At 61.4% G+C, this 115343-nt stretch carries 92 protein-coding genes, 5 tRNA genes, 2 pseudogenes and 1 riboswitch (1 of these 100 running past the window's edge); of the genes and pseudogenes, 29 read left to right on the top strand and 70 right to left on the bottom strand.

The genetic code is table 11. The features are described 5' to 3' along the window. Together pncB and nadE are read left to right on the top strand one after the other, a co-directional pair. Nucleotides 1–477, top strand: partial view of a nicotinate phosphoribosyltransferase gene (gene pncB, locus ACLD1Y_RS15650; RefSeq protein ID WP_429478779.1) — the 3' portion only. The gene continues 738 nt to the left of window position 1, outside the view; 477 of the gene's 1215 nt are visible here — the last part of the coding sequence; the start codon falls outside the window, past its left edge; its stop codon occupies nt 475–477. Nucleotides 478–480: 3 nt separating this feature from the next. After that, nucleotides 481–1308 carry an ammonia-dependent NAD(+) synthetase gene (nadE, locus tag ACLD1Y_RS15645; protein ID WP_159960021.1) on the top strand — a complete coding sequence of 276 codons (828 nt, stop codon included), beginning with the start codon at nt 481–483 and terminating at the stop codon, nt 1306–1308. Between the two features lie 136 nt (nt 1309–1444). On the opposite strand, the gene azu is transcribed toward nadE, so the two are convergent. Next, the gene (gene azu / locus ACLD1Y_RS15640) at nt 1445–1891 is read right to left on the bottom strand and encodes an azurin (protein ID WP_429478778.1); all 447 of its coding nucleotides are present in this window, start codon (nt 1889–1891) and stop codon (nt 1445–1447) included. A gap of 332 nt (nt 1892–2223) precedes the next feature. Here azu and ACLD1Y_RS15635 point away from each other — a divergent pair, with 332 nt between their 5' ends. Beyond that, entirely contained in the window at nt 2224–2406 is a 183-nt protein-coding gene (locus ACLD1Y_RS15635) for a hypothetical protein (protein WP_033897398.1), read from the top strand. A 46-nt stretch (nt 2407–2452) separates the two neighbouring features. On the opposite strand, the gene ACLD1Y_RS15630 is transcribed toward ACLD1Y_RS15635, so the two are convergent. From ACLD1Y_RS15630 to rnr, 13 genes are all read right to left on the bottom strand, one after another. Beyond that, entirely contained in the window at nt 2453–3343 is an 891-nt protein-coding gene (locus tag ACLD1Y_RS15630) for a transglutaminase family protein (RefSeq protein ID WP_429478777.1), read from the bottom strand. Continuing rightward, nucleotides 3343–5829, bottom strand: a complete 2487-nt coding sequence (locus tag ACLD1Y_RS15625; protein ID WP_429478775.1) for a circularly permuted type 2 ATP-grasp protein — start codon at nt 5827–5829, stop codon at nt 3343–3345. Before ACLD1Y_RS15625 ends, ACLD1Y_RS15630 begins: the two co-directional genes overlap by 1 nt. A gap of 186 nt (nt 5830–6015) precedes the next feature. Next, on the bottom strand, nt 6016–9306 hold the full coding sequence (locus ACLD1Y_RS15620) for a DUF2126 domain-containing protein (protein ID WP_429478774.1): 3291 nt from the start codon (nt 9304–9306) through the stop codon (nt 6016–6018). A gap of 176 nt (nt 9307–9482) precedes the next feature. Beyond that, nucleotides 9483–9920 carry a hypothetical protein gene (locus tag ACLD1Y_RS15615; RefSeq protein WP_429478773.1) on the bottom strand — a complete coding sequence of 146 codons (438 nt, stop codon included), beginning with the start codon at nt 9918–9920 and terminating at the stop codon, nt 9483–9485. After that, complete coding sequence (locus ACLD1Y_RS15610; RefSeq protein ID WP_429478772.1) at nt 9920–10846, bottom strand: NAD synthetase; 927 nt, start codon at nt 10844–10846, stop codon at nt 9920–9922. The genes ACLD1Y_RS15615 and ACLD1Y_RS15610 overlap by 1 nt, the downstream gene beginning before the upstream one ends. A gap of 223 nt (nt 10847–11069) precedes the next feature. Continuing rightward, on the bottom strand, nt 11070–13373 hold the full coding sequence (locus tag ACLD1Y_RS15605) for a YgiQ family radical SAM protein (RefSeq protein WP_429478771.1): 2304 nt from the start codon (nt 13371–13373) through the stop codon (nt 11070–11072). Between the two features lie 96 nt (nt 13374–13469). Next, nucleotides 13470–14867, bottom strand: a complete 1398-nt coding sequence (dnaB, locus tag ACLD1Y_RS15600) for a replicative DNA helicase (RefSeq protein WP_429478770.1) — start codon at nt 14865–14867, stop codon at nt 13470–13472. A gap of 111 nt (nt 14868–14978) precedes the next feature. Beyond that, entirely contained in the window at nt 14979–15425 is a 447-nt protein-coding gene (rplI, locus tag ACLD1Y_RS15595; RefSeq protein WP_003171376.1) for a 50S ribosomal protein L9, read from the bottom strand. Nucleotides 15426–15443: 18 nt separating this feature from the next. Continuing rightward, a complete protein-coding gene (locus ACLD1Y_RS15590) occupies nt 15444–16337 on the bottom strand; it encodes a hypothetical protein (protein WP_429478769.1) in 894 nt (297 codons plus the stop codon). A 36-nt stretch (nt 16338–16373) separates the two neighbouring features. After that, nucleotides 16374–16604 (bottom strand): 30S ribosomal protein S18, encoded by a 231-nt coding sequence (gene rpsR / locus ACLD1Y_RS15585; RefSeq protein ID WP_002551829.1) that lies wholly within the window; start codon nt 16602–16604, stop codon nt 16374–16376. A gap of 28 nt (nt 16605–16632) precedes the next feature. Beyond that, nucleotides 16633–17055 (bottom strand): 30S ribosomal protein S6, encoded by a 423-nt coding sequence (rpsF, locus tag ACLD1Y_RS15580; RefSeq protein ID WP_008035342.1) that lies wholly within the window; start codon nt 17053–17055, stop codon nt 16633–16635. 301 nt (nt 17056–17356) lie between these two features. Next, a complete protein-coding gene (gene rlmB / locus ACLD1Y_RS15575; RefSeq protein ID WP_320748674.1) occupies nt 17357–18118 on the bottom strand; it encodes a 23S rRNA (guanosine(2251)-2'-O)-methyltransferase RlmB in 762 nt (253 codons plus the stop codon). Then, nucleotides 18115–20751 carry a ribonuclease R gene (gene rnr, locus ACLD1Y_RS15570; protein WP_429478768.1) on the bottom strand — a complete coding sequence of 879 codons (2637 nt, stop codon included), beginning with the start codon at nt 20749–20751 and terminating at the stop codon, nt 18115–18117. Before rnr ends, rlmB begins: the two co-directional genes overlap by 4 nt. Nucleotides 20752–20975: 224 nt before the next feature. Here rnr and ACLD1Y_RS15565 point away from each other — a divergent pair. The 7 genes from ACLD1Y_RS15565 to ACLD1Y_RS15535 all read left to right on the top strand — a co-directional run bounded on the left by ACLD1Y_RS15565 (nt 20976) and on the right by ACLD1Y_RS15535 (nt 24757). After that, nucleotides 20976–21062 (top strand) — tRNA-Leu (locus tag ACLD1Y_RS15565). Nucleotides 21063–21215: 153 nt separating this feature from the next. Then, nucleotides 21216–21302, top strand: a tRNA-Leu gene (locus ACLD1Y_RS15560). 153 nt (nt 21303–21455) lie between these two features. Beyond that, nucleotides 21456–21542: transfer RNA gene (locus ACLD1Y_RS15555), tRNA-Leu, on the top strand. Between the two features lie 153 nt (nt 21543–21695). Continuing rightward, nucleotides 21696–21782: transfer RNA gene (locus tag ACLD1Y_RS15550), tRNA-Leu, on the top strand. A gap of 153 nt (nt 21783–21935) precedes the next feature. Next, nucleotides 21936–22022 (top strand) — tRNA-Leu (locus ACLD1Y_RS15545). Nucleotides 22023–22166: 144 nt separating this feature from the next. After that, entirely contained in the window at nt 22167–23192 is a 1026-nt protein-coding gene (locus ACLD1Y_RS15540; protein WP_429478767.1) for an extracellular solute-binding protein, read from the top strand. Then, a complete protein-coding gene (locus ACLD1Y_RS15535) occupies nt 23192–24757 on the top strand; it encodes an ABC transporter permease (RefSeq protein WP_429478766.1) in 1566 nt (521 codons plus the stop codon). The genes ACLD1Y_RS15540 and ACLD1Y_RS15535 overlap by 1 nt, the downstream gene beginning before the upstream one ends. Nucleotides 24758–24855: 98 nt before the next feature. Here the strand turns inward: ACLD1Y_RS15535 and ACLD1Y_RS15530 are convergent. The 13 genes and pseudogenes from ACLD1Y_RS15530 to ACLD1Y_RS15470 form a co-directional block, all read right to left on the bottom strand. Then, nucleotides 24856–25371 (bottom strand): annotated as a pseudogene (locus ACLD1Y_RS15530) (methyl-accepting chemotaxis protein); the annotation flags it as partial. Between the two features lie 390 nt (nt 25372–25761). Further along, nucleotides 25762–25815, bottom strand: a pseudogene (locus ACLD1Y_RS15525) (hypothetical protein); the annotation flags it as partial. Nucleotides 25816–26929: 1114 nt separating this feature from the next. Next, nucleotides 26930–28219, bottom strand: a complete 1290-nt coding sequence (locus ACLD1Y_RS15520; protein WP_159959989.1) for an adenylosuccinate synthase — start codon at nt 28217–28219, stop codon at nt 26930–26932. A 54-nt stretch (nt 28220–28273) separates the two neighbouring features. Continuing rightward, on the bottom strand, nt 28274–29461 hold the full coding sequence (locus ACLD1Y_RS15515) for an ATP phosphoribosyltransferase regulatory subunit (RefSeq protein WP_135292071.1): 1188 nt from the start codon (nt 29459–29461) through the stop codon (nt 28274–28276). Nucleotides 29462–29754: 293 nt separating this feature from the next. Beyond that, the gene (gene hflC / locus ACLD1Y_RS15510) at nt 29755–30621 is read right to left on the bottom strand and encodes a protease modulator HflC (RefSeq protein WP_429478765.1); all 867 of its coding nucleotides are present in this window, start codon (nt 30619–30621) and stop codon (nt 29755–29757) included. Next, complete coding sequence (gene hflK, locus ACLD1Y_RS15505; RefSeq protein WP_429478764.1) at nt 30621–31796, bottom strand: FtsH protease activity modulator HflK; 1176 nt, start codon at nt 31794–31796, stop codon at nt 30621–30623. Before hflK ends, hflC begins: the two co-directional genes overlap by 1 nt. A 96-nt stretch (nt 31797–31892) precedes the next feature. Continuing rightward, a complete protein-coding gene (hflX, locus tag ACLD1Y_RS15500) occupies nt 31893–33194 on the bottom strand; it encodes a ribosome rescue GTPase HflX (RefSeq protein ID WP_429478763.1) in 1302 nt (433 codons plus the stop codon). A gap of 12 nt (nt 33195–33206) precedes the next feature. Continuing rightward, a complete protein-coding gene (hfq, locus tag ACLD1Y_RS15495) occupies nt 33207–33467 on the bottom strand; it encodes an RNA chaperone Hfq (RefSeq protein WP_071482778.1) in 261 nt (86 codons plus the stop codon). 94 nt (nt 33468–33561) lie between these two features. Further along, entirely contained in the window at nt 33562–34533 is a 972-nt protein-coding gene (gene miaA / locus ACLD1Y_RS15490; RefSeq protein WP_429478762.1) for a tRNA (adenosine(37)-N6)-dimethylallyltransferase MiaA, read from the bottom strand. Continuing rightward, entirely contained in the window at nt 34533–36452 is a 1920-nt protein-coding gene (gene mutL, locus ACLD1Y_RS15485) for a DNA mismatch repair endonuclease MutL (RefSeq protein WP_429478761.1), read from the bottom strand. The genes miaA and mutL overlap by 1 nt, the downstream gene beginning before the upstream one ends. Beyond that, nucleotides 36452–37873, bottom strand: coding sequence for an N-acetylmuramoyl-L-alanine amidase (locus ACLD1Y_RS15480; protein ID WP_185705087.1), 1422 nt, complete (start codon nt 37871–37873; stop codon nt 36452–36454). Before ACLD1Y_RS15480 ends, mutL begins: the two co-directional genes overlap by 1 nt. A 15-nt stretch (nt 37874–37888) precedes the next feature. Next, nucleotides 37889–38359 carry a tRNA (adenosine(37)-N6)-threonylcarbamoyltransferase complex ATPase subunit type 1 TsaE gene (tsaE, locus tag ACLD1Y_RS15475; RefSeq protein ID WP_429478760.1) on the bottom strand — a complete coding sequence of 157 codons (471 nt, stop codon included), beginning with the start codon at nt 38357–38359 and terminating at the stop codon, nt 37889–37891. Next, the gene (locus ACLD1Y_RS15470; RefSeq protein WP_429478759.1) at nt 38347–39207 is read right to left on the bottom strand and encodes an NAD(P)H-hydrate dehydratase; all 861 of its coding nucleotides are present in this window, start codon (nt 39205–39207) and stop codon (nt 38347–38349) included. Before ACLD1Y_RS15470 ends, tsaE begins: the two co-directional genes overlap by 13 nt. Before the next feature lie 63 nt (nt 39208–39270). Here ACLD1Y_RS15470 and queG point away from each other — a divergent pair, with 63 nt between their 5' ends. Beyond that, nucleotides 39271–40335, top strand: coding sequence for a tRNA epoxyqueuosine(34) reductase QueG (gene queG, locus ACLD1Y_RS15465; protein WP_429478758.1), 1065 nt, complete (start codon nt 39271–39273; stop codon nt 40333–40335). Here the strand turns inward: queG and ACLD1Y_RS15460 are convergent. Both ACLD1Y_RS15460 and orn read right to left on the bottom strand, forming a co-directional pair. Then, entirely contained in the window at nt 40332–40949 is a 618-nt protein-coding gene (locus ACLD1Y_RS15460) for a trimeric intracellular cation channel family protein (protein ID WP_194937573.1), read from the bottom strand. The genes queG and ACLD1Y_RS15460 overlap by 4 nt on opposite strands. A gap of 146 nt (nt 40950–41095) precedes the next feature. Beyond that, a complete protein-coding gene (gene orn, locus ACLD1Y_RS15455) occupies nt 41096–41638 on the bottom strand; it encodes an oligoribonuclease (RefSeq protein WP_003171343.1) in 543 nt (180 codons plus the stop codon). 109 nt (nt 41639–41747) lie between these two features. Here orn and rsgA point away from each other — a divergent pair, with 109 nt between their 5' ends. Next, nucleotides 41748–42779: a small ribosomal subunit biogenesis GTPase RsgA gene (gene rsgA, locus ACLD1Y_RS15450; protein ID WP_048727582.1), complete on the top strand. Its 1032-nt coding sequence runs from the start codon at nt 41748–41750 to the stop codon at nt 42777–42779. A gap of 201 nt (nt 42780–42980) precedes the next feature. Here the strand turns inward: rsgA and motB are convergent, their stop codons facing one another. Both motB and motA read right to left on the bottom strand, forming a co-directional pair. Next, nucleotides 42981–43997 (bottom strand): flagellar motor protein MotB, encoded by a 1017-nt coding sequence (gene motB / locus ACLD1Y_RS15445; RefSeq protein ID WP_429478757.1) that lies wholly within the window; start codon nt 43995–43997, stop codon nt 42981–42983. A 3-nt stretch (nt 43998–44000) separates the two neighbouring features. Beyond that, nucleotides 44001–44852, bottom strand: coding sequence for a flagellar motor stator protein MotA (gene motA / locus ACLD1Y_RS15440; RefSeq protein WP_010213623.1), 852 nt, complete (start codon nt 44850–44852; stop codon nt 44001–44003). A gap of 167 nt (nt 44853–45019) precedes the next feature. Here motA and ACLD1Y_RS15435 point away from each other — a divergent pair, with 167 nt between their 5' ends. The 3 genes from ACLD1Y_RS15435 to asd are packed head-to-tail and all read left to right on the top strand — an operon-like array spanning nt 45020 to nt 48306. After that, a complete protein-coding gene (locus ACLD1Y_RS15435) occupies nt 45020–46555 on the top strand; it encodes an HDOD domain-containing protein (RefSeq protein ID WP_429478756.1) in 1536 nt (511 codons plus the stop codon). A 57-nt stretch (nt 46556–46612) separates the two neighbouring features. Then, nucleotides 46613–47428 (top strand): thiosulfate sulfurtransferase, encoded by an 816-nt coding sequence (gene rhdA, locus ACLD1Y_RS15430; protein WP_429478755.1) that lies wholly within the window; start codon nt 46613–46615, stop codon nt 47426–47428. Between the two features lie 17 nt (nt 47429–47445). Then, the gene (gene asd / locus ACLD1Y_RS15425) at nt 47446–48306 is read left to right on the top strand and encodes an archaetidylserine decarboxylase (RefSeq protein ID WP_429478754.1); all 861 of its coding nucleotides are present in this window, start codon (nt 47446–47448) and stop codon (nt 48304–48306) included. A gap of 126 nt (nt 48307–48432) precedes the next feature. Here asd and serB read toward each other — a convergent pair whose 3' ends face one another. Next, nucleotides 48433–49647 carry a phosphoserine phosphatase SerB gene (gene serB, locus ACLD1Y_RS15420; protein WP_028615502.1) on the bottom strand — a complete coding sequence of 405 codons (1215 nt, stop codon included), beginning with the start codon at nt 49645–49647 and terminating at the stop codon, nt 48433–48435. 133 nt (nt 49648–49780) lie between these two features. Between serB and ACLD1Y_RS15415 the strand changes: the two genes are divergently transcribed. After that, nucleotides 49781–51289 carry an AhpA/YtjB family protein gene (locus ACLD1Y_RS15415; protein ID WP_429478753.1) on the top strand — a complete coding sequence of 503 codons (1509 nt, stop codon included), beginning with the start codon at nt 49781–49783 and terminating at the stop codon, nt 51287–51289. A 204-nt stretch (nt 51290–51493) separates the two neighbouring features. Here the strand turns inward: ACLD1Y_RS15415 and ACLD1Y_RS15410 are convergent, their stop codons facing one another. The 8 genes from ACLD1Y_RS15410 to ACLD1Y_RS15375 form a co-directional block, all read right to left on the bottom strand. Then, nucleotides 51494–52204, bottom strand: a complete 711-nt coding sequence (locus ACLD1Y_RS15410; RefSeq protein ID WP_429478752.1) for a PqiC family protein — start codon at nt 52202–52204, stop codon at nt 51494–51496. A gap of 176 nt (nt 52205–52380) precedes the next feature. Continuing rightward, nucleotides 52381–54645, bottom strand: a complete 2265-nt coding sequence (gene parC / locus ACLD1Y_RS15405) for a DNA topoisomerase IV subunit A (protein WP_429478751.1) — start codon at nt 54643–54645, stop codon at nt 52381–52383. A gap of 70 nt (nt 54646–54715) precedes the next feature. Next, nucleotides 54716–55711: an esterase-like activity of phytase family protein gene (locus tag ACLD1Y_RS15400; protein WP_429478750.1), complete on the bottom strand. Its 996-nt coding sequence runs from the start codon at nt 55709–55711 to the stop codon at nt 54716–54718. Continuing rightward, entirely contained in the window at nt 55711–57615 is a 1905-nt protein-coding gene (gene parE, locus ACLD1Y_RS15395; protein WP_429478749.1) for a DNA topoisomerase IV subunit B, read from the bottom strand. Before parE ends, ACLD1Y_RS15400 begins: the two co-directional genes overlap by 1 nt. Before the next feature lie 45 nt (nt 57616–57660). After that, nucleotides 57661–58269 carry a YqiA/YcfP family alpha/beta fold hydrolase gene (locus ACLD1Y_RS15390; protein WP_429478748.1) on the bottom strand — a complete coding sequence of 203 codons (609 nt, stop codon included), beginning with the start codon at nt 58267–58269 and terminating at the stop codon, nt 57661–57663. 117 nt (nt 58270–58386) lie between these two features. Then, nucleotides 58387–59202: a 3',5'-cyclic-AMP phosphodiesterase gene (gene cpdA, locus ACLD1Y_RS15385; RefSeq protein WP_429478747.1), complete on the bottom strand. Its 816-nt coding sequence runs from the start codon at nt 59200–59202 to the stop codon at nt 58387–58389. A 97-nt stretch (nt 59203–59299) separates the two neighbouring features. After that, the gene (locus ACLD1Y_RS15380) at nt 59300–59749 is read right to left on the bottom strand and encodes a DUF1249 domain-containing protein (protein ID WP_017734937.1); all 450 of its coding nucleotides are present in this window, start codon (nt 59747–59749) and stop codon (nt 59300–59302) included. Then, on the bottom strand, nt 59740–60357 hold the full coding sequence (locus tag ACLD1Y_RS15375) for an NUDIX domain-containing protein (RefSeq protein ID WP_122485475.1): 618 nt from the start codon (nt 60355–60357) through the stop codon (nt 59740–59742). The genes ACLD1Y_RS15380 and ACLD1Y_RS15375 overlap by 10 nt, the downstream gene beginning before the upstream one ends. Nucleotides 60358–60549: 192 nt before the next feature. On the opposite strand from ACLD1Y_RS15375, the gene ACLD1Y_RS15370 reads away from it, so the two are divergent. Beyond that, the gene (locus ACLD1Y_RS15370; RefSeq protein WP_429478746.1) at nt 60550–61287 is read left to right on the top strand and encodes an RsiV family protein; all 738 of its coding nucleotides are present in this window, start codon (nt 60550–60552) and stop codon (nt 61285–61287) included. Here ACLD1Y_RS15370 and cytX read toward each other — a convergent pair. Beyond that, the gene (gene cytX / locus ACLD1Y_RS15365; protein ID WP_429478745.1) at nt 61256–62545 is read right to left on the bottom strand and encodes a putative hydroxymethylpyrimidine transporter CytX; all 1290 of its coding nucleotides are present in this window, start codon (nt 62543–62545) and stop codon (nt 61256–61258) included. The two genes, ACLD1Y_RS15370 and cytX, sit on opposite strands and share 32 nt — an antisense overlap. A 145-nt stretch (nt 62546–62690) precedes the next feature. Beyond that, on the bottom strand, nt 62691–64595 hold the full coding sequence (gene thiC, locus ACLD1Y_RS15360) for a phosphomethylpyrimidine synthase ThiC (RefSeq protein WP_429478744.1): 1905 nt from the start codon (nt 64593–64595) through the stop codon (nt 62691–62693). Between the two features lie 149 nt (nt 64596–64744). Then, nucleotides 64745–64850: riboswitch (TPP riboswitch) on the bottom strand. Nucleotides 64851–65044: 194 nt separating this feature from the next. Between thiC and ACLD1Y_RS15355 the strand changes: the two genes are divergently transcribed. Further along, complete coding sequence (locus tag ACLD1Y_RS15355) at nt 65045–66484, top strand: TolC family outer membrane protein (RefSeq protein WP_429478743.1); 1440 nt, start codon at nt 65045–65047, stop codon at nt 66482–66484. 74 nt (nt 66485–66558) lie between these two features. Here the strand turns inward: ACLD1Y_RS15355 and waaA are convergent, their stop codons facing one another. Together waaA and ACLD1Y_RS15345 are read right to left on the bottom strand one after the other, a co-directional pair. Continuing rightward, nucleotides 66559–67836: a lipid IV(A) 3-deoxy-D-manno-octulosonic acid transferase gene (waaA, locus tag ACLD1Y_RS15350; protein ID WP_429478742.1), complete on the bottom strand. Its 1278-nt coding sequence runs from the start codon at nt 67834–67836 to the stop codon at nt 66559–66561. A 23-nt stretch (nt 67837–67859) separates the two neighbouring features. Further along, nucleotides 67860–68750 (bottom strand): LysR family transcriptional regulator, encoded by an 891-nt coding sequence (locus ACLD1Y_RS15345; protein ID WP_429478741.1) that lies wholly within the window; start codon nt 68748–68750, stop codon nt 67860–67862. 103 nt (nt 68751–68853) lie between these two features. On the opposite strand from ACLD1Y_RS15345, the gene ACLD1Y_RS15340 reads away from it, so the two are divergent. From ACLD1Y_RS15340 to ACLD1Y_RS15325, 4 genes are read left to right on the top strand one after another with little or no spacing between them, the layout of a single operon-like run. Next, the gene (locus tag ACLD1Y_RS15340) at nt 68854–69189 is read left to right on the top strand and encodes a DMT family transporter (protein WP_192298271.1); all 336 of its coding nucleotides are present in this window, start codon (nt 68854–68856) and stop codon (nt 69187–69189) included. A gap of 55 nt (nt 69190–69244) precedes the next feature. After that, complete coding sequence (locus ACLD1Y_RS15335) at nt 69245–70420, top strand: NAD(P)/FAD-dependent oxidoreductase (protein WP_429478740.1); 1176 nt, start codon at nt 69245–69247, stop codon at nt 70418–70420. Further along, nucleotides 70417–71229, top strand: coding sequence for an aldo/keto reductase (locus tag ACLD1Y_RS15330; RefSeq protein ID WP_429478739.1), 813 nt, complete (start codon nt 70417–70419; stop codon nt 71227–71229). The genes ACLD1Y_RS15335 and ACLD1Y_RS15330 overlap by 4 nt, the downstream gene beginning before the upstream one ends. A gap of 41 nt (nt 71230–71270) precedes the next feature. Further along, nucleotides 71271–72230: a metal ABC transporter ATPase gene (locus ACLD1Y_RS15325; RefSeq protein ID WP_429478738.1), complete on the top strand. Its 960-nt coding sequence runs from the start codon at nt 71271–71273 to the stop codon at nt 72228–72230. Nucleotides 72231–72338: 108 nt separating this feature from the next. Here ACLD1Y_RS15325 and ACLD1Y_RS15320 read toward each other — a convergent pair whose 3' ends face one another. From ACLD1Y_RS15320 to ACLD1Y_RS15295, 6 genes are all read right to left on the bottom strand, one after another. Then, the gene (locus ACLD1Y_RS15320; RefSeq protein WP_429478737.1) at nt 72339–73265 is read right to left on the bottom strand and encodes an NAD-dependent epimerase/dehydratase family protein; all 927 of its coding nucleotides are present in this window, start codon (nt 73263–73265) and stop codon (nt 72339–72341) included. Beyond that, a complete protein-coding gene (hldE, locus tag ACLD1Y_RS15315) occupies nt 73258–74682 on the bottom strand; it encodes a bifunctional D-glycero-beta-D-manno-heptose-7-phosphate kinase/D-glycero-beta-D-manno-heptose 1-phosphate adenylyltransferase HldE (protein WP_429478736.1) in 1425 nt (474 codons plus the stop codon). The genes ACLD1Y_RS15320 and hldE overlap by 8 nt, the downstream gene beginning before the upstream one ends. Nucleotides 74683–74785: 103 nt before the next feature. Then, nucleotides 74786–75394 (bottom strand): adenylyl-sulfate kinase, encoded by a 609-nt coding sequence (gene cysC / locus ACLD1Y_RS15310; protein WP_429478735.1) that lies wholly within the window; start codon nt 75392–75394, stop codon nt 74786–74788. Further along, the gene (locus tag ACLD1Y_RS15305) at nt 75387–76091 is read right to left on the bottom strand and encodes a sulfotransferase family 2 domain-containing protein (protein WP_429478734.1); all 705 of its coding nucleotides are present in this window, start codon (nt 76089–76091) and stop codon (nt 75387–75389) included. Before ACLD1Y_RS15305 ends, cysC begins: the two co-directional genes overlap by 8 nt. Nucleotides 76092–76242: 151 nt before the next feature. After that, on the bottom strand, nt 76243–78051 hold the full coding sequence (gene msbA, locus ACLD1Y_RS15300) for a lipid A export permease/ATP-binding protein MsbA (protein ID WP_429478733.1): 1809 nt from the start codon (nt 78049–78051) through the stop codon (nt 76243–76245). Between the two features lie 8 nt (nt 78052–78059). Further along, nucleotides 78060–79238, bottom strand: a complete 1179-nt coding sequence (locus ACLD1Y_RS15295; protein ID WP_429478732.1) for an O-antigen ligase family protein — start codon at nt 79236–79238, stop codon at nt 78060–78062. 148 nt (nt 79239–79386) lie between these two features. Between ACLD1Y_RS15295 and ACLD1Y_RS15290 the strand changes: the two genes are divergently transcribed. Then, the gene (locus tag ACLD1Y_RS15290) at nt 79387–79953 is read left to right on the top strand and encodes a toluene tolerance protein (protein WP_429478731.1); all 567 of its coding nucleotides are present in this window, start codon (nt 79387–79389) and stop codon (nt 79951–79953) included. Here the strand turns inward: ACLD1Y_RS15290 and ACLD1Y_RS15285 are convergent. From ACLD1Y_RS15285 to ACLD1Y_RS15250, 8 genes are all read right to left on the bottom strand, one after another. Continuing rightward, complete coding sequence (locus ACLD1Y_RS15285) at nt 79942–81027, bottom strand: glycosyltransferase (protein WP_429478730.1); 1086 nt, start codon at nt 81025–81027, stop codon at nt 79942–79944. The genes ACLD1Y_RS15290 and ACLD1Y_RS15285 overlap by 12 nt on opposite strands. A 48-nt stretch (nt 81028–81075) precedes the next feature. Next, nucleotides 81076–81837 (bottom strand): glycosyltransferase family 2 protein, encoded by a 762-nt coding sequence (locus tag ACLD1Y_RS15280; protein ID WP_429478729.1) that lies wholly within the window; start codon nt 81835–81837, stop codon nt 81076–81078. A 48-nt stretch (nt 81838–81885) separates the two neighbouring features. Next, nucleotides 81886–82842: a glycosyltransferase family protein gene (locus ACLD1Y_RS15275; protein WP_429478728.1), complete on the bottom strand. Its 957-nt coding sequence runs from the start codon at nt 82840–82842 to the stop codon at nt 81886–81888. Nucleotides 82843–82859: 17 nt separating this feature from the next. Then, the gene (locus ACLD1Y_RS15270) at nt 82860–84233 is read right to left on the bottom strand and encodes a PIG-L deacetylase family protein (protein WP_429478727.1); all 1374 of its coding nucleotides are present in this window, start codon (nt 84231–84233) and stop codon (nt 82860–82862) included. Next, nucleotides 84230–85126 carry a GNAT family N-acetyltransferase gene (locus tag ACLD1Y_RS15265; RefSeq protein ID WP_429478726.1) on the bottom strand — a complete coding sequence of 299 codons (897 nt, stop codon included), beginning with the start codon at nt 85124–85126 and terminating at the stop codon, nt 84230–84232. The genes ACLD1Y_RS15270 and ACLD1Y_RS15265 overlap by 4 nt, the downstream gene beginning before the upstream one ends. Further along, nucleotides 85126–86256 carry a glycosyltransferase gene (locus tag ACLD1Y_RS15260; RefSeq protein ID WP_429478725.1) on the bottom strand — a complete coding sequence of 377 codons (1131 nt, stop codon included), beginning with the start codon at nt 86254–86256 and terminating at the stop codon, nt 85126–85128. The genes ACLD1Y_RS15265 and ACLD1Y_RS15260 overlap by 1 nt, the downstream gene beginning before the upstream one ends. Beyond that, nucleotides 86240–87997 carry a carbamoyltransferase family protein gene (locus ACLD1Y_RS15255; RefSeq protein WP_429478724.1) on the bottom strand — a complete coding sequence of 586 codons (1758 nt, stop codon included), beginning with the start codon at nt 87995–87997 and terminating at the stop codon, nt 86240–86242. Before ACLD1Y_RS15255 ends, ACLD1Y_RS15260 begins: the two co-directional genes overlap by 17 nt. A 142-nt stretch (nt 87998–88139) precedes the next feature. Next, nucleotides 88140–88487: a YceK/YidQ family lipoprotein gene (locus tag ACLD1Y_RS15250; protein ID WP_429478882.1), complete on the bottom strand. Its 348-nt coding sequence runs from the start codon at nt 88485–88487 to the stop codon at nt 88140–88142. Nucleotides 88488–88687: 200 nt separating this feature from the next. Here ACLD1Y_RS15250 and ACLD1Y_RS15245 point away from each other — a divergent pair, with 200 nt between their 5' ends. Both ACLD1Y_RS15245 and ACLD1Y_RS15240 read left to right on the top strand, forming a co-directional pair. Next, nucleotides 88688–90772, top strand: a complete 2085-nt coding sequence (locus ACLD1Y_RS15245; RefSeq protein WP_429478723.1) for a TonB-dependent receptor family protein — start codon at nt 88688–88690, stop codon at nt 90770–90772. 64 nt (nt 90773–90836) lie between these two features. Continuing rightward, nucleotides 90837–92210 (top strand): hypothetical protein, encoded by a 1374-nt coding sequence (locus ACLD1Y_RS15240; protein WP_429478722.1) that lies wholly within the window; start codon nt 90837–90839, stop codon nt 92208–92210. A 6-nt stretch (nt 92211–92216) separates the two neighbouring features. Here the strand turns inward: ACLD1Y_RS15240 and ACLD1Y_RS15235 are convergent, their stop codons facing one another. The 12 genes from ACLD1Y_RS15235 to glnE form a co-directional block, all read right to left on the bottom strand. Further along, nucleotides 92217–93143, bottom strand: a complete 927-nt coding sequence (locus ACLD1Y_RS15235) for an ABC transporter permease (RefSeq protein WP_429478721.1) — start codon at nt 93141–93143, stop codon at nt 92217–92219. Next, the gene (locus ACLD1Y_RS15230) at nt 93143–94090 is read right to left on the bottom strand and encodes an ABC transporter permease (RefSeq protein WP_429478720.1); all 948 of its coding nucleotides are present in this window, start codon (nt 94088–94090) and stop codon (nt 93143–93145) included. The genes ACLD1Y_RS15235 and ACLD1Y_RS15230 overlap by 1 nt, the downstream gene beginning before the upstream one ends. Then, entirely contained in the window at nt 94083–95606 is a 1524-nt protein-coding gene (locus ACLD1Y_RS15225) for a sugar ABC transporter ATP-binding protein (RefSeq protein ID WP_429478719.1), read from the bottom strand. The genes ACLD1Y_RS15230 and ACLD1Y_RS15225 overlap by 8 nt, the downstream gene beginning before the upstream one ends. Further along, a complete protein-coding gene (locus tag ACLD1Y_RS15220) occupies nt 95606–96532 on the bottom strand; it encodes a sugar ABC transporter substrate-binding protein (protein ID WP_429478881.1) in 927 nt (308 codons plus the stop codon). Before ACLD1Y_RS15220 ends, ACLD1Y_RS15225 begins: the two co-directional genes overlap by 1 nt. A 353-nt stretch (nt 96533–96885) precedes the next feature. Further along, nucleotides 96886–98328 (bottom strand): lipopolysaccharide kinase InaA family protein, encoded by a 1443-nt coding sequence (locus tag ACLD1Y_RS15215; RefSeq protein ID WP_429478718.1) that lies wholly within the window; start codon nt 98326–98328, stop codon nt 96886–96888. Continuing rightward, entirely contained in the window at nt 98328–99080 is a 753-nt protein-coding gene (locus ACLD1Y_RS15210; RefSeq protein WP_429478717.1) for a lipopolysaccharide kinase InaA family protein, read from the bottom strand. The genes ACLD1Y_RS15215 and ACLD1Y_RS15210 overlap by 1 nt, the downstream gene beginning before the upstream one ends. Further along, nucleotides 99077–99811, bottom strand: a complete 735-nt coding sequence (locus tag ACLD1Y_RS15205; RefSeq protein ID WP_429478716.1) for a lipopolysaccharide kinase InaA family protein — start codon at nt 99809–99811, stop codon at nt 99077–99079. The genes ACLD1Y_RS15210 and ACLD1Y_RS15205 overlap by 4 nt, the downstream gene beginning before the upstream one ends. Then, complete coding sequence (gene rfaP / locus ACLD1Y_RS15200) at nt 99811–100617, bottom strand: lipopolysaccharide core heptose(I) kinase RfaP (RefSeq protein WP_429478715.1); 807 nt, start codon at nt 100615–100617, stop codon at nt 99811–99813. Before rfaP ends, ACLD1Y_RS15205 begins: the two co-directional genes overlap by 1 nt. Next, a complete protein-coding gene (locus ACLD1Y_RS15195) occupies nt 100614–101738 on the bottom strand; it encodes a glycosyltransferase family 4 protein (protein WP_429478714.1) in 1125 nt (374 codons plus the stop codon). The genes rfaP and ACLD1Y_RS15195 overlap by 4 nt, the downstream gene beginning before the upstream one ends. Continuing rightward, complete coding sequence (waaC, locus tag ACLD1Y_RS15190) at nt 101738–102799, bottom strand: lipopolysaccharide heptosyltransferase I (protein WP_429478713.1); 1062 nt, start codon at nt 102797–102799, stop codon at nt 101738–101740. The genes ACLD1Y_RS15195 and waaC overlap by 1 nt, the downstream gene beginning before the upstream one ends. Before the next feature lies 1 nt (nt 102800). Further along, nucleotides 102801–103835 (bottom strand): lipopolysaccharide heptosyltransferase II, encoded by a 1035-nt coding sequence (gene waaF, locus ACLD1Y_RS15185; protein ID WP_429478712.1) that lies wholly within the window; start codon nt 103833–103835, stop codon nt 102801–102803. 54 nt (nt 103836–103889) lie between these two features. After that, nucleotides 103890–106829 (bottom strand): bifunctional [glutamate--ammonia ligase]-adenylyl-L-tyrosine phosphorylase/[glutamate--ammonia-ligase] adenylyltransferase, encoded by a 2940-nt coding sequence (glnE, locus tag ACLD1Y_RS15180; protein ID WP_429478711.1) that lies wholly within the window; start codon nt 106827–106829, stop codon nt 103890–103892. 383 nt (nt 106830–107212) lie between these two features. Between glnE and aceE the strand changes: the two genes are divergently transcribed. The 4 genes from aceE (at nt 107213) to msrA (ending at nt 115234) form a co-directional block, all read left to right on the top strand. Beyond that, entirely contained in the window at nt 107213–109858 is a 2646-nt protein-coding gene (gene aceE / locus ACLD1Y_RS15175; protein WP_135291945.1) for a pyruvate dehydrogenase (acetyl-transferring), homodimeric type, read from the top strand. A gap of 11 nt (nt 109859–109869) precedes the next feature. Beyond that, nucleotides 109870–111516, top strand: coding sequence for a dihydrolipoyllysine-residue acetyltransferase (gene aceF, locus ACLD1Y_RS15170; protein ID WP_429478710.1), 1647 nt, complete (start codon nt 109870–109872; stop codon nt 111514–111516). A gap of 304 nt (nt 111517–111820) precedes the next feature. After that, the gene (locus tag ACLD1Y_RS15165; protein ID WP_429478709.1) at nt 111821–114514 is read left to right on the top strand and encodes a putative bifunctional diguanylate cyclase/phosphodiesterase; all 2694 of its coding nucleotides are present in this window, start codon (nt 111821–111823) and stop codon (nt 114512–114514) included. A 72-nt stretch (nt 114515–114586) separates the two neighbouring features. Next, a complete protein-coding gene (gene msrA / locus ACLD1Y_RS15160) occupies nt 114587–115234 on the top strand; it encodes a peptide-methionine (S)-S-oxide reductase MsrA (RefSeq protein WP_429478708.1) in 648 nt (215 codons plus the stop codon). Nucleotides 115235–115343 lie beyond the last annotated feature (109 nt).

Raw genomic sequence — 115343 nt, 5'->3', positions numbered from 1 at the left:
TGCTGGGTGCGTGAATACCGTGGCCTGCTGGGCATCGCCCTGACCGACTGCATCACCACCGATGCCTTCCTCGGCGACTTCGACCTGTACTTCGCCAAGCTGTTCGACGGCCTGCGTCACGACTCCGGTGACCCGGTGCAGTGGGCCGAAAAAGCCATCGCCCATTACCACCATCTGGGCATCGAGCCGATGAGCAAGACCCTGGTGTTCTCCGACAGCCTGTCGCTGCCCAAGGCCCTGGAAATCTTCCGGGCGCTGCGTGGGCGCATCAATGTGAGCTTCGGCATCGGCACCAACCTGACCTGCGACATTCCTGGTGTGGAACCGATGAGCATCGTGCTTAAAATGACCGCCTGCAATGGCCAGCCCGTCGCCAAGATCTCCGATGAAGCGGGCAAGACCCACTGCACCGACCCGAATTTTGTCGCCTATTTGCGACACGTTTTCAAAGTACCTGCCCTTTCCAGCAAGGAGTGAATCATGCAAGCCGTACAGCGTGAGATAGCGCAGCAGCTCAAGGTTCAAGCACCGTTCCAGGACCAGGCCGCCCTCGAAGCCGAGGTCGCCCGGCGTATCACCTTCATCCAGGATTGCCTGCGCAATTCCGGGCTCAAGACCCTGGTGCTGGGCATCAGTGGCGGCGTCGACTCCCTCACCGCCGGCCTCTTGGCCCAGCGCGCCATGCAGGAACTACGCGCCAGCACCGGTGACGAGGCCTACCGTTTTATCGCGGTACGCCTGCCGTACGAAACCCAGTTCGATGAAATCGATGCCACGGCCTCCGTGGATTTTATCGAGCCAGACGAGCGCCACACCGTGAACATCGGCCCAGCGGTGAAAGCCCTGGCGGGTGAAGTGGCGGCGTTTGAAGGCAAAGCCGCGGTGTCCCGCGACTTCGTACTGGGCAACACCAAGGCGCGGATGCGCATGGTGGCGCAGTACACCATCGCCGGCGCGGCGGGCGGTTTGGTGATTGGTACTGACCATGCGGCGGAAGCGGTGATGGGTTTTTTCACCAAGTTCGGTGATGGCGCGTGCGACTTGGCACCGCTGAGCGGGCTGGTGAAGAACCAGGTGCGCTCGATTGCGCGGCACTTTGGTGCGCCGGAATCGTTGGTGGAGAAGGTGCCGACGGCGGATTTGGAAGATTTGTCGCCGGGCAAGCCGGACGAGGCGTCACATGGCGTGACCTATGCGGAGATCGATGCGTTTTTGCATGGGGAGCCGGTGCGGGAGGAAGCGTTCCGGATTATCTGTGAGACCTACCGCAAGACGGAGCATAAGCGGGTGATGCCGTTTGCGCCGTGAGGTAGCCAGTTAGTTTTGTAGTGACTGTCAGGCCGTCTTCGCGAGCAAGCCCGCTCCCACATTTTGACCGCATTCTCATGTTGGAACTGGGTCGAATGTGGGAGCGGGCTTGCTCGCGAAGAACGATACCGCGGTCTTACTTCAGAACCACCGCGCCTTTCATCATCGAGTTATGACCAGGGAACGAGCAGAAGAACTCGTATTCAGTCCCGGCAGCCAGCTTGGACACATCAAACGTCACCGAGTCTTTCTCGCCAGCACCAATGATCTTGGTGTGGGCGATGATGCGGGTGTCGCCTTCTTTCAGGTAGTTCTTGTCGATGCCTGCGGCCATGCCGTCGGTGGCGACGCCTTGCATGTCAGCCTTGGTGGTCAGTACCCAGTTGTGGCCCATGACGTTTTTCGGCAGGTTACCCGAGTGTTCCAGGTTCACGGTAAACGTCTTGCAGCTCTTGTCGATGGTGATTTCCTTGGTGTTGAAGGACATCTGGTCGGTGGAGTCAACGGTGACCGCGCACTCTGCGGCGAGCAACTGGCCGCTCGCCAGTGTCAGCAGGGAAACAGCAACGATTTTTGCAAACATGTGAATCTCCAAGGCAGGGTTTAGAAAACGCGTATTGCGACAAGGGTGCCTGATTCAGGCACAAATTCTTATGATCTGAGTCAACGGATTGTATACAACTTTAGGCTATCAGACTTATCAACACAATCTAACAGCCAAAGTAGTACGACCTTCCTATGATCGGCCCAGTACCTACTGGAGTCCGAGCCATGCACTTAAACCAACTGTTCAACGGCCTTTTGGCCGCGTACGCCTGCGGTAAGTGAAGGCCAAGCGCGCTGCTAAGCTGCTACCATGGCAGCCCAAGGCAGCTGCGCGCCGCCAACCTCACCTTCGACCCTAGAGGATCGCCCATGGCCAAACCTAATTACTCCTTCGCCAAACGTCAGAGAGACCTGGCCAAGGAGCAGAAGAAAGAGGAAAAACTGCAACGCAAGAAAGCCGCTGCAGACGAAGAAGCCAATGGGCTGAACGCAGACGTCGATGGTGAAGAAACGAGCGACGAGACCGAAACACCAAAAGATCCGGCTGAATAATTTCCTTTGTGGTGAACCGGTGCGCCCGGTTCACCACAATCTGCCGCTATTGCAGCGGCATCACCGTCACCCGCACTTCCGGGTCATGGCTCCCTCCCCCCAGAATCACCCCCCGCAACGGCGACACATCGGAGAAATCCCGGCCCCAGGCCAGGGTGATGTGCTCCAGTGCCGGCTGCACATTGTTGGTCGGATCAAAATCTACCCAACCCGATACAGGGCAATACACCGACACCCACGCATGGGACGCGTCGGCGCCGATCAGCCGTGGCTGGCCGGGCGGTGGCTGGGTGAGCAGGTAGCCGCTGATGTAGCGCGCCGCCAGGCCCCGCGAGCGCAGGCAGGCGAGCATCAGGTGGGCAAAGTCCTGGCACACGCCGCGACGGCGCTCCAGCACCTCCACCAGTGGCGTGGCGACTTGCGTGGCTTCGGCATCAAAGGTGAATTCGGCGAAGATCTTTTGCATCAATGCCTGCACGCCCAGCAACAACGGGCGAGACGGCGGGAAGCAACTCTCGGAGAACTCGACGAAGGTTTTCTTCAAATGCACATAGGGCGATTCAAAGCGATAGCGGATGGCCTCGATCCGCTCATCGGACAGCGGCTGGCTGCCATACGTCAGGCTGTCACGGGTTTTATCCCACGCGGGTGATTGCTGAAAATCCAACGCCGGCCGCGCCAGCACTTCCACGGTCAGCCCGGCATTCACCAGCAGCTCATCATGGGGACGTTCGAACGCCAATCGCGTGATGGGGTTGCCGAACACATCCAGCTCATCGCGCCGCGACGACGGCTGTGGGCTGATATCCAGTTGCTGCGCCGTGCACCGCTGCCAGGCGCACGGCCGTGGCCACAGGTGCGCCAACTGCTGGGCCAGGGACACCGGGCTGTCGTAGTGGTAATGGGTATCGTGGAAAATCTGGTAGCGCGCACTCATCACAGCGACACCGTTTGCTGGCTGACATCATCCACATGGGCAAAGTGGCGCAACGCCAAGCGGTCCGACACTTGCCCACTCTCATCGGCCACTGCTTGCAGCAGGTCGGCCAGGCCGTCCAGCGCGGCACGCACGCTGGGCTCGCCAAACAACGGGTTCTCCAGGCAACCCAGGTCGAAGCGCGCCAGGCGCTCCACCAATGGGCCGAGGCCAGTTTCCCGAGGCACACCAAAATCATCGTTCAGACGGCGCAAGGTGCGGCTTACCAGTTTCAACTGGAACAACACCGCATGGGGGTTTTGCTCGTCCAGCAGCAACAGGTCGAGCACCGGGATCAACTGCGGCACCGCCAGGTAGCGCGAGCGATAGGTGATGCTGCTGTTGCCCAGTTCCAGCAACCACTCCAGCCCCGCCTGATCAAATACCGCCACGCCGCGCAGGAACGCGGCCAGGCTGCTGCTCAAGAATTGCAGGCGCTCGATGCGCCGGCCCATCATCAAAAAGCGCCAGCCTTCGTCGCGGGTCATGTCGTCCAGGGCAAAGCCGGACAATGCCGCCAGGGACATCACCAGGCGGTTGAGGAAGTCCAGTAACTCGCCAAAATCCGGAGTCTCGCTTTCCAGCTCCATGGCTTCGCGTTGCAGCTCCACCAGGGCCTGCCAGTTCTCCCGGGACAACTTGCCGCGCACCTGGGACGCCGCCCACTGCAAGCGCTGCAAGTTGGCCCGCAGGCTCGACGGCCAGTCATCGCCCAGCAGCGCTGCCAGCAGGCGCTCGGGCAACTCGCCCTCCTCCGGCAGCAGGCGCAGGGTTTCCCCCAGTTCGACGGCGGCCTGCAAGGCTTGTGGGTCATCGCCATCGACATAGCGGGCTAACACGATACGCAGCCAGCGCGCGCTGTCGTCGCAACGCTCGCAGTAACGGCCAAACCAGAACAGGTTTTCCACCACGCGGGACGGCAGATACGGGTCGCGGCGCACCAGATCATGCACACCAATCGTACGTTGCGCACGCCACTGCTCATTGCCCGGCGCGCCTTCACCCAGCACCCAGGTGTCTTTGCTGGCGCCGCCGCGCTGCATCGACACCACTTCAGCATCGGCTTCGGCGGCCACGCGGGTCAGGCCACCGGGCAGCACGCGATAGCCGTCCTCACTGGCCACGGCGTATACCCGCATGCCGATAGCACGGTGTTGCAGATGATCTTCCACGGTGTGCCACACCGGCGCCTGGGACAGTTGCGCCAGCTCTTGGGCGACGTAGGCGTAAGGCCGCGCACGCATGCGCTCGGCCAGGGCCTGGCGCTGCTTTGCGTCCAGGTCGCGGCCGAATACCGGGGTGAAGCTCTGGGACGGAAACGCGGGCTTGATCAGCAACTCCGGGAGTTTTTCCAGCGCTTCGGCCAGCACCGGCGCTTCACCGCACCACCAGGTGGCGATAGACGGCAGGATCAGTGCTTCGCCGAACAGGAATTCGTTGATCTTCGGCAGAAAGCCCAGCAGGCCAGGGGATTCCAGCACACCGCTGCCCAAGGCATTGGCCACCAGCACGTTGCCTTGGCGCACGGCATCCAGCAGGCCCGGCACGCCGAGGGCTGAGTCGGTGCGCAGCTCCAAGGGGTCGCAGAAGTCGTCGTCGAGGCGGCGCATGATCGCGTGCACCCGCCGCAGGCCGCTGAGGGTCTTGAGGAACACGCAGCTGTCGCGCACCGTGAGGTCGCCGCCTTCCACCAGCGGGTAGCCGAGCTGACGGGCGAGGTAGAGGTGTTCGAAGTAGCTCTCGTTGAAACGCCCTGGCGTAAGCAGCACGATCAGCGGCGGCTGTTCGGCGCTGGGCGCCTGGCGGGCCAGGGTTTCCTGCAAGGTGCGGAAGAAACCGGTGAGGTGTTGCACCTGCAAGTCGCGGTACAGGTCCGGGAAGGCACGGGACACGATGGTGCGGTTTTCCAACGCGTAACCGGCGCCCGACGGGGCCTGGGTGCGGTCGGCGGTGACCCACCAACGGCCATCCGGCGTGCGCGCCAGGTCGACGGCGTACAGGTGCAGGAAGGCACCGTCCGGCGGCTGGATGCCTTGGCACGGCCACAGGAAATTGTTGTGCCCAAACACCAGCTCGGCCGGCAGCAGGCCTTCCTTGATCAGCCGTTGCGGGCCGTACAGGTCGGCCAGCACCGCATTGAGCAGGCGCGCGCGCTGAGCGATTCCGGCGGACAGGTGCTGCCACTCTTCGGCCGCCAGCACATGGGGCAACAGGTCCAGTTCCCAGGGGCGGTCGGCGCCCTTGGGGTCGGCGTAGACGTTGTAGGTCACGCCGTTTTCCTGGATCTGCCGGGTCAACAGCGCCTGACGCTGGGCCAGTTGCGCCGGGGTGCTGCGTTGCAGGTGGTCGAGCAGGCGCTGCCAATGGGCGCGCACGGCGCCGCTGTGGTCCAGCAGTTCATGGTAAGTGCCCGGGGTCAGCGGGTAACGGTCGAGCAAGTCGGACATGGAACGCTCGGCAGAGGCAAAGGGGGTATCAAAGTCACTACAGTCTAATGTGGGCAGGGTTTCTGTGGCGAGGGAGCTTGCTCCCGCTGGGCTGCGTAGCGGCCCCAAAGATCTTGGGAGCGCTTCGCACTCCAGCGGGAGCAAGCTCCCTCGCCACAAAAGCCTCCTCCCACATTTAAACCGCGTTTAGTCATTTTTATGCGGGAAACGCCGCAGATCCAAGGTCATCGGCAGTTCGTCATTAACAACCACCGTTGGCACTGGAATCTTGCCAGGCGTATGCCCCAACCGGAAAAACCGCGCCATCCGCCGACTTTCCGCCTCATTGGCATTCACCGGCAAGCTGTCGTAATTACGCCCGCCCGGGTGCGCAACATGGTACTGGCAGCCGCCCAGCGAACGCTGCATCCAGGTATCGAGCAGGTCAAACACCAACGGCGCATGCACCGGGATGGTCGGTTGCAGGCAGTTGGCCGGTTGCCAGGCGCGATAACGCACACCGGCGACAAATTCGCCCACGCGGCCGGTGGCTTGCAGCGGCACCGGGACGCCGTTGCAGGTCAGCAGGTAGCGCTGCGGCGGCAACCCGGTCAACTTGACTTGCAGGCGCTCCAGGGACGAATCCACATAACGCACCGTGCCGCCTACCGCGCCCTCCTCGCCCAGTACATGCCAAGGCTCCAGGGCCTGGCGCAGTTCCAGTTCGATGCCGCTGACGGCGTAGTCGCCGACCTTGGGGAAACGGAACTCCAAGTGCGCGGCAAACCATTCGGCGCGCAGCGGGTAGCCGGCGGCGTTGAGTTCGACGATCACATCGGCAAAATCCTGCTCGATAAAGTGCGGCAACAGGAAGCGGTCATGCAGCTCAGTACCCCAGCGCGCCAGTTTCGGCGGTGCGTAGGGTTCGCGCCAGAATCGGGCGACCAGGGCACGCAGCAACAACTGTTGGGTAAGGCTCATGCGCGCGTGGGGCGGCATCTCGAAGGCGCGCAGTTCCAGCAGGCCCAGACGGCCCGTGGCGCCGTCCGGCGAGTAGAGTTTGTCGATGCAGAATTCGGCGCGATGGGTGTTGCCCGTCACGTCGATCAGCAGGTTGCGCAGCAGGCGGTCCACCAACCAGGGCGGGCATTCCTCGCCGGGCTCGGGCATTTGGGCGAAGGCGATTTCCAGTTCGTACAGCGCATCGTTGCGCGCTTCGTCCACCCGCGGTGCCTGGGAAGTCGGGCCGATAAACAGGCCGGAAAACAGGTAGGACAAGGACGGGTGGTTGTGCCAGTAGCTGATCAAACTGCGCAGCAGATCGGGACGACGCAGGAACGGTGAATCCTTGGGCGTGGCGCCACCGAGCACAAAATGGTTACCGCCGCCGGTACCGGTGTGGCGCCCGTCGATCATGAATTTTTCGGTGGTGAGACGGGTTTGCCGGGCCTCTTCGTAGAGGAATTCGGTGCGCTCCACCAGTTCATCCCAAGTGGCGGACGGTTGCACGTTCACCTCAATCACGCCTGGGTCTGGCGTGACGCGGAAGTTGCAGAGGCGTGTGTCCGCAGGCGGCTCGTAGCCTTCCAGCAATACCGGGCAGTGCAGCTCTTCGGCAGTGGCTTCGATGGCGGCCACCAACTCCAGGTAGTCCTCGACACGCTCCAGCGGCGGCATGAACAGGTACAGCCGCCCTTCGCGGGCTTCGGCGCACAGGGCGGTGCGGGTGAGCCAGTCGGCGGACTGATCCACCTCTGGCACACGCTCATCGGTCGGCGCGGCTTCATCGTGGTTGTTCAGTTGCGCAGTGCTTGGCAGTCCCGGCTGATCTTGGTTGGGGTCGGTGGGGTGCACAAACGGATACTCCGCCGCCGTCACCCACGGCTGCGACGCCAGCGGCAGGCGATAGCCCAGAGGCGAGTCGCCCGGCACCAGGCGGCAGTGATTGCCACGCAGGTACCAGCGCCCGCTCTGCCAGAGGTCATTGGCGGCGGTGCGCGCCAGCGGCAGCACTTGGCCGATGACTTTATCCAGGCCCTGGCTGAATACTTTGCGCAGGCGCTCGCGCTCCAGGTCATCGCTCAGGCGCGGGTCCTGGGCGGTGACGTTTTGTGGCAGCGCACCTTCGCGCCACAGGTAGTAGAAGTTGTCTTCAAAGGCCGGGAACACAAAGCGCGCTGGCAATTTGAGGCGCTCGGCGACACTGGCCAGGAAGCGCCCGGCCATGGCGCCGTCGGCGCCGTAATCTTCCTGCTCATCAGCGATCAGCGCGCTGTTGTGCCAGATCGGCACGCCATCGCGGCGCCAGTAGCAGTTGAGCGACCAACGCGGCAATTGCTCGCCGGGGTACCACTTGCCCTGGCCGAAGTGCACCAGGCCCTTGGGCGCGTAGTGCTTGCGCATGCGCTGGAACAGCTCGGCAGACAGTCGGCGCTTGTCCGGGCCGAGGGCGGCGGTGTTCCATTCGGCGCCATCGGGGTCGTCGATGGAGACGAAGGTGGGCTCGCCACCCATGGTCAGCCGCACATCATCTTTAAGCAGGTCGCTGTCGATCTGCCGCCCCAGGGCCTGGATCGCCAGCCATTGGTCTTCGGTGTAGGGCTTGGTGACGCGTGGCGCCTCCCAAATCCGCTCGACCGACATTTCGTGGGTAAATTCGCACTCGCAAGGCTCCACCAGCCCACTGATCGGCGCGGCAGACGAGGGATCCGGGCTACAGGCCAACGGGATATGGCCTTCACCGGCGAACAGACCGGACGTGGCGTCCAGGCCAATCCAACCGGCACCGGGTAGATACACTTCACACCAGGCGTGCAGGTCGGTGAAATCCACTTCGGTGCCGGACGGGCCGTCGAGGGCTTTGACGTCCGCCGTGAGTTGGATCAAGTAACCGGACACAAACCGCGCCGCCAAGCCCAGGTTGCGCAGCAATTGCACCAGCAGCCAGGCCGAATCGCGGCACGAGCCGGAGGCGTTTTCCAGGGTGAATTCCGGAGTCTGCACGCCCGGTTCCATACGGATCAGGTAGCCGATATCGGCGGCCAGGCGCTGGTTGAGGCCCACCAGAAAGTCCACCGCCGGCAAGGGCGTACGGTCGATACCGGCCAGGTACGCGGCGAATTTGGGCGTGAGCGGCAAGGTTTCCAGGTACGGCGCCAGCTCTCGCTGCTCATCGGCGGCGTAGTTGAAGGGGATTTTTTCGGCGTAGGGTTCGAGGAAAAAGTCGAACGGATTGAACACCGCCATCTCGGCGACCAGGTCGACTTCGATGCGCAGCTCATCGGTCTTTTCCGGGAACACCAACCGCGCCAGGTAGTTGCCCTGAGGGTCTTGCTGCCAATTGATGAAATGCTGCTCAGGCAGCACTTTGAGCGAGTAGGACAGAATCCGCGTACGGCTATGGGCCGCCGGGCGCAACCGCACGATCTGTGGGCCGAGTTCAACAGCGCGGTCGTAGCGGTAATGCGTAACGTGGTGCAACGCGACATGAATCGACACGGCGGCCTCCTGCGAGCCAGGGCATGGGCTTGACGTGCGCAAGACTTATGCCACAGCGGCAGTCATTGCGCTTTCTCGTAAGACCCGGTGCAGTACAGCACCAAAACGGCGCCAACGGTGGTGTCATGGTGCAGACGCCGCACATATTTATGGCAGGCGGTAGTGAATCTACCCACTCAACCCGCCCTGGCGGCCTCACGCAACCGGCGCACGTCCACCAGTTTGCGCACCATTGAGCGGTAGCCCTTGCTGTTGATCAGCAGCAAACCCAGCAATGGCCAGAACAGGCATTCACTGTAGACAAACCAGTGCGGCTCGTATGCCAGGGTCGGCAGAGCCACCAGCAGGCACACCGCAAAAAAACCGACCATGCCCCACACCGCCCAGGCGTGCCCGCGTACCACCAGGAAGTTGCTGTTTGCCACGAACAGCCCAGCGAACACCACCACGAACCAGGACACGGTGGCATTGGTGCCCACGGGCACATCGGCGAAATAGGTGCTGGCCGCCAGGGAGATGGCGCCGGAGCCACCCAGGCAACCGGCGAGGATCACGCCGATGAACGCAGGAAAATGCGCCAGCAAGAAGGGTTTCAGGGACGGCACGCCACTCATTACTCCCCCTCCTCGTACAGCCCAATGGCAAAGGTCTTGGCCTGCTTGTAGTTGTCCGAGCGCTTGAGCCCCCACACGCTCAGGCCAGCACCGATCGCATCGCCCAATTGCACGTAGGTGGCATGCTTGAGTTGGGTCGGGGTAAAACGCTTAGGCAACTCGCCGCTCATTTGCAGGAGTTTGCGCATCTTGGTCGACATTTGCGGGTCGGCGACTTTGAGCAGTTCTTTGGTGAGTTTTTCGCGCTCGTGGCCGTTCAGGCCCTTGAGCACTTGGCGCATGCTTTTGCCGGTGGCAGCGCGGGTGATATTGACCAGCTTGACGGTGGTCAGAGCAGACGCACCAACGCCCACCAATGCTGCGCCATCGAGGACTTTGGTCGCGGCCTGGTACCACTCTTCGTTATCCAGGTAGTCGTTCATCGCCGGGTTGCTGATTTCGTTGCGTGTGCGAAAGCCACCCACCAGGCAGGACACGGTGCTGGCCGAAGCGGCGGTGTAGCCGATGGCCGTTGCCACGGTGCTGGCGCCCGCGGTGAAGGGGATGGCGATGGTGCCGCTCAGCACCACCAGCCAGCCGATTACGGCGCCCGTACAGGACAGAGTGGTATTGAACGCTTCAGTCATCAGCCGCGATTCGCGCGGGTTGTTCAGCACCTGGTCGGCGAACTGGGCCGGGGCGATGTATTTCTGCGCCTCGCGCACGATGATGCGCTTGGGCAGGATGCTGCAAATCGGCTTGAATTCGCGCAGGGTGACGATGTTGAAGTCGGCGTCAATGTAGACCACGCCAGCGCCGACGATGGCGGGGTCGGCGTCGATGGCGGCGAACAGGCGCGGTACGTTGATCTCGCTTTCGATGCGCTGGCGCGCCATGAACTGGGAGCGGTTGGAGTCCATGCCGATGTTGGCCAGGGGGTTGCCCATGGGGGTGTTCTTCCTTGAAGGGGGTGGTGACTGAGCTGACGTCTTCGCGAGCAAGCCCGCTCCCACATTTGACCGCGTTTATCCTGTAGGAATGCAGTCGAATGTGGGAGCGGGCTTGCTCGCGAAGGCGGCCTAATGGGCGCCACCTTAACAAACAGACTACCCACCGCCTAGAAAGCAAAACGCCAGCACGAGGCTGGCGTTTTGCATATTCAGGCGTTGATCAACGCGGCACCACCGGCTTGCGCGCAGGCTTGCCGCCCTTGCCCTTGGCCGCATCGCTGCGTTCCTTGGCCGCCTGCTTGTTGCGCGCCTGGGCCGCGGCCTTGGCTTGCTCGCGCTTGTCCCACGGGTTGCTGCCGTCGCTGCCACGGGGTGGCAGGCCGGTGTGCTGGGTGAGGATCTTGGTGGTGGTTTCCTTGGCGACCTTGTGGCTACCCGCTGGCGTCGAGTTCTTGCGACGGGCGCTCTGGTAGCTGTCGGTGCTCGGCTGGTGCAACGGGATCAGTTGGTCCTTGCCCGAGCCGATCAGGTCGGCACGGCCCATGCGGGTCAGCGCTTCGCGCAGGATCGGCCAGCCTTTCGGGTCGTGGTAGCGCAGGAACGCCTTGTGCAGACGGCGCTGATCTTCGCTTTTGACGATGGTCACCGCGTCACTCTTGTAGGTGACCTTGCGCAGCGGGTTCTTGCCCGAGTGGTACATCGCGGTGGCGGTGGCCATTGGCGACGGATAGAACGCCTGCACCTGGTCGGCGCGGAAGCCGTTGCCCTTGAGCCACAGGGCCAGGTTCATCATGTCTTCATCGGTGGTGCCCGGGTGGGCGGCGATGAAGTAAGGAATCAGGTACTGCTCCTTGCCCGCTTCCTTGGTGTACTTCTCGAACATGCGCTTGAACTTGTCATAGCTGCCAATGCCCGGCTTCATCATCTGGTTGAGCGGACCTTCCTCGGTGTGTTCCGGGGCGATCTTGAGGTAGCCACCGACGTGGTGGGTGACCAGCTCTTTGACGTACTCCGGCGACTCGACCGCGAGGTCGTAGCGCAGGCCGGAAGCGATCAGGATCTTCTTCACACCCGGCAACGCACGGGCGCTGCGGTACAGCTGGATCAACGAAGAGTGGTCGGTGTTCAGGTTCGGGCAGATGCCTGGGAACACGCACGATGGCTTGCGGCACGCAGATTCGATCTCCGGGCTCTTGCAGGCAATGCGGTACATATTCGCGGTCGGGCCGCCGAGGTCGGAGATCACGCCGGTAAAACCTGGCACCTTGTCGCGGATCTCTTCGATTTCGCGAATGATCGACTCTTCGGAACGGTTCTGGATGATGCGGCCTTCGTGCTCGGTGATGGAGCAGAAGGTGCAGCCGCCAAAGCAGCCACGCATGATGTTCACCGAGAAACGGATCATGTCGTAGGCCGGGATCTTTTCCTTGCCGTACGCCGGGTGCGGGACACGTGCGTACGGCATGCCGAACACGTAGTCCATTTCTTCGGTGGTCATGGGGATGGGCGGCGGGTTGAACCACACGTCCACCTCACCGTGCTTTTGCACCAGGGCGCGGGCGTTGCCTGGGTTGGTTTCCAGGTGCAACACGCGGTTGGCGTGGGCGTAGAGCACGGCGTCGCCGCGGACTTTCTCTACCGAAGGCAGGCGGATCACGGTCTTGTCGCGGGTCATGCGCGGGCTGGCCAAGATCTGCACGACTTTGGCTTCTTCCGGATCATCCACCGGGCCCTTTTCCTGCTCGATGGCGCAGGCCTGGGTGTCCTGGGTGTTGACGTACGGGTTGATGATCTTGTCGATCTTGCCCGGACGGTCGATACGCGTGGAGTCCACTTCGTACCAGCCCGCCGGCGTGTCCCGGCGAATGAACGCGGTGCCGCGCACGTCGGTGATGTCTTCGATCTTGTGGCCCCACGACAGGCGCTGGGCAACCTCGACGATGGCCCGCTCGGCGTTGCCGTACAGCAGGATATCGGCGGTGGCGTCGATCAGGATCGAGTTGCGCACGCGGTCCTGCCAGTAGTCGTAGTGAGCGATGCGGCGCAGGGAGGCTTCGATACCGCCGAGTACGATCGGCACGTTCTTGTAGGCTTCCTTGCACCGCTGGCTGTACACCAGGCTGGCGCGGTCCGGGCGTTTGCCGGCCATGCCGCCGGGGGTATAGGCGTCGTCGGAGCGGATTTTCTTGTCGGCGGTGTAGCGGTTGATCATCGAGTCCATGTTGCCGGCCGCGACGCCGAAGAACAGGTTCGGCTCGCCAAGCTTCATGAAATCGTCTTTGGACTGCCAGTTCGGCTGGGCAATGATCCCGACGCGAAAGCCCTGAGACTCCAGCAGCCGGCCGATGATCGCCATGCCGAACGACGGATGGTCAACGTAGGCATCACCGGTGACGATGATGATGTCGCAGGAATCCCAGCCAAGCTGATCCATCTCCTCCCTGCTCATGGGCAGGAATGGCGCTGGACCGAAACATTCGGCCCAGTACTTGGGATAGTCAAATAACGGCTTGGCTGTTTGCATGACGGTGACCGGTGTTGAGATGGAAAATCGCGGGCGCGGAATATAGCACAAATTTTGACCAATTCCGACGGTAATGGTCGGAATTGAGCAGAAGGGCTACTCGTCGTCGTCGAAGTTGTAGCTACCCGGCGCCAGGTTCTCGAAGCGCGTGTACTTACCGATGAACGCCAGGCGGATAAAGCCGATCGGCCCGTTCCGCTGCTTGCCGATGATGATCTCGGCAATGCCTTTGTGTTCGGTCTCGGGGTGGTACACCTCGTCGCGGTACACAAACATGATCACGTCGGCGTCCTGCTCGATCGCACCCGATTCGCGCAAGTCGGAGTTCACCGGGCGCTTGTTGGGACGTTGTTCCAGGGAACGGTTGAGCTGGGACAGCGCCACCACCGGGCAGTTGAATTCCTTGGCCAGGGCCTTGAGGGACCGGGAAATCTCGGAAATCTCGTTGGTCCGGTTGTCACCGCTGGAGCCTGGGATCTGCATCAACTGCAAGTAGTCGATCATGATCAGCGCGATGTCGCCGTGCTCACGCACCAGGCGGCGGGTACGCGCACGCATCTCCGACGGGCTGATGCCGGCGGTGTCATCGATGAACAGCTTGCGGTCGTTGAGCAGGTTGACCGCCGAGGTCAGGCGCGGCCAATCGTCATCTTCCAGGCGACCGGCACGCACCTTGGTCTGGTCGATACGGCCCAGGGACGAGAGCATCCGCATGATCAGCGATTCACCTGGCATCTCCAGGGAGTACACCAAGACGGTCTTGTCGCTGCGCAACACGGCGTTTTCCACCAGGTTCATCGCAAAGGTGGTTTTACCCATGGATGGACGGCCGGCGACGATGATCAAGTCGGACGGCTGCAGGCCGCTGGTCTTCTCGTCGAGGTCGGTGTAGCCGGTGGAAATACCGGTGATGGCGTTGTCGGTGTTGAACAGGGTGTCGATACGGTCGATGGCCTTGGTCAACAGCTCGTTGACGCCCACCGGGCCGCCGGTTTTCGGCCGCGCTTCGGCGATCTGGAAGATCTGGCGCTCGGCTTCGTCAAGGATCTCGGCGGCGGTGCGGCCTTCGGGGTTGAAGGCGCTGTCGGCGATCTCGGTGCTGATGCCGATCAACTGGCGCAGGGTGGCGCGCTCGCGGACGATCTGCGCATAGGCCTTGATGTTGGCGACGGACGGTGTGTTTTTTGCCAGTTCACCCAGGTAGCCCAGGCCGCCGACTTGGGAGGTCTGGCCTTCCTTGTCGAGCTGTTCGGCCAGGGTCACCACGTCGATCGGTGAGTTCTGGTCGGCCAGCTTGGCAATGGCGCGGAAGATCAGGCGGTGGTCATGGCGATAGAAATCACCGTCCGAGACTTGATCCAGCACGCGTTCCCAGGCGTTGTTGTCCAGCATCAAGCCACCGAGCACGGCCTGTTCGGCCTCGATGGAGTGCGGCGGCACCTTCAGGGCAGCGGTTTGCAGATCGTATTGCTCAGGAGCTGAAATATCGTTCATGGCCACTTGGAATTTGGGGGTGTGTAAAAAAACAAAAGGCACGACCTGTAAACAGGATCGTGCCCGATGTTAACCGCCTGGCACGCGAGGTGCCAGCCAGTTAGGTGCGACTTAAGCTGCTACCACGACAACGCGTACGGTGGCTTCAACTTCAGCGTGCAGGTGCACGGCTACGTCGAATTCGCCTACGTTGCGGATGGTGCCGTTCGGCAGACGAACTTCGCTCTTCTGCACTTCAACGCCGGAGGCGGTCAGTGCATCAGCGATGTCGTGGGTGCCGATCGAACCGAACAGCTTGCCTTCGTCACCGGCGGTGGCAGTGATAGTCACTTCCAGCTCAGCCAGTTGGGCAGCGCGAGTTTCGGCCGAAGCTTTTTTGTCTGCTGCTGCTTTTTCCAGCTCAGCACGACGCTCTTCAAACGCAGCCAGGTTGGCAGCGGTTGCAGCGGTGGCTTTGCCGTATGGCAGCAGGTAGTTACGACCGTAACCGGCCTTAACGTTCACTTTGTCGCCCAGGTTGCCCAGGTTGGCGACTTTTTCCAGAAGGATCAGTTGCATGTGAAAATCCTCTAACTTTTAACCTTCACCGTTCGCGTTATCGGCGTCTTTCGGCGCCAGACGACCGCGAAAATCAATCAGGCCGTCGACAATGGCCAGAACCACGAGTAACGGATAGATCAGCTGCGTGAACACCAACAATGTGATGTACATCCCCACCAGCCAGAATGCGGCCAGGCGCTTCTGCGCGACCAACCCATGAATCAGGGCCAGTCCGGCAAACACCAGCGGTACGCTGCCAAACAGCACCATGAAGGTCATCAGCGAACCGAAGTTCGGCCCAATCACCATCAGTGCCAGCAGCAACATCGCCGGGCCCACGGGGATTCTGATACGGCGAAACTCGCGACCAAAACCACCCGGGTTGTACAACAACGCTTGCCAATAGCGCCCTATAACCAGGCACAACACACTGGCAATTTGCATCGTTACCGCTATCAGGCCGACCAGAGAAGGTGCTATCAGTGCCTCAAGACGCGCTCGCTCATCTACCTCCAACCGCTGGTAGAGTTCCCCGAGGACCTGCGGCAAGACCTTGACGATCTCTTGCGCAAACGCCTCGATTTGCGGGCGGAAAGCCGCGTCAATCAACACCGAAAACACCAACCCCAATGCCACGCTGGCAAGCAGCGTACGGGCCCAGGACTCACTTGCGCGTAAAACCAACGCAAGGCTCAACGCCCCCAACAGCAACATAAGTTGCGCGGGGTCGCCCAGTTGCAGCCACCAGATCAAGGCGACCAGCAATCCCAGGGACAAGACGCCAAAGGCGCCCTGTAAACCACGCCGCAGAAGCACCAGGCATCCCGCGGCAGCACTCAACCAACCCAGTAACGGCAATGCCGCACAGCCGGCCACTACAAGAGTGGCCTGCACACGACCGCGCATGATGAACTCAGCTAAGGCGCGCATGCATTCAATCCCTTACTACTTGTCGACTGCCCGGTCTCAGCGGCCGTGGCTGTCGGTGTAGGCCAGCAGGGCCAGGAAGCGGGCGCGCTTGATAGCGGTGGCCAGCTGACGCTGATAACGTGCTTTGGTACCGGTGATACGGCTTGGAACGATTTTGCCGGTCTCGGATACGTAGGCTTTCAGAGTGTTGAGATCTTTGTAATCGATCTCTTTCACGTCTTCAGCGGTGAAGCGGCAGAATTTACGACGACGGAAGAAACGTGCCATTTGATAGGCTCCTTAAAAGGTCCGTGGATTACTCGTCAGCGTTATCGCTGTTGTCGCTGTCATCACCATCAACGCCTTCGGCGTCGGAGTGCTCAGGACGGTCGCGACGCTCACGGCGCTCACTGCGGTTTTCTTCAGCCTTGAGCATCTCGGATTGGCCGGTAACGGCTTCTTCGCGACGGATGACCAGGTTACGGATCACTGCATCGTTGTAGCGGAAGTTGTCTTCCAGCTCGGCCAGGGCCTTGCCAGTGCACTCAACGTTCAGCATCACGTAGTGAGCCTTGTGAACATTGTTGATTGCGTAGGCCAGTTGACGACGGCCCCAATCTTCCAGACGGTGGATTTTGCCGCCGTCTTCTTCGATCAGCTTGGTGTAACGCTCAACCATGCCGCCGACTTGCTCGCTTTGATCCGGGTGGACCAAAAAGATGATTTCGTAATGACGCATGAATGCTCCTTACGGGTTGTAGCCTGCCGCTCAAAAACGGTCAGACAAGGAGTGAATGACACTTATGGATCTTGCCGAAGGGAGGCACATCGGTGCCCGCCAGGAAGGCAAGGGGCGCAATTGTAGAGAAGGGGGAGGATGCGTGCAAGGTGATTGGTGATTATTTGAACAATCACGATCTCAGGCTAAATACAAAACCAATGTGGGAGCGGGCTTGCTCGCGAAAGCGGTGTATCAGCCTCAACTGCAGTGACTGACATACCGTATTCGCGAGCAAGCCCGCTCCCACATTTAGACCTTATTACTTCTTCGGCTTGGTCTTGGCCTTCGCACCGCGCTGACGCTGGGCTTCGAACAGGCACACGCCGGTGGCAACCGACACGTTCAAGCTGCTGACGCTACCGGCCATCGGCAAGTGCACCAGGTAATCGCAATGCTCACGGGTCAGGCGACGCATGCCCTTGCCTTCGGCGCCCATGATCAGGATGGTCGGGCCGGTGAGGTCCTGGTCATAAATGCTGACCTCCGCCTCCCCCGCCGTGCCCACGACCCACAAGCCGCGCTGCTGGAGTTTCTCCAGGGTGCGTGCCAGGTTGGTCACGGCCACCAACGGAATCACTTCCGCCGCGCCGCAGGCCACCTTGCGCACAACCGGCGTCAGCGTAGCCGACTTGTCTTTAGGCACGATCACCGCCAGTGCACCAGCCGCATCCGCCGAACGCAGGCAGGCGCCGAGGTTGTGCGGGTCGGTCACGCCGTCCAGCACCAGCAGCAGTGGCGCGCCTTCGGTGCGATCGAGCAACTCGTCGAGCATTGCTTCGCCCCAGACCTGGCTCGGGCTTACGTCCGCGACCACGCCTTGGTGAACGCCTTCAACCCACACGTCCATTTCGCGACGCTCGGCCTGGCCGATGGCAACCTTGTTTTGAGTCGCCAGCTCAACCAGCGCTTGTACGCGCGGCTCGCTGCGACCTTCTGCCAACCACACTTGCTTGACGCGCTTTGGGTGGTGACGCAGCAGTGCTTCTACGGCGTGCACGCCGTAGATTTTTTCCAGACTCATGACTTGGCCTTAGGTTTGCGCGACCCGCTGCTTTTGGCAGGGGCCGAACCCGCTTTTGGCGGGCCTTTACGGTGTTTACTGGGCTTGCTCGACGGTTTTTCCGCCCCTTGGGACTTTCCCCCAGACGCCGCTTTACCACCGCTTTTGGCTTCGTTGAGCAACTGCTGCTTCAACTCACGGCTCTTGCGCAGCTCGGCGTTTTTCGCCGCAGCATCGCTTGGGCGGTAGGCCTCGGGAGCCTTTTCCTTGGCAGACGAACGGCGGCCTGCCTTGGCTGGCGCAGGCTCGGCGGCCGCCGCTTTCGCGGGAGCACCCTTGCCTTTGCTGGCTGGCGCGGTCGGTTCGCTGCCACGTTTCTTACGGCTGCCCGGCGCTTCTGCCGGTTTATCTGGCATGCCGAAGTCGATCTTGCGCTCGTCGAGATCGACGCGCATGACCTGCACTTCCACAGTGTCGCCCAAACGGAAGCTGCGACCGGTGCGCTCGCCCGCCAGGCGGTGATGCACAGGATCGAAGTGATAGTAATCACCCGGCAAAGCGGTGACGTGCACCAGGCCCTCGACATAGATGTCGGTCAGCTCGACAAACAAACCAAAGCCGGTCACGGCCGTGATCACGCCTGGGAACGACTCGCCCACGCGATCCTTCATGAACTCGCACTTGAGCCAGTTCACTACGTCGCGAGTGGCTTCGTCGGCACGGCGCTCACTCATGGAGCACTGTTCGCCCAGCTGTTCCAAGGCCGCTTCGTCGTACGGATAGATCCGCGCCTTCGGAATGGTCATGGCACCGGCACGCTTGACGTGCGGGGTGTTCATCTTGGAGTGGATCACGCTGCGGATTGCGCGGTGCGTGAGCAGGTCCGGGTAACGACGGATCGGCGAAGTGAAGTGGGTGTACGCCTCGTAATTCAGGCCGAAGTGGCCCTGGTTATCAGCGCTGTACACCGCCTGGCTCAGGGAGCGCAGCATAACGGTCTGGATCACGTGGTAATCCGGACGGTCCTTGATGCTGGCCAACAGTGCCTGGTAGTCCTTCGGCGTCGGACCGTCCTTGCCTTTGTGCAGGGACAGGCCGAGCTCACCAAGGAACGCGCGCAACTTCTCCAGACGCTCCGGCGGCGGGCCATCGTGCACCCGGTACAGCGCAGGAATCTCGTGCTTTTTCAGGAATTCAGCAGTGGCCACGTTGGCCGCCAGCATGCATTCCTCGATCAGCTTGTGAGCATCATTACGCGTGGTCGGGGTGATTGCGGCGATTTTGCGCTCGGAGCCGAAGACAATCCGGGTTTCCTGGGTTTCAAAATCGATCGCGCCACGGGTGTGACGGGCGCCCAGCAGCACCTTGTACAGCGAATAAAGCTGCTTGAGGTGCGGCACCACGCCAGCGTATTCGGTACGCAGGGCCTTGGCTTCGCTGGTCTTCGGCGTTTCCAGGATGGTGCTGACCTTGTTGTAGGTCAGGCGCGCCTGGGAGTGGATCACCGCCTCGTAGAACTGGTAGTCGGTCATTTCGCCGGTTTTCGAGATGGTCATCTCGCACACCATGGCCAAACGATCGACTTTCGGGTTCAGGGAGCACAAACCGTTGGACAGCTGCTCAGGCAGCATCGGGATCACGCGCTCAGGGAAGTACACCGAGTTGCCGCGCACCTGGGCTTCGTTATCCAGGGCCGAACCGATTTTCACGTAGCTGGACACGTCGGCAATCGCGACGAACAACTTCCAGCCGCCGGAGAACAGGCGCAGCTTGCCGGGCTTGGCTTCGCAGTAGACCGCATCGTCGAAGTCGCGGGCGTCTTCGCCGTCGATAGTGACGAACGGCAGATGGCGCAGGTCGATGCGTTTTTCTTTGTCTTTCTCTTCTACTTCGGGCTTGAGCTTGCCGGCTTCTTTGAGCACAGCCTCAGGCCAAACGTGAGGAATATCGTAGGTGCGCAGCGCAACGTCGATTTCCATGCCCGGCGCCATGTAGTTGCCGACCACTTCGACGATATCGCCCTGTGGCTGGAACCGTGCGGTTGGCCAGTGGGTGATTTTCACCTCGACGAACTGACCGACCTTGGCGGCACCATTGCGGCCCGGGGTGATCAGCACTTCCTGCTGGACCTTCGGGTTATCCGGCACTACAAAGCCGATGCCGCCTTCTTCGAAGTACCGGCCGACGATGGACTCGTGGGCACGGGACACCACTTCGACGATCACGCCTTCACGGCGACCACGCCGGTCGAGGCCGGAAACGCGCGCCAGGGCACGGTCGCCATCGAACACCAGGCGCATTTGCGCCGGGCTCATGAACAGGTCGTCGCTGCCGTCGTCCGGAATCAGGAAGCCGAAGCCGTCACGGTGGCCGGCGATGCGGCCCAGGATCAGGTCGAGCTTGTCCACAGGCGCGTAGGTGCCGCGGCGGGTGTAGATCAGTTGTGCGTCGCGCTCCATGGCACGCAGGCGGCGGCGCAGGGCTTCGAGCTGGTCTTCGGTGGTCAGACCGAATTCTTCAACCAACTGCTCGCGGCTAGCAGGCGAACCCCGATCGGCGAGATGCGCCAGGATCAGTTCGCGGCTAGGAATAGGGTTTTCATATTTTTCCGCTTCACGAGCGGCCTCGGGATCGAGGGACTGCCAATCGGCCATTAGAGAGTTTTCACCTTGTCTATATGCGGGTTAGTTTGGCATACGCGTATTGAAACGGGAAATTTCAGACGTCAACAAGCCTTTAAAAGCGCTTTGTAGCCCTCGGCGAGCACCTTGCACGACCATTGGCGAAATTTTCCAGGTTTTTTTCATGCCGGGGGTTTACAGCCAAATAGGCCCTCCGTATAGTGCGCGCCATCGACGACGACAACGTTGTTGATGTTGCCCAGGTGGTGAAATTGGTAGACACGCCAGCTTCAGGTGCTGGTGATCGCAAGGTCGTGGAAGTTCGAGTCTTCTCCTGGGCACCAAATTCAGATCAAACCCGCGAAAGCGGGTTTTTTCGTTTCAGGTCTTTGATTTTTAACGTAAATCTCGATTTATTTTTTTGAATCAGGGGTTTACAGATCAAAAAGCCCTCCGTATAGTTCGCTCCATCAACAGCGGCAACGTTGCTTGATAATGCCCAGGTGGTGAAATTGGTAGACACGCCAGCTTCAGGTGCTGGTGATCGCAAGGTCGTGGAAGTTCGAGTCTTCTCCTGGGCACCAAATTCAGATCAAACCCGCGAAAGCGGGTTTTTTCGTTTCAGGTCTTTGATTTTTAACGTAAATCTCGATTTATTTTTTTGAATCAGGGGTTTACAGATCAAAAAGCCCTCCGTATAGTTCGCTCCATCAACAGCGGCAACGTTGCTTGATAATGCCCAGGTGGTGAAATTGGTAGACACGCCAGCTTCAGGTGCTGGTGATCGCAAGGTCGTGGAAGTTCGAGTCTTCTCCTGGGCACCAAATTCAGATCAAACCCGCGAAAGCGGGTTTTTTCGTTTCAGGTCTTTGATTTTTAACGTAAATCTCGATTTATTTTTTTGAATCAGGGGTTTACAGATCAAAAAGCCCTCCGTATAGTTCGCTCCATCAACAGCGGCAACGTTGCTTGATAATGCCCAGGTGGTGAAATTGGTAGACACGCCAGCTTCAGGTGCTGGTGATCGCAAGGTCGTGGAAGTTCGAGTCTTCTCCTGGGCACCAAATTCAGATCAAACCCGCGAAAGCGGGTTTTTTCGTTTCAGGTCTTTGATTTTTAACGTAAATCTCGATTTATTTTTTTGAATCAGGGGTTTACAGATCAAAAAGCCCTCCGTATAGTTCGCTCCATCAACAGCGGCAACGTTGCTTGATAATGCCCAGGTGGTGAAATTGGTAGACACGCCAGCTTCAGGTGCTGGTGATCGCAAGGTCGTGGAAGTTCGAGTCTTCTCCTGGGCACCAAATTCAGATCAAACCCGCGAAAGCGGGTTTTTTCGTTTCCGGGGTTTGAAAACTCCACACGCAATTCGCCCCTTCGCCGCACTTGAGAAGTTTTATCGTTTATCCTTGCAATGATTTGTTGCATACAAGCGAGGAACACTTCGGATGATGATCCGCGATACCCGTCTCAAGACATCCCTTCTGCGTGGCCTGACCCTCACTCTGCTCAGCCTGACCCTGCTCTCGCCGGCCGCCTACTCTGCCGATAAGGTGTCCCTGACCCTGTACAACGGCCAGCACAAAGAAGTCGGCGATGAACTCGCCAAAGCTTTCGAAGCCAAGACCGGCATCCACGTCAACGTGCGCAAAGGCAGCAGCAACCAACTCGCCAGCCAGGTCGTGGAAGAAGGCAACCGCTCACCCGCCGACGTGATCTACACCGAAGAGTCGCCACCGCTGAACAAACTCGGCGAGCAAGGCATGCTGGCCAAGATCGACGCCAGCACCCTCGACGTACTGCCCAAGGATTACGTTGGTGCCAACGGCGACTGGATGGGCGTGACCGCCCGCACCCGTGTCGTGGCCTTCAACCCAAAACTGATCGCCGAAAAAGACCTGCCAAAATCGGTACTGGATTTCGCCGACCCCGAGTGGCAAGGCAAGGTCGGTTTCGTACCCACCAGCGGCGCGTTCCAGGAACAGGCCGTGGCGATCATCAAGCTGCACGGTCGTGAAGCCGCCGAAGAATGGCTGACCGGCCTGCGCGCATTCGGCAAGGTGTACAGCAACAACATGGTTGCCCTCAAAGCCGTCGAGAATGGCGAAGTGGCCACCGTTCTGGTGAACAACTACTACTGGTTCGCCCTGAAGAAAGAAAAGACCAACCTGGACTCCCAACTGCATTACTTCACCGACGGTGATGTTGGCGGCCTGATCACTGTGTCCTCTGCTGCCGCGCTCAAATCCAGCAAGCACCCCAAGGAAGCCCAGCAACTGCTGGCGTTCATGGCCAGCGAAGAAGGCCAGCGTGTGATCACCAACACCTCGGCGGAATACCCGCTGCGCAAAGGCATGGAGTCCAACCGTGGCCTTAAGCCGTTCAGCGAGCTGCAGCCGCCGAAAGTCACTCCAGCCGACCTTGGCAACGCCGAAGAAGCCCTGGACCTGGAACGTGACGTTGGCTTGAACTGATGAACCCATCGCTACCCGCCCCCGCCCTGCGCGGGGGCTTTATCCCCCGACGTAAACGTCCGTCGATCTGGCTGTTGCTGCCCGTGCTGTTGCTGGTCGGCCTGAGCCTGTTGCCGCTGGTGTATGTCGGGACCAAAGCCTGGCAGGCGGGCTGGCATGAAGCGGTGCACCTGTTGTGGCGGCCGTATGTATTCGGCTTGCTGCGCAACACTCTGGCGCTGATGGTCAGCGTGACCGTAGCGTGCGGCGTGGTCGGCCTCTCGCTCGCCTGGCTGCTGGAGCGCAGCAATCTGCCGGGGCGACGCATATGGGGCGTGATCCTGTGCCTGCCGTTTGCGGTGCCGGCGTTTGTCAGCAGTTTTACCTGGGTTTCGCTGAGCGCCAATTTCGAAGGACTGGGCGGCGCAATCCTGGTGATGAGCCTATCGAAATACCCGCTGGTGTTTCTGCCGGTAGCGGCGACGTTGCGCAATCTTGACCCGTCCCTTGAAGAGTCTGCCCGCACACTGGGGCTGAACCGCTGGGGCGTGTTTTTCCGTGTCACCCTGCCGCTGCTCTGGCCGTCGCTGCTGGCCGGCGCACTGCTGATCGCGCTGCATATGCTGGTGGAGTTCGGCGCGCTGTCGATCATCGGCCTGCAGACTTTTACCACTGCGATCTACCAACAATTCGAACTCGAATTCAGCAACGCCAACGCGGCGATGCTCTCGGCGGTATTGCTGGTGATGTGCCTGACCCTGCTGTGGCTGGAGCTGCGGGTGCGCGGCAAAGGCCGGCACGTACGCATCGGCCAGGGTGCGGCGCGGCATGCCGAGCAAGTTCGATTGGGTAAATGGGCGCCGCTGGGCCAGGTGTATTGCCTGGCGCTGGCGATCATCGGCAGCGGCATTCCACTGGGGATGCTTGGCTACTGGCTGGCGGTGGGTTCGTCGGCAGCCTTCCCGGTGGCCGAGATCAGCGAGGCGTTACTGTCTTCGCTGGCGCTGTCCTTGGGCGGTGCTGCCTTCTGCCTGGTACTGGCAGTGCCCGTGGGGCTGCTGGTGGTGCGCTACAAGGGCCAACTGGCGATCTGGGCCGAGCGCCTGCCGTACCTGCTGCACGCCCTGCCCGGCCTGGTGATTGCGTTGACCCTGGTGTATTTCGCCCTGCATTACGTGCCGGCGCTGTATCAGACATCCGCACTCTTGCTGATCGCCTATGCACTGCTGTTTTTACCGCTGGCCCAGGCGCCGATCCGCACCGCGCTGAACAAGGCTGCACCTCAGTTGGAAGAGGCGGCGCGCACCTTGGGCGCCTCCTCGTTCAGCGCGTTTTGCCGGGTGACCTTGCCGATTATCTTCCCGGCATTGGGGGCGGCGTTTGCGCTGGTGTTTTTGGATGCGATGAAGGAGCTGACGGCGACGTTACTGCTTAGCCCCACGGGGCTGAATACGCTGGCAACGGCGGTGTGGGCGCATACCTCGAATGTGGAGTTTGCGGCGGCGGCGCCCTATGCGGCGTTGTTGATTTTGGTGTCGGGATTGCCGGTGTACCTACTTACGACTCGGATGTATCTGAGTCGCTGAGACCGCTTTCGCGAGCAAGCCCGCTCCCACATTTTGATTTGTGAACACAGTCAAATGTGGGAGCGGGCTTGCTCGCGAAGGGGCCAGCACAAACGACGCTAAGCCCTGAACTGTCCCAGGCTGGCCTTCAACTGCGCCGCCAACCCATCCAGCACCTTGCCACTGGCCGTCGTCTCCACCACCGCCTGCGCTGCACGCTCGGCCTGGGCATGGATCACCTCGACCCGCCCGCGCACCGCATGCGCGCCCTGGGCTTGGTGCTCCGCCGCACGCGTGGCCAAGCCAATTGCCGCATGCACCTGCTCTACCGAAGTCTGTACCGTCTGCTGCAAGCGCACGCTGTCGCGCAGCACCAGCAAACCTTCGTTAGCCTGGCGCCCGGCCTTACCAATGGTTTCCACGGCCTCACGCGCGCCCTGCTGCAACGCGACGATATGCGCCTGGATATCACCGGTGGAGCTCTGGGTCTTGCTGGCCAAGGCACGCACTTCGTCAGCCACCACCGCAAAACCGCGCCCGGTCTCGCCTGCGCGTGCCGCCTCGATAGCGGCGTTGAGGGCGAGCAAGTTGGTTTGCTCGGCGATGCCGTGAATCACCGTCAGCACCACTTCAATCTGCTCGCTTTGCTGGGCCAGACGCTCGATGACCTTGGAACCGGCCTGCACCTGTCCTGCCAACGCTTCGATCAAGCCACCGACTTGCGCCGAGGTGCGCGAGTTTTCATCCGTGGCCTGGCGAATATCCACCACCTGCTGCAACGCCGCCTGCATGGCATGGCTTTCGGCCTGAGCCTCATCAGCCATTTGCGACAGTGCGCGCAAGCTCTCAGCCACCTCATCACGCTGCAAGCCGGCCGCCGTATCGGCACCCGCATTGCGCAGGGTCATCGCACCTATTTCCACGCCGGTGCGCTGGGCCACATCGCCCGCCTCACGCACGATGGGCTGCAACTTATCCACAAAGCGGTTAACGGCCGAGGCCATGTCGCCGATTTCGTCCTTGCTGCTGATTTGCACGCGCTTGGTGAGGTCGCCCTCGCCCGCAGCCAGATCATCCATGGCAGCAATTAGCATTTTCAGGCGATTGACCACACGACGCCCCAACACGATGGCGATCAGCAGCAACACGCCGAACCCCACAATGGCGAGCCCCATACCGATGCGCCAGCGCAGTGTGCCAGCGGCTTCCTGCACGGCGCTGGTGGCATTGGCGGTCATTTGGGTCGCAGTGGCTTGCGCCGATTGCAGGCGCGCGCCCATGGCGGTTGCGCTGTCTGCTGCGGCGCCCTTGAGGCTGTCGCCGACCAGTTGATCGCCACTGGCGATCAGGGCAGCAAAGCGTTTATCCAGGGCTTGCAGGTCGGCTTCCACTGAAGCGGTCGAGACGCCCATCAGGACTTTGCCGATTTCCACGCCATTGGGGCTGATTGAAGCCTCGACGTAGTAGACCGACGGGTCGTTCTTGGCTGCGTTCAAGACTTTGTCCAACGCCCGCTCGCCCTGGCCTTTTTCCAACAGCGCCTTGTTGATCGGGTTTTCCCGGTTCAGATAGCGGGTTAGGTGCTCACCCGCCGCATCGTCATAGACCACGAACAACACATTGGGATTGCGCTGGGCGCGACGGGCAAACTCCGAGAGTGTCGGCACATCGCTGTCCCACATGGCACGGGGCGCCACCGAGGCCAGCAGCTGGGCCATGTCATTGGCAGAGTCTTTCAAGTCTTTTTCCAGGGTCGCACGCAGTTGCTTCTGCTCTTCCTGCAGACGGGTCGAAAGCCCGGCGGTCAAACGCTGACGGGTACTCGTCGACAAGCTATCCAGACTGGACGTGACTTCCTTGCCAGCTTGCGCCAGCTCGCCTGACAGTTTCTGGCTGTCGATACCCAGGCGATTACCCAAATCAGCTTCCAGCGCACCGACGGTGCTCCGCGTCAGGGCAACCGCCACCAGCACTTGCACCAAAAGAGCGATACCTAGGGTAACGAACACAGGCCGCAACAAACGGCTTTGTAACAATGAGAGAACGGCAGACATCGGGAATCCCTCCACCACGGGTGCCATTAATTTGATAGCACCGCGAAAGAGAGAACCGAAGCAAGGGTCGTGCCGCTGGGCAGACAGAAACGACAAAGGGCTCCCGAAGGAGCCCTTTGCTTTTTACATCAACAGCTTATTACGCGAACGGGTGACGCAGAACGATGGTCTCGTTGCGGTCAGGGCCCGTCGAAATAATGTCGATTGGCGCGCCGATCAGTGCTTCTACACGCTTGATGTACGCACGAGCGTTAGCTGGCAGCTCTTCCAGGGTCTTGGCACCCACGGTCGATTCGGTCCAGCCCGGCACTTCTTCGTACACAGGCTGCAGGCCTACGTAGCTGTCAGCGTCGGTCGGGGCAACATCATTACCGTTGGCGTCTTTGTAGCCGACGCAGATATTGATGGTTTCCAGACCGTCGAGTACGTCCAGCTTGGTCAGGCAGATGCCCGAGATGCTGTTCACATCGATAGCGCGACGCAGGATAACGGCGTCGAACCAGCCGCAACGACGGGCACGGCCAGTGGTAGCGCCGAACTCGTGGCCTTGCTTGGCCAAGTGAGCGCCGACTTCGTCGAACAGCTCAGTCGGGAATGGGCCCGAACCTACGCGCGTGGTGTAGGCCTTGGTGATACCCAGGATGTAGTCCAGGAACATCGGGCCAACGCCGGAACCGGTCGCAACGCCACCAGCTGTGGTGTTGGAGCTGGTCACGTACGGGTAGGTACCGTGGTCGATGTCCAGCAGGGAGCCTTGGGCGCCTTCGAACATGATGTCTTTGCCAGCGCGACGCAGGTCGTGCAGCTCAGCGGTCACGTCGAGCATCAGCGGCTTGAGCAGCTCAGCGTATTCCTTGCACTCGGCCAGGGTCTTTTCGAACTCAATGGCCGGCTCTTTGTAGTAACCCACCAGCATGAAGTTGTGGTAATCCACCAGTTCACGCAGCTTGTCTTCAAAGCGCGGCATGTTGAGCAGGTCGCCCACACGCAGGCCACGGCGTGCAACCTTGTCTTCGTAGGCCGGGCCGATGCCGCGACCGGTGGTGCCGATCTTCAGCTCGCCACGGGCCTTTTCACGGGCTTGGTCCAGCGCGACGTGGAAGGACAGGATCAGCGGGCAGGACGGGCTGATACGCAGGCGCTCACGCACCGGTACGCCTTTCTCTTCCAGCTTGATGATCTCGCGCAGCAGGGCGTCAGGTGCAACGACTACGCCGTTGCCGATCAGGCACTGCACGCCTTCGCGCAGCACGCCCGATGGGATCAGGTGCAAGACGGTTTTTTCGCCATCGATCACCAGGGTGTGGCCAGCGTTGTGGCCACCTTGGTAGCGCACTACGGCAGCGGCATGTTCGGTCAGCAGATCAACGATCTTGCCTTTGCCCTCATCACCCCATTGGGTGCCCAGGACTACGACATTCTTACCCATAACACTTGTCCTCATTCGCGCAAACTTGGTGCCGGCGATGGCCGGCAGGAAAACTCAAGAAGCCAGTGGCGATACTTGCCAAAGCCCGTTCTGCAGAATCAATTGCTGGTCGCAGTCCGCTTCACGGGCGGCGGCCAATGGCTGCCCAGGCAAGGCCTGGACGACACGCTGACCCTCACTGCGCAACTGGCAAACCTGCTGCCAGAGTGCTGCGTCCGTACTGTCGGGCATCCAAATGCCACCAGACGGTAGCTCGACCTCAGCACGCCCCAGGGTCACCAGGGTTTTCAAATCGGTGGAAAAGCCGGTGGCCGGACGCGCACGACCGAAGTCGGCGCCGATATCGTCATAACGACCGCCTTGGGCGATGGCTTGGCCAACACCCGGTACAAACACCGCGAACACCACACCGGTGTGGTAGTGGTAACCGCGCAACTCACCCAGGTCGAAATACAGCGGCAACTCTGGGAACCGCGCCGACAACTGCTCGGCAATCGCCAGTACGTCGTCCAGTGCAGCCAATACCGGGGCCGGCGCATTGGCCAGGCGCTCACGCGCCGCCGCCAGCACTTCACGGCCGCCGCACAGGTTCACCAGCGCACGCAGCATGCCGGCCAGGTCGGCAGGCACACCTTCGGTCAGGGCGATGACTTCATCGATAGCCTTGCGCTGCAGGGCATCGAACAACTGTTGTTCTACTTCACCGGACAAACCGGCCGCACGGGCCAGGCCACGGTAAATACCGACGTGGCCCAGGTCCATGTGGACATCCGGCACGTCAGCCAGTTGCAGCATGGCCAGCATCAAGCTGATCACTTCAACGTCGCTGCTCGGGCTGGCATCACCGTACAACTCGGCACCCAACTGGATCGGGCTGCGCGAAGACGACAACGCACGCGGCTGTGCATGCAGCACGCTGCCGGCATAGCACAGGCGGCTCGGGCCTTCGCGGCGCAGGGTGTGCGCATCAATGCGCGCCACTTGCGGCGTGATGTCGGCACGGAAACCCATTTGCCGGCCCGATTGCGGGTCGATGACCTTGAAGGTGCGCAGATCCAGGTCCTGGCCCGCGCCGGTCAGCAGGGATTCCAGGTACTCGATATGGGGGGTCACGACAAACTCGTAACCCCAGCTCTGGAACAGATCCAACACCTGGCGACGCGCTACTTCAATGCGCGCAGCTTCTGGTGGCAGTACTTCTTCGATGCCATCTGGCAGCAGCCAGCGGTCTACCGTTGCCATTACGCCATTCCCCTTTGATCCGGGCGGCCAGCCCTCGGCCGAGCCTTGAGTGAAGCAGAAAACACCCGCCCCTTGCATAAACCACGCGCAAGAGCGACGTGACGAACGACCTGAAAACGGCCTCGTCGGGCACTTTCCTCGAAAAACCTGTCACGCCTGCCGAATCAAACATGCAGACGCAAAAAAGCCGGGAATTTCCCGGCTGCCGCATCATACACCCGTTTTCTGAAAGGATCACCCCGCCAGGCGTTTTAGCCGCCCGACGGAGTGCGTCCTATACAGTGACGAGCTGATTACTTGGCTTTTTCCAGGTAGCGGAAGAAATCGCTACTTGGGTCAAGCACCATGACGTCGGTTTTGTTCGCAAAGCTTTCACGGTAAGCACGCAGGCTACGGTAGAACGCGTAGAACTCTTGGTCCTGGCCGTAAGCCTTGGCGTAGATCGCCGCAGCTTGGGCATCACCATCACCGCGGGCCTCTTCAGACTCACGATAAGCTTCTGCCAACAGTACACGGCGCTGACGGTCGGCATCCGCACGGATACCTTCAGCCAACTCGTTACCCTTGGCGCGGTGCTCACGGGCTTCACGCTCACGCTCGGTGCTCATACGTTCGAACACGCTGCGGTTCACTTCTTTTGGCAGGTCGATAGCCTTGACCCGAACATCGATCACCTCGATGCCCAGCTCTTTTTCCGCCATGGTGTTCAACGAACGCGTGATGTCAGCCATCAATGCGTCACGCTCACCGGATACCACCTCGTGCAGGGTGCGCTTACCAAACTGGTCACGCAGGCCCGATTCCAGACGGCGCGACAAACGCTCGTCGGCAATCTGCTTGAGGCCGGAAGTCGCGGTGTAAAAGCGCTCGGCATCCTTGACGCGCCACTTGGCGTAGGCGTCAACCATCACGGCTTTCTTTTCCAGGGTCAGGAAACGTTGCGTCGGTGCATCCAGGGTCATCAGGCGTGCGTCGAACTTGCGCACCTGGTTAACGTAGGGGACCTTCACATGCAGGCCGGGCTGGACGTCTGCCTGGACCACGCGACCGAATTGCAGCAGCACCGCACGCTCGGTCTGAGCCACGATGTAGAAGCAGTTCCAGGCAGCGATGACCACGACGACACCCACAATCAGGGCTGTCAGCGATTTATTGCTCATCAACGACTCTCCCTGGTACGTGTTTGCTGTTGCAGCAAGTCAGCGGCCGCGCGGGCGCTCGCTTCGTTGGCAGCGGCATTCGAACTGGTGGACGGCGCACTGTTACCGCTACGGCCACCCTCGATCATCTTGTCCAGCGGCAGGTAAAGCAGGTTGTTCTGCCCACCTTTGTTGCCGGTCACGAGCACCTTGCTGGTGTTACTGAAGACTTCCTGCATGGTGTCCAGGTACAGACGCTCACGAGTCACTTCAGGGGCCTTGCGGTACTCGGCGACCAATTTGGTAAAGCGATCCGCCTCACCCTTGGCACGGGAGACCACTTCGTCACGGTAACCGTTGGCATCTTCGATGATGCGCTGGGCCTGACCACGGGCTTCCGGCACGACGCCGTTGGCGTAGGTCTCGGCCTGGTTGCGCGAACGCTGCTCGTCTTCACGGGCGCGGATCACGTCATCGAAGGCTTCCTGTACTTCGCGCGGTGCGGCTGCGCTCTGTACGTTTACCTGGGTCACAGTGATACCGGTGCGATAGGTGTCGAGGAACCGTTGCAGGCGCTCCTTGATTTCGCTGGCCATCAGTTCACGACCTTCAGTCAGCACCTGGTCCATGGCGGTGGAGCCCACCACGTGGCGCAGGGCGCTTTCGGTTGCGTGTTGCAGGCTGATTTCCGGCTGATCAACGTTCAGCACGAAGTCCTGCAGGTTGCTGATCTTGTACTGCACGGTCAGCGGCACTTCGACGATGTTCTCGTCTTCGGTCAGCATCTGGCCCTGCTTGGTGTAGGCACGCTCACGCGTGACGTTCTCCATGTACTTCTTGTCGATCGGCGGGAAGTAGATGTTCAGGCCCGGGCCGACAGTCTCGTAGTACTTGCCGAAGCGCAGCACCACGGCTTGCTCCTGCTCGTCCACCACGTAGACGGCGCTGTACAGCCAAACGGCCGCCAGCACGACAAGACCCAGGCCCAGCAGGCCATAGCCGCCGCCCTTGCTTGTGCGACCGCTGTCGTCACCACCACGTTTTTTTCCACCACCGAACAACCCATTCAGGCTTTCCTGCAGCTTTCGGAAGGCCTCGTCGAGATCTGGTGGCCCCTTGCGGTCGCCATTATTGCGGCGTTTACCACCCCAAGGATCCTGATTATTCGAGTTGCCACCCGGCTCATTCCAAGCCATAGCGCTCTCCATCTGATAAAGCAAAGACGCACCCACGGCGCGCCGACCAATGCTACAGAATGCCTGCTACGGCGGCACAACCGCTTTCGGAGGCTTTTATTGCAAAGTGTGTTGTTCGATGAACTCTGTCGGTACAACGCCTTCACGGCTGACCAGCCGATTAAGCTCCGAGCGCGGCAATCGAACGGCCAGCAAGCTGACACCTTCTTCGTCGTGTTCTTCTTTCTGTACCGCGCCCAACTGGAAAAACTGTGCACGCAGTCGAGCAAAACGCTGGGGCAAGCGCAAGGTGCCAACAAACAAATCGCTGCCGAGCAACTCGGCAATGGCTTGTTCAAGCAACTCCAAACCACTGCCATCACGCGCTGACAGCCATACCCGCTGGGGCTTGCCGTTCTCGTCGCGCTGGATTTGTGGCTCAACGCCTTCAAGCAAATCGAGTTTGTTATAGACCTCGAGGATCGGCAAGTCCTGGGCACCAATCTCGCCCAGCACCAGCATCACCTGTTCAATCTGCAACATGCGATCCGGTTCCGCCGCATCGATCACGTGCAACAGCAGGTCGGAATTGCTCGACTCTTCGAGCGTAGACCGAAATGCCTCGACCAGCTTGTGGGGCAGGTGACGAATAAAACCCACGGTATCGGCCAGTACGATCGGCCCCAGGTCAGCCAGGTCCAGGCGGCGCAGGGTCGGGTCGAGGGTGGCGAACAGTTGGTCGGCCGCGTACACGTCGGATTTGGTCACGTTGTTGAACAGCGTGGACTTGCCGGCGTTGGTATAGCCCACCAGGGACACGGTAGGGATATCCGCGCGGGAACGGCCACGGCGCGATTGCTCGCGTTGGCTGCGGACTTTTTCGAGGCGGCCCTTGATCTGGCGCAGGCGAACCCGCAGCAGGCGCCGATCGGTCTCCAGCTGGGTTTCACCCGGGCCGCGCATACCGATACCGCCACCTTGACGTTCAAGGTGAGTCCAGCCGCGAACCAGCCGGGTGCTCATGTGGTCAAGCTGGGCCAGTTCAACCTGGAGCTTGCCTTCATGGGTACGGGCGCGCTGGGCGAAAATATCGAGGATCAGGCCTGTACGGTCGATCACGCGACACTCGAAGACACGTTCGAGGTTGCGCTCCTGACTGGGCGTAAGGACGTGATTGAAGATCACCAGATCGGCTTCTTCGGCGTGGACCAGGTCGCGAAGTTCCTCGACCTTGCCGCTGCCGATCAGGAATTTGGCGGTTGGCCGATGACGCGGTACGTTAAAAAACGCAACGGTCTCGGCGCCGGCCGAATTCGCCAACTCCTGAAACTCCTGCGGATCTTCGCGCGCCTCAGGGTCCTGTCCATCCAAGTGAACGAGGATTACCCGCTCACCACCACCGTGGCGCTCAAAGAACAAAGGAGACTCCTATCAGGCGTTACCTGGCTCAGCGTCACCCACTTCGTCGCCAGCTGCGCTAGGCAGACGGATTGGACGAACTGGAACCACTGTCGAGATAGCGTGCTTGTAAACCATCTGGCTGACGGTGTTTTTCAGCAGGATCACGAACTGGTCGAACGACTCGATCGTGCCTTGCAGCTTGATCCCGTTGACCAGATAGATGGAAACCCCCACTTTCTCTTTACGTAAAGTATTCAAGTAAGGGTCTTGTAGCGAATGCCCTTTTGACATGTGCCGCACTCCTTTAAGGATCAATAATAAAAAATCGGAAAATAGATAGCGTATGGCCGTCACACCCCCAAGGATAGACGGCAATTGCAAGGACTCAGCTCAATATGGAGACCGATCCCAAGTATTTCAAGGCGCGTGACAGATTGTCGCTGTCCAGGCTGTCCAGCCAGTGCAAATCGCTCCAGCTGCGCAACCAGGTGAACTGGCGCTTCGCCAATTGGCGCGTGGCGATGATGCCGCGCTCCTGCATTTCGGCTGACGTCAGCTTGCCATCCAGGTGATCCCAGACTTGGCGATAGCCTACAGCACGTATCGAAGGCAACCCTGAATGCAGGTCACCTCTGGAACGCAGTGCTACGACCTCGTCCACGAACCCCTGTTCCAACATAATTGTGAATCTTTGTGCAATTCGTTCATGCAGCACCTGGCGATTTGCCGGGGCAATGGCCAGATTCGCCACAGTATAGGGCAATTGTGACTGGCCCGATGCGCCTGCGTCGGCACTTTGCGCAGTTTGTTTGCGCCGATGCTCGGTCATGGTCTGGCCACTAACACGCCAGACTTCCAAGGCGCGGGTGAGGCGCTGGGGGTCATTGGGGTGAATGCGTACGGCGGACACCGGGTCCACGGCGGCCAGTTGATCGTGCAGGGCTTGCCAGCCAAGGCGTGCAGCCTCTTCTTCCAACTCGGCGCGCACTTGGGCGTCTGCCGGCGGCATATCCGCCAAGCCTTCCTGCAAAGCCTTGTAATAGAGCATCGTACCGCCCACCAGCAGTGGAATATTTCCGCGTGCTGTGATCTCGGCCATGGCGGCAAGGGCATCGGTACGGAAATCGGCCGCCGAATAACTCTCAGAGGGGTCGATGATATCGATCAGCTTGTGCGGGTATTCGGCCAACAGCGCTTTGGAAGGCTTGGCCGTGCCGATGTCCATGTCCCGGTAAACCAGGGCAGAGTCGACACTGATCAACTCGCACGGCAGCACTTTGGTCAGCTCGATGGCCAGGTCGGTCTTGCCGGCGGCCGTCGGGCCCATCAGGAAGATCGCGGGGGGCAAGGCACTCATCAGCGGCCGCGCAAGAACAGTTTGTCCAGATCGTCCAGGCCCATCTGGGTCCAGGTCGGTCGGCCATGGTTGCATTGCCCGCTGCGCTCGGTGTTTTCCATGTCCCGCAGCAGGCCGTTCATTTCTGGCAGGGCCAGGCGGCGGTTGGCGCGGATGGCGCCGTGGCAGGCCATGGTCCCGAGCAGTTCGTTGATATGGGCTTGGACACGATCACTGGTGCCGTATTCCATCAGGTCCGCCAATACATCGGCTACCAGCCGGTTGGCCTCGGCCTGCTTGAGCAGCGCGGGAATCTGGCGGATGGCCAGGGTTTCCGGGCCCAGGCGCTGCAATTCAAAGCCCAGGCTCTGGAACACGCCGGCGTGTTCTTCGGCGCAATCGGCTTCGCGCTGGCTCACTGCCAGGGATTCCGGCACCAGTAACGGCTGACCGCTGAGGCCTTCGCTGGCCATGGCGATCTTGAGGCGCTCGTACATGATCCGTTCGTGGGCGGCGTGCATGTCCACCAGTACCAAGCCGTGGGCGTTCTCCGCAAGAATGTAGATACCCTTGAGCTGCGCCAGCGCATAACCCAGCGGCGGAATATCACCCCCACCCTCCGGCAAAGCAACGGCACCAGCACCGGGCTCGGCACCCGGCAGCGGTGCGAAAAACTCGCGATACGCCGCCTGGGCTTCGGCTACCGGCACTGCCGATTGCGGGCGCGGGGTGTATTGGTATTGATAGCCCGCCCCGGCACCCGAACCCGGCGCAGCAAAAGAGGGCTGCGGCGGCGTCGATTGCAGCAAGTTGCCCGCCAGGCTCATTTCGCCCTGGGGGCCGAACTCACCGGCCTCTGGCCCGCTTGGACGCACCATTGCCGTGACGATCGGCGCAGACAGCTGATCATCCGGGCGCACATCGCCCAAGGCGCGGTGCAAGGTGCCATAGAGGAAGTCATGCACCATGCGCCCATCACGGAAGCGCACTTCGTGCTTGGTCGGGTGCACGTTGACGTCGACCACCGACGGGTCGACCTCGAAAAACAGCACAAACGTTGGGTGGCGACCGTTGAACAGCACGTCGCGATACGCCTGGCGCACCGCGTGGGCCACCAGTTTGTCGCGCACCGCACGGCCATTCACGAAGAAGTATTGCAAGTCCGCCTGGCTGCGGGAGAAGGTCGGCAGCCCCACCCAACCCCAGAGGCGCAGGCCATTGCGCTCGATCTCGATCGGCAACGCCTGCTCCAGGAATCCGCCGCCACAAATCGCCGACACCCGCCGCGCGCGCGCTGCGTCATCATGGGCTTCATGCAGGCTGAGGATGGTCTTGCCGTTGTGGCGCAGGTGGAATGCCACGTCGAAGCGCGCCAAAGCCAGGCGTTTGATGACTTCTTGCAGGTGATCGAATTCGGTTTTTTCGGCCTTGAGGAATTTACGCCGCGCCGGGGTATTGAAGAACAGGTCGCGCACTTCCACCGACGTGCCCACCGGATGGGCCGCCGGCTGCACACGAGGCGCCATGTCCCGGCCTTCGGTTTCCACCTGCCAGGCCTGTTCGGCGCTGCGGGTGCGGGAAGTCAGGGTCAGGCGCGCCACGGAGCTGATGGAGGCCAGGGCCTCACCGCGAAAGCCCAGGCTCATCACCCGCTCCAGGTCTTCCAGGTCGCGAATCTTACTGGTGGCGTGACGGGCCAGAGCCAGCGGCAGGTCATCGGAGGAGATGCCGCTGCCGTCGTCACGTACCCGCAGCAGCTTGACGCCACCCTGTTCCACATCCACGTCGATGCGCTTGGCGCCAGAGTCAATGCTGTTCTCCAGCAGTTCCTTGATCACCGACGCAGGGCGCTCAACAACCTCGCCCGCCGCAATCTGGTTGGCAAGGCGCGGGCTGAGCAGCTCGATACGCGAGCCGTTGTTCAATACGGATTCACTCATTACTGCGCCGCCAATTCTGTGCCAGGAATGGTCAATACCTGGCCGACTTTCAACTCATCGGTTTTCAGGTTATTGGCGCTGCGCAAGGTCGCGGCCGAGACCTGGAAACGCACCGCCAGCATGGCCAGGGTGTCGCCGGGCTGCACGCGATGGTCACGCGGACCCTGGGCAATCTTGCCCGAGTCGCGCAGCCAGGCGATATACGTACCCGGCGGCGGGTTCTGCTGGAAGAACTGGCGCACACCGGCGCTGATGGAGCGCGCCAGCGCTTGCTGGTGGCTGGCACTGGCCAGCTTGGAGGCTTCGTTGGCGTTGGAGATAAACCCGGTTTCCACCAAAATCGACGGGATATCCGGCGACTTCAACACCATGAACCCAGCCTGTTCCACGCGCTGTTTGTGCAGCGAGGTCACGCGGCCGATATTGCTCAACACCTTTTGGCCAACGTTCAGGCTGGAAGTCAGCGAAGCGGTCATCGACAGGTCGAGCAATACACCCGCAAGCATCTTGTCCTTGTCGTCGAGGGACACGTTGCCGGCCCCGCCGATCAAGTCGGAACGGTTTTCGCTGTCGGCCAGCCAACGGGCGGTCTCGGACGTGGCACCGCGATCCGACAAGGCAAACACCGAGGCGCCAAAGGCTGCGGTGGACGGAGCGGCGTCGGCGTGAATCGAGACGAACAGGTCCGCGCCCTTCTTACGGGCGATTTCGGTACGTCCGCGCAACGGGATGAAGTAGTCGCCGGTTCGCGTCAGCTCGGCGCGGTAGCCTTTCATGGCGTTGACCTGGCGCTGCAGTTCACGGGCAATCGCCAGTACCACGTCTTTTTCATGCTGGCCGCGCGAGCCGGAGGCGCCCGGGTCTTCGCCGCCGTGGCCGGCGTCGATCACCACAATAATGTCGCGTTTGCCCGCCGGGGCCGGTGGCGGTGGCGGCAACTTGACCTGAGGTTGCGACGGGTTGACCGGCACCGCAGGCACCGTCGCGACACTCGGCGGTGGTGCAGGTGGCGGGTTGGCATCAGCGGCGTTGTCGAACAGGTCGACCACCAGCCGGTTGCCGTATTGGGCGTTCGGCGCCAGCACGAAGCTTTTCGGCGTCACGGTTTTTTTCAGGTCGATGACCACGCGCAGATCGGTCGGCGTACGCTGGGCCGAACGCATGGCAGTAATCGGGGTGTTGGCGGTGGACACCTTGAGCGGCGCGGCCAGGGTCGCACCATTGATGTCGATCACCAGGCGATCAGGCGCCGTCAGGGTAAAGACGCTGTGCTGGACCGGGCCAGACAGGTCGAACACCAGTCGCGTGTTATCCGGCGCTCGCCACAGGCGCACACTCTTCACCTGTGAAGCAGCCAGAGCATTGACAGTCATTGCCGCAAGCAACACCCCTACGACAGCAACCAACGCGCGAAAGCGCATACCTAACCCCACCAATTATTTGAATTCCAATGCCAAAGCGGCGCACCACGACTGGCCGCGCGCGCTTTGGGGCAACAACTTCAGCTGACGTCCCGTTTCATGCGGCGTAATGGTAATGGTCAGGTCCGGCTTTGGCAAAAAGCCTGTGCCTTTATCTGGCCACTCGATCAGACACAACGCATCTTCATCGAAGTAATCCCGGATGCCCAAGTACTCCAGCTCTTCGGGGTCCACCAGGCGATAGAGGTCGAAATGAAAGGCGCGCAGGTCGCCGATCTCATAGGGCTCTACCAGGGTGAACGTCGGGCTTTTTACCGCGCCGGTATGGCCCAAGCCGCGAATAATCCCCCGAGACAGCGTCGTTTTGCCCGCCCCCAGGTCGCCCTCAAGAAAGATCAGCCCTACCCCGGCCGTGGCCTGGGCGATGCGGTGACCGAACGCAACCATGGCCTCTTCATCGGCCAAAAACAGGATTACTTCAGGCACGGCGACTGCTCCTCCAACAATTGACGAATGGCCGGTATCAGGTCGCTGGCAGCCAACCCGCGCCCAAAGGTGCCTTGGCGATCCCCTGCCGTGGCGTGCAACCAAACGGCCAGGCAGCCTGCCTCATAGGCGGGCATGCCTTGGGCCAGCAATGCGCCCACCAATCCAGCCAGTACATCCCCCAGCCCTGCCGTTGCCATCGCCGGGTGGCCTTGGTCGCATCGCGAAACACGCCCATCCGGGCTGGCGATCAAACTGCCAGCACCCTTGAGGATAGTCACTGCATTGAATTTCTGGCTCAACGCGCGCGCCACCTTAAGGCGGTCAGCCTGAACCTCGGCTGTCGAGAGGCCCATCAAGCGTGCAGCTTCGCCAGGATGCGGGGTGATCACCGAATTGGCCGGCAGGCTCACGCCGCCTTTGGATAGCTGATTAAGCGCGTCGGCGTCCCATACTTGCGGCTGCCGGGCATTGGCGGCAACCGACAGCAGGCTTTTGCCCCACGCGGCCTCACCCAGGCCCGGACCAATGACGATCACCGAGATGTTTTCCAGCAGCCCCATCAACTGGTTGGCCGAACTCACGCCCACGGTCATGACTTCCGGCAAGCGGGCCAGCGCGGCGGGCACGTGTTCCAGGCGGGTCGCCAGGGAGACCAAACCGGCGCCACTGCGCAAGGCACTCTCGGCGCTGAGCAGCGCGGCGCCGCCAAAGCCTCGGTCACCACCGATGACCAGCAGCTGGCCGAACTGGCCTTTATGGGCGTCCGGGGAACGTGCAGCCAGTTGCGGCAAATCGCCGTGCAACAGTGGCTGAACGTCGGATATTGGGTGTTTTGTCTGCGGCATGCGTCTTCAAGCTCCGATGTCTGGCAGAATTATACGCATCTAACCTGTGGTTTCCCGTGTCTCATGCCTGCTATTACCTCCGATCTGCCCGCCCTCGCCCAATCGATCAAAGACTGGGGCCGAGAATTGGGCTTTCAACAAGTCGGCATCAGCGGCCTGAACCTGGCTGAGCATGAACAACACCTGCAACGCTGGCTCGACGCGGGCTACCACGGCGAGATGGAGTACATGGGCGCCCACGGCAGCAAACGCTCGCACCCAGACGAACTGGTTCCGGGCACCTTGCGCGTGGTCTCGTTGCGCATGGACTACCTGCCCGGCGACACGCAAATGGCCCAATTGCTGGCCAAGCCGGAAAAAGCCTATATCTCGCGCTACGCCTTGGGCCGCGATTACCACAAGCTGATCCGCAAGCGCGTGCAGCAACTGGCAGACCGTATCCAGGCGCAGATCGGCCCGTTCGGCTTTCGGGCGTTTGTCGACAGCGCACCGGTGCTGGAAAAAGCCATCGCCGAACAAGCTGGCCTGGGCTGGATCGGCAAAAACACCCTGGTACTCAATCGCAAGGCCGGTAGCTATTTTTTCCTGAGCGAGCTGTTTGTCGACCTGCCCTTGCCGGTGGACGAACCCCACAGCACCGAACACTGCGGTCGCTGCACCGCGTGCCTGGACATCTGCCCCACCAATGCCTTCGTCGGCCCCTATGTGCTGGATGCGCGGCGCTGTATTTCCTACCTGACCATTGAGCTCAAAAGCGCGATTCCCGAAGACCTGCGCCCGTTGATCGGTAACCGGGTGTTTGGCTGCGATGACTGTCAGATCGTATGCCCGTGGAATCGTTTCGCCCGTGCTACCGGCGAAAGCGATTTTAAGCCGCGCCACAACCTGGATAACGCCGAACTGGCCGAGCTGTTTATGTGGGACGAAGACAAATTCCTCAGCAGCACCGAAGGCTCGCCCCTGCGCCGTGCCGGTTATGAGCGCTGGTTGCGCAACCTGGCGGTGGGCCTGGGCAATGCGCCATCAAGCATCCCGGTGCTGGAAGCCTTGAAAGCACGCAGGGATTACCCCTCGGAGCTGGTACGCGAACATGTCGAGTGGGCGCTGAACCAGCACGCTACGCGTTAGTGCACGTCGTCGTTGTAGACGAACTTGGGCATTTCCCAGTGAAAACGGATCGCCAGCAGGCGCAGTAGAAAGCCGCTGAACAGCGTCAGCAAAATCGCTTGCTCGCTGGGCAGTTCCAGATAGAGGCAGAGCAAGTAGAACCAAGCGGCGAGGAACGACACGCTGGCGTACAACTCACGGCGAAAGATCAGCGGGATGTCGTTGCAGAAGATATCCCGCAGAATGCCGCCGAAAACGCCGGTGATCACGCCGCTGACTGAGGCCACCAGCATGCCGTGGCCCATCTCCAGCGCGGTCATGCAGCCGATCAGGGTGAAGGCCACCAAGCCCACCGCGTCCAGCGCCAAAAACAGCGAGCGCAGGCGGCGCATCAGCGGCGCGATGAAGATCGTCAACAGCGCCGCGACCGAGGTCAGCACCAGGTATTCCGGGTGTTTGACCCAGGTCAGCGGGTAATGCCCCAGCAGCACATCGCGCACCGAACCGCCGCCCAAGGCTGTCACGCAGGCGATCAGCACTACGCCAAACCAGTCCATACCGCGCCGGCCGGCCGACAACGCGCCGGTCATGGCTTCGGCGGTAATGGCGATGAGGTAGAGCATCAGCAGCATGATGGCGGTCCTTGCATTGTGGCGAGGGAGCTTGCTCCCGCTGGGCTGCGCAGCAGCCCCATGTTTCAAAAAATGTAGTGTGACAGGCAGCGACTGAGAGTGCTGTGCACTCTAGCGGGAGCAAGCTCCCTCGCCACAAAGTGCCAGCATCAAGCCTTGATGAAATGCTTACGGTAATGCTGCAACTCGGCAATAGACTCGCGAATATCATCCAGCGCCAAATGCGTGCTGCCTTTATGGAAGCTGTCTTTGACTTCCGGCGCCCAGCGCGCAGCAAGCTCTTTGAGGGTAGAAACATCCAGGTTGCGGTAATGGAAGTAGCTTTCCAGCCCCTTCATGTGGGTATAAAGGAAGCGACGATCCTGGCAAATGCTGTTGCCGCAGATCGGCGACTTGCCCTTCGGCACCCATTTTTCCAAAAAGGCGATGGTTTCGGCCTCAGCTTCAGCCATGCTGATACGGCTGTCGCGCACGCGCTGGGTCAGGCCGGAGTTGCCGTGGGTGCGGGTATTCCACTCATCCATGGTGGCGAGTACGGCGTCGCTGTGATGGATGGCGATCACCGGCCCTTCGGCCAAGGTGTTGAGGTTGCTGTCGGTGACAATGGTGGCCATCTCGATGATGACGTCGGTGTCAGGGTTCAGACCGGTCATTTCCAGATCGATCCAAATCAGGTTCTGTGGGTTTTGCATGGCTTGATTCTCTTGGCACCTGGGCGTAGCCGCGCAGTTTAGCAGGCAGCGGCATGCTAGACTCGCGACCGTTTTACCTATTCCTTTGCATTATCGACACGGAACACCAATGGCCAAACGCCAGCTCAATCGTCGCCAAAACTGGCGCATCGAAAAGATTCAAGGTGAACGCGCCGCGCGCGCCGCCAAACGTGAATCCTCCGCCGTGGAAGCGCTTGAGGGCGGCGACCTGGGCCCCGAGCAAACGGGCCTGGTGATCGCGCACTTTGGTGTGCAGGTCGAAGTCGAGGCGCTGGAAGGCGAACTGGCAGGCCAAGTGTTCCGTTGCCACCTACGCGCCAACCTGCCGGCGCTGGTGACCGGCGATAAAGTGGTGTGGCGTGCCGGCAACCAGGGCATCGGCGTGATCGTCGCCCAACTGCCCCGCACCACCGAACTGCGTCGCCCGGACAGCCGTGGCCAGCTCAAGCCGGTGGCGGCCAACGTCGACATGATCGTGATCGTATTCGCGCCGCTGCCCGAGCCCCATGCCAATCTGATCGACCGCTACCTGGTAGCGGCCGAGCATGCCGGCATTCGCCCGCTGTTGCTGCTGAACAAATTCGACCTGATCGACGAGCAGAACGCCCCGGCGCTCAACGCATTGCTGGCGGTGTACCGCACGCTGGGTTACCCGGTGCTGGAGGTTTCGGCTCATCACGGTAATGGCATGGAACAGCTGCAACAGCAGCTAGACGGCCGCATCAGCGTGTTTGTCGGCCAGTCCGGCGTGGGTAAATCCTCGCTGGTCAACAGCCTGCTGCCGGAAGTCGAGACCCGCGTGGGCCCGCTGTCGGAACTGTCCGGCCAGGGCACCCACACCACCACCACGGCGCGGTTGTTCCACTTCCCTGGCGGCGGCGAACTGATCGACTCCCCGGGTATCCGTGAATTCGGCCTCGGCCACGTCAGCCGCAGCGATGTGGAAGCGGGCTTTATCGAGTTCAACGACCTGATCGGCACCTGCCGCTTCCGCGACTGCAAACACGACCGCGAACCGGGCTGTGCATTGCTCAAGGCGTTGGAAGATGGCCGCGTGCAGCAACAGCGGATGAACAGCTATCGGTCGATTATTGCGAGTTTGCCGGAAAGTAGTTACTGAGTAGTGAGCACGCGTGCGGTGCCGAGCGGGATTGCGTGGTGAGCGGGCTTGCCCCGCGCTGGGCTGCGCAGCAGCCCCAATAAAAACGCCGCATTCTGTCAGGCAGAATGCGGCGCTTGGTTTTAGGGCTGCTGCGCAGCCCAGCGCGGGGCAAGCCCGCTCACCACAACAAGCCCGCTCACCACAGATACTCCGTGCTGCTTAAGAGCCTGGCTTGGGCACCGTAGGATCCTTCACCCCACCATCATCAAACAGGTTCAGCTTCTGGCGCAGCTCATGGGCCGGCAGTGGTTCCTGGCTTGGCGGCAGTGCGTTCGGGTCCGTCGGCGTTGCGCCTGGCGCAGCGGCACCGGGAGCTGGCGTCGGTTGCGGCTGATCACCCTCAATCGCACGCTGGGCCTTTTTGGTCAGCACCACGATATCGATCCGGCGGTTGACCGGGTTGTACGGGTCGTTGTGGTCAAACAGCTGCGAGGACGCAAACCCCACCACCCGTGCCACTTGCGGGTCTGGATAGCTACCGGCCACCAACGCACGGCGAGCGGCGTTGGCGCGGTTGGCCGAAAGCTCCCAGTTGCCGAAGTCACCCTGGCCGGCATACGGCTTGGCGTCGGTATGGCCGCTGATGCTGATCTTGTTCGGCACCGCCTTGATGGTGTCGGCCATGGCCAGCAGGATGTCTTCGAAGTACGGCTTCAAGCGCGCGCTGCCAGAGTCAAACATCGGCCGGTTGGCAGCGTCGGTGATCTGGATGCGCAAACCTTCCGGCGTAATTTCAAAGGAGATCTGGTCCTTGAATTTCAGCAGTTGCGGGTTTTCCTCGACCTTGGTCTGCAACTCTTGCAGCAGCAACTCAAGGCGCTCCTGCTCGACCTGCTCAGCCATGGACTCGACGGTTTCACGCTCGATCGGAATGTTTTCCTGGGGCGATTCGGTCTTGACCTCGGGGTTGATGGTGCGCTCAGGCGCCAACTGCGGCGAGCCGCCCAGGTCGATTACGAAGGGCGTGCCACTTTCCGAGAAGCCAATCGGGTCTTTGAAGTAACCGGCAATGGCGATTTTTTGTTCCGGGGTAGCGGTGGACATCAGCCACAGCACCAGGAAGAACGCCATCATCGCCGTCGCAAAGTCGGCGAAGGCGATTTTCCAGGCGCCACCGTGGTGCCCCGCAGCGAAGCGCTTGACGCGCTTGATGATTATCGGCTGGTTGTTTTCCATGGCTTAGCGACCGCGAACCGCTTGTTCCAACTCGGCAAAACTCGGGCGGTGTTTCGGATACAGCACTTTGCGACCGAACTCCACCGCCAGCGATGGCGGCATGCCGGAAGCGGACGCTACCAGGCTGGCCTTGATCGATTCGTACAGGTTGATTTCTTCCTTGGCATCGTGGGCCAGGGAGGTCGCCAACGGGCCGAAGAAGCCGTAGGCCGCGAGAATACCGAAGAAGGTACCTACCAGTGCCGCACCTACGTGCATGCCGATGGCCGCCTGGTCGCCTTCGCCCAAGGAGGCCATGGTCACAACGATACCGAGTACCGCCGCCACGATACCGAAACCGGGCATACCGTCGGCGATGCCGGTCACGGCGTGGGAGGGGTGTTCCAGTTCTTCTTTAAGGCTGAACAGTTCCATGTCGAACAAGCCTTCGAGCTCATGGGGGGCCATGTTGCCGGAGGACATGATGCGCAGGTAGTCACAGATGTAGGCCGTCATGCGCTCATCTTTGAGCACTGCCGGGTACTTGGCGAAAATCGGGCTGGCGGCAGCGTCTTCGATGTCGGCCTCGATGGCCATCATGCCTTCGCGGCGGCTCTTGTTGAGAATCTCGTAAACCAGGCCCAGCACTTCCAGGTAGAACGTGTGGGTGAAACGCGAGCCAAACATGCCCAGCGACTTCTTGATCACGTGCATGGTCATGTAGCCGGGGTTCGCCTGCAGGAACGCACCCAATGCGGCACCGCCGATAATCATCACCTCGAAAGGCTGGATCAGCGCAGCGATTTTACCGTGGGACAGGACGTACCCGCCGAGCACGCTTGCGAAGACGACAATGATGCCGATAATTTTAGCCATAGGAGATGAGTACTTGCGCCGTCGGGTTCATGGACATATTTAGGGAAACTGGAAAACTCTTGTTCTACTTATCGGCAAAACTGCGCCAGACTATAGCCCGTTAAGGCGAAAAGCCAGTTCGGCCCGCTCCGGGCGTGTTGACCGCAAGTGATGATCGCGCCCCAATCATGGCTAATGAAACGACAGTCCCAACTGCAAAACCCAATTCTCTCGCCGCTTGGATCAAGCGCCTGGACGACGTGCTGCTGCCCGTCCCCCAAGCCAGCCATGACCGGGTGTGCAAAGCCATCCGCGACAGCCGCAGTTCGTTGCGAGATATTGCAGAACTGATGCAAAACAGCCCGGCGCTGGTGCTCAGCGTGATGCGCGAGGCCAACAGCCATACCCATGGCAGCTTGGCAGAACCGGCGGAAAACCTTGAAGTGGCGCTCAACCGCCTGGGTCTCAAGCGCGCCGAAGAGCTGCTGGCGCGCCTGCCCTCGGTGCCCGCCCAAGAGATTCCCGTGGCGTTGCGCCAACTGTTGCTGGTAAGCCAGCACGCCTCCCAGCAAGCCAATGGCTTGTTCGGCAGCCGCCTGGCACGACTGTGGCAAGACATTCACTGGGGCAGCCTGCTGTTTCTGTCACCACTGTGGCCCATGGCCGTGGCCTATCCCAAGCTGCTTGAAGAGTGGGAACTGCGGGTTATCCACAAGGGCCAACCGGCACGCCAGGTCGAGCAGGAACTGTTTGGCGTGCGCCTGCTGGACCTATGCCTGGGCCTGACCGAGGCCTGGCACCTGCCGATCTGGGTATCCCAGGGCTATAACCTGCTGCTGGGCGAACAGCGTCTGCTGGTCAAGGCCCTGCATATCGCCCGCGAGGACGACCCGCTGCGCCACCAGCAACTGCTCGACGCCGAACCCAACCTGCGCCGCTGGCTGAACCAGCCAGCTAATACCGTGCTGCTCGCCAACGGCTTGGCGATGTCGGCCCAAGAGTCCTGGACCTGCCCACATACCCAGCGCTGGCAGTACCTCACCGCGCTGTACCTGCAACAACCATTGGGCGAGGTGCAGCAACAGGTGCACCAGCAGGCCGTCACCAGCGCCCGCTCCACCTTGATGCCCGACCTCTGGCACCCGGCGCTGTCGCTGATCTGGCCGTGGCATGTGCAAAAGATCCATCGCGGCCTGCTACCTGCGCCGCCACCGACCGCCGAGGCCCTGGCCATCTGGCGCAAGCGTTGCACCGAATTACTGGTGGAGCCAAGCCGCTTCGCCAACGCCATGCACCTGACCACCTGTGCCAAGGAAGCCCTCGTCGCCAGCGGCATGCAACGGGTCATGCTGCTGATGACCGATCGCGCCCAGAGCACCTTGCGTGTGCACCAAGTCGACGGCCTGCCAAAAGACGCCGCCAACCTGAGCCTGGACGTGGTCAACAGCACCCTGCTGCAACGCCTGTTGGAAAAATCCGCCCAGGTACGCCTCAACCCGGACAACCACGCCCAGTTCTCGGCGCTGCTGCCACCGATCCTGCGTCGCCTGTTCAGCGGTGAACACCTGCTGCTGCGCTCCCTGAGCTGCAACGGCAAAGTGGTGATGCTGATGGTGGCCGACCAGGGCGGCGGGCCGTTCTCGGAAACCACCGTGCAGGCCTTCGGCAAAACCGCTCAATGCATCGAGAAAGCCCTGCACTGCTTTACCAACCGCAGCGCCTGATGCTTGCGCTACAATCGCGGTCCTTTATCGCCAACATTTGTGCCCAGGAGACCTCACATGCCTGACTTCTCTGGCTTGCCGCTGGTGATCGAATCCAGCGACCTGCTTGGCCGCCTCGGTGCCGAACACCTGATCTTGGTGGACCTCACCAGTGCCGCCCGCTACGCCGAAGGGCATATCCCCGGCGCGCATTTCGTTGACCCCAAGCGCACCCAACTGGGCCAGCCGCCGGCACCCGGCCTGCTGCCCCACAAGGCCGACCTGGAAAAACTCTTCGGCGAACTGGGCCACACGCCAGATGCCACCTATGTGGTCTATGACGACGAAGGCGGTGGCTGGGCCGGGCGTTTTATCTGGATGCTCGACGTGATCGGCCATCAAAAGTACCACTACCTCGACGGCGGCCTGCTGGCCTGGCTGGAAGAAAAACACCCGCTCTCCACCGAGGTGCCCGCCCCCGTCGGCGGCCCGGTCAGCCTCACCCTGCATGACGCCCCCACCGCTACCCGCGAATACCTGCAAAGCCGCCTCGGCGCCGCTGACTTAGGGATCTGGGACGCCCGCGGCCCGCTGGAGTATTCCGGCGAGAAGGTACTCGCCGCCAAAGGCGGGCACATCCCCGGCGCCGTGAACTTCGAATGGACCGCCGGCATGGACAAGGCGCGCAACCTGCGCATCCGCCGCGACATGCCGCAGATCCTCGAAGACCTCGGGCTGACCCGCGACAAAGAAATCATCACCCACTGCCAGACTCACCACCGCTCTGGCTTCACCTACCTGGTGGCCAAGGCGCTCGGTTATCCGCGAGTCAAAGGTTATGCCGGTTCCTGGGGCGAATGGGGTAACCACCCCGACACCCCCGTTGAGATTTAAGGTTTAAAGGACAGTCAATGAAAAAGCAGTTGTTCATCCTCAGCCAGTACTTGCTGCCGCACCACTTGCTGTCGCGCCTGGCCGGTTGCGTTGCCGAGTGCCGCGTGCGCTGGTTCAAGAACGCCTTCACCAGCTGGTTCGCCAAGCGCTATCAAGTGGACATGTCTCAGGCTCTGGTAGAAGACGTCACCGCCTATGAGCACTTCAACGCCTTCTTCACCCGCGCCCTGAAAGACGGCGCGCGCCCACTGGATCAAACGCCAGGCGCGGTGCTGAGCCCTGCCGATGGCGCGATCAGCCAGCTTGGCCCGATTGAGCATGGCCGGGTGTTCCAGGCCAAGGGCCACAGTTTCAGCGTGCTGGAACTGCTGGGCGGCGATTCCGCCGTGGCGGCGCCGTTCATGGGCGGGGATTTTGCGACGGTTTACCTGTCGCCGAAGGACTACCACCGCGTGCACATGCCACTGGCCGGCACCTTGCGCGAGATGATCTACATTCCGGGGCGCATCTTCTCGGTGAACCAGACCACCGCCGAAAACGTACCGGAGTTGTTTGCTCGTAATGAACGCGTTGCCTGCATCTTCGACACCGAACGCGGCCCGATGGCCGTGGTGTTGGTGGGCGCGATGATTGTGGCGTCGATTGAGACCGTGTGGGCGGGCTTGGTCACGCCGCCCAAGCGTGAGCTGAAAACGTTCCGTTATGACGAAGCCGCGCGTGCGTCGATCCATCTGGAGAAAGGTGCTGAGCTGGGTCGCTTCAAATTGGGTTCGACTGCGATCGTGCTGTTCGGGCCGGATCAGGTGAAGTGGGCTGAAGAGTTGGCTGCGGGCACTGCGGTGCAGATGGGCCAGGGCATCGCCGCACCTAAAGCCTGACGCACAACCCAATGTGGGAGCGGGCTTGCTCGCGAAGGCGGAGTATCAGTCGACACATCTGTGACTGAACCACCGTATTCGCGAGCAAGCCCGCTCCCACATTTTTTTACCGCGTTTCTTCAGTGACTAAAGCTGACCGTCGCGGTCGCGAAAGCCCAGCAGATACAACACCCCATCCAACCCCAACGTCGAAATCGCCTGCTTTGCCGACTGTTTCACCAACGGCTTTGCGCGGAACGCCACACCCAACCCGGCAATTGCCAGCATCGGCAAGTCATTCGCGCCGTCGCCGACCGCAATGGTCTGCTCCAGACGCAAGCCTTCCTTGTGGGCCAATTCCTTTAGCAAATCGGCTTTACGCTGGGCGTCAACAATCGGCTCCACGGCCACGCCGGTCACCTTGCCATCCACCACCTCCAATTCGTTGGCAAACACGTAGTCGATGCCCAACTTGGCCTGCAATTGCTTGGCGAAGTAGGTGAAGCCGCCGGAGAGGATGGCGGTCTTGTAGCCCAGGCGCTTTAGCTCGGCGAACAGGGTTTCGGCGCCTTCGGTCAGGCGCAGGGAGGCGCCGATGGAATCCAGCACGCTCACGTCCAGCCCCTTGAGCAGCGCCAGACGCTCCTTGAAGCTGGCGCGGAAATCCAGTTCACCGGCCATGGCGCGTTCGGTGATTTCGGAGACTTGCTCGCCCACACCGGCAGCCTTGGCCAACTCGTCGATGACTTCGGCTTCGATCAGCGTGGAGTCCATGTCGAACACTGCCAGGCGGCGGTTACGACGGAACAGCGAATCTTCCTGGAAGGCGATATCGACATTCAGCTCCTGGGCCACGCTGAGGAATTCAGCGCGCAGGGCTTGCGGGTCGGCCGGTTCACCGCGCACGGAGAACTCGATGCAGCCCTTGCCTTTGTCAGCTGGCGTATCCAGCGGCATGCGGCCCGACAGACGGTCGATGTGGTCGATATTCAAACCATACTGCGCGGTGATCGAACTGACGCGCTGCAGTTGCTCGGCCGTGACCTTGCGAGTTAGCAGCGTCACGATGTGGCGCTTTTTGCCCTGGCCGGCCACCCACTGCTGGTAGTCCTCTTCGGACACCGGGGTGAAACGCACCTGCTGATCCAGCTTGTACGCCGTAAACAGGATGTCCTTGAGTACCGAGGACGCCTGTTCAGTGCTCGGGATTTCAACCAGGATGCCGAACGACAACGTGTCGTGGATCACCGCCTGGCCGATGTCGAGAATGTTCACACCACCCTGGGCCAGAACGCCGGTAATCGCCGCAGTCAGACCCGGGCGATCTTCACCGGTGATGTTTATCAGGACAATTTCGCGCAAGGCGCACCCCCAGGCTGGAAAAAAACCGCATTCTACCCACTTTCAGTGACCATCGGGCACAGCCAGCGCTTTGCCGGTTCTAGGGCTGTCGCTATACTGCGCGTCAACTTCACGGACCAAGAGCCGAGCGCAAGTGAACCGGCCCACGCCAGTAAAAACCGATAACTTCTTCCTGCTGATCTTCCGGGCACTGCGCCACCGCCGTGTACCGATCGCATTACGCATTGCCAGCCATAACGTGATCCTGGTCGCCCTGGCCCTGGTGATCTACGCGTGTGTGATGGGCTTGCAGTTCAAGCAGGCCATGCACGAACAGGCCGACGCGCTGGGCGAGAGCCTGACCACGCAAACCGCCACCTCGGCGACTGAGCTGTTGGTGTCCAACGACATCCTCAGCCTCAACGTGCTGCTCAACAACCTGACCAAGAACCCGCTGGTGGCCCACGCGGCCATCTACAGCGTGGACAACCGGATCATGGCCGAAGCCGGGCAGCGCCCGAAAAACGGCCTGCTGGGTGAAGCCGAAGGGTTGTACCAGAGCAACATCACGTTCCAAGATGTGAAGGCCGGCCAACTGCGCATCAGCCTGGACATGCAGCAATTCCAGCAGCCGATGACCATCAGCCTGCAAAGCATGGGCATCCTCAGCGCGATACTGCTGGCCCTGGCTTTGGCCCTGAGCCTGCGTCTGGGTCGGCATATCTCCACGCCGTTGATGCAATTGCGCATCTGGCTGCGGGACATCGACGAACACACCCCGGCCACCGACCGCCAGGATGAAATCGGCGATCTCGCCCGCCAGCTTCACGCCAGCTTCGCCCCGGAACCGGTGGTGCGCGTAGCTGAACCCGAGCCTGAATACGACGACGAACCGGAGTTCGACATCGACGAGCCGGACTTTGCCGAAAGCGCCCCGATTGCAGGCCTCAAACCTGCGACCCGCAAAGCGATCCAGGCCGAAGAAGACGAATTGGACGACGAAGACCCTTTCGCCGACCTGCGCGACACCTCGGCCAACACGCCGGCTGCGGCCCCCAAAGTTGTCCCGGTGAAGAACGCCGAACCCCAACACAGCGCCGTGCTCGCGGTACAACTGGGCTCCCAGGACCAACTGCGCCGCCTGCCCCGTGCCCGCCTGACCGAGTTGCTGGAGCGCTACCGCGACTGCCTCGACCAGGCTGCGTCGCTGTACCAAAGCGAGCTGCACACCCTGAACGACGGCAGCACGCTGATGCTGTTCCACAGCGAAGACAGTGGCGAAGACTACCTGACCAACGCCATCTGCTGCGGCGAGCTATTGCGCGCCTTGGGCCATGCCCTGCAGATCGAAGTGGCCGACAGCGGCATCACCCTGCAACTGCAACTGGGCCTGACGGTTGGCGACGACCTGTTCGGCATGAGCCAGATCGACCTGCTGCTGACCGAAATCGCCCAGGACGCCCTGGCCCTGTCCCAACACAGCCGTAACCTGCTGCTGGTGGAGCGCAAGATCAGCGAAGACACGCTGATCCGCCAACGCGCGCGTATCCGCCCGATCGCCAGCCCTGAGGGCGCAAGCTGCGTGGAGCGGTTGATGGAGCCGTATCCATCGATGCTGGAGCGGCAGTTGGCGCGGATGCATGAGACCCGCACAAAATCCTGAAAAACACCGCTAAGCCCACTGTGGAGTGAGCTTGTGGGAGCGGGCTTGCTCGCGAATGCGGAGTGTCAGTGACAAATATGTTGGCTGACACTCCGCATTCGCGAGCAAGCCCGCTCCCACACTTGATCTCCAGTGCAATTAAAATCACGTACAAACGAAAAGGCCCGCTGAATCAGCGGGCCTTTTTTGTATCTGCAACCTAGCTTAGAACCTGAACACTTCCATATCCGTACGGATCGGCGTAGCCATCGGCATCTTCGGCTTCTGCGGCTCGGCGGGCTTGGCCTGTACCGGCGCGCTCGGCTTGCGGGGCGCCTCGGCAATCGGCGGTTGGTTGGCCAGTGGCTTGAGGGCTACCGACAGTTGCTGCGCCAAGTGCTGTAACAGCACGCCCTGGGCCTGGACCTGGGAGGCCGTGGTACCGGTGTGTTCTTCCTGCAGGTGCACGATGCGGTTGTCGCGCACCTGGCCACGGCGGTCGATCAAGCGCCATTGCGCATCCAGGATGGCCGGTTGGGAAACACCGGAATCCAGGCGTGTGATGGTCAGCAGCACTTGAACGTCAGGGCTGAAACCGCCAGGCCCCGGCGCCAATACCACGCGCTGGCTGTCCAGGTGACCCGCCACTTGGCGCAAGACCAACTGGTTGATATCGGACGACAAACTGCCCGCCCAACGACCATCGGTGGAACCTTGCAGGCTGCCGTCGTTCTGACGTTGCAGAAGGGTTTCGCGTTGCAGGTAGTCGGCAACGACTACCGGGCCGAGCAAAACGGCCATGCCAGCCGCTTGTTCTGGCTGCGCTGGACTTCCGCTGTCCAGCTGGTACAGCGACACCGGCTGGTGCGTGCTGCAACCCGCCAGCCCCAAGAGGCCAGCGAGTACGAAAATAAAAGGAAGGCGTGGAGCAGTCATCATCCCATCCAGGTGGCTGCCACAAGGCGAACCACGAAGTAATACTAAAAATAACCTAAACACGCTCGGCCACGCCGGCGCTGGAAAGGCCATATCATCCGTGAATATGCGCCATGACTCCAGCGCCAAAGCGCCGATCTACGCGTTAAATCGTAGATCGGGGGCTCTAATACGCGTTAAACAGGCGTTTCCACCAACAACGCATCTACGCGCTGGAAGCCACGTGGCAGTTTGTTACCACGTCGCCCGCGCTCGCCCTTGTAGTGCTCCAAGTCGTCAGGCCGCAGCGAAAGCGTGCGTTTACCGGCTTGCAGTACCAAGGTCGCACCTTCCGGGATCACGGCAATGTCGGTCACGTACTCTTCGCGACTGGCCACGCGCTCGCCAGGAATCCCAATAATCTTGTTGCCCTTGCCTTTGCCCAGCTGTGGCAGGTCGCTGATCTTGAACACCAGCAAACGCCCTTCGGTGGTCACCGATGCCAGCCAATTGCTCTCACGGTCGTCCACCGGACGCGGCAAGATCACCTTGGCGTTGTTCGGCAGGCTCAACAGCGCCTTGCCCGCCTTGTTCTTGGCCTGCAGGTCTTCACCCTTGACCACAAAGCCGTAACCCGCGTCGGACGCAATCACATACAGCGCATCATCCTCCGGCAGCAGCACACACTCGAAATTCGCTCCCGGTGGCGGCGTCAGGCGCCCGGTCAGCGGCTCGCCCTGCCCCCGTGCCGATGGCAAGGTGTGGGCCGGCACCGAATAACTGCGCCCGGTGGAGTCGATAAACACCGCAAACTGGTTGGAACGCCCGGATGCGGCGGTCTTGAAGCCGTCGCCTGCCTTGTACGACAAACCGGTGGCGTCAATATCATGCCCTTTGGCAGAGCGAACCCAACCCTTTTCCGACAGAACGACGGTAATTTTCTCGTTTGGCAGCAGCTCGGTTTCTGTCAGAGCTTTCGCTTCGGCACGCTGGACGATGGGCGAACGACGGTCATCGCCGTAGGTTTCGGCGTCTTTGATCAGCTCGCTGCGTACCAGCTTTTTCAGCTTGGCTTCGCTGCCCAGCAGGGCTTGCAGCTTGGCTTGTTCCTTGAGCAGCGCGTCTTGTTCGTCGCGCAGCTTCATCTCTTCCAGTCGTGCCAACTGGCGCAAGCGGGTGTCGAGAATGTAGTCAGCCTGGATCTCGCTCAGCTCGAAGCGCGCGATCAGCTCGGCTTTCGGATGCTCGGCGGTGCGGATGATGTGGATCACTTCATCCAGGTTGAGGTAGGCAATCAACAAACCGTCCAACAGGTGCAAGCGACGCTCGACCTTATCCAGACGGAATTGCAGGCGGCGGCGCACGGTCTGCACGCGGAATTCAAGCCATTCCACCAGCAGGTTGCGCAGGTTTTTCAGCTGCGGCTTGCCGTCCAGGCCGATGATGTTGACGTTGACCCGGTAGCTGGATTCCAGGTCGGTGCTGGCAAACAGATGCTGCATCAGCACTTCGTGGTCGACCCGGCTGTTGGTCGGGATGATCACGATGCGGCAGGGGTTTTCGTGGTCTGACTCGTCACGCAGGTCGGCAACCTGCGGCAATTTCGATGGCTTGGCCTGCATCAGCGCGGCGATCTGCTCCAGCACCTTGGCGCCGGACACCTGGTGCGGCAGCGCGGTGACGATAATGTCGCCATCCTCGATGTGGTACACAGCGCGCATGCGCACCGAGCCCTTGCCGGTTTCGTACATTTTCAGCAGGTCGGCACGCGGCGTGATGATCTCCGCCTCGGTCGGGTAGTCCGGGCCCTGGATATGCTCGCAGAGCTGTTCCACCGTGGCCTTGGGCTCATCCAGCAAACGCACGCAGGCCGTGGCGACTTCCCGCAGGTTGTGCGGTGGTACGTCAGTGGCCATACCCACCGCGATACCGGTGGTGCCATTGAGCAGGATATTGGGCAAACGTGCTGGCAATACCAGCGGTTCGTCCAACGTGCCGTCGAAGTTCGGGCCCCAATCGGCGGTACCCTGCCCCAGCTCGCTCAGCAAGACTTCCGAATAACGCGACAGGCGCGCTTCGGTGTATCGCATGGCGGCGAAGGACTTGGGATCATCCGGCGCCCCCCAGTTACCCTGGCCATCCACCAACGTGTAGCGGTAGCTGAACGGCTGGGCCATCAGCACCATGGCTTCGTAGCAGGCGGAGTCGCCATGAGGGTGGAACTTACCCAGTACGTCACCCACGGTACGCGCCGACTTCTTGTGCTTGGAATCGGCGTCCAGGCCCAACTCACTCATGGCGTAGATGATGCGCCGTTGCACGGGCTTGAGGCCGTCGCCGATATGCGGCAAGGCACGGTCCATGATCACGTACATGGAGTAGTTGAGGTAGGCATTTTCGGTGAAGTCAGCCAGCGACCGGCGTTCTACGCCGTCTAAGCTGTCTGCGAGGATGTCACTCATGCGGGCCTCATCATTTGGTAAGACGCAGCGAAGATGTCGCGACGTCGGGTCAATTCAGGAAATTCAATAGTCATGGCTGGGCACTCCAGCCACCGGCCGGGGCGGCAAAACGATAGACCACCGGGCGTTTTTCACCATCGGCGCGGGGGCCGAAGTTGTTGTCGATGCCCAGCCAGGCACCGTCTGCGTCCACCACCAGGGCTTCGGCCAGGCCGTAGGGCTGGGGATAACTGCGTTCGGGCGTCAGGGTTTCGTCGGCAAACGACCAGCACAGCTCGACCTTGGCCGTGACCGCATCACGCCGGCAAATCTGGAACGCATTGCGCTCCAGGGTAAACAGCTTGCCGTTGAACAGCGCCAGGTCGGCGAAGTCCTTGGACACCGCCTTGGCATTGGCGAACTTGGCCGGCTGCATTTCCTGGCCGGCCTCGCTCAGCAACACACAGGGCCCATCGCAACCCCACAGGCTTTGCGGGCGCTTGAGGGAAACCAAGCCGCGTCGCTCACGTTCGGCCGCCAGCCAGAGCTGGTTGCCCTCGGGGTTGATCGCGACGCCTTCAAATAACGCATTAAAGTGCAGCAACATGCCACTGGCGCGAGCTTCACGCACCATGCCGGGGGCAATCCTCAACCATTCAGGCGCACCGCTGACCGGCACTTGCAGCACCGCCGCATGGGCTTCGCTGACAATGTAGCGATTTCCCGCGGCATCGCAGGTGATGCCTTCAAAATCCAGGTCGCCACCGCGAATGAACGACGCGGCCTTGGTGCGCGAACGCAAGCCCCAGGGCAACCCGGACTCCGGCACCGGAGGCACGTCGATCTTCACCGTTTCGGCCTGCCAGGTGGGCGCGCTGATATCCAGGCGGTAGATCTGGTCGTCGTCGCGGTCAGAAACGCTCCACAGTTCCTTGCCACACAGGGCCAGGCCCGACAGGTTGCCGCCGCGCATGCCGTCCACCGGGTGTTCGGAGACAAGCTTGAGCTCAGCCACGGGCGCAGCAGCTACCGAGGTCGCCACCCACCCGCTCAACATCAGGATCGCCAGGGCGAAACCTGTGCGCATCAGCCCAAGACCTCGGCCAGGTTGCCCTTGGATTCCAGCCAGGATTTACGGTCTGGCGCGCGTTTTTTCGCCAGCAGCATGTCCATCATTTCCGACGTGGCGGCGTAGTCTTCCAGGGTCAACTGCACCAGGCGCCGGGTGTTCGGGTCCATAGTGGTTTCGCGCAATTGCGGCGGGTTCATTTCACCCAGGCCTTTGAATCGCGTGACCTGCGGCTTGCCGCGTTTCTTCTCGGCCACCAGGCGGTCGAGGATGCCGTCGCGCTCGGCTTCGTCGAGGGCGTAGAAGATCTCCTTGCCCAGGTCGATGCGGTACAGCGGCGGCATGGCGACGTAGACGTGACCGGCGTCCACCAACGGGCGGAAGTGCTGCACGAACAGCGCGCACAGCAAGGTGGCGATGTGCAGGCCGTCGGAGTCGGCGTCGGCGAGGATGCAGATCTTGCCGTAGCGCAGTTGGCTCATATCGGCCGCGCCCGGGTCTACGCCGATGGCCACGGCAATGTTGTGCACTTCCTGGCTGGCCAGCACTTCGCTGCCGTCCACTTCCCAGGTATTGAGGATCTTGCCGCGCAACGGCAGGATCGCCTGGAACTCTTTATCCCGCGCTTGCTTGGCGGAACCGCCGGCGGAATCACCTTCCACCAGGAACAGTTCGGAGCGCATCGGGTCTTGCCCGGCGCAATCGGCCAGCTTGCCCGGCAGTGCCGGACCTGCGGTGATGCGCTTGCGCTCGACCTTTTTGCTGGCCTTCAAGCGGCGTCCGGCGTTGTTGATTGCCAACTCCGCCAGGGCCAGGCCCAGTTCTGGGTGCTCGTTGAGCCACAGGCTGAACGCATCCTTGACCACGCCAGAGACAAACGCCGACGCTTCGCGGGACGACAAACGCTCCTTGGTCTGGCCGGAGAATTGCGGCTCCTGCATCTTCATCGAGAGCACGAACGCAATGCGCTCCCACACGTCTTCCGGTGCCAGCTTCACGCCACGCGGCAACAGGCTGCGGTATTCGCAGAATTCGCGCATGGCATCCAGCAAGCCTTGGCGCAAACCGTTGACGTGGGTACCGCCCTGGGCCGTAGGGATCAGGTTGACGTAGCTTTCCTGCACGCTGTCGCCACCTTCGGGCAGCCACAACAGCGCCCAATCGACGGCTTCTTTATTACCCGACAGGCTGCCGCAGAACGGCTCGTTGGGCAGGCGCTCGAAGTCACTGACGGAGTCTTCCAGGTAGGAGCGCAGGCCGTCTTCGTAGTGCCACTCGACCTTTTCGCCGGTGCCTTTGTCTTCAAAGGTCACCAACAGGCCCGGGCACAGCACAGCCTTGGCCTTGAGCACGTGCTTGAGGCGGCTGATGGAGAATTTTGGTGAGTCGAAGTATTTCGGGTCCGGCGCAAAGTACACGCTGGTGCCGGTATTACGCTTGCCAACGGTGCCGATCACTTCCAGGTCGGTGGCCTTGTAGCCATCGGCAAAGGTCATCTGGTACTCGTTGCCGTCGCGCTTGACCTTTACCCGAACCAGGGTGGACAAGGCGTTGACCACGGAAATACCCACGCCGTGCAAGCCACCGGAGAACTGGTAGTTCTTGTTGGAGAACTTACCGCCGGCGTGCAGTTTGGTGAGGATCAACTCAACGCCCGGCACACCCTCTTCCGGGTGGATGTCCACCGGCATGCCACGACCATCGTCGGACACTTCCAGGGAATGGTCAGCGTGGAGGATGACATGCACCGACTTGGCATGACCGGCCAGGGCTTCGTCGACGCTGTTGTCGATGACTTCCTGGGCAAGGTGGTTCGGCCGACTGGTGTCGGTGTACATGCCGGGGCGTTTGCGCACCGGGTCGAGGCCCGAGAGGACTTCGATGGCGTCGGCGTTATAAGAGCTAGCGCTGGGAGTGGCCATGGGGTCTCGTCGTGAGTCGTTCGATTAAAAAGTGACCTGCGATTCTTACAGTGACGAAAAATCGAAGGATTGATACTGATCTGCGCCAATGCCGGCAAAGCTGAGCAGCGCCGGCAGTTGTTGGGCGAACCCCTGGTAACCATGGTCGCCGCCAGCCTGGATGCGCAAGGCACAGGCCCGGTAATACTGCTGGGCGAGGCGATAGTCCAGCGTTTCATCGCCGGTCTGCAACCACACCTGGTAACGCGCGGCATCCTGGGGCGCCGCCACTTCCAACTCGGCCAGCGCCGTGACGTGGTCGTGGGTCAGTTCCCAGGTTTCATCGGTGTAGAGGTTCTTCTGGGTGCCCAGGTAACCGTCGAACATCCGATGGGGGCTGACCGCCGGGTTGACCAGCAGCGCCTTGAGGCCATGGCGTTCGGCAAGATGGGTTGCATAGTAGCCGCCGAGTGAGCTGCCGACCAGCAGTGGCCGCCCCAGTTCAGCGATAGCCGCTTCCAACTGGGGAATTGCCTGACGAGGATGGTGATGCAGGGCCGGCACGCGCAATTGATCGGCCAGGCCGAGGGTGTCCATCACGGTGATCAGTTGGCTGGCCTTGTTGGACGCCGGCGCGCTGTTGAAACCGTGGATATAGAGGATCGAAGCGGGCATACCGGGCTCTCCATGACGTAGGCCAAAGAGGCGCAGTTTACAGGGATAGAGGCCTTGTGTGATGACCTCAATCCACAGGCCCCCATAGAACCAATGTGGGATCAGTGTTTGCAGCTTTCAATAGCCGTTGCTGCCGTAATCCACGGTAAATTCGAAGCCTTGGACTCGCTCCACTCCCGTCTCCAACCGCCCGTCGGCATGCAAGCGCAACCAGCGATACCCTGGCGCCTGCTCACTGACCTTGAAGTCCTCGCTGCCCGGCGCGAACTGGATGCAGGTAGACGGCGAGGCCAGCAACCGCACGCCATTGCGCTCGCGGTCGATTTCCTGGTGCACATGGCCCCACAGCACCGCCTTGACCTGAGGGAAGCGGTCCAGCACGGCAAACAGGGCTTCGGGGTTGCGCAAACCAATGGGTTCCATCCACGCACACCCGATAGGCACCGGATGATGGTGGAAGCACACCAGATGATGTCGATTCGGCGCTTCACTCAGCGCCTGGGCGAGCAATTGCAGTTGCGAGTCTTGCAAATAACCCGGCACCGAGCCCGGCACGGCGGAGTCCAGCAAGGTGACGCGCCAGTTGCCGATGTCGACCACCGGTTCCAGAAAGTCGCTGTGCACGGCAGCGTGGACCATCACCTGCGGTTCGTCGTGATTGCCGGGGATCCAGCGCGCCGGGGCATCGATCTGCCGGGTCATATCGCGAAACAGCTGGTAGGACTCAAGCGTGCCGTCCTGGGACAGGTCCCCCGTGGCCAGCATCAGGTCAACGCGGGGCTGCTGCACACGCACCAGCTCGATCACTCGCTGCAGGCTTTCACGGGTGTTCATGCCCAACAGCGTGCCGTCAGCCTCGGCAAACAGATGGCTGTCAGACAGTTGCACCAGCAACGCCGAGGCGTCGGGGTTCACGGTGGATACGCTCGGCAAGGCGCTCTCCCAAGGCAATCACAAAAATGGACGGTTGGCGTGATTATGCTGGGCAGGACACAAAGAGGAAACCTGGAGAAACAGACACAGTTCACATCTACCGCACAGCTTCGAACTCATGGCCCAGGGCCAGGCAGTGGCTCAACCATTCACCGAGGAACACATTGAGCTGTGCTTTCTCATCGGGCTGGTGCATGAACACGTTCGGGTAAGGATAGATGCTGCGAAAGCGTCGCGCATGTTCGGCACTGATGACTTCGGCCATCCGAGCGTCGTGGTACACCTGCACTTCCAGTTGCGGCACCGGCAGCCACGGCAGGCTGTGTTCCTGGCGCACGCGCAGGGTGGTGGTGTACGGGCAGTTGACGATGACTTCCAAGGTAAGCACGCCGAGCATCTGGTCGCCGTGGGTCACACCGATGCGCCGCGCCGCCGGGGCGTGGCGCATGTCGGGCAGCAAGCGCATCAGCCGCGCATAGTTGGCCTCGCAGGCGGCTTGCAGCCCGATCAGGTCAACTCGATAACGTTCCCGTGCCTTTACTGCCATAACCCCCTCACTTCCGCGCGATTAAGCGCAAGCCATTGCAGGGCGATGATGCTGGCTGCGTTGGAAATTTTGCCGTCGCGCACCGCTTGCAGGGCATCTTCAAAGGCCCAAACGGTGACGCGGATATCTTCTGCCTCTTCTTCCAATCCATGGACGCCACCTACCCCGGTGCTGTCGCAGCGGCCCAGGTACAGGTGGACAAATTCGGTACTGCCGCCGGGGGATGGGAAATACTTGGTGATCGGCCACAGCGCAGAGAATGTCAGCCCAGCTTCCTCCTCGGCTTCGCGGTGCGCAACCTCCTCGGGTTGCTCATCCTTGTCGATCAGGCCGGCGACCATCTCGATCAGCCACGGGTTGTCGGTACGGCCCATGGCGCCGATGCGGAACTGCTCGTTGAGCACCACTTCGTCGCGCTGCGGGTCGTAGGGCAATACACACACAGCGTCATGACGAACGAAGACTTCGCGGTTGATCACCCGGCTCATGCCGCCGTCGAATTTCTCGTGGCGCAATTGCAGGCGATCGAGCTGGTAGAAGCCCTTGAACGCATTGTCGCGCTGAACAATCTCGATCTTGCTCGGCGTCGATTTTGCAAAGTCCGTCATATCCCTTCCTCGTTGTGCCTGCGCAATTGGCGCCATCCTAACGCGCTCCTGCCCGTTGATGCAGCCCCTTTCCAGTTGCCGGGATAGACGGCGGGCGTCAAACTCGCTCAAATGAGTTTAGTGGCGAACTGACTGCTTTGTTGGTAGTCGAAGCTGCACAATTTCGCTCTTATCGTTAGACGAAGGACACCCATGTCGCTTTTAAAAATCGCCTCCGTGGCCTGCATAGCCCTGACCCTCGGCGCCTGCCAAAGCCTGTTCCAACCCAGCTGGCGCACCCCGCTGGAAGCCACGCGCGACGCCACCGAACAAAGCAAGCCCGGCTGCGCCAGCGCTGACTGCCCGCTGGTGAATATCGACACGGTGCATTTCGCCAAGGAGCCCAAGCTGGATGCCTTGATCGAACAGCGCCTGCTGGAAATGACCCAGGCCGACCCGCTGCCGACCAGCCTTGCGACCTACACCGAGCAATTCTTGCGCAGCGCCGCACCGCGCAACAGCATGTACTTGCAGGCCAAGGTACGGGAACAGCATGACGGCTTGGTGATCATCGAGCTGGCCAGCTACCTGGACCAAGGAGCCACCCACGGCGAGCCGGGGCGTTCGTTCATCAACTATTCGCGCCAACAGCAAAAAGCGCTGACGCTGACCGACATGCTGCTGCCTGGCAAAGAGGATGCGTTCTGGAAAGCCGCCCAGGTGTCCCACAACAGCTGGCTGATCAGCACCCGTCTGAGCCTGGAACCGGAGTTCGTGAAAACCTACCCGTTCCAGAAAACCCCGAACGTGGCGCTGACCTACGGTGGTGTGGTGCTCAAGTACCCCACGTCTACCATTGCGCCGTACGCCTTGGGCCACATCGAGTTGCAGATCCCCTACTCGCGCCTGGAAGGCATCCTTAAGCCTGAACTGGTGCCTGTGCGCCACTGAAAGCCCGGCCCAGGATGAACTGCAACAGCCCTGCCAGCACCAACGCCGGCAGGGTCGCGCCGACATCCGGGTACAGGTTGGCCAGCAGATGGTAAGTGACAATGCCACCCAACCAGGCCAACAGTGCCGGCCAGCGCAGGTTCGCCACCAAGCCCTGGCCACGGCGACGCAGGATAAAGTGGTCCACCAGTACCACGCCAAACAGCGGCGCGAACACCGAGCCGATCAGCAGCAGGAAGTTCTGGTACTGGGCCAACGGCGCGAAACAGGCGATCAGCGTGCAGATCACACCAATCGCCAGAGCCAGGTGCTCGACCTTCAAGCGCAACAGCATGCCGCTGGACACCGCTGCCGAGTGAATATCGGCGAAGGCGTTTTCTGACTCGTCCAGCAGGATCAGCAACAGCGGAATCCCCAGGCCCGCGCCCGCCAGCGCCAACAGCAGTGCATTCACCTCACCACTGGGTGCAAACGCCAGGGTGTAGGCCACGCCCAGGCTCATCAGCCAGAAATTACCGATAAAGAAGCCCAAGGCGGTGCCGCCGAACACACTTTTGGCGCGTTTGCCGAACCGCGAGTAATCGGCGATCAGCGGCAGCCACGACAGCGGCATGGCGATGGCGATATCAAAACCCACTGCAAACGGCATCGAGCCGTCACCGGCCTGGTCCCAAAGCGCGCCCAGGTCGGCCTTGGCGAACAGGTTCCAGGTCAGCCACAGGCACGCGGCGAGCAGTAGCCAGATGCCCCACTTACGCAGAATCTGGCGCACGAAGGTCAGCGGGCCGCTGACTGCCAGCAAAGTCGCCAGGCCGCCGAAAAACAGCGTCCACAACAACGGGCTGGCCAACAGGCTGCCGTCGCTGAATGCCCGCGCGCCCAACAGGCTCGCGGCGTCGCGCATCACGATGATTTCGAACGAACCCCAGCCGATCAGTTGCAGCAGGTTCAACAGCGCCGGCAGGCTGGCGCCTTTTGCACCGAGGCTGAGCTTGAGCGCGGCCATGGCCGACAGGCCGGTGTCGCTGCCGATTACGCCGACGGCGGCCAGCAACAAGACACCCACCAGGGTGCCGAGGAAGATCGCCAGCAACGAGCCGGACAAACCCAGGCCCGGTGCGAGCAAGGCGCCGGTTTGCAGGACCATCAGGCCGATGCCGAGGGAGAACCATAGGGAGAACAGGTCGCGGGCGCCGAAGACTCGTTTGTCAGCAGGCACTGCGATGTCCGGGGAATAGGTGCTGGGTTGAATGCTCAAGGGGGTATCTCTGAGGAATACTTGTTGTTTGGGAGATTGCTTTCGGGAGCAAGCCCCCTCCCACATTTTTGATCTGTGAATACATTCAAAATGTGGGAGCGGGCTTGCTCGCGAAGAGGCCGGCACAGCCTCCAACAATCCCGGATCAGACCTTCTTGTACAGCTGACTACCTTCCTGCTTGAACCGCTCCGCCTGCTCTGCCAACCCCTTGGCCACATCCACATCCACCGCTTCAATGCGCTGGTTGGCCGCGTACTCACGCACTTCCTGGGTGATTTTCATCGAGCAGAACTTCGGCCCGCACATCGAGCAAAAATGCGCGACCTTGGCCGAGTCCTTCGGCAGGGTTTCATCGTGGTACGAACGCGCGGTGTCTGGGTCCAGACCCAGGTTGAACTGGTCCTCCCAGCGGAACTCGAAGCGCGCCTTGCTCAGGGCGTTGTCGCGGATCTGCGCGCCTGGATGGCCTTTCGCGAGGTCAGCAGCATGCGCGGCAATCTTGTAGGTGATGATCCCGGTCTTCACGTCATCCTTGTTCGGCAAGCCCAGGTGTTCCTTGGGCGTCACGTAGCAGAGCATGGCGCAGCCGAACCAGCCGATCATCGCCGCGCCGATACCCGAAGTGATGTGGTCGTAGCCCGGCGCGATGTCGGTGGTCAGCGGGCCGAGGGTGTAGAACGGCGCTTCGTCGCAGCACTCGAGCTGCTTATCCATGTTCTCCTTGATCAACTGCATCGGCACGTGGCCAGGGCCTTCGATCATGGTTTGCACGTCGTGCTTCCAGGCGGTCTTGGTCAGCTCGCCGAGAGTTTCCAGCTCGCCGAATTGCGCGGCGTCGTTGGCGTCGGCAATCGAGCCTGGGCGCAGGCCGTCGCCGAGGGAGAAGCTGACGTCATAGGCCTTCATGATTTCGCAGATTTCGTCGAAATGCGTGTAGGTAAAGTTCTCTTTATGGTGCGCCAGGCACCACTTGGCCATGATCGAGCCGCCACGGGACACGATGCCGGTGACGCGTTTGGCGGTCAGTGGAACGTAGCGCAGCAAGACGCCGGCGTGGATGGTGAAGTAGTCCACGCCCTGCTCGGCCTGTTCCACCAAGGTGTCGCGGAACAGCTCCCAGGTCAGGTCTTCGGCGGCGCCGCCGACTTTTTCCAGGGCCTGGTAGATCGGCACGGTGCCAATCGGCACCGGCGAGTTGCGGATGATCCACTCGCGGGTTTCGTGGATGTGCTTGCCGGTGGACAAGTCCATCACGGTGTCCGAGCCCCAGCGGATGCCCCAGGTCAGTTTCGCCACTTCTTCTTCGATGGACGAACCCAGGGCGCTGTTGCCGATGTTGCCGTTGATCTTCACCAGGAAGTTACGGCCGATAATCATCGGCTCCAGCTCGGTGTGGTTGATGTTGGCCGGGATGATCGCGCGGCCACGGGCGATTTCTTCGCGCACGAATTCCGGGGTGATGATCTTCGGCACGCTGGCGCCAAAGCTGTGGCCGGCGTGTTGCTGGTCAAGCAGGCCAGCGGCGCGGGCGACTTCAAGCTTCATGTTTTCGCGGATGGCGACGTATTCCATCTCGGCGGTGATGATGCCTTTGCGCGCGTAGTGCATCTGCGTGACGTTGGCACCGGCCTTGGCGCGGCGCGGGTTCTTCACGTGGGCGAAGCGCAGCGCGGTCAGCTCGGCATCGCTCAAGCGCTGTTGGCCGAAGTGCGAGCTGAGGCCCGACAGGCGCTCGGTGTCGTTGCGCACTTCGATCCACGGCGAGCGCACGTCGGCCAGGCCTTTGCGCACGTCGATGATCACGTTGGGGTCGGTGTAGGGGCCGGAGGTGTCGTACACGGTGACCGGTGCGTTGATTTCACCGCCGAAGTCGGTGGGGGTCACGTCCAGGCTGATCTCACGCATCGGCACACGAATGTCCGGGCGAGTGCCTTGCACGTAGATTTTTTGCGAGCGGGTAAACGGCTGCACAGAGCCGGAGTCGACCTTGGCCGATTCACTCAGGTGCACGGTATTTTTTAGTTTTGTGTTTTTTATTTCTGTGCTCATCACGGGCTCTCCAACTTATCCAGGCGGTGGATTTTTGTCGGAGCGAACCTGTGACGGATGGACGCACTGAAACCAGTGCTGTGCTTGGCGCACGAGGGCTGTTCGATTGTCGAACAACATCCCGGACGAAGCACAAGAGGACTCGCCGGGTGACGAGAAATCTTGTTCCCTACGCAGGCGCTAACCTGATCAGGTTCAACGGGATCCGGTATTTACCGATCTCAGCCTTCCAACAAGGCACCCCGACAAGAACGCGGCCAGTCTAGACCAAGCCGTGGGCAAATTGCCAATGGCGGTGCATTCAGCGTGATGAATGGCGCAATTGCAGGATTGTTGTGCCGTGATCGCGCCACTACACTCGGTACGGCTTCAAGGCTTGACGCTCTGGAACTGTCGCCGTAGCCTTGGCCGACAAATTATCGCCGTAATATTTACTCAGGGAACGCCTCATGCTGCGCAAACTTTCACTGGCGCTTGCCGTGTCTTGTGCGACCAACGGAATGGTCTGGGCAGCAGAAGCGCCCTTGTCCGTCAACACTGACTTGGTCAGCGTCTACCAGGAGGCCGTGAACAACAACGCCGACCTGGCGGCCGCCCGCGCCCAATATGGCGCGCAAAAAGAAGTGGTGCCCCAGGCCCGCGCCGGGTTGCTGCCGAACCTGTCGGCCGGCGCCGACAGCAACAATGTCCGCACCCAACTCTCGCAGCCTTCCGGCACCGCCAATCGCGATGCGCATTCGTGGCGCGCCACCTTGAGCCAACCGCTGTTCCGCGCCGACCGCTGGTTCCAGCTGCAGGCCGCCGAAGCCGTCAACGAGCAGGCCGCCCTGCAACTGTCGGCCACTGAACAGAACCTGATCCTGCAAAGCGCCGAAAACTACTTCGCCGTGCTCCGCGCCCAAGACAACCTGGCCTCGACCAAGGCCGAAGAAAACGCCTTCAAGCGCCAGCTCGATCAGTCCAACGAACGCTTCGACGTGGGCCTGTCGGACAAGACCGACGTGCTGCAATCCCAGGCCAGCTACGACACCGCCCGCGCCAACCGCATCCTGGCCCAGCGCCAGGTGGAAGACGCCTTTGAAGCGCTGATCACCCTGACCAACCGCCAGTACAACTCGATCCAGGGCATTGTCCACACGCTGCCGGTGCTGCCACCGCTGCCGAACGACGCCAAATCCTGGGTCGAAACCGCCGGCCGCCAGAACCTGAATCTGCTGGCCAGCAACTACGCAGTGACCGCCGCCGAAGAAACCCTGAAACAGCGCAAGGCTGGCCACGCGCCAACCCTCGACGCCGTGGCGCAGTACGAGAAAGGTGACAACGATGCCCTTGGCTTCAGCAACCCGAACCAGTTGCCCATTCCTTACGGCGGCGATGTATCCCAGCGCACCATCGGCCTGCGCCTGAGCATCCCGATCTACAGCGGCGGCCTCACCAGCTCGCAAGTGCGTGAATCCTACTCGCGCCTGGACCAGACCGAGCAACAACGCGAAGGCCTGCGCCGCCAAGTGGTGGAAAACACCCGCAACCTGCACCGGGCGGTGAACACTGATGTGGAACAGGTGCAGGCGCGCCGCCAGTCGATCATTTCCAACCAGAGCGCGGTGGAAGCCACGGAAATCGGTTACCAAGTGGGTACGCGCAATATCGTCGATGTGCTGGATTCACAGCGCCAGCTGTACTCGTCGGTGCGCAACTACAACAACAGCCGCTACGACTACATCCTCGACAACCTGCGCTTGAAGCAGGCGGCGGGGACGTTGAATCCGGGGGACTTGCAGGATTTAGCGCGGTATTTGAAGGCGGACTACAACCCGGACCGGGACTTTTTGCCGCCGGATCTGGCCAAGGCAGCCGCTGAGCAACTCAAGGCCCGCCCAAGCTATTAAGCACACCGCAAAACCAATGTGGGAGGGGCGGTGCGACGGTTCGACTTGCCCCCTCCCACATTTGACCTCTGTTGTCAGTGGGTTAGGAGTCTGTCCAAGCCATCCAGCAAGCGCTTCAATGCGCCCTGATTAGCCTGCATCACCTTGAGCCCTGCCTGCGCCATCTTGCGCGCATCCTGTGGCAACTCGAACAACTGCCGCACGGCTTCGGCCAACCCCTCAGCATCATCCACCTGCCGCAACGCCCCGGCCTCACGCATCATCGCGGTGATTTCGAGGAAGTTGAATACGTGGGGTCCCATGATCACAGGCTTTGCCAACGCAGCCGGTTCCAGCGGATTATGCCCACCGGTCGCCACCAGGCTGCCGCCAACAAAGGCGCTGTCGGCCAAGGCATACAGAAACAGCAGTTCGCCCATGGTATCGCCGAGCAACACCGAGGTTTCTGCGCTAATGGCATCGCCGCTGGAACGACGAACCGTGGTGAATCCTTGTTGCTGGCACAGCTCGAACATCGGGCCAAAACGCTCCTGATGGCGTGGCACCAGAATCAGCAGTGCATTGGGATAGCTGTCGAGCAATTGCCGATGGGCAGCCAGCACCACCTCATCTTCGCCCTCATGAGTACTGGCCGCGATCCACACCGGGCGCTCGCTGGCGCCCCACTTCGCACGCAATGCAGCGGCACGCAAGGGCAGCTCGGGGTCAATGGTCAGGTCGAACTTGATCGAGCCGGTGACTTCCACGGTTTCCGGGCGGGCGCCCAGGCTGAGAAAGCGCTGGGCTTCGGTCTGGGTCTGTACGGCGAACAGGCTCATTTCGGCCAGCATCGGCGCGGTGAGCTTGGCGAAACGCCCGTAGCCCTTGGCCGAACGGGCCGATAGCCGCGCATTGGCCAAGGCCACCGGGATGCCTCGCTGAGCGCAAGCGTGAATATGGTTGGGCCACAGCTCAGTTTCCATGATCACGGCGAGCTTGGGCTGCACGCGATCCAGAAAACGCTTGGCCGCGCACGGCAAGTCGTAGGGCAAGTAACAGTGCTGGATGCGCGGCTCATTGGCGAACAGTGCCTGGATACGCTCGGAACCGGTGGGCGTCATGCAGGTGACCGTGATCGGCAGCGTCGGATACCGCGCAAGCAACCCACGCACCATCGGCGCTGCGGCAATGCTCTCGCCCACCGACACCGCATGCACCCAGATCCCGCCCGGCTGCAACACCGGCAGGCCGTAGGAAAACCGCTCGCTGACGCGCTGGGCGTAGGCCGGTGCCTTGCGTGCACGCAGCCATAGACGTAAGGCCACCAACGGCAGCGCCAGGTAAAACAGACAGCTGTAGAGAGTTCTATTCATGGCGGCGGAGTTTATCGGCTTTTTCAGTCAATCGCCCGTAGGCACTCGGCAAAACGTTCAGCCAAAAAGCGTGCGGCCGGGCCAAGGGGCTCATCGCGACGCCAGACCAACTCCACCACCAGTGCCGGCGGGGTCCATTCGCTGTCCAGTTCGACCATCTGGTCCTGATAGGTCGGGTATTGCACCACGTGCCGGGGCAACCAGGCCCAGCCCAGGCCACGGATGAGCCATTCGGCCAGCACGTAGAAGCTGTCGGCCCGCCAGACCTGGGGGCTGGCGGCCTCACTGCCGGGGTACACACTGGTCTGGGTCGACATCAGCAACTGCCGATATTGCGCCAAGCCCTGGCAATCCACGGCTTGCTGCCGGGCCAGCGGGTGATTGCGACCGCACACGGTGACCATTTCCACACTACCCACCACCCGACGTTCCAGCGCTTCGGGGATTTGGTCGTGATAGAACAACATGCCCAGGTCGGCCTTGCGCTCCACCAGCTTGCGTGCGACATCGCCTTGGGCGGCGCTGGAAATCTGTACCTCCAGATTGGGAAATTGACCGGCCAGGGCATCCAGACTGTCGAGTACCGGCTGATACAGCATCGCCTCGTCCTGGGCCAGGCGCAGGCAGGCCTCTTCGCCACGCATCAACGACAGCGCCCGGCCATTGAGGCGTTCGCACTGGCGCAGCACTTCCCGGGCCTCCTCAAGCAACACCGTACCGGCTTCTGTCAGGCGCGGTTGGCGACCACTGCTACGCTCGAACAGGCTTACGCCCAAGTCGGCCTCCAGCAAGGCAATGCCATTGCTCACCGCCGACTGTGCCTTGCGCTGCCCGCGCGCCACCGCCGAAAACGAGCGCTGCTCGGCGACGCTGACAAACAGGCGCATTTGCTCCAGGTTCCATTGCACGCTCATGGCTCAACCCATCTCTAATTCGGATAGGTAATGACTTTACCCCATCTGGTTAAGCCCTAAAATGCCGACCTTATCAAACGCGCTCCACACCGAGGATTACCCCATGAACCCCGCCTACTACTACCTGGCCATCGCCATCTGCTCGGAAGTGATCGCCACCGTGTCCATGAAAGCCATCAAGGGCTGGAGCACGCCCATCCCGTTGTTGCTGGTGATCGTCGGCTACGGCGTGGCGTTCTGGATGCTGACCCTGGTGGTACGTACCGTGCCGGTGGGCGTGGCCTACGCGGTATGGGCCGGGATGGGCATCGTGATGGTGAGCGTGGCGGCGTTGTTTATCTATGGGCAGAAGCTCGACCTGCCAGCAATGCTCGGCATGGGCCTGATTGTGCTGGGCGTGGTGGTAATCCAGCTGTTCTCGAAAACCGCCGGGCACTGACCGCCACTCAACAGCCTGTATACTGCGCCTCTTGTCTTGAACACTGAGGTCGCCCATGCCATCCGTTATTTCCACCGACGTCCTGATTGTCGGCGCCGGGGTTGCTGGCCTCTGGCTGAATGCGCGCCTGCGCCGCCAGGGGTTTTCTACGGTGCTGGTGGAAAACGCCACGCTGGGCGGCGGGCAAAGCGTGAAGTCCCAAGGGATCATCCACGGCGGTGCGAAGTACGCCCTGCACGGCGCCCTCACCGGCGCCTCCGAAGCCATTGCCGACATGCCGCGCCGCTGGCGCGAAGCCCTGGCGGGCAACGGTGAGCTGGACCTGACCGGCGTACGCTTGTTGTCCGAAGCCCATTACCTGTGGTCCCCCGGCACGATTGCCGGCAACCTCACCAGCTTCTTCGCCAGCAAGGCCGTGCGCGGCCGCGTCGACCAAGTCAAGGGCGATGATTTGCCCCCAGCCCTGCAAGACCGCCGCTTCAAGGGCAAGGTCTATCGCCTGGCGGAGTTGGTCGTGGATGTGCCAAGCCTGATCGAACGCCTGGCGCAACTGGCTGGCGATGGCTTGCTCGCCGGGCAGCACATCCAACCCCTGCTGGAAGGCAATAAGCTGGTGGGCTTGAAGGTGGATGACCGCGAGATCCGCGCCCAACGCATTGTCCTGAGCGCCGGCGGCGGCACCGCAGACCTGCTGACCGAGCTGGGCCTGAGCAAGCCGGCCATGCAAAAGCGCCCGCTGCATATGATCATCGCCAAAGGCCCTGGCCTCAAGCCGCTGTACGCCCACTGCCTGGGCGGTGGCACCAAGCCACGCATCACCGTCACCACTCACCCGGCCGCTGATGGCAATTGGGTGTGGTACCTGGGCGGCGATATTGCCGAGGCCGATGGCGTCGCGCGCACGCCAGAAGAACAAATCGCCACGGCACAAAAAGAACTGGCGCAGTTGCTGCCGTGGATCGACATGAGCCAAACCCAGTGGGCCACGCTGCGGGTCGACCGCGCCGAGCCCCTGCAAACAGGCCTGACCCGCCCCGACAATGCCTTCGTCTTTGAGGAGGGCCGCTTGCTGGTGGGCTGGCCGACCAAGCTGGCCTTGGCGCCAGACTTCGCCGATCGGGTGATCAACAGCCTGGAACGTGACGGCATCCGCCCAAGCGTCACCGAGCCGTTGCCGCACCTGCCAACACCGCCGATGGGCGTACCCGCCTGGGAGCAACTGTTGCCATGAGCCTGCCAACCTTGCACGACCTGCATCGCCCCCTGGGCAGCACCGGCCTGCTGGTGTCGCCGCTGGGCCTGGGCACCGTCAAGCTGGGCCGCGACCAGGGGGTGAAATACCCCAGCGGTTTCCAGATACCCGATGACGACGCGGCCCGCATGCTGCTGCGCCAGGCCCGCGAACTGGGCATCAACCTGATCGACACCGCACCGGCCTACGGCATGAGTGAGGAACGCCTGGGGCCGCTGTTGCGCGGCCAGCGCCAGGATTGGGTGATTGTCAGCAAGGTCGGCGAGGAATTCGAGAACGGCGTGTCCAGCCACGACTTCAGCGCCGCCCACACTCGCCTGTCGATTGAGCGCAGCCTGAAACGGCTTGAAACGGATTTTATCGACCTGGTGCTGGTGCACTCCGACGGCAATGACCTGCACATCCTCAACGATTGCGAGGTGTACCAGACCCTGGCGGCATTGAAACAGGAAGGTAAGATCCGTGGCTTCGGGTTCTCCGGCAAGACCGTCGAGGGTGGCGTGAAGGCTCTGGAACAAGGTGATTGCGCCATGGTCACCTACAATTTGAACGAACAGGCCGAGAAAGCCGTCATTGACTATGCGGCGGCCCACGGCAAGGGCATCCTGGTCAAAAAAGCCCTGGCCAGTGGCCACGTTTGCCTGGAACCTGGAGTGGATCCAATACACGCCAGTTTCATGCTGTTGTTTGCGCAAACCGGCGTTGCCAGTGCTATTGTCGGGACCATTAATCCGCTGCACCTGGCCCACAACGTGGCGACTGCTGCCAAGGTCATTCGTCAACTCTGATGCCGCCGACGCGGCCGACCCCGTCGCAAGAAGGAGCCGACATGCCGCGAACGCTCATAAGAAAAAACCCCAGCAACTTCAAGACACTGCCGCTGCACGTCGAAGCCACTCCCGAAGGCCTGAGCTACCAGAGCGTCGGCATGCCGCTCAACTTTGCCCAGACCCTGCAACGCCGCAAGCCGGTCGAGGTGCCCGACGCCGAGCGCTTCGCCGTGGAACTGGCCAACCTTGGCGTATCGGTGCGCCTGACCCTGCATTGGCAGAACCGCGATTACTGGGTGCTGGTGCGTCAACGCCGCCAAGACCGTGGCGATGTGGTGCTCAAGCTGATCTCCGGCTACGTCCCGGCCCACGAACTGAACCTGCCGCTGCACACCGCCATCCAGGAAATCGCCGAAGAATGCCTGCTGGAGACCCCCGAAGGCTGGCTCAGCGGGCGCTTCAACGACACTTGGCTGCCAGCGCCCTACTCCGCCGCGCTGCATTACCGCGAAGCCCTGCCGTTTCGCCTGAGCCCCTTGTCCGGTGCCGCACGCCCGGTGCGCTGCGCCACCACCCAGTTGATCGAACGGCCACGGGCCTATGTGCACTTACCCACCGCGTCGTTGCAATTGATTTACGACCTGCGCCTGGAAGTGCCCAAGGAGGCCAAGTCCCTGAGCCTGTTCCATGTGGATGAGCGCCTGGAAGGCGATCAGTTGGTGGCGCGCCTGGATCGCCAGCGTCCAGACCTGTACCTGATGCCGCTCAAAGACGGCCAGCCGTTGGCCGAGCTGTATACCGTCAAGAAGGATCAACTGTACCCGGCCAGCACGCGCGGCTTGTACCTGGCGGAAAGCTTCGCCCAGCAAGAGGGTTGGTTGGTGCGCGATGAACGGATTCGCTGGAAGGACTGGCTGCGCCAGCAGGGTTTGGCGGAGCCGGAGAAGGAGTCAAAGCTCAAGCGTCTGGCGAAACGCGTGCTGCGCAAGATAACGCCGAAGAAGAAAGCCAAGGCTTGACGCAATCGACTGTAGGAGCTGGCTTGCCTGCGATGGCATCACCTCGACCTGCCTGATGCAGCGAGGTGTCTGCATCGCAGGCAAGCCAGCTCCCACGTTTGATTGTATTCAGCCCTTGAGCAAGCGTTCCAGGCCGACCCTTAGCGGTGTCGGCTCGGGCAGTGTGAAACTCGCCAGCAACCGCTGGTTATTCGCCCGCGAATGCTTGATATCCCCCGAACGCGCCGGCCCATAAGTCACGGCGGGCAAGCTGCCAACCACGTCTTCCAAGGCCTGCAACACCTGCTTGAGGGTGGTGGTGCGGTTCCAGCCGACGTTGATTGCGCCCACAGGCGCATCCGGCACTTCAATGGCCTGCACCAGCAGGTCGACCAGGTCGCCCACGTACATGAAGTCGCGGGTTTGCTCGCCATCGCCGAACACGGCAATTGGCAGGCCCTGCTGCACGCGCTCGCTGAAGATACTGATCACGCCGGAGTACGGCGATGAAGGATCCTGGCGCGGCCCGAAGATATTGAAAAAGCGGAACACCACCGGTTCCAGGCCATGCTGGCGACGGTAGAAGTCGAAATAGTGCTCACCGGCCAGCTTGTCGGACGCATAGGGCGTCAACGGTGCCTTGGTGGTCTCTTCGTCAATCGAGGCACCTTCGCCGTTGTTGCCATACACCGCTGCGCTGGAGGCATACACCACGCGCTTGACGCCGGCCTTGCGCATGGCTTCGCAGACATTCAAGGTGCCGACGAAATTGCTCTGGTGGGTGCTCACCGGGTCATCCACCGAAGCCTGCACCGAGGCCACCGCGGCCAGGTGCACCACGGCGGTCGCGCCGACGCTGGCACGTGCCACCTGTTCGGCGTCGGCCACATCACCTTCGAGCAACTCGACCAGCGGATTATCCAACGGCAAATTGCTGCGCTTGCCGGTGGAGAGGTTATCCAACACCCGCACGCCATAACCTTTGGCGAGCAGCGCATCCACCAAGTGCGAGCCGATAAAGCCCGCACCGCCTGTGACCAGAACCCACTTAGTCATTGCCACGGATCTTCTCGACAATGGCCGTGGTCGAGCTGTTCTCGACCAGACCCAAGACTTTGACCGTACCGCCGTAGGCGCTGACGATATCGGCACCGACCACCTGGTCGACGGAGTAGTCGCCGCCCTTGACCAGCACGTCTGGCTTGACCTGGGCCAGCAGGTTTTCCGGGGTCGCTTCCGGGAAGCTGATCACCCAGTCCACCGCGCCCAGGCCTGCCAGCACGGCCATGCGGCGATCAACACTGTTGATCGGGCGGCCGGGGCCTTTGAGGCGGCTGACGGAGGCATCGTCGTTGACCGCGACGATCAGGCGGTCACCTTGGGCGCGGGCCTGTTCCAGGTAGGTCACGTGACCGGCGTGCAGGATGTCGAAGCAGCCGTTGGTGAACACAATGCTTTCGTTGTGGGCGCGCGCATCGTCAATCGCCAGCAGCAATTGTTCGATGGTCAGCACACCGCGCTCGGAGCCTTCGGAGCGCTGGATTGCACGGCGCAACTCCGGCGCGCTGATGGCAGCGGTACCCAACTTGCCCACCACGATGCCCGCCGCCAGGTTGGCCAGGGCCACGGCGTGGGGCAACTCTTCACCGGCGGCAATCGAAGCGGCCAGGGTGGAAATCACGGTGTCACCGGCGCCGGTGACGTCAAACACTTCACGGGCTCGCGCCGGCAGGTGCATCGCCGGGTGGCCGGGACGCAGCAGGGTCATGCCGTGCTCGCCACGGGTCACCAGCAAGGCCCCCAGATCAAGCTCGGCCATCAGCGCTGCACCTTTGCTCACCAGTTCGTGCTCATCGGCGCAACCGCCGACGATGGCTTCGAACTCGCTGAGGTTCGGGGTGATCAGGCTGGCGCCGCGATAAATCGAGAAGTCACGACCCTTGGGATCGGCCAGTACCGGGATGCCCTTGGCCTTGGCGGCCTGGATCAGCGCCTGGTGGTTCCTCAAGGCGCCTTTGCCGTAGTCGGACAACACCAGCACCTTGATGCCTTCGAGCAACTCGTCGACCTGGCCGCTGAGGGCCAGGGCGTCGGTCGCGAAGGGTTCTTCGAAATCGATACGCAGCAATTGCTGGTGACGGCTCATGACCCGCAGCTTGACGATGGTCGGCTGGTGGGCAATGCGCTGGAACAGCGCGCGCACGCCGGCACCGCGCAGGCTGTTGGCCAGGCTGTCGGCGGCTTCGTCGTCGCCGGTCACACCCACCAGGGAGGCCGGGGCGCCGAGGGCGGCAATATTGAGGGCAACGTTGGCAGCGCCGCCCGGACGGTCTTCGATTTGCTCGACCTTAACGACCGGCACCGGCGCCTCAGGGGAAATCCGTGAGGTACCACCATGCCAGTAACGGTCGAGCATGACATCGCCGACCACCAAGACAGGGGCTTGATCGAATCGCGGCATGGACAACTTCATGGAGCAACCCACATACAAAATGAACAGGGGCGCGATATTAGCACAGGGTGAGCGCTGCCTAGTTCGAGAGCTTTATCTGTAAGACATCGGGCCGCACAACTGGTCATTTTTTAAACAAAGTTGCCAGGATCTGCTCCACGGCGTCCTTCAGTTCGACCTCATCAGTGTTGATCACGCAGTCTGCATTGACCGGCGCCTCATAGGGGCTGTCCAGGCCAGTGAACGCTTTGATGCGCCCTTCCAGCGCCAGGCGGTAAAGCCCTTTGGGGTCGCGCCGCGCGCACACATCGAACGGCGTGCTGACGTAGACCTCAAGGAATTGCCCCGGCCCAAACAAGCCCCGGGCGGTCGATCGGTCGAGGCTGAACGGCGAAATCGCCGAGACGATCACGATCAAACCCGCATCCACCATCAACCGCGCCACTTCGCCGATACGTCGGATGTTTTCCTTGCGCGCGCCATCGCTCATGCCCAAGTCATTGCACAAGCCAGTGCGCAGGTTATCGCCGTCGAGCACAAAGGTGTGCCGCCCTTGCTCGTTGAGTTGCACCTCCAGGGCATTGGCCAGGGTCGACTTACCAGACCCAGACAACCCCGTCAGCCACAGGCAACACGGCTGCTGGTGCTTGAGCGCGGCCCGCGCAGCCACCGGCAACGACAAGGCAAACGGGCGGATAGAGGCAGAACCACTGTGCAGCAACGGGCTACTCATAACCCAGGACCTCGTAGTCACGTTGATAGGCACGCCTGACCAGGCGGCGCGTACGCAGGGTGCAAAAATCCCTCACCGGTTCGCTGCGACGCTCCAGGGAGACATTCAGGTGGGGCAAGGATGTATCGACGCCAAGGCGCTCGCACAGGTGCTGGAAGTCTTGCTGCAAAGACTCCTGACGCCCCAGAAAGTCCATGGCCATCTGGCCCATGTGATCGACCAGGAAGTCAGTCTGTGGGGCAAAGTGCAACTGGCGGCGCAGGTTGTCCGGGTGCAGCCAGCCGCCCACGAAGTGATCGAAGTCGCGGTAATGGGAGACCAGCGCCTGGGCCTGCAGGTCGCGCTCGCCCATGCGGTTGTTGCGCAGGTAGGTGTACGCCGAGTAGGCGCGCTCCAGCGGGTCACGCACGAAGGCAAACTTGAAGCTGCGCTCGCAGTGTTCGGGAAACTGCTGCTGGTACCAGTAGTACGGCAGGTGCCCCGGCCAGCGCCCGTCGAGCAACGCCGAACACACGCTGCTACCGGCACATTTAGGCACATGGATAAACACGCATTTATGCCGTTCGAAGGCCTGGGGAAGCGTGGTCACTGCCGACAGGGCTTTATTCACCGCCTGCCGATCCACCACCGACAAGCGCCCCAGCAAGAACACCCTCTGGTGTTTGGGAAGTAGTTTCCAGAACAGACGTTGCAACATTCCATTACCCACGCAAGAAGGTTAGCCCTCTCGTCCGTTATTCGAATCGAGGGGGTCAACATAGCAAACGATAGGCAGCGAACTATTTAGCTTTGGTCAAGCGTGTAAGGGACTTGATACAAAAAACGGGGCGCATTGCGCGCCCGTCCTGTCAGGTGATGTTGGCCGTTGCCGGCTCATCCAGCCCCATGGCGTGCAAGCGCGAGTAATAGCCGCCCATCGCCAGCAGTTCGGCGTGTGTACCACGCTCGACAATTTCGCCGTGATCCATCACCAGAATCAGGTCGGCTTTCTCGATGGTGGACAGTCGGTGGGCGATCACCAGGGTGGTACGACCCTTCATGACCTTGTCCAATGCCGCCTGGATATGGCGTTCGGACTCGGTGTCCAGCGCCGAGGTCGCTTCATCCAAAATCAACAGCGGTGCATTTTTCAGCAGGGCCCGGGCGATAGCCAAGCGCTGGCGCTGGCCGCCGGACAGCAGCACGCCGTTTTCGCCGACCTCGGTGTCCAGGCCGTTTGGCAGCTCGGCGATGAAGTCCATGGCATAGGCGTCTGCGGCGGCTTTTTCGATGTCTGCACGCGGCGCCCCAGCCAAGTCGCCGTAGGCGATGTTATTGGCCACGGTGTCGTTGAACAGCGTCACATGCTGGGTCACCTGGGCCACGTGCCGACGCAAGTTGCGCAGGCGGTAGTCCTCGATCTCTACTTCATCGAGCAAGATCTCGCCATTTTCATGGTGATAGAACCGTGGGATCAGCGCAGCCAGGGTGGACTTGCCACTGCCCGAGCGCCCGACCAACGCTACCATCTGGCCCGGTGCGGCGGTGAAGCTGATGTTCTTGAGCACTTCGCGCTCGGTGCCAGGGTAGGTGAAGCTCAGGTTGCGTACGTCCAGGCGACCGCTGACACGGTCTTTCTCGACGGTGCCGGTGTCGACTTCCGGCTCGACATCCAGTTGCTCGAAGATGCTCTCGGCACCGGCGACGCCTTTCTGGATGGTGGAGCTGACTTCCGACAACTGCCGAATCGGCTTGGGCAGCAAGCCCGCGGCGGTGATGTAGGCCACCAGGTCGCCGGCCGTCGCGTCGCCGCGCAGGAACAGCACCAGGAACATCAGCGCCGCCATGGCGGTGTAGATCACCAGTTGCAGCATGGGGGTGTAGACCGCGCCGGTCTTGGTCATGCGCATCTGTTTTTCGGTGTTGCTCATGCTGGCCTTGGCAAAGCGCTGCTCTTCGTAGGTTTCCCCACCGAAGCTGCGCACCACACGGTAACCCTGGATCGTCTCCGAGGCCACGTGGGTCACATCGCCCATCGCCACTTGGATTTTCTTGCTCTGCTTGCGGAATTTCTTGCTGGTGCTGCCCACCATCATGGCGATGACCGGCAGGATCGCCAGCATCACCAGGGTCAGCTTCCAGTTCATCCACAGCAGGTAGCCGAACAGGAACACCACCGTCAGGCCTTCGCGGATCACCACCTTGATCGCATCCGTGGCGGCGCCGGTGACCATGGTCACGTTGAAGGTAATGCGCGAAATCAGGTGCCCGGAACTATGGGTGTCGAAATAGCGGTTGGGCAGAACCAGCAGCTTGTTGAACAACTGCACCCGCAGGTCGTGGACCAGCCCCAGGGAGACTTTGGCCAGGTAGTAGTTGCCCAGGAACGACCCCAACCCCTGCCACGCGGCGATCAACACGATCAGCAGCGGCACGGCCATCAGCAGTTTCAAGTCTTTGAGGTACGGAACATTGGGGAAAAACACCACGTCCGGGTTGCTCAGGCCATCCACGAAATACTTGAGAATCCCGGCCAGCATGGGCTGGGTAGACGCGAAAATCACGAAACCGACGATGCTCACCAGGAACATGCCGATATACGGTTTCACATAACCCAGCAGCCTGAAATAAATTTTCAGGCTGGATTCCTGTTCCGCTTTAGGCGGTGCATCACTCATTGTTGAGCTCACTGATTAGGTAGGACGGCAACTTTATCACAAGCGCCAGGTTTGGCCCGAGCCCAGACCAAAACACTGCTCAGGGCTATCGGCAGCCAGGTAATGAACCATTCCGCACGAGGGGTGCCGGTCAGGTTGGCGGCGTCGAATTGCATCGCCAGGAACGAAAACACCCAGATGCCCAGGACGCCTTTGCCCAAGTCGGTGTGACGCGCCTTCCAGGCTTGCCACAACACACCGAACCACACTGCAGCCCAGAGCAGCACGCCCGGCAAGCCCAACTCGATGGCCACGTGGGTGAACAGATTATGGGAGTGGTCAAAGAACTGACCTTCGGTGAAGACTCTGTAGTCCCCGCCCAAGCCCAGGCCAGTCCATGGATGCTCGCCGATCATGCGCAGGGCCTCCATAAAGATCTGTGGCCGGTAGGAGACACCGCGAGCCAGCATTAACGATTGCATGGCGAAGAACACCGCCACTGCCGCCACGATCGCGCCAACCGCCGTCAGCACGGTGCGTCGGTCACGGCACCAAACCGGCATCGCCACCACGCTCAGCAGCAACGCCAGCGCGGCGCCACGGCTTTGGCTCAACACCACAAACAGCCCAAGCAAGCCGATCGCGAGCGCCCACACCACTTGCACCCAACGGTCGCGCGGCACCCAGTGCAGCATCCAGACCGCAGCCACGCCGATTACGTAGGCACCCAGGATCGGATGGGACAGTTGCCCCAACCCGGCAAGGCGGGCGGACCAGTCCTTATGCTCAACACCATAGAATTTGATGATTGCGATCAACGCTGACAAGGCCAACCCGTAGCCGCCCCATTTCAGCAGGCGAATAACCCGGTTGGCCTGACCATCGGCAAACACCGGGAAGAACAGCAGGAACACACCGATATAGAGCAGGCGCTTGGCCTCGCGGGAAGGGTCCTGGACATTGGTCCACAGCAGGCTGATCCCACCCCAGGTCGCCAGCAGCAAAATCATCAGGCAGACCCAGCGCTGCGACTGCCACACGGCCTTGAGTCGATCGCGGGCCGACCAGGCAAATACCATGGCCGGCAGCCAGAGAAACAGCGTCAACCCTTGCTGATAGATCTTATTGGTCGGCGCAAAGGCAATCGCCAACAAAAACCAGAGCAACCCTAACATCATCCATACCTGCGCCCAACGACTTGCGTGCATTACTTGCTCCTGAATACGGCTCACCTGCCAACCCGGCATGGTTAAAATTCAAAACTTTCGGCATCATTGCCGATCACTGCGCCCGCGACTTCCACAAGGCTTTTCGACGATGCAATGCTCAAGGCTTCCCCAAGCCGCTTTAAATACGATGATTGCCAACGCCAGAATCCTGGAGAAGGACAGCTACGGCCCCAAAGTCTACCTGCTGGCGGACGGGAATATTCTTAAACTGTTCCGCCGTAAACGGTTTTTTTCATCAGCGCTGTTTCGCCCGTACTCCAAGCGCTTCATCGATAACGCGCTTGAATTGCAAAAGCGCGGCATTCCGACCCTGACCGTACTTGCAAGCTATCAGTTGGACGCACCCGGCATGACTGCGGTGCTGTACCGTCCATTGCCGGGCGAGACCCTGCGCCAGTTGTCCAATCAGGAAGGCTTCGACTGGCAGCACAACCTTGAACCGCTGGTGGCACTGATTCGCCGGCTGCATGAAGCGGGCATCTACTTCCGTTCACTGCACCTGGGCAATGTGGTCGTGACGCCCGACAACCAGATGGGCCTGATCGACGTGGCGGACATGCGCTTCCTGCACGCACCGCTGAGCCCGGCACTGGTGCGGCGCAACCTGCAGCACTTTGCACGCTATATTGCCCGCGAGAAGCTGAACGAACGCTTTCCAATGCAAGCACTGGAACAAGCGCTGCTACCGAGTTGAAAACAGGCGGCAGGCGGTGGCGGTAAAATCCTGCCAGGCCTGCTCCGGCGCCAAGACCTTTGACTGAGCCGCCGCCACGGCGCCTGCGTCAGCGCAAAAGGCGCGCTCCAGAAGCTGCGACCACGCCTCGACGTCATCGACCGGCGCGTACCAACCGGTGTCGGCCAACTGCTCGCGGAATACGGCCAGTTCGCTGGTCAGCACCGGGACACCGGCCAGGACCGCCTCTTGCAGCACCAACCCCAGGCCCTCCGACGACGACGGAATAGCCATCCAGTCGAACGCACGATATAGGCTCGCCGCGTCGTCCAAATGCCCAGGCAGCAAGACCTTCCCACGCAGGCCCAAGCCTTCGACCTGTGCTTCAAGGGCGGCGCGCTCGGCGCCCTCGCCAACGATTACCAGCCGTGAATCTGGCCATTGCGCCGAAACCCGTGCAAAGGCATCCAGCAAACAGGCAAACCCCTTGCTGCCCACCAACCGGCCCACGGCGCCCACTACAGGGCCATCGCCGGGCGCTATACCCAGTCGCGCACGCGCCTGGTCACGCGTCAGCATCGCAGCGCGAAAAGCGTCAGGGTCGAAGGCGCTGCGCAGTAAAGCGACCGGGCGCCCCAACCCCTGCTGCAGCGACGCGGCCAGGGTCTGTGACACCGCCGCTACCGTCAGCCGGGCCTCTGAAAACTGTGCAAACAACTCACGATCAGCGCTACGCAAGCGCGTCTCACCATGGAACAACACCACCGCCCGCACATCGGGCACGTCCTTGAGCACCGGCAACAGTGCCCGCGCCACACCGATGCCATCGAGCAGCACTACCTTCACGTCGTGAGGCAAGGCCCGGCGCAACCGCGCGCGCATGCGGGGGATCAGCAGCTTCCAAAGATGACGCCCTTTGAGCTGGGCAGACGAGAGGTTCCACTCCAGCGCCTCTTCCCCCTCTTGTGCACCACCCTGCAGCAACCAGTTATGAACAGGTGCACCGCAATCGAGGCTGGCAAGCACTTGCCGATGAACCTTCTGCACGGAGGCGAATGCAGAACCACCGGCCCACATAATGTTAAGGATGCTCATTGACGGATAAGGACCTTCTGCAACGTTCTGGAGGTGTGCTGTAAAAGCTCAACCAATAAACCAGCCAATTCCGATGCCCACCAACAGCATCACCACCAACTTGATCCGCTCGCGTCGCTTGCGTCGCGCCTTGTTCAAGCGCTCGGCCGACGTCGACACATGCAAGCCGAAACCGGTATGCAGCACCGCATCCCCTTCAAGGGTCACGGCCGTCAAATTCAATTGGGCGTACCGTCGGGACAAGCCTTTTTCCCCATCGAACCCTGCATAAGGTGCGCACAACGCGTATTCCTTAAGACGCCGCAAGCCGGGGTTCAGGGAAAATGCCTGCCATTCCGGCTTGTCGGAAATCAGCGGATAACACGGCACCGCACCTATCAGCTCGCGCGGCCCCAGGCGGATATAAGGGCTGTGCACCTTTAGATCGTAGACATAGTTACGCAACCACACTTGAAGAATATCCGGGCGCAATTCCAGGACCGTCTTGGAGTCCTCGACAAACCCTGGGCGGTAGAACTCCCAGTCATCTTCACAATGGAAAATATAGGGTGTTTTAACCGACCCGTACGCCAGGTCGATGGATGCCAGTTGCCCCAACTTCGGGCGATTGACGAAAAACGTGCAATGCGCCTGCCAATGGGCGGGGATCGCCTGGCGCACGGCCTCATCGCCAGAGTCTTCGGTGATGAAGACCTCACGGATAGGCGCTGTATTGAACTGATCGAAGCTTTCGAGCGTGCTTTTGAGCAAATCGAGGCGACCACAACTGGTCACCACGAGCGTTATGTCGCTTTGATCGGAGAATTGCATTACAGCCCCAAAAATTTGATATGACCACTCACTGCGATCAAGCCAGGGTCAGACGCCCAGTTTCAGGCGCAGTTTTTCCAGCAGGCTCAGCGGCGCACGCGGACGCAGCGGCGGCTCAAGTGCTTCAACGATGCGCTGGCCGATCTGGGCAAAGCTGAATTGGCTGACGGCAAGCGCTTGCCCGTTACGCGCAATCTGCGCCGCCAACCCAGGATCGGCGCGCAACACGGCCAGTTTTTTCTGCAACTGTGGAATGTCCTTGTAGAACACCACATTGACCATCTCTTCAAAACCCAGGGCGGCGTTTTCCGCTGCGCCCTGGTCATACGCCAGCAACACGCAGCCGCAGGCCATGGCTTCGAAGTTCTTGATCATGTACTCGCCCATGCCCACATCGGCACTGACGAAAAAGCGGATGCGGTTGAGGGTGGCGCAGTATTCCTCACCGGACTTGGTGCGGGTCACCACCAGCGGCTCAACCTGCGCCAGCTCATCGAGCAACGCCTTGCGACCGCTGTAGGCCACGCTATTGGTGCTACCGACAAAGGCCAACTCGATATCGCGCTCACGTTCCTGTGGTTGCAATAACGCCTGGTCATAGCCCTTGGGCACAAACACCGCGTCAAACCCTTCTTCGCGCAGGCGCTCGGTGACCATAAAGCCCGAACTGATCACCCGCGCCCACGGCAAGCGCCGGTAATGGGCGCTGAACTTGCCGGTGTACTTGCAGGGAATGTAGTTCTGGTAGGCGTCGTGTTCGAGGATCACCAGGTTGGGGATCGTGCGGATAAACCCCGCCTGACGGATTTCCTGTTTGAAGCGCAGGAAGAACACGATGCGGTCATAGCGGCTCACATCGACCTCACGTCGAAAGTACCCGCGCAGGTTGCGCTGCTCGGCACTGCTCAACCAGCGGATATCGCATTCACAGTGCTCGGCCACACCGTCGTACAGCCGATCCAGGATGGCGCGCTGTTCTTTCTGCACCAGAAATAAAACTTTCATGCTCTTCCTTTCACAGGTCACAAACGCCAGAACAATTCATGTCGCCGTACCGCCTTGCGGAAGAACTCATTCTCCCCATAAGGCGAACGTGCGCGGCCGGCCAGCATGCGCTGCAACCAGCGACGCACGCGCCGCTTGAAGGGTGGTGCCGGTTGCAGATCATGCATCATGCCCAGCGCCATGGCCTTGTCGCGCTGTTGCGCCAATGTCAGGGGCAGGCTGCACGGGTGCAGTTCTTCGGCCGCGTCAAACAGCGGCGGCAGGGCAATACCAGCACCTGCATCGCCCATCGGCCAGCGATCGTTATCGTGCAGGTGGTTGGCGTAGCCGAGCACGGTGGTCGGCTGCCACTCCAGGCCTTGCAAGGCTTGCATGACCGCCTGCTGCGCGCAAATGTGATCGGGGTGGGGGTCGAGCACCGAATGGGGCAATACGATCACTTCCGGACGTGCCATCAGCAGCACGTGGCGCAGGTCGGCCAACAGGTTGTTCCAGGTCGGCAGGCCATCGGCATCCGCCGGCAACGGGAATGGATTGAACTGCCTGAACGGTCGAACGTCGGTCAGGTCGGCCTCACGGGAGGCAAAGGGCAAATCCGGTGCGGCTTGCATCGCCTGCAATTGCAGGCAGAAATAGCCAAGCTGGACGCAATGCGCTTGCGGCACACCGGCCCACAACGGCACGGCGATACTGTCCCAGGCACGCAGGCGACCCTTGATGCGCGCGGCTTCGACTTCGCTCAGGCCCATCTGCTGGTAATGCTCGGCTTCGATTTCGCCAGCGGTGAGGGTCACGATCCAAGGTTTTTCCGCCTGACTGTAAAGGCCAAACGCCGCCAATTCAGCATCGTCGGCATGGGGTGCGATGACCATCACCCGCTGCTGGCGATAGTCCGGCTGGGCCCAGGCCCACAGGCGCGGCGTGCCGAGCAGGCGGCAATGGCGACCACGCAGCGCTAGCTGATTGAGATCTGCACCGCTGAGGTTCAGATAGCGCAGCCCGTTGACGCCACGCTCGAAGGTTTGCCGGTCATCGGCCAGCTCAATGCTTGGATCAAAAAACCGTCCCAGCCAGGTGCTCTTGACCTTGATCGCCAGCACCACGGTTGCATCCGGCGCCACAGGCGGGTCAACCCGCAAGCGTCCGCCTTCCAGACGCACACCGGCAAGCTCGGCATCTGCCGAGAAGCGGTATTGATAATCTTCGTTGGGCGCATAAAACAGGTGGTCGGCAAACCAGGCCTCGTGGGCAACCCAGGCCAGCACCGCCAACAGCAGCGGCAACCACCAGGCCACCAGGATGCCAACCAGCACCAGCAACAACACGCCGATCATCAGCGCTGTACGTTTGTTACGCCGATGGCGCTTGAGCAATTGCTGCTTGCGGGTCATACGCACAATACCTGCACGGGGTTGCACCAACGGTCCTTGTATTCGCGGTCGGCACGGCCGAACGAGAAGCGCAGCGGTTTGCCGACTTCACGCGCCTGTTCCCAGGCGCTTTGGGTATTGAGGAAACTCAACACGCTGCCGGGGCTGAACGCACGGGTTTCGGGATCAACGCCGCCGTTGACGTACTCCACGCTGATCCACTCCGGGGATTCGACCCGGTAGACCAGTTGGATGGCGATCGGCGCATCGTTGAGAAAAATCACCGAGCCGATCAGCCACTCGCGCAGCAGCTCGATCACTTCGGCCAGACGCTCGGCCCCGGTGGCGACAAAGCCCCAGCGGCGCAGGAACAAGTCGCAGTAGATACGTGCCAGCTGCGCGCTGGAAAACTCGCCCACCGGCCGCACCACACCGCCCGCCTCTTCCAGCAAGCGCAGCTCGCGGCGTTGGTTGTAGCGAAATTTCTTCGACAGCTCTTCCGGCGTGCGTGCCATGGCCAACTGCTCGGCCTGAGGCTTGAGACCACTGAAGCGACCTTCGTTGAGCACCGACAGATAGCGCGCACGCTGGCGCAGCGGCGCCTGGGCATCGGCGGCGGCCGGCAGGATGATCTCGGCATTGCCCAGGTCAAACAGGCCTTTCTTGCCGCTGCGCTTGAGCACGTCCTTGGACAAGGCCAGGTCGCGGCCCCAGGTGGCAATGCAGGCCTTGAGTTCACCGGCCTGCTCCCAAGCCAGGTAGCGCACGGGAATCTGCGCCAACCCGGCCAGACGCTCGATCACTTGCGGGTGCGTGGCGACACTGCCGCCAAAACGCTGCCAGGCCTCGGCATAGGCAGGCGCATCAACGACGGACCAGCCGCGCTCGCGCCAGCCTTGGAATCGATTGAGCATCAAGCCCTCGCGGTCAGTTCAATAACGTGTGGCAGTTGCCAGAAAGTGTCACGCACCGCCTGATCCGAGAAACGCGCCTGCAGGCGCTCCAGCATCAGCTCGGCGCACTGGCGTTGCTGATGGTGATCCATCGCAGCCAGGTAACCCAAGCCTTGGGCCAGGTGCTCGGCATCGCCGAAGGGGAACAAGATACCCACGCCTTCGACCACTTCCTTTGCACCGCCGCAAGCGGTGGCCAACAAGGGTACGCCGGCGGCCATGGCCTCCAACAGCACCATGCCGAAGGGTTCGTGATCGGAGCTCAGGGCAAACACGTCAAAGGCACGGAAATAACGGCGCGCATCCGGCACCTGGCCGAGGAACAGCACGTTGTCGGCAATGCCCAACTCGCGGGCCAGCGCCTTCAAGTCCTGCTCCAGTCGCCCGGTGCCGAGGATCGCCAGGCGGCTGTCGGCGGGCAACTGCGGCAAGGCCAAGGCGAAGCCCTTGAGTAACGTGGCCTGGTCCTTGTCCGGGTGCAGGCGGCCGACATTGCCGACCACCCATTCGTCCGGCGACAGCCCCAGGGCATCGCGCGCCTCGTCCTTCGAGACTTGCAGCGCCTGCATGGCCTCGACATCGATGCGGTTGTACAAGGTCTGGATGCGCGCCGCTGGCCAACTCGGTAGGCAACGACGGATGTCATCGCGCACCGCGTCGGAGACAGCCAGCAAGCTCAGGCGCTTGCGGAAAATCGAGGCAAACAGGCGACGACCATAACGCTGGTAATCGCCAAAGGCGTGGTGCACGCCAATCACCTGCAAACGCGTGGCGAGCAAGGCGATGTAGATTGGTTTGGCGCGGTGCGCGATGCAAAAGCTGAAATTGCGCGATGCGGCAATCTTGCGCATCTCGGCGATGGCGCCCAGCTTCAAGGCGCGAATGGCCTTGGAGCTGTACTCCATGAACAGCACTTCGTCACTGGCACAACCGGCGGCTACCTCAGGGTCGGCGACCCCGGTAAGAAACACCGTGGTCACCTTGTAGCCCGAGCCTGCGAACAGGCTGGCGTACTGACGGGCGCAATCGAGGAACGGCCCGTCATAGCCGTGGCAGAACTGCAGGACGTGGCGGTCAGCCGAGCGCGTCATAAGGGTCCACGCCGTCCTTGACCACCAGGATGTCTTCCATGATCAGGTATTGCAGGTCGGAGCCGAAAAACATGTCCAGCGCGTCTTTGGGCGAGCAGATCATCGCTTCGCCGCGACGGTTGAGCGAGGTGTTCAGGGACACGCCGTTGCCGGTCAGCACTTCCAGCTCTTTCATCATGTCGTAGTAGCGCGGGTTGTATTCGCGCTTGAGCACCTGGGCGCGGGAGGTGCCATCTTCATGCACCACTTCCGGCACGCGGGTTTTCCACTCTTCCGACACTTCAAAGGTGAAGGTCATGAACGGCGCCGGGTGATCGACCTTGATCATCTGCGGGGCCACAGTGTCGAGCATCGACGGGCAGAAAGGCCTCCAGCGCTCGCGGAACTTGATCTGGTGGTTGATACGGTCTGCCACGCCGGTGGCGCTTGGGCAACCGATGATCGAACGGCCACCCAAAGCACGCGGGCCAAACTCCATACGGCCCTGGAACCAGGCCACCGGGTTGCCGTCGACCATGATCTTGGCGATGCGCTGGGGCATGTTCTCGATCTTGCGCCACACAGGCTTGCTCTCGTGCTTGGCACACGCCGCAATCACTTCTTCGTTGCTGTAGGACGGGCCGAGGTAGACGTGTTCCATCTTCTCCACCGGTACACCACGGGCGTGGGACACATAGGCCGCCGCGCCCACCGCCGTGCCGGCATCGCCGGACGCCGGCTGTACGAACAGCTCTTTGACGTCGTCGCGGGCAATGATCTTCTGGTTCAGCTTCACGTTCAGCGCACAGCCGCCGGCGAAGGCCAGCTTGCCGGTGTCTTTGAGGATGTCGCCCAGGTAGTGGTCGATCATCTGCAGCGCCAGCTTCTCGAACAGCGCTTGCATGCTGGCCGCGTAGTGGATGTACGGCTCGTCAGCGATGTCGCCTTCGCGTTTCGGGCCTAGCCACTCGATCAGTTTTGGCGAGAAGTAGAACCCCTTGCCCTTCTCTTTATAGCGGCGCAGGCCGATGACGTTGGCGTAGTCGGTGTTGATCACCAACTCGCCGTTCTCGAACGAGGCCAGGCGCGAGAAGTCGTATTTGCTGGCGTCGCCGTACGGCGCCATGCCCATGACCTTGAACTCACCGTCGAGCATCTCGAAACCGAGGAACTCGGTGATCGCGCCGTACAGGCCGCCCAGGGAGTCTGGATCGTAGAATTCTTTGATCTTGTGGATCTTGCCGTTCTCGCCGTAGCCGAAGAACGTGGTGGCGTACTCACCTTTACCGTCGATGCCGAGGATCGCGGTTTTCTCCTGGAAGCCGGAGCAGTGGTAGGCGCTGGAAGCGTGGGCCAGGTGGTGTTCAACCGGTTCGATCTTGATTTTCTTCGGATCGAAGCCCAGTTGCTCCAGGCACCAGACGATCTTGTTGCGATAGCGCTTGTAGCGACGGTTGCCCATCAGGATCGCGTCAAGGGCGCGGTCCGGGGCGTACCAGTAACGCTTGGCGTAGTGCCAGCGCGCCTCACCGAACAAGCTGATGGGTGCGAACGGGATCGCTACCACGTCAACGTCGGAAGGCTTGATGCCGGCTTGTTCCAGGCAGAACTTCGCCGACTCGTAGGGCATGCGGTTCTTTGCATGTTTGTCGCGTACGAAGCGCTCTTCTTCGGCGGCCGCGATCAGCTTGCCGTCGATATACAAGGCTGCGGAAGGATCATGGCTAAGGGCGCCGGACAGGCCAAGAATCGTCAATGCCACAGGGGTCTAGCCTCTTTTAGTCTGCATGCAGGCGGGTTGCGCCGCAAAAAAGTGTGCTTCCCGCCTGGGCGGGAAACAGCTAAAGGGCGGGATTATAGCGTAAAAGCAGTGGGGAGCTGTTAGCGGCAAGCGGCAAGTGGGATCAACGATAGATCTCGATGCTGCCGTCTTTGCTCTGGCGCAAGATTGTATAGGGCAGGAGCAGCGTATCCAGCACGCCGGAGGCGATGAACTCGACGGCGATGACCGGCAATGCATTACCCCCATGGTCAATCAGGCTTTGATCCTTGAGACTCTTGTCAGAGGCGGGTTCGCCGTTGAGCCGACAAAACCCGTAGATCAACCCGCTGTAGGGACGTGGCACATTTTCGCAATGGCTGCGTGAGTCTTTGAGATTTTGGCTGGTCACGGCGTCCGGGCGAAAAACCGTCGTGATGGAGCCGCAGCCGGTGAGCAGTAGGCATAAGGCAAGGCACAGGGCTTTGGGCATCGTCCTCACGAGCACCTCCTTTTGGCGCAGGGCGTTTTCAACTAGGGCGACCACGCTAACATCGACCAGTGTGAGGCCCTGCATGAGCATGCCGATTTAACCCGTAGGACGATTCCCAAATGATAAATATCGACCGAGCCACTAAACTCGCACCTTTTTGCGCGTTTACTTCTTATTGCGCCATCGCCCCCGGTTGACTGATGAAAACCCTCACTCGCTACACCCTGTTGCTGCCCGGCCTGCTCGCCCTGTGCGATACCGCACTGGCTGACGATGCACCGCTGGTTCTAGACCCCAGCGTCGTCACCGGCTCGCGCAGCGCCAGCCCGACCTTCGACCTGCCCTACTCGGTCGACAGCATCAGCCGTGAACAGATCAGCGACGGCCAGCTCGGCATCAACGCCTCCGAAGTACTGTCCCGCGTGCCTGGACTGGTGGTGCAGAACCGCCAGAACTATGCTCAGGACCTGCAAATCTCTTCCCGTGGCTTCGGTGCCCGCTCGGCGTTTGGCGTGCGCGGCCTCAAGCTGATTGCCGACGGCATCCCCGCCAGCACCCCGGATGGCCAGGGCCAGGCGGCCACCTTCAACCTCGACACCGCCGAGCGCATCGAAGTGCTGCGCGGCCCGGCGGCCACCTTGTACGGCAGCAACGCCGGTGGCGTGATCCAGATGTTCTCCCGCGACGGCGAAGGCCCGCCGCGCATCGGCGCCGAAACCCTGGTGGGCAGCGACGGCATGAGCAAGAACCACCTGACCGCCGAAGGCGCGACCAACGGCGCGGGTTTCGTGCTGGACGCCTCGCGCATGGACACCGACGGCTACCGCGACCACAGCAGCGCCCGCCGCGACCAGACCTTTGCCAAGCTCAACTTCCAGCCCGATGACGACAGCAAGCTGGCGCTGATCTACAGCAGCCTTGAGCAGAACGGTACGCAGGATCCGTTGGGGCAGAGTTGGGAGGCCTATAAGGCCGACCCGCGCTCGGTGGCGGCTGGCGCGCTGACGTACAACACGCGCAAAAGCATCGATCATCAGCAATTGGGTACCAATTACGAGCGGTATTTTGGTGATGCGACGTTGCAGGTGAATGCGTATACGGGGCGTAGGAGTGTGATTCAGTACTTGTCGATTCCAAAAGGCACACCGTCCAATGAGCGCGGCGGCGGCGTGGTGCAATTCGACCGTAAGTTCTACGGTGGCAGCGTACGTTGGATGCAGCCCATCGACAGTGCGCCGGGCGAGCTGATGATCATCACCGGCCTGGACTTCGACCAAAGCGAAGACAGCCGCCATGGCTATCAAAACTACAGCGGCACCACCTTGGGCGTGAAAGGCGCGCTGCGTCGTGATGAGATCGACACCGCCCGCAGCCTCGACCCTTATGTTCAGGCCAACTGGGCTCTGGGCAACTGGACCCTGCAAGCCGGTGTACGTCATAGCACTATGGAACTGGACGTTGACGACCAATACCTGAGCAACGGCGACTCCAGCGGTAGCAAGACCTACCAGAAAAACACCCCGTCGATGAGCGTGATGTACGCCTTCACGCCCGAGCTGCACGGCTATGTCAGTGCAGGCAAAGGTTTTGAAACACCGACCCAGGCGGAACTGGCCTATGCGCCGGGTAGTGTCGAAGGTTTCAATTTCGGCCTTAAACCGTCTGAAAGCACGCAATACGAGGTCGGTCTGAAGGCACAGCTGAACAACACACGTATCAACGCCGCCGTGTTCCAAATCACCACTGAAGATGAACTGGTCATCAACAGTTCTGATCAAGGCCGCACCAGCTACCTGAACGCCGGCCGCACCCTGCGCCGCGGCTTCGAACTGGGCCTCGAAAGCCAACTCAGCGAGCAATGGAGCACCACCCTCGCCTACACCCGCCTGCAAGCCACCTACGACAGTGACTTCACCAACAACGCCAAGACCATCGAAAAGGGCAACTACCTCCCCGGCGTACCCCAAACCACCCTGTTCGCCGAACTCAACTGGAAGCCCCGCGACTGGGTCAGCACCGCCATCGAAGGCATGTACCGCAGCAAGGTCTACGTCGAAGACACCAACAGCGAACGCGCCGCCCCGGCCTACAGCGTATTCAACTGGCGCGCCCGCTTCGAACAGAAAGTCGAACACTGGACCTTCCACCAGACCCTGCGCCTGGATAACCTGCTGGATCGCCAGTACGTAGGCTCGGTGATTGTCGGCGACAGCAATGGCCGCTACTACGAAGCCGCTCCGGGCCGCTCGTGGTATGCAGGAGCTGGCGCCGAATACACCTTCTAAGGCCAACAAAGATCAAATGTGGGAGCGAGTTGGCCCCCCATCCATCTTTCAGCAAGGAACGCTCATGAAACCCCTCGCCGTTATCGTCGCCCTCAGTCTGCTCAGCGGCTGTAGCCTCAAGCCCGTCAAGAACGGCCCCGAATTCGGCGAGTTGCTCAAGCTGCCGCCACTGGCAAATTCGGTGCTGCGCGACGGTGACGTACTGAGCTACCAGGTCCATGTGACGCCAAGCAAAGGCTCCAACGTACCGGATATCGCCCAGCTGCGAGCTTCCTGCGCCACCCCAGAGGCGAGTCTGCTGTTTCTGGAATCCCCAGGCAGCCTGGCGGCGAACGGCCAGCCCGTACGCTTTACCGTGATGCGCACCTTCGCGCCAGAAGCGGTTGGCTATCTCAAGCAGAACACTGCGTTCATCGACGCCTGCGCCACAACGCCACGCCCAGACTGGCGACTTGTCAGCGGCGCAGCCACCGAGCGCCAGTTGCTGATCGACCGCACCAGCCTCAAGCCCGCGGGTGACAACCTGCAGCTGTGGGCTGCGATTGATGAGCCGTTCATCCTCACCAACAAGCTCAAACAGATGCCCTACGCCCAGACCCGCCTGCACTGGCAGGTCAACTGCGGGCGCCAGGCCTATCGCACCCTGGCCACGTTCGGCCTGAACGAAAACAACGTGGTGACCTTCGGCAACACCCAAACCTCGCCCCAGGACCAGCCATTCAGCAGTGCCGAAGCCGATACACAAACCCTGCTCAAGGCCGCCTGCTCGCCTACGCTTGCGCAGTTGCCCGCCGCAACTGCACGCACCAAGGCCCAGGAAGTACTCACGCCCGCCCCGCTCCCGGCAGCCATTGAACAGGCGATCGGCACACTGAACCTCCCAGCCCCCAGCAAGTCATTGCGTCACCAGGTGCAAAAACAGGACATGGGCTACGGCCCAGTGCAGGTCGACCTCTACCTGGAACCTAAGGCCCAAGCCGGTCAATTCAGCATCCGCAATGTCACCCGCTACTCGACCTACACCACTACTACCTGGCGCGGCCTGTTCAACCTGACATTCCAGAGCCAATACAAGATGGATGGGATCACTGTCTCGTCCGCCAGCCATCTGCAGCAACTGAGTTTTATCGGCGACTGGCAGCAGATGCCGCTGGGCACCACCCTCGGCTACAGCACCGTAGAAATGAACCGCACCACCACCCAGGACGATCGCGAGTTGATCCGCAACACCCGCTGCGTGGTGAAGCGCGAACTGCCCGCCAGCAAGATCAATGGGGACCTGAGCGGTACGGCCAAGGAATTGAACTGCACCACCACGGGCGAGAAATACAGCGCCACCAGCACCGCGTTTTACTTGCTGGACTATGGGTACTTCTTCACCCGCCAGAGTGACAGCGGAATAACCAAAATGCGCTACACCCTGGTGACTGCCGAATAACCCCGCTCAGTGACGCTCCAGCACGCGGCGACTGGCAAAGCTGAAGGTCAACACCGCAAAAATCAGCACGCCGGTCGCCACCTGCTGCCAGTAGAAATTCCAGCCGATCAATAGCAAGCCATTGGCGATCACGTTGATAAACAACACCCCCAGCAGGGTTCCGGGAATATTTGCCCGGCCCTGTCGGTTCAAAGTGGTGCCGATGAATACCGCGCCGATGGCGTTGAGCAAGAACGCGTTGCCAGACAGTGGCACGTAGGCGCTCACCGTCGAGCTGAGCAGCACCCCCGCCACCCCGCACGCCAGTGCGGTCGCCAAGGCCACCACGGTGACGATACGCCGCACCGACAGCCCCGAGTAATACGCCAGCAACGGCTGGGTGCCTTGGGCCAGCAGCTCACGGCCCAGGCGACCACGCGCCAGCGCCAAGCCGTAAAACAAGGCCAGGCCCAGGACAATCAACAGCGGCGTGAGCCCCGTCAGTTCAGGCTTTAAACCTTGGGTGATGTAGATCGGCTGGCCGCCATCCGAAAGCAGTTGCTGGGCGCTGGTGCCGATAAACAAGGTGCCCAAGGTGGCGAGGAACGGACTGATCCGCAGCCCGGCAATCAAGCCTGCATTCACCCCGCCCACCAGCAACGCGGCCAGCAAAGCACCGGTCGCGGCAAATGCCCAACCATGCCCGCCATTGAGCAACACCACAAAACTGAAACTGGCGAAATCCAGCGCCGTGCCCACCGACAGGTCGATGCCCCCGGCTGCCACGGCGTACGTCATGCCGATAGCCACAATCGCCAGCAGCACGAAGTTATTCAGCACCAGGCTTTTCAAATTACCGCCGCTCAAGAACCCTGGCGCCTGTAGGGCAAACACCACAACGATCAGCGCAAACACCAGCGGCAAGGTCAGCGGTAACAACGCACGCAGATTCATCAGCGGGCTCCTCGATTCAACGCACTGGACGCGGCCACCACCAACAAAATCAACACGCCCTGCACGCCATTGACCCAGAAGCTCGACACATTGAGCAGTTGAAAGCCATTGATCAAAAAACCGATCAGCAACGCCGCGAGCAAGGTGCCCGGAATGCTCGCCACTAACCTTCGGGAAAACACCACGCCAAGAAAGGCAATCGCCACCACCGACAGCAGCATGTCGCCGGAGCCCGTGGTGCTGCCGCTGAAAAACGCTGCCGAACACAACGCCGCCAGCGCCGCACACAGACCCGACAGCGCGTAGCTGGACAGCACGTAGCCCGGCACACGAATGCCCGCAGCTTCGGCGGCCTGGGGATATTCGCCGACCGCATGCAAACGCAGGCCATAAGCCGAATGCTGGATCAACAAGGTCAGCACCCCGGCCGTCAGCAGCAACACCCAGGCCAGCGCCGGCACGCCCAACCAGGCGCCGCTGCTGAGCAGGTCCAGCAACGGTGAGTCGGTGGACACCACGGTATTTTCCGTCAGCACCAACTCCAGCCCGGCCAACACATTCATGCTCGCCAGCGTAGCCAGCAGCGGCGGCAAGCGCAGCACCACCACCGCCAGCCCATTGAGCAGGCCCACTGCCAGGCCACAGACCAGGGTCAGCAGCAGGCTGAGCCACAGTTCCAGGCCGGCATTGTTGAGGCGACTGAACACCGCTGCACACAACCCCAGGTTGGCCGCCAGCGACAGGTCCAGACCACCGGCGACCACATTCGAGCCTCCGCCGATAATCACGCACGTTAGCCCAAAGGCCAGCACCCCAAGGATCGCCGATTGGCTGAACACATTGACCACGTTGCCCACCGACAAAAAGTTTGGCGCGGCCACGGCAAACCCCAGCAGAATCGCCAAAAACACGCCCACCGAACCGCGCCGTACTATCGCCTCAAGCATGCTCGACCTCCCGCACAGGCTCAGGCGTCGTCGGCACTGCCCCGGTGGCACAGGCCAACAATTGATCGCTGTCGGCCTCCCCCGCCCGAAACTCACCGGCAATCTCACCGCGATGCAACACCACAATCCGGTCACTGATCCCCAGCAGCTCCGGCAAATCCGACGACAACACCAACACCGCTGCGCCTTCCTCCACCAGCCGCCCGATCAGGCGATAAATCTCCACCTTGGCGCCCACATCCACGCCCACACACGGCTCGTCCAGCAAGTACACCGCCGAGCGGCGGCTCAGCCATTTGCCCAAGGCGACTTTCTGCTGGTTGCCCCCGCTCAACTGGCTGACGGCAGCCTGCGGGCCCGGGGCCTTGATCGCCAGTTCATCGATCAAGCGCAGGCTCTCGGCCTGCTCCCGGCGACGACTCAGCAAGCCCCAACGGGTAAATCGCCCAAGCCCGGCCAGCGTCAGGTTCTCCAGTACCGACAACACCGGCGCGATGCCCTGGCTGCGGCGTTCTTCCGGCACCAGCGCGATGCCCTCGGCAATCGCCTCGCCCGGTGACCGCAGGCGCAGCAGGCGCCCATTCAGGTGGATGCTGCCGCTGTCGGCACGCTCCACGCCAAACAAGGTCTTGAACAGCTCCTTGGCTCCCGAGCCCACCAACCCGGTGAGCCCCACAATTTCACCGCGACGCACCTCCAGGTCGATCTGCCGATAACGCCGCGCCAAGCTCAGCCCCCGCACCTGCAGTAAAGGCTCACCCAATTCGACCGTCGCCTTGGGGTACATCTCTTGCACTTCGCGGTTAACCATCAGCCGCGCAATCTCGGCACTGGAGGTATACCGGGGCGCTACCACCGCCACATCGCGCCCATTGCGCAACACCGTCACCTCATCGCACAGGCTCTCGATCTCTTGCAGGTAATGGGAGATATACAGGATGGACAAGCCCTGATCGCGCAGGCGCTTGACGATACGCAGCAACTGGTCGACCTCACGCTTGACCAGTGCCACGCTGGGCTCATCGAACACCAGGATCTTTGGCTGGCGAATCAACGCCCGGGTGATTTGCAGCACTTGGCGCTCGGCGCTGCTCAGCTCGCCCACCAGCGCACCGGCCGGCAATTGCAGGTCAAAATACTGCGCCAGCAAACGGTCCGCTTCGCGCTGCTGGCGACGCCTATCCACAAACGGCCCACGGCGCAGTTCGTGCCCGAAAAACAGCGCCTCGCCCACGGTAAAACTGGCAGGCAGCAGCCGCTCCTGGTGGATGAACTGCACGCCCAATTGATCCACCTGGCGCGGCGACAGCGCCGCGTACGCTTGGCCGTTAATACTCACCTGCCCCGCATCAGCCTTGTGGATGCCGGCCAGCACCTTGATCAAGGTGGACTTGCCCGCGCCGTTCTCGCCCACCAGGCCATGGATGGTGCCGCGCTCCACCTTGAGGCTCGCGCCATCCAGCGCCAGGGTGGCGCCGAAGCGCTTGTGCAGGTTCTGCAGGTGCAACGCCGTCATCAGTCACCCCGCAGTTGCTGGACGTGCGCCAGGTTGCCCGCAGTGGTCAGCAGCGTTGGCACGTGGGTTTCCTTGGGCAGGTCACGCTGCCCTGCCAGGTAACGCGCCACATTCTGTACGGCGGTCTTGCCGATCAGCGCCGGTTGCTGCGCCACCACCGCACCCACCGGCGAGTTCGCCTGGCCAAGCAACGCCAGCACTTCGGGGGTGCCATCGACGCCGTAGGTTTTGATCTCGGTGCGCTTGGCATCGATCAACGCCTTGCTCGCGCCAAGTTGCGGGATATCCCACGCCGACCAGATCGCCGAGACACTGCCCGCCGGGTATTTGTTGAGCAGCGCCGACACCTGGGAATAGGCGTCCTGCACAGTGTTGGGGATCACGTCACGCAGTTCCGGCTGGATGATCTCCAGTTGCGGGTAATCCTTGAGCGCCAGCTTCAACTGGTCATAACGGATCGCACACACCGGCACGCCATAGAAGCCGTTGAACACCAGGATCTTGCCCTTGCCGCCCGCGTCCTTGATCAACTGGTCGGCCAGCGCCTTGCCGGTGGCGACGTTGTCGGAGGTGGTGTTGTTGAGGCTGTATTGCGACGGCGCGTCGATGGTGAACAGCGGAATCCCGGCCTTGCTGATGCGCTTGAGCCACGGGTCGATGACGCTGAGGGTGCCCAGGGTCTGGATCACCGCATCAGGTTTCTGGGTAACCACGGTTTGAAGCTGGGTCACCAAGTTCTTGTCGTTGCGCCCCGCATCCAGGGTGATTGGGGTGCCGCCTAGGCGCTTGATCTCATCGACCTGGGCCTGGAACGCCTTGATATCAAAATAGTGACTGGTGCCGGTCATGCTCACCGCGATGCGCTTGCCGGCCAGCGAGGGTACGTCAGCGTCTTCTACAGCGTGGGCCGCGCAGCTCAGCAGCATCGCGGCGCCGAGGCAGATCAAACGGGAAAGCGAGGAAAGACTGGAAGGCATACAGGGCTCCGCTGCAAGACCGGTGAAAGGGTTCACCGGAAGGCATTGCAGAGCCCGTGCCAGGATTTTTATGCTGTCAAATCAGTTAGATAGACACAGTGGATGAAAGCAGGCTGTCGCTATTGGCCACCAACTGCCCGATTGCTGTTGCTCAGGCAACACCTTTGTTATCTGACCCGACTCGATCAAATGTGGGAGCGGGCTTGCTCGCGAAAGCAGAGTGTCAGTCACCGATGTGTTGTCTGACCCACCGCTTTCGCGAGCAAGCCCGCTCCCACACAAGCTCGATTCTGCCTGGGTGTTCAGTGCACCTGTTTGGGCAAACGCCGATCAATCAACTGGTACAACGCACTGTCCGGCGACCAGTTGCGCATGAACCGCGCACGGTCCTTGGCATAGGCCGGGGCGAAGCTGGCGACAGAGCTGTGTTGGCGCATGGCATCCAGGTCGATCAATGACCAGCGGTCGGTATCCCAGAACAGGTTATGCCCCTTGAAATCGCCATGGCTGATGCGCTCGCGGATCAGTTCGGCGAACAAATGATCCAGGGCCAGCAGTTCGCTTTCCGGCGCGTCGCCGTTTTCGACGTAGGGCGCGAAGCGTTCGATGATGTCCGGCCCCGCCAGGTGTTCGGTGATCAGATAGGCCCGGCTACGCAGCCAGAAAAAGCGCGTTTCCAACACCGCCAGCGGCTTGGGCGTGGCAATGCCGAGGAACGTCAGGCGATTGCCCTCGCGCCAGGAATGCCAGGCGCGGCTCGGGCGCCAGAAGCGCTTGAGCCAATGGGCAAAGCCTTTGATGTTGTAGCGCTTGATCACCAGCGGGCGACCTGCCGCCTCGACGCGGGCTACCGTGGCCGCGCCACCGGTCTTGTACAGGTGACCTTGGCTCAGCAAGGTGTCGGCCTGTTCCAGCACCGGCAATAGTGCGGCCTCTTCTTCGCGGCGAATCGCCCGCAGGCCGAATGGTCCGCGCTGCACGCTGAACAAGGTGCACTCGCGGCCGACTTTGTTGAGGAAGTCCTTCAAGCGCCAGGCGCTGACTTTGCTTACCTGCTTTTCCAGCGCTTGCAGCGGCAAGGCATGCTCGCCATTGCCCAACAGGTAATACACCAGCAGCTCTTCGGTGAACGGCTCAAGGTTTTTCGGCAATTGGGCGAAGAACACGCCGAGGTTTTCCAGCACGCGGTTGCGTGACAGCGGTTTGCCGGCTTCTTCAACGCGAATCCCGGCGCCGTCGATCAAATACAGCTTGCCGTCCTGGCGCAGCAGGTTGTCCAGGTGCAAGTCTTCCTGCCACAGGCCTTTGCTGTGCATCTGTGCAATCGCGCCCAGTGCTTCGGCCAGTACGGCAGTTTGCTCATCGGCCAATGGCGGCAGGTTTTCCACCGCATGCCAGGCGTCGGCCAGGCTTTGGGCACCCTCGATAAATTCGAACAGCAGCCAGCCGCCTTCGCCTTCCTGCAAGCCATCGGCAAGCAGCAACGGCGTGGTCAGGCCTTGCTCGGCCAGCAGGCGAACGCCGCTGAGCTCACGCTGAAAATGCCGCGCCGCCTTGCTGCCTACCAGCAACTTGGCCAGCACCGGACGCCCGCGCCACACCGCAGCGCCCACATAACGCTCACCCGGCAACACCCGCAGCAGGCTCAGCAGTTGCAGTTGGCCAGGGCCTGCCGCGTCTGCCAACTCAATGGTCAGGGGCAAGCTGGGAGTACGGCCGGCGGTTTTCAGCTCGGACAAACGCATCAACGGTTTTCCTTGTGGCTACGGCGGGCGCTCAGGCGCTGGTACCACGTGACAACCAGGGCGCTGTCCTCAGGCTGATCGAGGTACGCCGCCAACAGTTGGCGCACGTGCGCATCCGACCATTGGGGTGCACGACGCAACAACGGTTCCAAGTCCTTGACCCGGTCACGCCAGCCGAACAGCAGCGGGCGGGTTTTCTCCAGGTCGATCAACTGCGCGGCATACCCGTTGCCGGTGGCCTGCAGGAAAATATGCTTGGGGTAGAAACAGCCGTGCACCTGGCCGACGCTGTGCAGTTGCCGCGCAAGCTGACCGCAGGCCAGCAAGATCGCGCCATGTTGGGCTTCGCTCAGTTGCGCCCACTCGTCGAGCAATGAATCCAGGTCATTCCAGCCATCCAGGGCACGGGTCAGCAGCATGGCGCGGTGTTCGCCAGCCACTTTGCGCTCGCCGTAGAACGCCGCCTGCAAGGCAGGAATACCGAGCTTGCGGTAGCGGCTGATATTGCGAAACTCGCGGGAGAAACTCGGCTCGCCAAACGGGCGGTGCAGGCTGCGCGTCAGGTAATTGCTCTGGCGCTTGAGGTAGTAGCCGTGGCCGTCCAGCTCCAGGCGAAACACACTGCTCCAGCCGCCACGGCTGGTGTTGGGCTCGTCCACCGCGTCCAGTTGCTTGGCCCACAGCGCATCGAACGTGGCGAGGCCATGGCGCTCCAGCAAGGCACGGTCTTCAGCCGCCAGGAAGTCACTCATTCGCGTCCCTCAAAAAACTTCACCACGTGGCGAATACGCTGTTTGTCCGATGCACTCAGGTGCCGGCGCTGACGGTACTGCATGTAGAAACGCAGGCGCTGGGTGGCCGACAGGTGATATTTGGCCACCTTGTCCAGGCACGCCAGGTCTTTGGTGATGCGGTACTTGAGCCAGAACCCGCGCCAGAAATCGCCGTTGGGGCAATCGATCAGGTACAGGGTCTGCTGGTCGTCGATCAACAGGTTGCGCCACTTCAAATCGTTATGGGTAAAGCGGTGATCGTGCATGGTGCGCGTGTATTCGGCGAGCTGGCGGCTCACCGCATCGACCCACTTGGGGTCGTGCAGGCGCGCATCGTCGCGGTCTGCCAACACCGACAAATCCTCGGTGCGCGGCAGTTCGCGGGTGATCATCGCGCCACGGTCATAGGCCAGGCCATTACGCTCCAGGCCCCACGCCACCACATCGGCGGTGGGGATGCCCCACTTGGCAAAGCGCTTGAGGTTCTGCCATTCGGACTTCACCCGCGGCTTGCCCAGGTAGCGCCGCAGGCCCTTGCCGGCGCCGGTGTAGCGCTTGACGTAGTAGTTGACCCCGCCGCGCTCCACGCGGATCACTTCCGACAGCGGGTCGCGGGTCAGCCGCTCGCCTTGCAGGGCAAATACCGCTTCTAGGCTGCCAAAGTCATCTGCCAGGTTGGCGTAAGCAGGTTCCAGGTTCCAACCCGCCATCAGATCGCATCCCCGTAACGCAGCTTACGTGCATAAAGTTTGTCGGCCTTGCGCTGCATCAGGTTTAGCGACGCCGATTGCTCGGCGAGGATCTGGCGCAGCGGCTGGCGGAAATAGCCCTTGAGGAAACGCAGCTTGTCGCGGCGCGTCAAGCCGATATCCAGCGCCGAGTAATACAGCGCGGACAGGTCCTTATCGCGCCAGCGCAGCGGCAGATGGGCACGCAGTTGGGCGCGGTGCAGGTCGATCACCGAGAGCTTGATGTTATTCGCGTCGATGGGCTGGGCAGTGTCCAGCAGGAAGTGGCACAGGTAGCAGTCGCGATGGTTGACGCCGCCACGGTGCATATCGCCGACCATGCGTGCCAACTCAGCGGTGAGGGCGTGGCGCAACTTAGGGGCCGGCGGTTCGGCCACCCAGTTGAGGGTCAGGTCTTCCAGGCTCAGGGTCGGCGCCAGTTCTTCGGTGATGATGAACGAGTGCTGGTCGGCCGGGTTGCTGCCTTTTTCCCCAAAGGCCACGCCGGTCATGGTGGGCACGCCGAGTTCTTGCAGGCGATGGATCGCCGCCCACTCAAGGCCCGCGCCCAATACCGGCAGCTTGGCGGTGATCAGGTTCTTGAAAATCTCGCCCCAGCCGATGCCACGGTGGATTTTCACGAAGTACGGACGGCCTTCCACCACGGTACGCAGGGTGCGGCGCGCGGCCAGTTCGCGGAACACTTCGCCTTGCAGTTTCTCGACTTCGGCAAAGGCATCAAGCCCGGCCCATAACGTCTTGAACGGTTCGGCAAGAATCAACTTCATCGTTTAGGCTCCGCCAGAATCACATCCGCAGCGTGCTGCGGCATGCTGTAGAGGTCGGCCGTCTCGGCGAAGGCCAACCCATTGCGGCCCCAGGCCGCGCGCTGTGCAGTGTCGGTGAGCATCTGTGTCAGGTATTGGTTGAGCTGGCTCTGTTCGAACGGCTCGTCCAGCACCAGGCCGCTGTCAGCCTCGCTGATGTAATGGGCGTAACCACACACCGCCGAGACCAGCACCGGCAAACCGGCCACCAGGGCTTCAAGCAACACGGTGCCAGTGTTTTCGTTGTACGCCGGGTGGATCAACAGGTCGGCGCCCAGCAGGAAACGCGGAATATCGCTGCGGCCCTTGAGGAACTGCACGTTATCCCCCAGGCCCAGGGTGGCGCTTTGCAGTTGGAATACCTTGGGGTCGTCCTGGCCGATTACAAACAGGCGCGTGCGTTTTTTCAGGGCCGATGGCAATGCGGCCACGGCCTTGAGGCTGCGGTCGACGCCCTTGGTCTTGAAGCCCGAGCCGATCTGCACCAGCAGCAGGTCGTCTTCGCCCAGGTTGAATTCCTTGCGGAACCCTGCACGGATTTCGGCGGCATTCGGCGGTGCACGACGGTCCTGGGCAATGCCCGGCGGCAGCAGGTGGAAGCGTTCCAGCGGAGTGTCGTAATGCTTGATGAACAGCGGTTGCTGCACTTCGGAAATCATCAACACTTCGGTCTTGCCGTCCTTGGCAAACACCGCGCGTTCGTACTCGGCAAAGTGCTTGTAGCGGCCAAAATAGCGGTACAGCGAGTGGCGCAGGTTTTGTGCCTTGTCTTCAAAGCAGCCGTCGGCGGCGTAGTAAACGTCCAGGCCGGGCATTTTGTTGAAGCCGATCAGGCGGTCCACCGGGCGTTTGGCCAGGTCAGCTTCCATCCAGGCGCTGAGCTTCTCGTTGCGCCGATGGTTGAAGAACGCCTTGACCGGCGCCACCAGCACTTCAAAGCCGGGCGGGATATCGCCTTCCCAGATCAGCGTGTACACGCGAATGCTGTGGCCGCGCTGCTGGCACTCCAGGGCGATGCGCATGAAGTCGCGCTGCAAGCCACCGAAGGGGAAGTATTTGTACAGAACAAAAGCCAGTTGCATCAGTGCAGCTCCTCAGCCAATAACAACGTGCTCAGTCGGCTGGCCACACGTTCAGGGTTCAGGCGCGTAAAGCACAGGGGCGACTCACGCTTGATGTCGAACCGACGCAGGTCGTCGGCCGTCGGTTGATAGGTGCATTGTTTTTGCAGGCACGGCGCACAGGGGAAGTCGCTGCCCAGGTGAATCTGGCCCTTGCCGTAGGCACCGGTAAGGCCCGGGTTGGTGGGGCCGAACAGGGAGATGGTCGGCACGTCCAGCGCAGCTGCCAGATGACCGAGGCCGGTGTCCACCGCCACGCAGGCGCGTGCGCCGGCCAGAACACGGGCCACGCCGGCCAGGTTCAGCTTGGGCAGCACTTCGGCGTTGCTCAGGCCTTGGGCCAGGCGTTCGGCGCGGGCCTTTTCAGCGGCGTTACCCCACGGCAGTTTTACGTCCACACCCAGGCGGCCCATGCGCTCGGCCAGCTCGCGCCAGTAGGCTTCGGGCCAGTGTTTGGTGTCCCAAGTGGTGCCGTGCAGCAGCAGCACGAAAGGCTTTTTCGGCGGCAGGCCGAGCAGTTTATCGACGCTCAAACCATAGTCGCCCAAGGCTTTGGGCAGGTCATAACCGAGGGCCACGGCGAACAATTGGCGCAGCCGCTCCACCGCATGCTGCCCACGGGCCACGGCCAGGCGCCGCGAATAGAAGCGTGCGGCGATGGGCTCACGGGCGGAGTTTTTGTCGAAACCCGCCACCGGGGCGCGCACGTAGCGGGTCAGCCAGGCGCTCTTGAACAGGCCCTGTGCGTCGATCACCAAATCGTACTTGGTCGACTGGACTTGCTGCTTGAAGCGCCGCCATTCGCCACTCTTGATGGTCTGCCAGATATTTTTGCGCCAGCGACGAATCGCCACCGGGATCACCTTGTCCACCGCTGGGTGCCAGGTGGGGATCTCGGCGAAGCCTTCTTCTACCACCCAGTCAAAGCGAATGCCGGGGATCGCCCGCGCGGCGTCGGTCAATGCTGGCAGGGCGTGGATCACATCGCCCAGGGATGAGGTCTTGATTACCAGAACGCGCAAACTATCGAGCCTCGTCCGCAGGGCCCTGCAAGCGCTGCAAGGCTTCGTTCACCGGCTGCGGCAGCAGTTGGCGCATGCAGTTGTAGTGGCCGAAACGGCAGGTGCGCTCAAAACACGGGCTGCATTCAAGGCCCAGGCGCACTACTTCAACTTTGTCGGCCAGCGGCGGGGTAAAGCCTGGCGAGGTGGAGCCGTACACCGCCACCAACGGGCGGTTCAACGCCGCGGCCACGTGCATCAGGCCAGAGTCGTTGGACACCACCGAATCGGCGCAGGACAGCAGGTCGATAGCCTCGGCCAGCGAAGTGTCGCCACTCAGGTTGACGGCCTCTTCGCGCAAGCCTGGAATCAGGCGCTGGCGAATGTCTTCGCCCACCGGGTGATCCTTCTTCGAACCAAACAACCACACCTGCCAGCCTTCGCGGATCTTGGCCTCGGCGACCTTGGCGTAATGCTCCGACGGCCAGCGCTTGGACTCGCCAAACTCGGCGCCGGGGCACAGGGCCAATACCGGGCGGTCCAGGGTCAGGCCGAACTTGGCCAGGGCCGCGTCGCGGCTCAGCGGATCGATCTGCAGGCTCGGCCGTGGATAAGGCTTGGGCAACTCGGCGCCCGGCGCGTAGGCCAACGCCATGAAGCGCTCGATCATCAGCGGGTAGCGGGCCTTGTCCAGGGTGCGCACGTCGTTGAGCAACACGTAGCGGAACTCGCCGCGCCAGCCGGTGCGCTTGGGGATGCCGGCAAAATACGGCACCAGCGCCGACTTGAGCGAGTTGGGCAGCAGGATCGCCTGGTCGTACTGGCCGGCCAGGGATTTGCCGATACGACGACGGGTCGCCAGCTCCAGGGCGCCATGGCCGAGCGGGAAGCTCAAGGCCGCGCGCACCTCGGGCATGCGTTCAAGGATCGGGCGGCTCCACTCAGGGGCGAGCACGTCGATCTGGCAGTCGGGATGACGTTGTTTCAGGCACTGGAACAGTGTCTGCGCCATCACCATGTCACCGACCCAACTGGGCCCAACGATCAGAATATTCATGTAGTTTCCACAAACGATGCGGGGAGGCTTATGCCTCCCCGCCGTAATAGTGTTTCAGCTTAACCCCAGCTCCTGCCAGATTCGCATCACCTGGCGCCGTTCGTCGGCGAACTGATCCCCGGCCACTGTGCCCGCCTCGTTCTGCAAGGCCTGGCGGTGCGCGGCGGAACGGTAGGCCTTATACACCTCGCGCAGCAGATGGGCATCGGCGGCGGGCATCAACCCGACCTGCTCCAGGCCTTCCAGAATGCGGATATTGTCGGTATAGCGCAGCAACGATGGATGTTGCGCAGACCACGCCAAAGCCGCGTATTGCACCATAAATTCAATATCGACGATACCTCCGGCGTCCTGCTTAAGGTCGAACACCGCCGTGGCCTCAAAGGCATTGGCGCCGGTACCGGCCGCCGTGGCCTTGGTGCCCAGGTTGTCACGCATCTTGGCGCGCATCTCGCTGACCTCTTGGCGCAGCTTGGCCAAGTCGCGCTCACGCCCCAACACCTTGGCCCGCACCTGCTCGAACGCTTGGCCCACATCTTGGCTGCCCACCAGCACCCGCGCGCGGATCAGGGCCTGATGTTCCCAGGTCCAGGCTTCATTTTGCTGATAACGGTCGAACGCCCCCAACGAACTGACCAGCAACCCGGAGGCGCCGGAGGGTCGCAGGCGCATGTCCACTTCATACAGCTGACCGGAGTTGGTCTGGGTGGTCAGCAGGTGAATGATGCGCTGGCCCAGGCGAGTGAAGAACTGCGCGCCGTCAATCGGCTTGGCGCCATCGGTTTCGGCCTGCGGGTCGCCATCGTGGATAAACACCAGGTCCAAGTCCGAACCATGCCCCAGTTCGATGCCGCCGACTTTCCCATAACCGACAATGATGAACCCAGGATCGCACAGGGTGCCATCCAAGCGCTGCGGCGAGCCGTGGCGCGCCACGGTTTGGCGCCAGGCCAGGGCGAGCACTTGTTCGAGGATGGCTTCGGCAAGCCAGGTGAGGTAGTCGCTGACTTTCATCAGCGGCAGGCTGCCGGCGATTTCGGACGCGGCCACGCGCAGGCGGTGAGCCAGTTTGAAGTGACGCAAGGCTTCCATTTGCTGCTCAAGGTCATCCTCGGGGATGCGCGTGAGGCGCTCGCGCAGCTCGGCCGCCAGTTCCGGCGCCAACGGCGGCTTGAACAGGCGGCCTTCGTTGAGCAACTCGTCCAGCAGCAACGGGAAACGGGTGATTTGCTCGGCAATCCACGGGCTGGCGGCGCACAGGGTCAACAGGCGGCGCAGGGCGTCGGGGTTTTCCGTGAGCAATACCAGGTAAGCGGAACGGCGGGCCACGGCTTCCACCAGTGGCAATACGCGTTCCAGCACCAGGTCCGGGTTGGCGTGTTCGACGGCCTGGGCCAGCAGACGCGGGATAAACGCATCCAACCGTTCACGGCCGAGTCGCTGCATGGCGCGCAATTGCGGGCTGTTGCGCAGGCCGGCCAGAGCTTTGAGGGCCTTGGTCGCGTCGCTGAAGCCGCCTTCGGCCAATTGGCGGCAGGCGGCCTCTTCATCTTGGGATTCTTCCCACAACGGCAACCACTCACCACCTACAACCAATTCGCTTTCTTCGCCCTCTTCTTCATCCGGGTCAGCGATGACCTGGCGGAAATGCCAGTCCACTCGACCACGCCAATACATCAGGCGCTCGTGGAACGCGGCCCAGTCGGCAAAGCCCAGCATAAAGGCGATGCGCGCCTGGTCTTCGGAGCTGTCCGGGAGCATCTGGGTCTGGCGGTCGGCAATCGCCTGGATGGCGTGTTCGGTGTAACGCAGGAATTCATAGCCGTCGCGCAGTTCGGCGATCACCGTTGGTGGCAGGTAGCCCTGGCCTTCCAGCGTGCCGAGTACCTTGAGCAACGGGCGCTGCTGCAAGCTGAGGTCGCGACCACCGTGGATCAGTTGGAACGCCTGGGCGATAAACTCCACCTCGCGGATGCCGCCCGAGCCCAGCTTGATATTGTCGGCCATGCCCTTGCGCCGTACTTCCTGCTGGATCAACTGCTTCATGGTGCGCAGCGCTTCGATGGCGGAGAAGTCCAGGTAACGCCGGTAAACGAACGGGCGCAGCATCTCCAGCAGTTGCGCACCGGCCACTTGGTCGCCAGCCACCACCCGCGCCTTGATCATGGCGTAGCGTTCCCAGTCGCGGCCCTGGTCCTGGTAGTACTGCTCCAGCGCGTTGAAGCTGAGCACCAGCGCACCGGCCGAACCGTAGGGACGCAGGCGCATGTCGACACGGAACACAAAACCGTCGACGGTCATCGGGTCGAGGGCCTTGATCAGTTTTTGACCAAGACGGATGAAAAATTCCTGGTTATCCAGGGCGCGCTTCACCCCCACGGTTTCGCCGCCTTCGGGGTAGGCGAAGATCAGGTCGATATCCGACGACAGGTTCAACTCCACCGCACCGAGCTTGCCCATGCCAAGGATGACCATGTGCTGCGGCTCACCGCTGCGCCGACCGGTAGGGGTGCCGAACAGCACACAGTGGCGCTGGTACAGCCATTGGTAGGCCTGGTCGATGCTGGCGTCGGCCATGTCGGACAGGTCGCGGCAGGTTTGCACCAGGTCTGCCTGGCGGGTCAGGTCGCGCCAGATGATGCGCACCTGTTGGCGCGTGCGTTGGCGGCGCAGCACGCGGCCCAGTTCTTCTTCTGTTTCGGCCTGTTGCACAGCGCCAGCAATTTGCCCGCACAGTTCGCCGGGGGCGAAGCCTCGGTCCAGCTCACCCCAGGCCGCCAGCTCCAGCAACATCAAAGGGTCACGAACACTCTGTTCAATGACGAAATCACTGGCGGCGCACACCCGGGCGAAGTCGGCCCAGCGTTGCGGCGCCCACGCAGAAAGTCCATGATCGTCGTCCAGCGCGGCCACCGCGTCACGAAATGACTGCTCGGCCCGCTGGGCTTTTGGCAAGAGAATGGCCGGCAGTTCGGCCAGTGTTGGAATGCTCATGGTCTATCCTTGATCGGCGCGTAATTGGCTACTTGTTGTGAACGCCAGAACCACGCTCGGTGAAGGACTGTCGAACAAAGGTTAGAAATAGCTGAAATTAATTTCATTTTGGCAGCAAACATCAAGCTTTCACCTTTTCTTGTTCGCAAAAGATCAACAATAACGATTATGCTCACCAGCCAGACCGAGCCATACGCTCAGTCTTGTGTAGTTTTACTACTCGTATATACATTCGAAAGGCTGAAATGGCCGACGATTTGTAGTAAAACTACAGGACGCCGAAGCAACCTTCGGCCATCCAAGAATTTATGTCGTCTGCCCACAAGGCCAGTCGCAAACTTCAGGCAACCGATTCTGGTAGCCTTTCCGCCCTGGAGCAAGCCATGCAAGACCTCGATCCCGTCGAAACCCAGGAATGGCTGGACGCCCTGGAATCGGTTCTCGACAAAGAAGGCGAAGACCGTGCTCACTACCTGATGACCCGTATGGGCGAACTCGCAACCCGCAGCGGTTCGCAATTGCCTTACGCCATCACTACGCCATACCGCAACACCATCCCCGTTACCCACGAAGCACGCATGCCTGGCGACCTGTTCATGGAACGCCGCATTCGCTCGCTGGTACGTTGGAACGCCATGGCGATGGTAATGCGCACGAACTTGAAAGATTCGGACCTGGGCGGTCACATCTCCAGCTTCGCTTCCAGCGCAACCCTGTATGACATCGGCTTCAACTACTTCTTCCAGGCCCCGACCGACGAACACGGCGGCGACCTGATCTACTTCCAGGGCCACACCTCGCCAGGCGTCTACGCCCGTGCGTTCATGGAAGGTCGCATCAGCGAAGAACAAATGAACAACTTCCGCCAGGAAGTGGACGGTCAGGGCCTGTCGTCCTACCCGCACCCTTGGCTGATGCCTGATTTCTGGCAGTTCCCGACTGTATCCATGGGCTTGGGCCCAATCCAGGCGATCTACCAGGCACGTTTCATGAAGTACCTGGAAGCCCGTGGCTTCATCCCTGAAGGCAAGCAGAAAGTCTGGTGCTTCCTGGGCGACGGCGAGTGCGACGAGCCGGAATCCCTGGGTGCCATCTCCCTGGCTGGCCGCGAGAAGCTGGACAACCTGATCTTCGTCATCAACTGCAACCTGCAGCGCCTCGACGGCCCGGTTCGCGGCAACGGCAAGATCATCCAGGAACTCGAAGGCGTGTTCCGCGGTGCTCAGTGGAACGTGACCAAAGTCATCTGGGGCCGTTTCTGGGACCCACTGCTGGCCAAGGACGTCGACGGTATCCTGCAACGTCGCATGGACGAAGTCATCGACGGCGAGTACCAGAACTACAAAGCCAAAGACGGCGCGTTCGTACGTGAACACTTCTTCAACACGCCTGAACTCAAGGCAATGGTTGCAGACCTGTCCGACGACGAGATCTGGAAACTCAACCGTGGCGGCCACGACCCGTACAAGGTCTACGCGGCGTACCACGAAGCGGTCAACCACAAAGAACAACCGACCGTCATCCTGGCCAAGACCATCAAAGGTTATGGCACCGGTGCCGGCGAAGCGAAGAACACTGCGCACAACACCAAGAAGGTTGATGTTGAAAGCCTGAAGTTGTTCCGCGACCGCTTCGATATCCCGGTCAAAGACGAAGAGCTGGAAGACCTGCCGTTCTTCAAGCCAGAGCCAAACAGCGCCGAAGCCCGCTACCTGAGCGAGCGCCGCACTGCACTGGGCGGTTTCGTGCCACAGCGCCGCGCCAACAGCTTCAGCGTACCGACGCCAGACTTGAGCACCCTCAAGGCGATCCTGGATGGCTCGGGCGACCGTGAAATCTCCACCACCATGGCCTTCGTGCGTATTTTGGCGCAGTTGGTCAAGGACAAGGACATCGGCCCGCGCATCGTTCCGATCATCCCGGACGAAGCCCGTACCTTCGGTATGGAAGGCATGTTCCGTCAGTTGGGCATCTACTCCTCCGTCGGCCAGCTCTACGAGCCAGTCGATAAAGACCAGGTGATGTTCTACAAGGAAGACAAGAAGGGCCAGATCCTCGAAGAAGGCATCAACGAAGCGGGCGCCATGAGCTCCTTCATCGCTGCCGGTACTTCGTACTCCAGCCACAACCAGCCGATGCTGCCGTTCTACATCTTCTACTCGATGTTCGGCTTCCAGCGCATTGGCGACCTGGCTTGGGCAGCAGGCGACAGCCGTACCCGTGGCTTCCTGATCGGCGGTACCGCCGGCCGTACCACGCTGAACGGCGAAGGCCTGCAACACGAAGACGGTCACAGCCACATCCTGGCTGCCACCATCCCGAACTGCCGCACCTTTGATCCAACCTACGGCTATGAGCTGGCGGTGATCATCCAGGACGGCATGAAGAAGATGACCGAAGAGCAGCAGGACGTTTTCTACTACATCACCGTGATGAACGAGTCCTACCAGCAGCCTGCAATGCCGGCTGGCGTGGAAGAAGGCATCATCAAGGGCATGTACCTGCTCGAAGAAGACACCAAGGAAGCAGCGCACCACGTACAGCTGATGGGCTCCGGCACCATCCTGCGCGAAGTGCGTGAAGCGGCGAAGATCCTGCGTGAAGAGTTCAACGTCGGTGCCGACGTGTGGAGCGTCACCAGCTTCAACGAACTGCGTCGCGACGGCCTGGCCGTAGAGCGCAGCAACCGCCTCAAGCCTGGTCAAAAACCAGCGAAGAGCTACGTCGAAGAGTGCCTGGCCGGCCGTAAGGGTCCAGTCATTGCCTCTACCGACTACATGAAGCTGTTCGCCGAACAAATTCGCCAGTGGGTCCCGTCCAAGGAATTCAAAGTCCTGGGCACCGACGGTTTCGGCCGCAGTGACAGCCGCAAGAAGCTGCGTCACTTCTTCGAAGTAGACCGTCACTTCGTGGTGTTGGCAGCCCTGGAAGCCTTGGCTGACCGTGGTGAGATCGAACCTAAGGTGGTGGCTGACGCTATCGTCAAGTTCGGGATCAACCCGGAAAAACGCAACCCACTGGACTGCTGAGGAGATTTTTTGTGAGCGAACTCATTCGCGTACCTGACATCGGCAGCGGTGAAGGTGAAGTAATCGAGCTGTTTGTGAAGGTCGGCGACACCGTCGAAGCCGACCAGAGCATCCTGACCCTGGAATCGGACAAGGCGAGCATGGAAATCCCTGCTCCCAAGGCCGGCGTGGTCAAGAGCCTGAAAGTGAAGCTGGGCGACCGCCTGAAAGAAGGCGACGAACTGCTGGAACTGGAAATCGAAGGTGCCGCTGATGCGGCGCCTGCACCAGCGGCGGCTCCAGCTGCCGCTGCGGCACCCGCTCCTGCCGAGAAGCCAGCCGAGGCCCCAGCGGCCCCGGCTGCTGCTCCAGCTGCGGCCTCTGTTCAGGACATTCACGTCCCGGACATCGGTTCGTCGGGCAAGGCCAAGATCATTGAGCTGCTGGTTAAAGTCGGCGACACCGTCGAAGCCGACCAGTCGCTGATCACCCTGGAGTCCGACAAGGCCTCCATGGAGATCCCTTCGCCGGCTGCCGGCGTGGTGGAAAGCATTGCGGTCAAGCTGGAAGACGAAGTCGGCACTGGCGATTTCATCCTCACGTTGAAAGTACAAGGCGCTGCGCCGGCCGCTGCTCCAGCACCTGCGGCGGCTCCGGCTGCCAAGGCTGAAGCGGCTCCTGCTGCCGCTCCTGCGCCTGCGCCTGCTGCAAAAGCTGAGGCCGCTCCGGCGCCGATTGCTGCTGCACCTGCGCCAAGTGGCGCCAAGGTTCATGCAGGCCCTGCGGTACGCCAGTTGGCCCGCGAGTTCGGCGTTGAGCTGAGCGCAGTGGCGGCCACCGGCCCTCACGGCCGTGTGCTGAAGGAAGACGTGCAGGTTTACGTCAAGGCAATGATGCACAAAGCCAAGGAAGCTCCGGCTGCCGGCGGCGCTACTGGCGGTGCGGGCATTCCGCCGATCCGCACCGTGGACTTCAGCCGCTTCGGCGAGACCGAAGAAGTGCCGATGACCCGCCTGATGCAAATCGGCGCGGCCGGTCTGCACGCCAGCTACCTGAACATCCCGCACGTGACCCAGTTCGACCAGGCCGACATCACCGACCTGGAAGCTTTCCGCATCGCGCAGAAAGCCGTCGCCGAGAAGGCCGGCGTGAAACTGACCGTGCTGCCACTGCTGCTCAAGGCGTGCGCACACCTGCTCAAGGAACTGCCGGACTTCAACGCATCGCTGGCACCTAGCGGCAAGGCGATCATCCGCAAGAAGTACGTGAACATTGGTTTCGCGGTAGACACCCCTGACGGCCTGCTGGTACCGGTCATCAAGAACGTCGACCAGAAGAGCCTGCTGCAACTGGCCGCTGAGGCTGCTGCACTGGCTGCCAAGGCGCGTGACAAGAAGCTCACCCCGGACGACATGCAGGGCGCGTGCTTCACCATCTCCAGCCTCGGCCACATTGGCGGTACTGGCTTCACGCCAATCGTCAACGCGCCGGAAGTGGCGATCCTGGGTGTGTCCAAGGCGACTATCCAGCCTGTGTGGGACGGTAAAGCGTTCCAGCCGAAGCTGATGCTGCCACTGTCGCTGTCCTACGATCACCGTGTGATCAACGGCGCCGCCGCTGCACGCTTCACGCAGCGCCTGAGCCAACTGCTCAACGACATCCGCACCATCTTGCTGTAAGCCTCAACGGGCCGCCCTTTAACCAGGGCGGCCCGGTTGCACCGATTTCCGAGCGCCACGCTCGTACCTCAACCCCGCCAATTGGCGGGGCTTTTTTTGCGTATTTATTGGACAAGAAAAACAAGCTTGTACACCTTCCATCACCCCGATTGAAGAATCCCCTCTCGCGGCCGATAACACCCTTATAGCACTTAGCCTTCATCCTCTCTTGTCAGCCCGCGCTGCATGATGCAACCTTGCCGCAGGCAACAGAAAAGAGGGCGTGAGCCCGGCGCCGTGCGCGTTATTTCAAGTGAGTCTCCCCATGAAAAGCCAACCCGATGTCGCCCGTATGGCGGCCGAGGTAGTGACGCAATTACCGGTGCCTTCGCGCCTCGGTATGCTGCGTTTCGAGCGGCTTAATGAGGCGAGCTGGGCCTTGCTCTACCTCGACCCCAACTGTGAGCGCCAATTTGGCCTGCCGGCGGTCGAGTTGTGTGCCCTGCTCGGCACGCCCTACGCCAGCCTGATGGAGCCCCAGGCACGCTATCAACTGCACGACACCATCCAACAGCAACTGACCCAGAGCCCTCACTATCTGGTGCGCTACACCCTGCACACCAGCGACGGCCCCCTGAGCCTGCTGGAAATGGGCGAAGCCTACAAACAACACAATCGCCACCTGCTGCGCGGCTACTTGATGGTGGTCGACGGCTTGTTCAGCGAAGCCTCCTCCCCCGCACCGACGGCGGACCTGGAGAGCCAGAACAGCCGCCTACAGATCGCCCTGGAGCTCAACCAGCGTGCGCAACAGGAACAACTGCAACACCTGGAGCGCGTGCGCGCCCAGCAGGAACTGATCCTGCTGCTGGCCCGCCAACGCTACACCGCCAATAACTCGCTGCAAGAAGCCGCCGAGCTGATCACCCGCAGCGCCTGCGATATTTACCAGGTCGACAGCGCTCGCATCTGGCACCTCGAAGAGCAGCGCCTGGTGCCAATTGCCGCCTACACCCGCGCCGACCAACAGCACTACATGCCCGAGCCTATCGACGCCAGCGAGTTCCCGGACTACCTGGAAGCCCTGCACAGCAGCCGCGCGATCGACGCTACCAATGCGCTACGCGACCCGCGCACCCGTGAGCTGGCCGATGAACTGCGCAGCAAAGACATCCACGCCCTGCTCGACGCCAGCATCCGCGTCGACGGCCAGGTGGTCGGCGTACTGTGCCTGGAGCAAATCGGCACCACGCGCCTGTGGCAGGCCGACGAGATTGCCTTTGCCGGTGAGCTGGCGGACCAGTTCGCGCAAGTGATCAACAACCACAACCGCCGTACGGCCACCAGCGCGCTGCACCTGTTCCAACGCGCCGTGGAACAAAGTGCCAACGCCTTTCTGCTGGTCAATTGCGATGGCGTGGTGGAGTACGTCAACCCAAGCTTTACCGCGATCACCCAGTACACCGCCGAAGAAGTCCACGGCCATCGACTGGCCCAACTGCCGGCGCTGGAGAACCTCAGTGAGCTGCTGTTCGACGCTCCATCGAGCCTGGCCAAGAGCAACAGCTGGCAGGGTGAATTCAAAAGCCGGCGCAAAAACCTGGAACCCTACTGGGGCCAGTTGTCGATTTCCAAGGTGTATGGCGACAACCGCGAGTTGACCCACTACATCGGCATCTACGAAGACATCACCCAGACCAAGCTGGCCCAGCAGCGCATCGAGCGCCTGGCGTACACCGACAACCTGACCAACCTGGGCAACCGCCCGGCGTTCATCCGCAACCTCGACGAACGGTTTGCCCGCGACAGCGACAGCCCCATCAGCCTGTTGCTGGTGGACATCGACAACTTCAAGCGGATCAACGACAGCCTCGGCCACCAGACCGGCGACAAGCTGCTGATCAGCCTGGCCCGTCGTCTGCGCAACAGCCTGAGTGCCGGTGGCAGCCTGGCGCGGTTTGCCAGTAACGAATTTGCGGTGCTGCTGGACGACACCGATCTGGAGACCGGCCAGCAAGTCGCCAGCCAACTGTTGGCGACCCTCGACAAGCCGATGTTCGTCGACAACCAATTGATCAGCGTCACCGGCTCCGTGGGCCTGGCCTGTGCGCCGTTGCATGGCCGCGACCCGCAAACCCTGATGCGTAACGCTGGATTGGCCCTGCACAAGGCCAAGGCCAACGGCAAACACCAGGTGCAGGTGTTTACCGAAGCGCTGAACGCCGAGGCCAGCTACAAGCTGTTCGTGGAAAACAACCTGCGCCGCGCCCTCACCCAGAACGAGCTGGACGTGTTCTACCAACCCAAGTTGTGCCTGCGCAGCGGGCGTTTACTGGGCATGGAAGCGCTGCTGCGCTGGAACCACCCGGAAAAAGGCATGATCCGCCCCGACCAGTTCATCAGCGTGGCCGAAGAGACCGGCTTGATCATCCCCATCGGCAAATGGATTGCGCGCCAGGCCTGCCGCATGAGCAAGCAACTGAGCGCCGCAGGCATGGGCAACTTGCAGGTGGCGATCAACCTGTCGCCCAAGCAGTTCTCCGACCCGGATCTGGTGGCCTCGATTGCCACCATCCTCAAGGAAGAAGACCTGCCGGCCAACCTGCTGGAGCTGGAGCTGACCGAAGGCTTGTTGCTGGAAGCCACTGAAGACACGCGCCTGCAGCTGGATCAATTAAAGAGCTTTGGCCTGACCCTGGCCATGGACGACTTCGGCACCGGTTATTCGTCGCTGAGCTACTTGAAAAAATTCCCCATCGACATCATTAAGATCGATCGCAGCTTCATCCACGAAATCCCGGACAACCAGGACGACATGGAAATCACCTCGGCGGTGATCGCCATGGCCCACAACCTCAAGCTGAAGGTGGTGGCCGAAGGCATTGAGACCGCTGAACAGCTGGCGTTCCTGCGCCGGCACCGTTGCGATGTGGGCCAGGGCTATCTGTTCGACCGCCCAATCCCCGGCGCAGAGCTGCTGGAGATGCTCAAGCGCTATCCGCGCGGGCCAATCGCCTGACAGTGCGGTAACACTCGGGCACACTGGCGGTCTGACTTCTTACATTACTCAATCTGACTGAGAGGACTGATCATGGTCTTGCGCTCGGAAATTCTGGTGAACAAAAACGTGCTTCCTACTGCAGAACAAGCTTTGCCTGGCCGCGAAACCCCAATGACGCTGCCTGAGACCCACTTCGTCAACGGCAACCCACTGCTGGGCCCCTTCCTGGATGACGTCGGCTTTGCGATCTTTGGCCTGGGCTGCTTCTGGGGCGCCGAGCGCAAGTTCTGGCAGCGCGATGGCGTGGTCAGCACCGTGGTCGGCTACGCTGGCGGCTTTACGCCGAACCCAACCTACGAAGAAGTCTGCTCGGGCCTGACCGGCCACAGCGAAGTGGTGCTGGTGGTGTACGACCAGGCCAAGGTGAAATACGAAGATTTGTTGAAGATGTTCTGGGAACTGCACAACCCGACCCAGGGCATGCGCCAGGGCAATGACATCGGCAGCCAGTACCGCTCGGTGATCTATGCGACTACGCCGGAGCAATTGGCGGCGGCGCAGGCCAGTGCCCAAGCCTATCAGGGCGAATTGACCAAGGCCGGTTTGGGTGCAATCACCACCGAAATCGAAGAAGCACCCACGGTGTACTTCGCCGAGGCGTATCACCAGCAGTATCTGGCGAAGAACCCGCAGGGCTATTGCGGGATTGGCGGCACGGGCGTGACTTGCCCGATCTAAGAGACATGCCTTTCAAGGTCGGCGTTTAAAAGCTGTTTAAAGTCATGTTTCAGCCTGTTTATTCGACTTGGCAGCCCTAAGCACCCGGTCGGTTGAGACGTGAACTCGC

The organism is Pseudomonas sp. 18175 (assembly GCF_050432925.1).
GTDB lineage: Bacteria > Pseudomonadota > Gammaproteobacteria > Pseudomonadales > Pseudomonadaceae > Aquipseudomonas.
The sequence above is the reverse complement of the archived record's forward strand: the minus strand, read 5'-3'. Positions and strand labels throughout refer to the sequence as shown.

Excerpts from the sequence above, each read along its gene's own strand:
- queG (WP_429478758.1), top strand. The coding sequence starts at position 39,271 with ATGCCTGCTATTACCTCCGATCTGCCCGCCCTCGCCCAATCGATCAAA.
- ACLD1Y_RS15615 (WP_429478773.1), bottom strand. The coding sequence starts at position 9,920 with ATGAGTGGCGTGCCGTCCCTGAAACCCTTCTTGCTGGCGCATTTTCCT.
- ACLD1Y_RS15220 (WP_429478881.1), bottom strand. The coding sequence starts at position 96,532 with ATGCTGCTGAGCTGCGCGGCCCACGCTGTAGAAGACGCTGACGTACCC.
- ACLD1Y_RS15605 (WP_429478771.1), bottom strand. The coding sequence starts at position 13,373 with ATGCAAACAGCCAAGCCGTTATTTGACTATCCCAAGTACTGGGCCGAA.
- rpsF (WP_008035342.1), bottom strand. The coding sequence starts at position 17,055 with ATGCGTCATTACGAAATCATCTTTTTGGTCCACCCGGATCAAAGCGAG.
- ACLD1Y_RS15470 (WP_429478759.1), bottom strand. The coding sequence starts at position 39,207 with ATGCCGCAGACAAAACACCCAATATCCGACGTTCAGCCACTGTTGCAC.
- hflC (WP_429478765.1), bottom strand. The coding sequence starts at position 30,621 with ATGAGCAATAAATCGCTGACAGCCCTGATTGTGGGTGTCGTCGTGGTC.
- ACLD1Y_RS15290 (WP_429478731.1), top strand. The coding sequence starts at position 79,387 with ATGATTGCCAACGCCAGAATCCTGGAGAAGGACAGCTACGGCCCCAAA.
- msbA (WP_429478733.1), bottom strand. The coding sequence starts at position 78,051 with ATGAGTGATGCACCGCCTAAAGCGGAACAGGAATCCAGCCTGAAAATT.
- ACLD1Y_RS15305 (WP_429478734.1), bottom strand. The coding sequence starts at position 76,091 with ATGTTGCAACGTCTGTTCTGGAAACTACTTCCCAAACACCAGAGGGTG.
- cysC (WP_429478735.1), bottom strand. The coding sequence starts at position 75,394 with ATGAGTAGCCCGTTGCTGCACAGTGGTTCTGCCTCTATCCGCCCGTTT.
- hldE (WP_429478736.1), bottom strand. The coding sequence starts at position 74,682 with ATGAAGTTGTCCATGCCGCGATTCGATCAAGCCCCTGTCTTGGTGGTC.
- waaF (WP_429478712.1), bottom strand. The coding sequence starts at position 103,835 with ATGAATATTCTGATCGTTGGGCCCAGTTGGGTCGGTGACATGGTGATG.
- ACLD1Y_RS15625 (WP_429478775.1), bottom strand. The coding sequence starts at position 5,829 with ATGTCCGACTTGCTCGACCGTTACCCGCTGACCCCGGGCACTTACCAT.
- ACLD1Y_RS15280 (WP_429478729.1), bottom strand. The coding sequence starts at position 81,837 with ATGCAATTCTCCGATCAAAGCGACATAACGCTCGTGGTGACCAGTTGT.
- ACLD1Y_RS15335 (WP_429478740.1), top strand. The coding sequence starts at position 69,245 with ATGCCATCCGTTATTTCCACCGACGTCCTGATTGTCGGCGCCGGGGTT.
- dnaB (WP_429478770.1), bottom strand. The coding sequence starts at position 14,867 with ATGAACGATATTTCAGCTCCTGAGCAATACGATCTGCAAACCGCTGCC.
- waaA (WP_429478742.1), bottom strand. The coding sequence starts at position 67,836 with ATGAATAGAACTCTCTACAGCTGTCTGTTTTACCTGGCGCTGCCGTTG.
- hflK (WP_429478764.1), bottom strand. The coding sequence starts at position 31,796 with ATGGCTTGGAATGAGCCGGGTGGCAACTCGAATAATCAGGATCCTTGG.
- ACLD1Y_RS15325 (WP_429478738.1), top strand. The coding sequence starts at position 71,271 with ATGCCGCGAACGCTCATAAGAAAAAACCCCAGCAACTTCAAGACACTG.
- ACLD1Y_RS15330 (WP_429478739.1), top strand. The coding sequence starts at position 70,417 with ATGAGCCTGCCAACCTTGCACGACCTGCATCGCCCCCTGGGCAGCACC.
- msrA (WP_429478708.1), top strand. The coding sequence starts at position 114,587 with ATGGTCTTGCGCTCGGAAATTCTGGTGAACAAAAACGTGCTTCCTACT.
- ACLD1Y_RS15480 (WP_185705087.1), bottom strand. The coding sequence starts at position 37,873 with ATGCGCTTTCGCGCGTTGGTTGCTGTCGTAGGGGTGTTGCTTGCGGCA.
- parC (WP_429478751.1), bottom strand. The coding sequence starts at position 54,645 with ATGAGTGACATCCTCGCAGACAGCTTAGACGGCGTAGAACGCCGGTCG.
- ACLD1Y_RS15275 (WP_429478728.1), bottom strand. The coding sequence starts at position 82,842 with ATGAAAGTTTTATTTCTGGTGCAGAAAGAACAGCGCGCCATCCTGGAT.
- mutL (WP_429478761.1), bottom strand. The coding sequence starts at position 36,452 with ATGAGTGAATCCGTATTGAACAACGGCTCGCGTATCGAGCTGCTCAGC.
- rfaP (WP_429478715.1), bottom strand. The coding sequence starts at position 100,617 with ATGAAGTTGATTCTTGCCGAACCGTTCAAGACGTTATGGGCCGGGCTT.
- ACLD1Y_RS15340 (WP_192298271.1), top strand. The coding sequence starts at position 68,854 with ATGAACCCCGCCTACTACTACCTGGCCATCGCCATCTGCTCGGAAGTG.
- ACLD1Y_RS15195 (WP_429478714.1), bottom strand. The coding sequence starts at position 101,738 with ATGCAACTGGCTTTTGTTCTGTACAAATACTTCCCCTTCGGTGGCTTG.
- parE (WP_429478749.1), bottom strand. The coding sequence starts at position 57,615 with ATGGCCACTCCCAGCGCTAGCTCTTATAACGCCGACGCCATCGAAGTC.
- rnr (WP_429478768.1), bottom strand. The coding sequence starts at position 20,751 with ATGGCCGATTGGCAGTCCCTCGATCCCGAGGCCGCTCGTGAAGCGGAA.
- ACLD1Y_RS15610 (WP_429478772.1), bottom strand. The coding sequence starts at position 10,846 with ATGGGCAACCCCCTGGCCAACATCGGCATGGACTCCAACCGCTCCCAG.
- ACLD1Y_RS15380 (WP_017734937.1), bottom strand. The coding sequence starts at position 59,749 with ATGGCAGTAAAGGCACGGGAACGTTATCGAGTTGACCTGATCGGGCTG.
- azu (WP_429478778.1), bottom strand. The coding sequence starts at position 1,891 with ATGTTTGCAAAAATCGTTGCTGTTTCCCTGCTGACACTGGCGAGCGGC.
- nadE (WP_159960021.1), top strand. The coding sequence starts at position 481 with ATGCAAGCCGTACAGCGTGAGATAGCGCAGCAGCTCAAGGTTCAAGCA.
- ACLD1Y_RS15165 (WP_429478709.1), top strand. The coding sequence starts at position 111,821 with ATGAAAAGCCAACCCGATGTCGCCCGTATGGCGGCCGAGGTAGTGACG.
- ACLD1Y_RS15540 (WP_429478767.1), top strand. The coding sequence starts at position 22,167 with ATGATGATCCGCGATACCCGTCTCAAGACATCCCTTCTGCGTGGCCTG.
- asd (WP_429478754.1), top strand. The coding sequence starts at position 47,446 with ATGAAAAAGCAGTTGTTCATCCTCAGCCAGTACTTGCTGCCGCACCAC.
- ACLD1Y_RS15400 (WP_429478750.1), bottom strand. The coding sequence starts at position 55,711 with ATGCGCACAGGTTTCGCCCTGGCGATCCTGATGTTGAGCGGGTGGGTG.
- aceE (WP_135291945.1), top strand. The coding sequence starts at position 107,213 with ATGCAAGACCTCGATCCCGTCGAAACCCAGGAATGGCTGGACGCCCTG.
- motA (WP_010213623.1), bottom strand. The coding sequence starts at position 44,852 with ATGGCTAAAATTATCGGCATCATTGTCGTCTTCGCAAGCGTGCTCGGC.
- orn (WP_003171343.1), bottom strand. The coding sequence starts at position 41,638 with ATGCAAAACCCACAGAACCTGATTTGGATCGATCTGGAAATGACCGGT.
- rhdA (WP_429478755.1), top strand. The coding sequence starts at position 46,613 with ATGCCTGACTTCTCTGGCTTGCCGCTGGTGATCGAATCCAGCGACCTG.
- ACLD1Y_RS15590 (WP_429478769.1), bottom strand. The coding sequence starts at position 16,337 with ATGCGCGCCTTAGCTGAGTTCATCATGCGCGGTCGTGTGCAGGCCACT.
- ACLD1Y_RS15235 (WP_429478721.1), bottom strand. The coding sequence starts at position 93,143 with ATGAATCTGCGTGCGTTGTTACCGCTGACCTTGCCGCTGGTGTTTGCG.
- ACLD1Y_RS15345 (WP_429478741.1), bottom strand. The coding sequence starts at position 68,750 with ATGAGCGTGCAATGGAACCTGGAGCAAATGCGCCTGTTTGTCAGCGTC.
- ACLD1Y_RS15375 (WP_122485475.1), bottom strand. The coding sequence starts at position 60,357 with ATGACGGACTTTGCAAAATCGACGCCGAGCAAGATCGAGATTGTTCAG.
- ACLD1Y_RS15270 (WP_429478727.1), bottom strand. The coding sequence starts at position 84,233 with ATGACCCGCAAGCAGCAATTGCTCAAGCGCCATCGGCGTAACAAACGT.
- ACLD1Y_RS15225 (WP_429478719.1), bottom strand. The coding sequence starts at position 95,606 with ATGACGGCGTTGCACCTGCAGAACCTGCACAAGCGCTTCGGCGCCACC.
- ACLD1Y_RS15210 (WP_429478717.1), bottom strand. The coding sequence starts at position 99,080 with ATGAGTGACTTCCTGGCGGCTGAAGACCGTGCCTTGCTGGAGCGCCAT.
- motB (WP_429478757.1), bottom strand. The coding sequence starts at position 43,997 with ATGGAAAACAACCAGCCGATAATCATCAAGCGCGTCAAGCGCTTCGCT.
- ACLD1Y_RS15355 (WP_429478743.1), top strand. The coding sequence starts at position 65,045 with ATGCTGCGCAAACTTTCACTGGCGCTTGCCGTGTCTTGTGCGACCAAC.
- ACLD1Y_RS15205 (WP_429478716.1), bottom strand. The coding sequence starts at position 99,811 with ATGGCGGGTTGGAACCTGGAACCTGCTTACGCCAACCTGGCAGATGAC.
- hfq (WP_071482778.1), bottom strand. The coding sequence starts at position 33,467 with ATGTCAAAAGGGCATTCGCTACAAGACCCTTACTTGAATACTTTACGT.
- ACLD1Y_RS15535 (WP_429478766.1), top strand. The coding sequence starts at position 23,192 with ATGAACCCATCGCTACCCGCCCCCGCCCTGCGCGGGGGCTTTATCCCC.
- ACLD1Y_RS15515 (WP_135292071.1), bottom strand. The coding sequence starts at position 29,461 with ATGGCAACGGTAGACCGCTGGCTGCTGCCAGATGGCATCGAAGAAGTA.
- ACLD1Y_RS15215 (WP_429478718.1), bottom strand. The coding sequence starts at position 98,328 with ATGCGTTTGTCCGAGCTGAAAACCGCCGGCCGTACTCCCAGCTTGCCC.
- ACLD1Y_RS15410 (WP_429478752.1), bottom strand. The coding sequence starts at position 52,204 with ATGACTGCTCCACGCCTTCCTTTTATTTTCGTACTCGCTGGCCTCTTG.
- rlmB (WP_320748674.1), bottom strand. The coding sequence starts at position 18,118 with ATGAGTCTGGAAAAAATCTACGGCGTGCACGCCGTAGAAGCACTGCTG.
- miaA (WP_429478762.1), bottom strand. The coding sequence starts at position 34,533 with ATGAGTGCCTTGCCCCCCGCGATCTTCCTGATGGGCCCGACGGCCGCC.
- glnE (WP_429478711.1), bottom strand. The coding sequence starts at position 106,829 with ATGAGCATTCCAACACTGGCCGAACTGCCGGCCATTCTCTTGCCAAAA.
- ACLD1Y_RS15630 (WP_429478777.1), bottom strand. The coding sequence starts at position 3,343 with ATGAGTGCGCGCTACCAGATTTTCCACGATACCCATTACCACTACGAC.
- ACLD1Y_RS15320 (WP_429478737.1), bottom strand. The coding sequence starts at position 73,265 with ATGACTAAGTGGGTTCTGGTCACAGGCGGTGCGGGCTTTATCGGCTCG.
- ACLD1Y_RS15265 (WP_429478726.1), bottom strand. The coding sequence starts at position 85,126 with ATGCTCAATCGATTCCAAGGCTGGCGCGAGCGCGGCTGGTCCGTCGTT.
- ACLD1Y_RS15295 (WP_429478732.1), bottom strand. The coding sequence starts at position 79,238 with ATGCACGCAAGTCGTTGGGCGCAGGTATGGATGATGTTAGGGTTGCTC.
- ACLD1Y_RS15240 (WP_429478722.1), top strand. The coding sequence starts at position 90,837 with ATGAAACCCCTCGCCGTTATCGTCGCCCTCAGTCTGCTCAGCGGCTGT.
- rsgA (WP_048727582.1), top strand. The coding sequence starts at position 41,748 with ATGGCCAAACGCCAGCTCAATCGTCGCCAAAACTGGCGCATCGAAAAG.
- ACLD1Y_RS15260 (WP_429478725.1), bottom strand. The coding sequence starts at position 86,256 with ATGACGCGCTCGGCTGACCGCCACGTCCTGCAGTTCTGCCACGGCTAT.
- ACLD1Y_RS15390 (WP_429478748.1), bottom strand. The coding sequence starts at position 58,269 with ATGCCCGCTTCGATCCTCTATATCCACGGTTTCAACAGCGCGCCGGCG.
- thiC (WP_429478744.1), bottom strand. The coding sequence starts at position 64,595 with ATGAGCACAGAAATAAAAAACACAAAACTAAAAAATACCGTGCACCTG.
- ACLD1Y_RS15250 (WP_429478882.1), bottom strand. The coding sequence starts at position 88,487 with ATGCCCAAAGCCCTGTGCCTTGCCTTATGCCTACTGCTCACCGGCTGC.
- ACLD1Y_RS15285 (WP_429478730.1), bottom strand. The coding sequence starts at position 81,027 with ATGAGCATCCTTAACATTATGTGGGCCGGTGGTTCTGCATTCGCCTCC.
- rpsR (WP_002551829.1), bottom strand. The coding sequence starts at position 16,604 with ATGGCACGTTTCTTCCGTCGTCGTAAATTCTGCCGCTTCACCGCTGAA.
- ACLD1Y_RS15520 (WP_159959989.1), bottom strand. The coding sequence starts at position 28,219 with ATGGGTAAGAATGTCGTAGTCCTGGGCACCCAATGGGGTGATGAGGGC.
- ACLD1Y_RS15370 (WP_429478746.1), top strand. The coding sequence starts at position 60,550 with ATGTCGCTTTTAAAAATCGCCTCCGTGGCCTGCATAGCCCTGACCCTC.
- rplI (WP_003171376.1), bottom strand. The coding sequence starts at position 15,425 with ATGCAACTGATCCTTCTGGAAAAAGTCGCCAACCTGGGCAACCTGGGC.
- ACLD1Y_RS15245 (WP_429478723.1), top strand. The coding sequence starts at position 88,688 with ATGAAAACCCTCACTCGCTACACCCTGTTGCTGCCCGGCCTGCTCGCC.
- ACLD1Y_RS15230 (WP_429478720.1), bottom strand. The coding sequence starts at position 94,090 with ATGCTTGAGGCGATAGTACGGCGCGGTTCGGTGGGCGTGTTTTTGGCG.
- ACLD1Y_RS15635 (WP_033897398.1), top strand. The coding sequence starts at position 2,224 with ATGGCCAAACCTAATTACTCCTTCGCCAAACGTCAGAGAGACCTGGCC.
- ACLD1Y_RS15435 (WP_429478756.1), top strand. The coding sequence starts at position 45,020 with ATGGCTAATGAAACGACAGTCCCAACTGCAAAACCCAATTCTCTCGCC.